Below are 105,472 nucleotides of genomic sequence, written 5' to 3'. Positions count from 1 at the left end.
CACCGCCATATTTTAAGAAGAGCTCGTACGCAAGTACGGGCTTTTTTTTCGCATGTTGCACATCTACGGGGGGATGAGAAGCCCCGACCGGTCATGTACTGGCGTCAAACAACAAAGCCCGGTTTCCCGGGCCTTGAAGACGGAGTACTTATCAGTTGTAAGCGTTGAGCGTCCGCTGACAGAGCGCAGAGCGGACGCAATCGTCTTTATTGAAACGAACAATCCCAACCATCTCATCTTCTTCGAAACGGGCCAGCGCATCGCTAAGCCCTGAGCGAACGTGAGCTGGTAGATCGCACTGGGTCACATCCCCATTCACAATCACCGTCACATTCTCCCCGAGGCGGGTCAAAAACATCTTCATTTGCGCAGCAGTGACGTTCTGAGCCTCGTCAAGAATGACCACTGCATTTTCAAATGTACGTCCACGCATATAGGCGAACGGCGCGATTTCCACCTTACCAATCTCAGGTCGCAGGCAATATTGCATGAAGGAGGCTCCCAGCCGTTTGACAAGCACGTCATACACGGGGCGAAAATAGGGAGCAAACTTCTCGGAAACATCTCCAGGTAAGAAGCCGAGGTCTTCATCAGCTTGCAGAACTGGACGGGTTACAATGATCCTGTCCACATCTTTATGGATCAGGGCCTCTGCTGCTTTTGCCGCGCTGATCCAGGTTTTACCACACCCGGCTTCACCGGTGGCGAAGATCAGCTGTTTACTCTCGATAGCATTCAGGTAGTGCGCCTGAGCTTCATTCCGCGCCGTGATTGGCGAGGCGTCGCGACTGTCACGCGCCATACCAATCGTTTCTACGCCGCCCATCTGCACAAGCGAGGTGACCGATTCATCTTCACGTTGCTTATGGCTACGCGAATCCCGCCTCAGCACACGTTTTGCTTCACGACGAGCTTTGATCACTGCTTTTTGTCTTCCCATGGATAGCACCTTGAGTTGTAGGTATACATCACACGCGCCGTTGGCGGCACGATTATGCGCACGAACATCTGAGGGTTGGCTTCCTTGTAAGCCATTGCTTGCTTTCGGATAAGACGCCACGCACAGCTACGCGCACCGTACAGGGCGTCAGTTGCGAAGATAAGAAGTGAATGAGAGAGAGATTTAGCGGTGACGAGGAGGCTACCGGAAGAGAAACGTCCGCGTAAGGTACTGCTGTTACTGTGAAAAACGTGTCCAATACAGGACTTTTCCATTCGCGATCTCCATAGTGAATGACAATCACCGCCGGGAACTACCGCTATTACTTATAAGTACATCATAACCTTTCGCTAATGCAACAATATTTTTACTTGTTGTTAACTTAAATTCTATCTTATCACCAGAGACAGTCTCTTGCAGAAAGATGACAGAATTATTTCAGTCGCATACCGATCATAAAAAATAGTTTGTTCCTTCATCAAGATGTCAGGAAAAACCCCGCTGTACTGCGGGGCATAATCATCAGGCTTCAAGCAGAGACTGTCCCAGATAATTATCTGCAGTTTTAACACCCGGCAAAGCAAAGAAATATCCCCCACCAATCGGTTTGACATATTCTTCCAGCGCTTCACCGTTCAGACGTTTCTGCACTGTCAAAAAACCTTTTTCCAGATCGTGTTGATAGCAGACAAACAACAGCCCCATATCCAGTTGACCGGAATTAGTCACACCGAGCGAATAACTGTAGCCACGACGCATCATCAGGCTGGAGTCGGTCTCTTTCGTACGCGGATTTGCGAGACGGATATGGCTGTCGAGCGCAATCACCTCGCCTTCAGGATCCCTGGCATAGTCAGGCACATCATGCTCATGCTGCATACCCAGCGGTGCGCCGGTGTGTTTATCGCGACCAAAAATCGTTTGCTGCTCTTTCAGCGGCGTACGATCCCAGAACTCAACGCGAAACTGAATGAGCCTGACGGCCTGATAGCTTCCGCCTTGTGCCCAGGCAGGCTCGCCCTGCCCGTCCGTAACCCACACCACGTCTTGCATCAACTTCGCGTCCGTAGCGTCCGGATTCGCGGTGCCGTCTTTAAAGCCAAGCAAATTGACCGGGGTCTCTTTGCCTTTACTACGTGCGGCGTGGTCGGAAATAAAACCTTCACGTTTCCAGCGCACGCTAAGGAGATCGGGCGTATGTTTAATGATATCGCGCAACGCGTGGATGACGGTGTCCTGGGTGTTGGCACAAATCTGCAGCAGCACATCGCCATGGCACAGCGCCGCATCCAGTGAATCATTCGGGAAGCGGGTCATTTTTTGCAGCTTTTTCGGCATCTGCGATTTCAGGCCATAGCGTTCATCAAACAGCGAGGAGCCGACTGACAACGTCATCGTCAGGTTGTCTGGCGCAATGTATGCGCCGAGGATACCTGAATCCATAGGAGGAAGACGCGGATTCGGCGTATCCGGCGCCGGTCCACCGGTGGTCAGAAACGCAAACCGGCTGGTCAGCAACCGGAATAAACGCTCAAGATCGGCCTTGTCGCTGGCAAGAACATCGAATGCCACCAGCATCATTGATGCCTGCTGCGGCGTCAGGATCCCCGCCTGATGCTGACCATAAAACGGCTGCGCTTCACTACGTGCATCCGGAGACAACGTGCCCGGCGCACTTTGTGGTTTTTGCGCGTGGGCAACCGGACACCCACCCGCCAGCGCCAGCGCCCCACCCAGGGCGCCCATCCCTTTCAGTAAACGTCGGCGTGACGGTTCGCTCACGCCGTTTTCATTATCTTGCTGCATAGTGCTTAATCCAGACCCAGAACACCGCGTAATTGCGACAAATCTTCCGCCAGCGTCGTGATTGGCCCTTTCAGTGCATTACGATCGGCATCAGTCAGTTTGTCATAGGTTTCAAAGCCGTCTTTGGTACGGTACTTGCTCAGAATGGTATCGACCTTTTTGAAGTTCGCATCCACCTTCGCAAGCAGTTCAGCATTGGATTTTTGCAACTGAGGACGCAGGAGATCGACAATTTTCTGCGCACCATCGACGTTGGCCTGGAAATCCCACAGATCGGTATGGCTATAGCGATCTTCTTCCCCACTGATTTTGCTGGCAGCAACTTCTTCAATCAGTCCTGCTGCCCCGCCAACAACTTTAGACGGTGGGAAAGCCAGCTCGCTAATACGCGTTTGCAGGTCAAGAACATCGCTGTTTAATTGGTCGGCGTACTTATCCATACCTTTGGTGGTATTGTCGCCAAACAGCGCTTTCTCCAGGCGGTGGAAGCCGGTGAATTTAGGATCGGCGGCTTTTTGTTCGTAATCATCTTCCCGCGCATCGATGCTGCCGTCGAGATCGGAGAACAGTTCAGCAATCGGTTCAATACGCTCATAATGCTGACGGGTTGGCGCATACAGCGATTTCGCTTTTTCCAGATCGCCTGCCTTAATCGCATCGGTAAAGGCTTTAGTGCCCGCAACCAACTGCGCGGTTTCGGCTGTCACATAGGCTTTGTATTCGGTAATCGCGCCGCTCAGACTCAGCAGAGCCTCGCTTTGCGCGGCATCCGCCGTTGCGCTACCTTTTACGATCAGTTTGCCTTTCGGGTTAGTCAACAGACCGCAGGTCATATCATATTCGCCTGGCTGGAGGTTAGCGGTCATTTTCTGGCTAAAGCCTGGTGCAATGTTTTCGCGCTCTTCAACCACCATAACGCCTTTGAGGATCTCCCACTCCAGCGCTTTCTGGCTATGGTTCTGGATGATGAACTGCGTTTTCCCGGCATTAACCGTGATAGTCATCGGTTCACATTGTTTGTCGTTAACCGTGACTTTCACCTGCGGAATATCGGCAGCTTGTGCATTAAAAGCGGAGGCAAACAGCGCGGCGATACCTAGCTGCAGCGCACTACGGCGAAAATTAAACGTCATAACCTATCCCTATAAATAAGTATGTTGTAACTAAAAAGTATTCTGCATCGCGTTTTTATCAAGGTGCGGTACGCGATGCCGTAGTGCCTGAACGCGGCGGTAACGCAAACATAACCAACGCCGGAATCAGGTAGATAAACCAAACAGCGACTTCACTAACGCTTGGCGCTTCCTGATAGCCGAAAATGCCTTCCATCAATGTGCCAAACAGTGAATGCGTCGACAGCACACTGCTCAGGTCAAACGCCACATCCTGAAAATGATTCCACAACCCGGCTTCGTGGAAAGCGCGGATTGCCCCAGCGGCAAGACCGGCAGCCACCAGCAAAATGAACAGGCTGGTCCATTTAAAGAATGCCCCGAGGTTGAGGCGAATGCCGCCGAGGTAAATCAGGTAACCCAGTACCACCGCGGTAGCCAGTCCCAGCATCGCGCCTAACGGCGGCCAGATACCTACATCCTGCTGGAATGCTGCCAGTAGAAAGAACACCGACTCCAGCCCTTCACGGGCAACAGCAAAAAAGACCATCATTACCAGCGCCCAGCCGTGATGGTTGCCACGTTGCAACGCGTTATCGACAGCCTGTTCAAGCTGGACTTTGACGTTGCGCGAAACTTTACGCATCCAGAACACCATCCAGATGAGGATCACCACGGCAATGACCGCCACGATGCCCTCAAACAGCTCCTGTTCTTTTTGCGGAAATTCACCGGTGGTTTCGTTGATGAAAATCCCTAACGCCAGGCATAACGCCGCCGCCAGCAGAACACCAATCCACATCACACCAATCCATCGACCACGCTGAGTCCGTTTCAGGTAGCTGGCAATCAGGCTGACAATCAGCGCGGCCTCTAACCCTTCGCGCAACATAATTAGAAATGGAACAAACATGCGAAGAACCCTTAAACGTTATTCTCAGTCAATTGATGAAAAGAAAAGTAAATTACAGTGATAGTGATTATCATTACAGCAAAGAAAAACTCAAGCAGAATGTTTTGAGAATGATGACTTAATGTAAACAGTTAGGCGGGTAACGGTTACGGCAGGTTTACAACGGAAGCAATAAAAAAGCCCGCTCGCGGCGGGCTTGAAGACAGAGGCAGATTATTCTGCCTGTAAACGCGATGGCGGAGCTGAGTGATAATGCGCATCAGCCTCGGCAAAACGTTGCTGCATAGCAGTTGAAGGCGCTTTACCCAACAGGCTGAAGACCACAATACCGATGCTGCCGAAAACAAAGCCCGGGATGATTTCATACAGACCCAGCCAGGCAAACTGCTTCCAGACGATTACCGTCACCGCACCGATGATCATCCCTGCCAGCGCGCCGTTGCGGGTCATACGCGACCACATTACCGAGAACAGAACCACCGGACCAAACGCAGCGCCGAAGCCCGCCCAGGCGTAGCTTACCAGACCAAGTACACGGTTCTCCGGGTTCGCCGCCAGCGCGATAGACACCAGCGCCACGACCAACACCATGATGCGGCCAATCCACACCAACTCTTTCTGGCTGGCATTTTTACGCAGGAACGCTTTGTACAAATCTTCGGTGATTGCGCTGGAGCACACCAGCAGCTGGCAGCTCAGGGTCGACATAACCGCAGCGAGGATCGCAGACAGCAGGATACCGGCAATCCACGGGTTGAACAGGATTTGCGCCAGTTCAATAAACACACGCTCGGCGTTCTGGTTAACGGCACCGGCAAGCTGTGGGTTGTTGTTAAAGTAAGCAATACCAAAGAAGCCCACGGCCACAGCACCTGCCAGACACAGAATCATCCAGGCCATGCTAATGCGGCGAGCATGAACGATGCTATGGTGGGAATCTGCAGCCATAAAGCGCGCCAGAATATGCGGCTGACCAAAGTAGCCCAGACCCCAGCCCATCAGGGAAATGATGGCAACAAAATTCAGCCCTTTGAACATGTCCACGTTCTCAATGCTCTTTTGTTTAATCACTTCCAGCGAATCGTCGAATCCACCCACGCCAATGACTACCATCACCGGCGTCAGGATCAGAGCAAAGATCATCAGGCTGGCCTGGACGGTATCGGTCCAGCTAACCGCCAGGAAACCACCAATAAAGGTATAAATGATCGTCGCGGCCGCGCCCGCCCACAGTGCTGTTTCGTAGCTCATGCCAAAGGTGCTTTCAAACAGACGTGCCCCTGCCACAATACCGGAAGCACAATAGATGGTGAAAAACAGCAGAATAACCAGCGCGGAGATAATACGCAGAATTCGGCTTTTATCTTCAAAGCGACCGGTAAAGTAATCCGGTAACGTCAGCGCATTGTTATTGTATTCGGTGTGTACGCGTAAACGTCCGGCCACCAGTTTCCAGTTGATCCAGGCGCCCAAAATAAGGCCGATGGCGATCCAGCTTTCTGAAATCCCCGACAGGAAAATCGCGCCAGGCAGACCCATCAGCAACCAGCCGCTCATGTCAGATGCCCCGGCGGATAACGCGGTCACGAATGGACCCAGACTCCGTCCACCCAGAATGTAATCGTCAAAGTTTTTGGTTGAACGCCATGCAATAAACCCTATCAATATCATGCCAAAAATATAGACACAGAATGTCACTAACATCGGTGTGCTAATAGCCATCAAAACTCTCCAAAATTATGTATCAGCAATGCCGTGGCTTGCCGTTTTATTACCCTGCCGGAACGTGGCAAAGATATCTATGTTGACCAGGGCGACCGTATCCTGCCGGAAGCGATGGTTATTCACAATCGATTTAACACACCATTTACATCAAATTTGATCCAGAGTAGATAGCATTTTTCTGTAGGTTGCACTCTCTCACATTTTTTTCGGTTGCACCTTTTAAAAGTGTTAACTACCGCAGAGAAAAAGATTCTGTAATTTTTACAGCCCACATCATAAGACTCACATTTATTAACATTTCATTCATTTCCAAGCTTGCAAACCAAGTCACATTTAACACGGTTGCACAAAGTTGCAACATAGTGGATATTTCTCGGTAACTATCAGACCCGTATTTCAGTACAACAGGAGTAAACGGCATGGGAACCACCACGATGGGGGTTAAACTGGATGACGCCACTCGCGAGCGTATTAAAACAGCAGCATCACGAATCGATCGCACGCCACATTGGCTGATCAAGCAAGCCATCTTTAATTATCTCGAAAGACTGGAAAATGACGACGCGCTTCCTGAACTGCCGGCCCTGCTGGCGGGTGCCGCGAATGAGGGTGAGGAGTCAACCACGCCGCAGAATGAAGCGCATCAGCCTTTCCTGGAATTTGCCGAACAGATCCTGCCGCAGTCAGTTTCCCGCGCAGCAATCACCGCCGCGTACCGCCGAGCCGAAACCGATGCTGTGCCGATGCTGATGGAACAGGCTCGTCTGCCGCAACCCATCGCGGAGCAAGCGCACAAGCTGGCGTACGATCTGGCCGACAAACTGCGTAACCAAAAGACCGCCAGCGGCCGCGCCGGGATGGTACAGGGTTTATTGCAGGAATTCTCACTTTCTTCGCAGGAAGGGGTCGCGCTGATGTGCCTGGCCGAAGCCCTGCTGCGTATTCCTGATAAGGCAACCCGCGATGCGTTAATCCGCGACAAAATCAGCAACGGCAACTGGCAGTCGCACATTGGACGTAGCCCGTCCCTGTTCGTCAACGCGGCGACCTGGGGGCTGTTGTTTACCGGTCGTCTGGTTTCTACGCATAATGAAGCCAGCCTCTCACGCTCACTCAACCGTATTATCGGTAAAAGCGGTGAACCACTGGTGCGTAAAGGCGTCGACATGGCAATGCGCCTGATGGGCGAGCAGTTCGTCACCGGAGAGACTATCGCCGAAGCGCTGGCTAACGCCCGTAAACTGGAAGAAAAAGGTTTCCGCTACTCTTACGACATGCTGGGCGAAGCGGCTCTGACCGCCGCCGATGCCCAGGCTTATATGGTTTCGTACCAACAGGCAATCCACGCCATTGGTAAAGCCTCAAATGGTCGCGGCATCTATGAAGGGCCGGGCATTTCTATCAAGCTGTCAGCGCTGCATCCGCGTTATAGTCGCGCGCAGTATGACCGCGTAATGGATGAACTCTATCCGCGTCTGAAGTCGCTTACTCTGCTGGCCCGCCAGTACGACATCGGTATCAATATCGATGCTGAAGAGGCCGACCGACTGGAGATCTCCCTCGATCTGCTGGAGAAACTGTGCTTTGAACCTGAACTCGCGGGCTGGAACGGTATCGGCTTTGTTATTCAGGCCTACCAGAAGCGCTGCCCGTATGTTATCGACTACCTGATTGACCTCGCCACGCGCAGCCGCCGTCGCCTGATGATCCGTCTGGTTAAGGGCGCCTACTGGGATAGCGAAATCAAACGTGCGCAAATGGACGGTCTGGAAGGTTATCCGGTCTATACCCGTAAGGTCTACACTGACGTTTCCTATCTGGCATGCGCGAAAAAACTGCTTGCGGTACCGAATCTGATCTACCCGCAGTTCGCCACCCACAACGCCCATACGCTGGCGGCGATTTATCAGTTGGCCGGTCAAAACTACTATCCGGGTCAGTACGAGTTCCAGTGCCTGCACGGTATGGGCGAACCGCTGTATGAGCAGGTCACCGGTAAAGTTGCCGATGGCAAACTGAATCGTCCATGCCGCATTTATGCACCGGTAGGCACGCATGAAACGCTGCTTGCGTACCTGGTGCGTCGTCTGCTGGAAAACGGCGCCAACACTTCATTCGTCAACCGCATTGCAGACACTACCCTGCCGCTGGATGAACTGGTAGCCGATCCGGTCGAAGCCGTTGAAAAACTGGCGCAGCAGGAAGGCCAGGCTGGTCTGCCACATCCGAAGATTGCCCTGCCGCGTGACCTGTACGGTAAAGGCCGCGAAAACTCAGGCGGGCTGGATTTAGCGAACGAACATCGTCTGGCCTCACTGTCCTCCGCCCTGCTTAACAGCGCGCTGCAAAAATGGCACGCTAAACCGATGCTCGAACATCCGGTTGCTGACGGTGAAATGACCCCAGTCGTCAACCCGGCCGAACCGAAAGACATTGTCGGTTATGTGCGTGAAGCGACTCACAGCGAAGTGGAACAGGCATTGCAGAACGCGGTAAATAACGCGCCGATCTGGTTCGCCACACCGCCACAAGAGCGCGCCGCTATTTTGCATCGCGCCGCCGTTCTGATGGAAGGCCAGATGCAGCAGTTAATTGGCATTCTGGTGCGCGAAGCGGGCAAAACCTTCAGCAACGCCATTGCGGAAGTGCGCGAAGCGGTAGACTTCCTGCACTATTATGCCGGTCAGGTCCGCGATGACTTCGATAATGAAACCCATCGTCCGTTAGGGCCGGTGGTCTGTATCAGCCCCTGGAACTTCCCGCTGGCCATTTTCACCGGGCAGATTGCCGCTGCGCTGGCGGCGGGCAACAGCGTGTTGGCAAAACCCGCGGAACAAACTCCGCTGATTGCCGCCCAGGGTATTGCCATTTTACTCGAAGCAGGCGTGCCGCCAGGCGTGGTGCAACTGTTGCCTGGTCAAGGTGAAACGGTCGGGGCACAGCTCACTTCCGATGAGCGCGTACGCGGCGTCATGTTTACCGGCTCAACGGAAGTCGCCACGCTGTTGCAACGTAATATCGCGACCCGCCTGGATGCTCAGGGGCGCCCAATCCCGCTTATCGCCGAAACCGGCGGGATGAACGCCATGATCGTCGACTCTTCTGCGTTAACGGAACAGGTCGTGGTCGACGTTCTGGCTTCTGCCTTTGACAGCGCCGGACAGCGCTGCTCCGCGCTTCGCGTCCTGTGCCTGCAGGACGATGTCGCCGACCATACGCTGAAAATGCTGCGTGGCGCAATGGCGGAATGCCGCATGGGTAACCCGGGCCGCCTGACCACCGATATTGGACCGGTAATCGATGAGGAAGCCAAAGCCAATATTGAGCGCCATATTCAGGCCATGCGCGCCAAAGGTCGTCCGGTGTTCCAGGCCGCGCGCGAAAACAGCGACGATGCGCGTGAATGGCAAAGCGGTACCTTTATCGCGCCGACGCTTATCGAGCTGGAAAGCTTCGACGAATTGCAAAAAGAGGTGTTCGGTCCGGTACTGCACGTTGTGCGTTACACCCGCAACAATCTGGGCAGTCTGATTGAGCAAATTAATGCCTCCGGCTATGGCCTGACGCTGGGCGTGCACACCCGTATCGATGAAACCATCGCCCAGGTCACGGGTTCGGCACATGTGGGGAACCTGTATGTTAACCGCAATATGGTCGGCGCCGTCGTCGGAGTGCAACCATTCGGTGGTGAAGGCTTGTCAGGAACCGGGCCAAAAGCGGGTGGACCGCTGTATCTGTACCGCCTGCTGGCAAACCGTCCGGAAAATGCGTTAGGCATTACGCTTGCCCGTCAGGATGCCGAATACCCTGTCGATGCACAGCTTAAAACGGCGCTCGTTCAGCCGCTGCAAGCGCTTAGCGAATGGGCAACCGATCGTCCAGCACTGCGTGCGCTCTGCCAGCAGTTTGGTGAACTGGCGCAGGCCGGAACGCAACGCCTGCTGCCAGGCCCCACCGGCGAGCGCAATACCTGGACGCTGTTGCCGCGCGAACGCGTGCTGTGTATCGCCGATGATGAACAGGATGCGCTGGTACAGGTTGCCGCTGTAACTTCCGTTGGTAGCTTAATCCTGTGGCCAGATGATACATTCCATCGCGACCTGGCAAAACGCCTGCCAGCAGTAGTTTCCGGGCGCATCCAGTTTGCCAAAGCGGACAACATCACTACGCAGCCGTTTGATGCGGTTATTTTCCACGGTGATTCCGATCAGCTTCGCGCACTGTGTGAAGCGGTGGCGGCCCGCGAAGGGGCGATTGTGTCGGTCCAGGGCTTTGCCCGCGCCGAAAGCAATATCCTGCTGGAAAGGTTGTATATTGAGCGCTCCCTGAGCGTCAATACCGCCGCTGCTGGGGGGAACGCCAGCCTGATGACAATCGGCTAAGGTTGTGGTTAATTAAGGCTCCGGTAACGGGGCCTTTTTTTATGAAGCCAGAGGGAAGCATGAAACGAATCGTACTGACATGTGCAGCGCTGCTGCTTAGCGGCCAGGCGCTGGCGGATGACTGCGCCAACGCGAACACGCAGATTGAGATGAACACCTGTGCGGCAGAGCAGTATAAGGCGGCCGACGCCAAACTTAATGAAACTTATCAGAATGCGCTGAAGCGCGCCGCCCCAACCCAGCGCGATTTACTGAAAAAAGCGCAAATATCCTGGATAACTTTGCGCGATGCGGACTGTGCGTTAATCAGTTCTGGCACTGAAGGCGGTAGCGTTCAGGCGATGATTTCCAGCCAGTGCCTGACGGATAAGACCAACGAGCGCGAAGCGTTTCTCGCCTCACTTTTGCAGTGTGAAGAAGGCGATTTAAGCTGCCCGTTACCGCCGGCCAGTTAACGCACGCGGATCCCTTCAATAATCATCCGCTGTACGCTCTCCACCGTTTGGTTAAAAAAGGCTTCATCACGCAGCGTTGCGCCCGTCACCGCCTCTACCTGTGGGGCAAAATCGGCGTAGTGCTGAGTTGAAGCCCAAATCATAAAAATCAGATGATGCGGATCGACCGGAGCCAGTTTTCCGCTTTTGATCCAACCGGCAATCAGCGCGGATTTCTCATCAATTAGCGTTTTAAGATCCCCCTCCAGTTCTGCCATCAATAAAGGCGCTCCGGCCAGCATCTCCATACAAAACAGCCGTGAGGCCTGAGGGTAATCGCGCGACACTTCCAGCTTAAGGCGAATGTATTCTTTAATGGCCACCAGCGGCGCAAAGTCTTCGCGAAAAGCTTTCAATGGAGCCAGCCAGATGTCGAGGATCTGCCGTAAAACGGCGATATAAAGCACCTCTTTTGACGGGTAGTAATAAAGTAGATTGGTTTTTGACACGCCCGCTTGCTCTGCCACCTGCTCCAGGCGCGTGCCGTGGATCCCATATTGGGAGAAGATATTTAATGCCGCGGTTAAGATGGCCTGGCGTTTTGCACTGACGGCCTGCGAGCGCTTACCTGTTTTTTTCTCTGCGCGTTGGACCATGCGCCCTCTCCTTCTTGTGAGGGCGTCAGCATACCAAATCACGCGGTGAATGGTTAAATTAAAGCGATTCCGGCGGCGCCTCTTGTCCAAGCGATTTTTTCTTTTTGAACTTCAGCTCGCTGACCAGTACGCCAACAATAATGAATGCCGCACCAAGCAATGCAAGTAGCGGTAAGCGTTCACCCGCCAGACGGCCAAAGATCCCCGCCCACACCGGTTCACCGGTATAAATAACCGTCGCGCGCGTCGGCGAAACGCTGCGCTGCGCCCAGTTCATGGTGACCTGAATAATCGCGCTAAAAATCCCCAGCCCCAGCGCCACCACCAGCAATCCGGTAGACATTGGTGGTACGGTCTCTCCGGCCGGTCCCATCGCCATAAACGCCACTATCGAAGCGGTTGCCAGTTGCACTACCGTTACCCGACGTACATCCACTTTTCCCGCCCACGCGCTAATCAGGATAATTTCTGCCGCAATCGCCACCGCACCGGCAAGCGTGATCCACTCGCCTTCGCCTAAAGCCAGTAAATTGCCTCCCGGTCCGGCAAGAAAAATCAATCCGATAAAGGCCAGCACAATGCCGACGCACGGCATCAGACCTGGTATGCGTCCCAGACACAACCATTGTAAAAGCGGCACCAACGGTACGTACATCGCGGTAATAAACGCCGATTTACTGCTGGGAATAAACTGTAACCCCCAGGTTTGCAGACTATAGCCCAGTGCAATTGCGATACCGATTGCAACCCCTGCTTTAACTTCCAGCCACGTCAGCTTATGCAGTGTGCGTAACGACAAAAGCGCGACCGCCAGAGCGGCAGTGGCAAAACGCACACCGACAAAGAAAAAAGGGCCGCTCAGGGTAACGGCATATTGCACCGCCAAAAACGTGCCACCCCAGAACATGGTGATCACAATGAGGATCGCTTCCTGAGGTTTAACAGAGAAGGAATAACGAGAAAGTAATGACATGAGACACCCGATTAACTGAATGTCATTAGTCTGCGTTGCGTTTTGTTACAGTTCAACCTTGCAGACAAAAAAAACCGCCGGAAAGACCCGGCGGCGGTGGCTACGTAACGTCTGTCTCTGACTCTCAGCCGTCACGACATATCTGACAGATAGCCCGACAATTACGATTTGTTGTTGCCGTGACTATTTTTGCCCCCTTTTTTGCCTGCCTCTGAAGCGCGTTGCGGGTCATTCTTGAAGTTGCCCCCGCTGTGCTGGCCACCTTTTCGACCTGCTTCTGATGCTCTTTCGCGGTCTTCCGCAAAGTTGCCGGAACCGCCCCGATGGTTTGCCATTACTGACCTCCGTCATTGATTAGACATCATATTGCATAGGTACTGAGGAGTGATACCTCACGCAGCGTTACGGGCGAGGCCCTGAAAATAACTGCGTGGGAATAAGCATAGTGAAGTGTGGCCAGTGCAGACGCTAACTGTAATATCCTGCAACAGGATCAGGAGTGACAAAGAAATAATCACCATAAGAAATCAATAAGTCTTTCTTATGACTACCGAATTCTACCCGGTTAAATATGTATCATTTTGCTACAAAGAAGGTTGTTATAAAAATTGTTATAAATCAAAGAAGTGATTGTGAAATTTGCACTCCTGACAGTACGTCATATCTTTAAAGGTAGGTAGCGAATCGCTACGGACACGGTTAACTCGAGGAGTAGTGTAAAATGGCAAAAGTTCTGGTGCTTTATTATTCCATGTACGGACACATTGAAACTATGGCCCACGCAGTCGCAGAAGGCGCAAATAAGGTAGATGGCGCGGAAGTGATTATTAAGCGTGTACCAGAGACCATGCAGCCCGAGATTTTCCTTAAGGCTGGCGGCAAAACACAAAACGCACCAGTCGCAACCCCGCAAGAACTGGCTGATTACGACGCCATCATTTTTGGTACTCCCACGCGCTTTGGCAATATGTCCGGTCAGATGCGTACCTTCCTCGACCAGACTGGCGGGCTGTGGGCCTCTGGCGGCCTGTACGGCAAACTCGCCAGCGTATTCAGCTCAACGGGAACCGGCGGCGGTCAGGAACAAACCATTACATCAACCTGGACTACGCTTGCCCACCATGGGATGGTGATTGTACCTATCGGTTACGCGGCGCAAGAGCTGTTTGATGTCTCTCAAGTTCGCGGCGGTACCCCTTACGGTGCAACCACCATTGCCGGAGGCGACGGCTCCCGCCAGCCAAGTCAGGAAGAATTATCTATCGCCCGCTATCAGGGTGAATATGTCGCAGGTCTGGCAGTAAAACTCAACGGCTAATCTTCAACAGGAGGATTCGAATGCCAACTCAAGAAGCGAAAGCCCATCGCGTCGGCGAATGGGCAAGTCTGCGCAATACATCGCCGGAAATAGCCGAAGCCATTTTTGAAGTCGCACATTATGACGAGAAACTGGCGGAAAAAATTTGGGAAGAAGGTAGCGATGAGGTACTCATCAAAGCCTTTGAAAAAACAGACAAAGATTCGCTCTTTTGGGGTGAACAGACTATCGAACGCAAAAACGTCTAGCGCGCTGACTCCCCCGCGAACACGGGGGAGTTTTCTTTTACTTAGCCGCCTCATTCAGCACGCTATCGAACTTATCTATCGGGCAAAAACCATCCGCATCTATCGGACATCCTTTCAGCTCCAGCGTTACGCGCTGCGCCGGGGATTTCAGCGTCAGAACGTCTGCATTACGCAACTGCTGCGAGCTCTGATACACATACTCGATTTTCATCAGATCACGATTTGCATTGCTGTCATGCCAGCGCTGGAAGACAATCTTCCCGCCAATCGGCGTACGCTCGTTCTGATCGTGAAGCTGGTACGGTTTAAAATCCAGCGCGGTGAGCAGCGAAGCGATATTTGAATCATGCCCCACCAGCACGGTTATTTTCGGTGCTTTCGTGCGTTCAGTAACCAGCGCATTATCAATATATTTCACCAGCGGTTTGGCGACGTTCTGCGCCACTTCCGGGGAGGTGAACAGGCTATCCTGATAGCCGTTTTTCAGCTTCGACAGAACCTTCCACTGCTGATCGGATTTAATCTCGCCCCAGGCAACTTTGTCCATCGGGAAGCCTTCGTAATATTGCAGCGTGAAGGCATCAACCAGCGAATTTCCCACCTTCAGCGGCCCCGAAACGCCTGGCTCCTGCTGGTACTTCGCGCTAAACGTATCTTTGGCATCGGTCAGGGAACACTGCTGTTTTTCTTTGCAGGACGGAGAGTCTTTGTAGTCGGTCATTTGCTCAAGCAACTGATAGCTATCGTTGAGCTGCATTTTGCTGCGCTCTTTCTCCATGGCCTGAACGGCCTGCTGGCTGAAGGCGGCGGAATCATCGGTGATCACCGGGTTAAAGGTGGGATCCATGGTGCCCATTTTTTCCTGATGATGGACCGGAACATCGCAACCAGGGAAAGCACCGGTAACAAAGAACTGCGCCGTGGCGACCGTACGCTGCAGGCTGTTAGCATAGGTATAGACCGTGTTCGGCGCCGGGCATTCGCCCGATTTCACCATCCCCTGCTCTGCCAGCCACTCTCGCATGTAGTGGCCCATATAGATTTCCAGCACACCGCCCTTGGTAGTGAGTTGCCCACCGGGGACATCCCATTCTGGCCATTGTTTGGGGGTGGACTGTTCAAGAACGCTGCCATTATTGGCTAAAGGTGCGCGTAAGTTATGCCGACTCATCATCAATACTTGCTGAAGCTGATAGCCTTCCGGCGCGGTCTGCGCCTGCGCGGCGGTTGACAATAAGACAGCCCCTGCCACGGCTGTGGCGATTAACGATTTATTCATCCCTACGACCTCTTGTTGTTATCAATCACAACAGAGTGTGACAGAAATATGACATATTTCCGGGAACGCTTTCGCAAAACAGACCATCTAGCGTGTCGTTTTAACACCAAACTCGGTTTCGAGTTTACGAATGCCAAGAGGTGTGAAGATGACATGGCGGCTGCCCTGTTCGGTTTTTATCCATCGCTGTTCACTGAACCAGCGCAGCAGCGTTGCGCCAAGCACACCACCAGGATGATAACGTCGTTCGCTCCAGTCCAGACAACCGCAGGTTAACTTCCGCCGGGATGAGCCCGCCGCCAGGACAATCCCCATCTGTGCCAGCTTTTCCAGGCCAAGTGGAGTCAGCGTTTCACCATCCGGCGTTAACCACTGACGGGAAACCAGCGTATCGAACAACCTCACCGCAACCTCTCCGGCGAGATGGTCGTAGCAGGTGCGGGCATGCCGCAAATCTGGCGGTGTAGTGATTCTGCGGGGCGTTGATGTCGCCCACGCAACGCCCATCAGGCGTTCCAGCAGTTCAGCGATATCGGAACCTGCAAGGCGAAAATAACGATGTCTGCCCTGCGCCAACGCGACAACAAAACGTTGTTCGCACAGACGCGCCAGATGCGCGCTGGCGGTCGACGCGGATATATCCGCCACCGCGCTGAGCTCAGTTGCAGTCCAGGCGCAGCCATCCATTAGGGCGCACAACATACGCGAGCGCGATTTATCGGCCATCACTGCCGCAGTGAGTGCCATTTTTGACTCCAGATCGCCCTCTTCTTCATGTAATATCACGGATGCCATAACGACCTCATTGGCCCTGAATATCTGAATTAACGATGCCATGAAAGTCGCGCAAAGTCACCGCACCGGTCACACAGCACGTAGCATCATCTCTGTACCCAACCCGACCAGACAAAACAGAAAACAGCGTTTAAACACGAGCGGAGAAATAACCCTTCGTACACGGGTACCTATCCATTGGCCAATCAGCGCAGGAACAATGGCCAAAGCCGACAAACTTAGCGATTGTATGGGCAGCGCGTTGTGCCACCACAGACCCAGCGCCAATGCCAGGGTCGAAAAGGTAAAAGAGATCCCGAGCGCCTGCACCAGTTCATCTTTCTCAAAGCCGAGGGACTGGATCCAGGGCACGGAGGGCATCACAAACACCCCGGTTCCGCCGGTCAATAAGCCGGTCACAAATCCAATAACGAGGGAGTACGGTTTTTCACGCTGCGGGGCCACCGCGATTTTCTTTCCCGCCAGCGTCCAGATAGCGTAGGCCACCAGTGCTACGCCGAGTGCAAACTGGGTTCGGGTGGTGTCACCACCGGTAATCCAGGCGCTGGCAAGCAGTGTCGCCACCACTACTGTCAGCAGCATTGGCCACAGTCGTTTGAGTAATTGGCGTGTATTTCTACCACCGCCAAACTGGAACAAATTGCTTATCAGCGAAGGCAATAACAGCATGGCCGCCGCGGCAACCGGCGAAATAAGCGATCCGAGGATCCCCATAGCCACGGTGGGTAACCCCATACCCGTAACGCCTTTCACCATCCCGGCGAGGACAAATGTGACGGCAATCATCACCACCAGAGCGGGTCCAAACGCTAAAGAACTCGTCATGTTGCACTTTCCTGGAAAAGAGAAGATGACTGATTCTGGACGTTAATCACCGTGTTTGCTTCGTCAGGCAACGAAATATGCCTTCCTGGGGAGGGCGACGCCATAAAAAATGCCGGGTTTCCCCGGCACATTTATCAGAACGTTTTCGCCCACCACAACCGAAGTTTCATGCCCCAGTAGCTGGTCCAGCCGCTGGTGGTTGATACTACCCGACCTTGTGACATCACCACCAGCGTTGGCGTGACGCTGATTGCCCAACTGCGGGAAATGGCTCCGTTCGCATCATTGATGACCGGAAAGTCCACGCCTTTACGCGACAGCCAGCGAGATACCTCAGCTTCATTTCCGGAACGTAACGCAATGGTCATCACATTTTCCCCTTCCGAACGCAGCCTGGCGACTTCCGGCGTCGTGAAGCGGCATACGCCGCACCAGCTCGCCCAGAAATAAAGCAACACCGGCTCGTCTTTGCTGAGCGCCGCCAGCGTGACGGTTTCACCATCCAGTGTTTGTAAAGGCGTGCTGTCAAAGGAGGCAGGGAGATGCGGCGCGCGCCAGGCATCCATCAAGAGCATTGCCCCCGCCAACAGTGCCAGTAAGATCAGCCCTTCGCGCAACCAGCGGCGCAGTTTACTGAGCATTGGCCGCCGCCAGTTTTTCTTTTACCACTTCCTCAAGGGTTTCCCACGGCACCGCGCCGGGAATAAGTTCATCACCAATAATCGTTGCCGGGGTTCCCTGCACCCCCACCAGTCGCGCCAGTTGCAGGTTAGTGCTCAGCGTTTCAGCACTTTGGGCGTCCAGCGTCACCGGACTGGCCCCCGCTTTTTCCTGCGCCTGTTTGATACTGACGTCGGTATGATAGCCCTTCTTCTGCATCAATTTTTCATGTAATGCCAGGGACTGTTGCGGATGCTCATGCCATGTCGTCAGCACGGTCCGCGCCGCCAGTTCCGAACTTTCACCTTTAAACGGCAGCGGTTTAATCACTACCGCCACGTCAGGGTATTTCTGCACAATTTTTTCCAGCATTGGATCCAACTGCTTGCAGTATGGGCAGTTGTAATCGGTGAAGTTTATCAGGGTCAGTTTCGCCTGCTTCGCGCCAATCCGCAGGCTGTTGGGATCGTTAAACAAGGCTTCCTGAATTAATGCTTCAATTTGCTTTTCCTGTTCCGGGGTAAACGGCGCAGGCTCTTTCGCGATACTGACGGCAGAAAACAGGGTTAACAACAGAACAATCATCATTTTCATGGGGTTACTCCTTTGGCATCATTCAACGTTTGCAGTACCGCATCGCGGGTTAACAACGTGGGTAACGCCTGGCCATCCGGCAGACCGGGGCCATAAATTTGGTTATACGGCACAGCAACCTGGCCGCGTTTTTTTAGAAATTCGGTAATAGCTTCAGAAGGGAGTGTCCAGTCGCCGCGCAGCGCCACCACATCCGGCTGTTGCAATGCGGCCTGTACGTCTTCTTTATGCAACACGTTGTATTTGTTTACCTTACAGGTGATGCACCAGTCGGCTGTGACGTCAATGAACACGCGCTTATGTTGCGCCAGCGCATCCTCAATCGCCTGCTCGCTTAGCGGTTGCCAGTTCACGCTTTCTTTAGCGCTACTTTGTCCGCTAAACCCTAAGTGTGGGAGCAGCAACGTCGCAAGCCAGATAGCCGAACCCAGCATCATCACGCCAAGCAGACGCCGCAAAATATTCATCCACCGCCCTGGCCGCGGCAAACGCAGCGCCAGACCGGGACGCAGGGCCACCAGCAGCCACGGTAAGCTCATCCCCAGCCCAAGTGCGATAAACAATCCCCACAACGTCGGCAGCGAAGCAGTCAATGCTACCGCCACCGCCGTTCCCAGAAACGGGGCACTGCACGGCGTGGCAAGCAGTGTCGCAAATGCACCTTGCCAGAAATGTCCCGACAGTCCGTTGCCGCCGTGAGTCGCCAGCGTGGTGGTCATCGCAGAAGGGAGTCGGAATTCAAACCACCCGAACAGGCTGGCGCTGAACGTCAGCATCACTAGCACCATGACGCCAATGAACCACGGATTCTGAAACTGGATCCCCCAGCCAAGGGCCTGATTGGTTAAACGCAGCACCGTCATCAATAGCGCCAGTGCCATAAACGAGACCAGTATTCCGGCTACCGATGCGAGGAACTGACGACGGATCTGGCGACGACTTTTTTCCTCGACCAGCAAAATAGAACCCAGCTTCATGCCCAGAACCGGTAACACACAAGGCATCAGATTGAGGATCAAACCACCCAGCAGTGCCATGAGCACCACTTGCCACAGTGGGAGTGAGGCGTTCTCAACAACCGGGGCTTCGCCAATCGCAAGACGACTCTCCTGGGCAACACCGTTATCTGCCAGCACCAGCGTGACTGACTTACCACGCAGATCCGGCGCGCCTTCTCCCCAACCGTCATGTACAGGTACCGTAGCGCGTAACGTATCCCCATCAACATGAATTTGCGGCATGCCAAAATCCGCATCATCAACAGCATCCAGATATAGCCCTGGTTCAGTCCAGCCTCCCGCACGGCGAGCCTCGACGACTAACTCTCCCGCCCGTGCGCCAGCGCTCAGAGCATCGGTCAGGCCGCTGGCAAGTGGGATCTGTCCCATCGCCTGAGCATAGTCATGTGCAAAAGTCGGGTCCTGGGCTGTGGGCGTCACGGAAAAAGGAAAATCCGTCAACAGACAAACGTTACTACAGGTGGATAGCGTCAAAATGCCGCTGAGCGTGGCGGGCGCTCTACCGTGCACCACCATCGGGAACGTCACCTTATCGTGATACCCCTGGGTAGTGATATTGGCGACCTCAAAACGAGCAGGGGTTGGCCAGGACCAGTCGACCGCGGGCATTTCCCCTTTCCAGACGATAGCAGGTGCAACGCCTCCCTCGCCCGGAGAACGCCAGTAGGTTTTCCAGCCGTCCTCCAGTTTGACATCCAGCAACAGACGGGTTTCTCCGCCTGCGGACGTATCAGCGCGTAACCGCACGCTGGCGTGATCGTTATCGGGTGAACGCAGCCAGCCGGGTTCAGCCGCCCAGGATACGGGCAGCCATAGCAATAACAGACAGAGCAGCGCCTGTCTGAAAACAGTCATCATAGTTTTTCTCCGTGAATAATTATCTAACAGTCAGCAACGGCTGTTCTGTCATTCACGGAAGACGCAAAATCGGAGATGCACCCGGAGAGTGGGCGGCGAGATGGCTCGCGGTGGGAAAAAAGGTAGACGAAACGCCCGTACTGGCGCCAGCAATGACAGCAGCAGGCACAGCACCAGAATAGCACCTTCAAACAATACGGGTGGCGCAGCCAGTAATGATTTCGCACTCAGTTCACAAGGGGTAACGGGTGAGGCCTCATCGGTCTGCACTTGTGCGCTGGCGACAACGCTTGTAACGGCGGTATCCATCTGCAACGCGTGCAGGCCCGCCATGCGTTGTGCGGTGCAAACCATCACCACAACACATGCCAGACAGAGGAACCACCATCCCATCCGTTGACGTTTCGCCATTATACCCTCACTCATTGATGCGAGTTATCTTAACCACTCGCCAGGTTTTGGCAACCTTTCCGCTGTAAAGTTATGTCCTGCTATCTGCTGGATATACCGCGATTTCAATCAGATTGAGATCGGGATCCCTGACATACACCGAGCGAATAGGTCCTGTCGCACCGGTACGTGCAACGGGCCCTTCAATAATCTCGACTCCGTGGGTTTGAAACGTCTCCATCACCTCTTCCAGCGTACGCGTGGTGATAAAACATAAATCCAGCGCCCCCGGCGTTGGCGCGTAGGCTTTGGGTTCAAACTCTTTTCCCCGAATGTGGAGATTGATTTTCTGATTGCCAAAGACGAAGGCTTTCCGACCTTGCGCGAAGGTTTCCAGCCTCATGCCTAAAAGCTCGACATAGAAACGTACGCAAGCCTCTTCATGATTGGTGGTTAGTACCAGGTGATCCAGGTGGTCGATCATAGCGATATCCATTTGGGTTGCTCATCTCTGACACTTACCCTATTCATTCACGCGCGACAAGAAAAAGAAAATCTACGGAGTTATTTGTAGAACTTAACGCAACAACCTGCAATTCACGCTTTAAAAACGAAATGATAATTAATCATATTCCCGCCTTTATTTATTACACTATAACATTGCTAAAAACACCCCTGAAAATATCACCCAAGTTATCATTCACTATTTACGAAGAATGCCGAAAGATATTTCCATGACAGCACACAGATAATGCCCACCACGTACTGATGCGTAAATGAAAGTAAGGGTCAGCGCATTTCCAGAGAATTTCCTTATTATATTCAGACGCAATGAATAACGTATTCATTAGCAGATAATTTGTTTATTAAATGTTATTTAGAGTATATGGAAATGAAAAAATATTTATTACCCCTGATTGGGTTACTTTTTACAGTTAGCGCTCAGGCAGCATCATTTACCGACGGCAAAGAGTATATCTCACTGGAAAAACCTGTCGCTTCCGCTCCAGCCGCACTGAAGTTTTTCTCATTCTATTGCCCTTCCTGTTATCAGTACGATGAAGTTTTTGAAATCACTGATAACGTGAAAAAAGTATTGCCTGCAGATGTCAAACTCACCGAATACCACGTCGACTTTTTAGGTCCGCTGGGGCAAGACATGACCCACGCCTGGTCCGTCGCCATGCTGTTGAACGTACAAGATAAAGTTAAGCCGTTGCTTTTTGATGCCGTTCAGAAAAAACAAACCGTTAAAACAGCGGACGATATTCGTAACGTATTTATCAGCGCGGGCGTCAGCGCCAGTGATTATGATGCGGCATGGAATAGCTTTGCCGTGAAATCACTGACCGCTAAGCAGCAAGAAATGGCGAAGGCAGTTGATCTAACCGGTGTGCCCGCCATTTTTATCAACGGAAAATATATGATCAATCCAAAAGGACTGAAGTCAGATGACCTTAATGCATTCGTGCAAAACTATGCTGATACGGTCCGCTTCCTGATAAGCAAATCCTGATTTTTAGCTAATCTCATTTTTCGCACCACACAACATATGCCGTAACCTCAACTGCGCTGTTGGTGGTGCAATGCCTGCATCGTTTATCGCAATATCCTCCCTTCCCGGTTGGCATTCGCCGTTATCAGGATTACCCTAAACTTAGCGGTGATACCTGTTGTCAGGGTTCACCTTCTGCAAGTGTTGATTTACACGAGAGAACGCTATGGAATTAAAGGATTATTACGCCATTATGGGCGTGAAACCGACAGACGATCTCAAGACAATCAAGACCGCCTATCGTCGACTCGCCCGTAAATATCATCCTGATGTCAGCAAAGAGACTGACGCAGAGGCCCGGTTTAAAGAGGTTGCAGAAGCCTGGGAAGTATTGAGTGATGAGCAGCGACGCGCCGAGTACGACCAGCTGTGGCAGCACCGCAACGACCCACAGTTCAGTCGTCAATTCCAGCAAGGAGAGAATCAAAGCTACAGCGCCGAAGATTTCGACGATATCTTCTCCTCCATTTTTGGTCAGCGTGCGCACCAGTCGCGCCAGCGCCCTGCCAGCCGCGGGCACGACATTGAAATTGAAGTTGCCGTATTCCTCGAAGAAACGCTTACTGAGCATAGCCGCACTATCAGTTACAACCTGCCAGTCTATAATGCGTTTGGCATGGTAGAACGAGAAATTCCTAAAACGCTGAATGTGAAAATTCCGGCTGGCGTCGGTAACGGTCAGCGTATCCGCCTGAAAGGCCAGGGCACCCCCGGCGAAAACGGTGGGCCGAACGGTGATTTGTGGCTGGTGATTCATATTGCGCCGCATCCGCTGTTCGATATTGTTAATCAGGATCTGGAAGTTGTCGTTCCCCTCGCGCCGTGGGAAGCTGCGCTGGGTGCGAAAGTAACCGTTCCGACGTTGAAAGAGAGCATCCTGCTGACCATTCCTGCAGGCAGCCAGGCCGGCCAGCGACTCCGCATTAAGGGCAAGGGTCTGGTAAGTAAAAAACATACCGGCGATTTGTATGCGGTGATCAAAATAGTCATGCCACCGAAACCTGACGACGCCAGTGCCGCCCTGTGGCAACAGCTGGCGGATGCACAAAAGACCTTTGATCCGCGCAAAGAGTGGGGGAAAGCATAATGGCTAACGTTACCGTCACTTTTACCATTACCGAATTTTGTCTGTACACCGGTGTGTCAGAAGAAGAACTGCATGAGATTGTCGGCTTAGGGGTGATAGAACCCCATGAAGACGAGACGTTTGACGATCATGCGCTGACAGTAATGCGTCGCGCGGTGCGTCTGCGTCAGGAGCTGGAACTTGACTGGCCAGGGATTGCCGTTGCGCTGACGTTGCTGGAGGAGAACGCTCAGTTACGCCAGGAAAACCGCCTGCTGCGCCAGCGCCTGTCTCGCTTTATCAGCCATCCTTAGTGTGTCAGGACCAGCATGGTGCTGGTCCTTTTATTATCCGCCCCGCGCTCTTAATGACATTGCCCAGCAGATGGCATACAGTCTGAGATAAGAATTATCTTAAACAATAAGACGTTGAGTCATGCAGCTTAAACCCCTCACGAAAGGTCGTTTTCACAACATCTGGCAGCAGGATGATGCCTTGATTGAGAAGATATTTGAGGAACTGCTCTCTGAAACGCAGATTATCCAGGAAGATGAGTATCTATACCGCCAGGGACAGGTTGTCGATCGACTGATTATGGTGCAATCCGGAAGAATTTCGCTGCGTTACAGCGCGGAGAATGGCCGCCGATTCCAGTTGGGCGCCATGGAATGCGACGAGCAGCTGTTTGGTGAAATGGAGTTTTTTACTGGGTATCGCTGCCAGCTTGATATCGTCGCGGAAGAACCACTGACCGTAGCGGTGTGCAGCTGTGACCGTCTGGAAGAAGCGCTAAATCAGCACCCCAGACTGGCGATATTTTTTGCCAGTGCAATGGCGATTGATTATCAGGATATGCTGGAAATCTTCCTGCACCGGATGCTCTATCCTATCGTACATAACGTGGCGTATGACCTGTATCGCCAGCATCAGAACAAGCAGCCGATGGATGGTTTCCATAAAAAATACCAGGAAGCTGAGCGATTCGGTACTACCGACCGGGTCTATCGGCGGGCGGTTAAAGCGCTGACGGATGCCGGGCTGGTAACGCGAACGAAGCAAGGACTGGAAATTAAGGATCTGGATGGGCTGCGTAAATTTCTCGGCAATGACATCATTGACTGACACACCAACGCTCGTTAACAGAGCATTGGTGTGTCATTTCGGCGCAATCAGAACTTATAGGTGAGGCTGAAATAGTGACCGAGCCCGGTGGTACGCCCTGCTCCGCCGTGGTTTTCCATCAATGCCATGTTACGGAAATACTTCAGGCCATAACCGACTGCATAATGCTCTGAATGCCAGTAGATACCGTTATACCATTCAATTGCGTTATTGCTGTATAACGGTTGATTAGCAATCTTATTCGCGGCGAACTGGTAGTCAAAGTACCCCTGATAGTTCAGATAACTGCCGTTGGCAAAGGTATAGAATGGCGTCGACCAGTTAGTCGAGAACATATAGCCATCCCACTTTCCTTCGTTATCCGCACCGTAGTTTTCACGAACATAGTGCGCATAGATGTTCATTCCCACCAGACCAAACCACGGGACCTTCACATCTGTACCCAGGCCAACGTAATGTTCAAATAATTCCCGGTCGCCAATGTTATTTACCGTTGCAATATAGAATTCGTTAAACGGCCCAACGGATAAATCTTTATTAAAAATAGCGTCCAGGGAAAAACGCGGAGATATCTTGGCAAAGAAGTTATCCCCCCCATGACGATCGTCCTGCTCGCGATCCAAAATATCAAAGAAATCCACATAACCGTACAGATCGATAATGCCAGAGCGTGCACCAAACTCCAGTTCCAGATAGGTGTCATTGCGAATACCATATGGCACTTTCGCGTCCACACTTTGCATTAAGTTCATCTGCATCCAGTTAAAATCATTTTTACGGATGTTGCCATCAGTATAGTCAGCTGCGAATGCTTGCATACAGCTCATTGTCACTACTGCACCCAGGATTGTTTTTTTAATCATTAACTTATTGTTCTTCAGCATTTTTCAATTCCTTTGAGTAAGGTTGAGTATCGCCCCACCATATAAATAGTGTGGCGACTGGCTATTTAATTAAAGAGGTAAGTGTTATTAGTGCTTTTAATTACGCTTGAGTTTTAATGTCACCATCAACATGACAAAGATAATTAAATACAACACCGGTATTGCGTACATAATTTTCTGCAATCCCATTGTTTTTTCCATGAGCGCGCTGATCGCCGGACTAAACATGGCCCCGGCACTGCCGCTAATTAAAATATAAGAAACGTTCTGACTGCTCGCACGCTTCACGAAAGAAACACCATAGGCAATAAATGAGTTATACAGCGCAGCACAGACAAACCCGTAACTGTATGCCAGATAATCAAGCCCAGAGATATTATCCTTAGTGACGATAATTGTGGTAATGATGCTAGCCAGCAGAATAATACTTAGCAAGAAATAATGTATCTTCACCCGAGAAACAATGACGGTTGATACTAATGCCCCGACCAGCGCAGCGCCCCAGTATTGCGTAATAATATTTCCTGCTTCTTCAAAGGGAATGCCAAATTTGTTCTTCACAAATAATGGTGCCCAGGTCAGGAAGGTGTACAGCGCCAGCATACCTAAGAACAGGCCAATGCCTCCGCTGATGATCCCTGGATTCCACTCCGATTTTACCTTATCTGTCCGATCTGCCGTGGGCGCCGTCTCGCAGGCAGTAAAGCGGGTGAGCGCCACAACGCCCAGCGTGAGTAAGGCCACCATACCTACGCTCAGATAGCTGTAACTCCACGACATATTGTGCGTCAGGGCGAAGGTCGTGATCAGCGGAAAAACCACGCCCGCAACGTTGAAAGTGGCGTCCTGCACCACCAGCATCGTACTTTGAATACGATCCTGCCAGACCGATACCACAATCGTTCCCGCCACGCACAGACCGATTCCACCGCAAAAACCCACCAGGGTCATGGCGACCATCACAGGCCATAAGCCAGGGCTTAAATGCATTACCAGAGCGCAAAGGAACACTATCGAATAGATAATGAGCGTCATACGCTTCACACCGATTTTCTCAATCAGGAAAAAGGCGGCGATAGTGCCGGCTAATGCTCCACCATTGAGCAACGAAAATATCGAAGCAACGGTATTCACATCGGCGCCGTAGCGTACTGCAATCGGTTCGATTAGCATACCGAACTGACTGGCAAACCCTGCCATAATAAAATTTGCCAGAAAACTAATCAGCGTAAGTGCTATTTTATTCTTCATATAATGCCATCTCTGATTGGTTCAATTAAAAGCCGGAACTAAGCGGTAACAGCAGTATTTAGCGCCAACTCAATCATGTTGTTAAAGGTCAATTGTCGTTCTTCTGCGGTTGTTTCTTCTCCGGTCAGGCAATGATCGGAGACAGTTAAAATAGCCAGCGCTTCAATATTAAACTGATGCGCTAAAGCGTATAAGCCTGCTACTTCCATATCTACACCCAGCACACCGAATTTTTCCAATGCCGGTATTAAATTTTCGTCAGGGTCGTAATAAAGATCGCCGCTGAAAACATTGCCCACTTTAATATCAATACCGGCTTTCTGTGCCAGCGTCCACGCCTGCTGCAATAATGGGAAATAGGCGGATGTTGCCATCGCATAGCCTGCGCTACGTTTTAAATTTGTGACTGAATCCGTTCCGGCGGCGACGGCCAGGATAATATCGCGCATTTTGACATGATGTTGTGTTGCGCCTAAACTGCCGACGCGAATAATTCTTTGCACACCAAAATCATGTACCAGTTCATGGGCATAAAGCGTCATTGAAGGAATGCCCATTCCATGTCCCATCACCGAAACAGGTTGCCCAAAATATAAACCGGTATAACCCAGCATATTACGTACATTGGTGACTTCGCGGTAATCCATTAGATAATTTTCGGCAATAAATTTAGCACGGAGCGGATCGCCCGGCATAATAACGGTTGGCGCGAAATCACCTGGCTTGGCATTAATATGTGCAGTCATAACAATTCCTGAATTATGGGTATTGAAGATATGCAGGGATTGTAACCAGACGTTTGTGAGGTGATTGAGGACAAAAGTCCTGCTCAGAGGATCGGCCTCTCATTTTTGAGAGTTAGTGGTGCAGGTAAGTGGTAAAACGGAACACAGCGTGTTGGTCTTCTGGCGTGCGGTGAGTAACGTCAGCATCCCGACGCAAAGAAGCAGTACGTTGTTCATGGCAAATTCGCACTGCCAGATGAAGGCGACGGCTGCGACGGGAACCAGTCACAAGCAAGCGCCTCACCATCCGATTGTGGCCCCCCAAATCCCCTCAGCGGCGTGGTCACTACCGTCGCCAGCAGCAGGGACTTACGATTCCCATTTATAATCCGTATGCAGAATAGCGCCAAAGATAATTGCATTTCTGACTCTTGCCGCTCAATATTGTTTTTAAAGGAGGCTTATTGTTATTATCGTTTTCCATTCTAAGATTGAGTTATGCATGCCATGATCCCATTTAGATTTAGTGAGATGACTCACGCCGATATTCCTGCTGTTCAGTCGTTCCTTATTGAGCATCTTAATTTATTCTTCAATGCCGGCAGATCCATGCCTTCTACCGAAGAAGATCTCTTTGATCTCGAACAACAGTATCTGTTACAGGAAAGAAATTTATTGCTTTGCGCATGGAGTGAAAACCAAGAATTAATCGCCACACTGGCGGTATGTCAATATAATGATCGTATTACTGAACTGCGTGGGCGTTACAACTTGCGTGAAACGGCAGAAATTTGTCGTTGCTACGTGGATGAACGCTATCGTAGACAGGGGATTGGTAGCCAATTGTTTGCTTTAGCAGATGTATTCTGCCAGCAACATCAATATAAAACGTTGTATCTTCACACCCATCATTTTTTACCCGGAGGATATCACTTCTGGTTGCGTAATAATTTTAAGGTGATTATGGATATGCAGGATGAATGGCAATTGGTACATATGGAGAGTTCATAAAAAAAGGATTCAAACACCAATCCGCAGCATTTTTGATGGTGATCAATATGTTTCATACGCAGAGATTGAATCATGCTCGTAGTTTGATCAACATCAATCAATTCTCATTTAGCTTTCTGTTGTTATTTTCATTTATAGCAACACACAGAGGAATGCATCTACATCCTATTGTTTTTACTGATCATTTTCAGAACGGCATTATCTCTTTACCTCTTACATTCCGTGGTTGACCTTGTTAACAATTGCCGTTAGAGTCACTTTCGACAGCATTTCATTACATTTTGTGTATGAATAGGAATATGGTGAGAATTATTTAATTCAATTCCATAACTGCCCCCGCAACTGTAGGCGGATGCAGAATATCCTTGTGTGGCTAATAAGCCACTGGTCACTGTAAAGTTTATCTTTATGGGAAGGCTGATATTCTGATTACCGTGAGTCAGGAGACCTGCTGTCAATGATGTATACCATTGAGTGGACGGGATGGTCCATGGGATGAATTATTTGACACAAGCAGTAGTGTATTTATGAATAAGATTTTGGCTAAGTCAGGATTATTTGCATTTTTCGCATATCTTTATTCTTAAATTTCACGATTCAATGTCATCTATCTTCATGTCTCCTCCCGATATATGGAATGAAATGAGCCATGACCAGACCTTAAGATTCTGGCATCAACGGGACGATGACAATGCACGCTAATTCTACCTTTTACTCCTCTAAAAAAACGCTTCTGGCTATTTTTGGTACCACTGCTCTGCTGCTCGCTTCCGGTTTTTCTAACGCGGCAAAAACTGAATATCCTCTGACGATTAAAAACTGCGGCCGCGATATTACCTTTAATCAGGCACCAACGCGCGTGGCAACGGTGGGTCAGAACAGTACCGAGATCCTCTATTCATTAGGGCTTGCCGATCGCGTCGTCGGTACTTCATTGTGGTTTGGCCCGGTACTGGACACCTATAAAACAGAAAATGAAAAAGTTGCCGTTATTGCGCAAAATATTCCGAGCTTTGAAGGGATTTTGGCTAAAAAACCGGATCTGGTCGCCAGCCAGTTTGAGTGGCAAATCGGCCCAGCTGGCACGGTTGCCTCTTATGAACAGTTTAGTGAACTGAAGGTTCCTGTTTACACCGCGCCAGCTGACTGTGCGAAAGATAACGAAGATGGTGGTGATGGTGTCCGTAAAGGGATGTTTGATATCACCATGGTGTATCAGGAAGTCGCCGATCTGGCAAAAATCTTCGATGTTCAGGATAAAGGCGAAGCGCTGATTGCCAGCCTTAAAGCACGTGAAGCCGCAGCGAAAAATAAAATTACCGGTATTGATAAGAATGTTTCTGCCGTGTTCTGGTTTTCAAGTGCCGATTTACAGCTCGATCCTTACGTTGCCGGAAAGTTTGGCCCAGCAGCATGGATAGCCCAAACACTGGGTGTGAAGAATGTGATTGATTCTGCCGAAGAATGGCCAACAGTGGGCTGGGAAACTATCGCTAAAGCTAATCCTTCTGTCATTGTGCTCGGCGAGATGAGCCGTCGCCGCTTCCCGGCAGATGACTGGAAGATCAAGATGGAATACCTCAAGTCCGATCCTGTCACCACGCTGGTTCCTGCCGTTAAGGAAAACCATCTGCCGGTCATCGACGTACAGACAATGAATGCTGGGATCAGAACTATTGATGGGCTAGAAAAACTGGCTGATGCCCTGGTTGAATATGGCTTAGCTCATCCGCAGGCTGCTCATTAATCTACGTTTTGCGCTATATCCTGCGCGGTATAGCGCATCTCTGTTACTCAGGAACGCAGATAATCATGAGTGATCCACGCAGGATGCGTCGTGCCTTTGGTCTGCTTGCAGTGAGAGTCGGTGGGCATACCGTCTGGGTCAGTGCGCTGATGTGCTGCGTACTGCTGGCGGGGATTTCCATCGGCGAAACGCTGATCCCCTGGCGGCATGTGCTCAGTACGCTGGCAAATCATCTTTTTGATACCCACTATCCTGTCGATGCGCTGGATGCTGGGATCGTCTGGAACTATCGCCTGACCCGAGCGCTGGTCTCTGCCAGTTGCGGTGCCTGCCTGGCTGTTTCCGGCATAGTGTTACAGTCGCTGCTACGCAATGCACTCGCCGAACCTTATCTACTGGGGATTTCTGCCGGAGCATCCACCGGAGCGGTGCTGATTGCTCTCACCGGGCTTGGGGCCGGCGTTATCAGCATGTCATTGGGGGCTTTCATTGGCGCGCTAACGGCATTTATGTTCGTTGCACTATTGGCAATGGCTGCTGGCGGTAGACAAGGCGGCGGTGTGACAACCCAAATAATTCTTGCCGGCATCGCCAGCTCGCAGCTTTTCAATGCAATTACGTCGCTCATCATCACCCGCTCAGCAAATGCCGAGCAAGCGCGTGGAATTATGTTCTGGTTGTTAGGTAATTTGAGCGGTGTACGTTGGCCCGATGTTGTCTTAGCCATTCCTACCGCTCTGGTCGGTATTGTGCTGTGCTTCTGTTATGCCCGTCATCTCGACGCCTTCTCCTTTGGCGCTGAGTCTGCGGCATCGTTGGGCATTCCAGTAAAACGTACCCGTGCAGTACTGATTGCCGCCGTCACCGGCATGACGGCAATTATGGTCTCCATTGTTGGTGCGATCGGCTTCGTCGGTCTGGTTATCCCGCATGCCGCTCGTCTGCTGGTCGGCAACCAGCATCATCGACTGCTGCCAGTGAGTGCGCTTACCGGCGCGATTTTCCTCATTATCGCAGATGTTATTTCCCGCACGTTACTCCCCGGCCAGGTTCTACCAATAGGCGTGATCACAGCTCTGGTTGGCGCCCCTGCGTTTTCAATCATTCTGATTAGAGGAAACCAGAACAAATGACGGTGAATCTCGTATCCCCCCTTGTGAACTCTGCACAAGCCGTTATTGAAGCCTGTAATCTGCGCTGGAGGGTTAAAGGTAAGACGATTGTTGATGACATTTCACTCAGCGTAACGCCCGGTGAGTTTGTCGGCATCATTGGTCCCAACGGCTCGGGCAAAACGTCACTGATTTCACTGCTGGCCGGTTTGCTGAAGCCGACCTCCGGGTACATCACTCTGCAACATAAGGCGCTACAGCATTATTCGCGGCGTCATCTTGCGCAACAGGTGGCGCTGGTCGAACAACAGGCTGAAACCAGCGAGCGTCTTACCGCTTTACAAGCCGTTTCTCTGGGGCGAACCCCCTGGCTTAGCATGCTCTCCCCCTGGTCCGCCAAAGATGACGATATTGTGCAAACTATGCTGGAAAAGGTCGATCTCAGTGAATTACAGCATCGCTGCTGGCATACCTTTTCAGGGGGAGAAAAACAGCGCCTGCATATCGCCCGGGCGCTGGCGCAACAACCGCAGTTGTTGCTGATGGATGAGCCCACCAACCACCTCGACATTCAACATCAGATTGGCCTGCTGAGTCTGGTTAAACGTGAAAAGCTCACGGTGATTGCCGCTCTGCACGATCTTAATCATGCCGCGATGTTCTGCGATCGCATCATCGTAATGACGTCCGGACATATGGCGATGCAGGGGAAACCTTGCACCGTTTTTACCCGCGAAAACCTCCACACCTGGTTTGGAATCAACGCCATCATTGAAAAGGATGCGGGTGGTGAAAATTGTTTTATTCGTTATCAACGGCCTGATGAATTTTAAGGAAGAATCAATGAAATACCTCAAACAGAGTCTGCAAATTTTGTGTTTACTCGCCTTCGCCTCTTCTGCCTTCGCACAAACTCACGAAGTGTTGATGAAAAATCGTGGGGCTGGGGGACCAATGGTCTATGAGCCAGATTATCTGGAGATCCAGCCAGGGGATACGGTGAAGTTTATCCGTAAACATAAGAGCCACAACGCTGCTTCAATCGCTGAATTGTCTCCGGCTGGCTATCCTGGATTTATGGGAAAAATAGATGAAGAGATCGAAGTTACTTATGACAATGCCGGGTTTTACGGCATCAAATGTACACCGCATTACGCACAGGGCATGGTGATGCTGATTAAGGTTGGAGATGCCTCGTTACCAGAAAGCTACCGAGCGTTCAAAGCACCAGGTATTGCTGACAAGCGCTTTCAGGAAATTTACGCGCGTATCGACAAACGTTAATCCGCGATACTCAGGGAGGTATACGAGGTGGCAGAGAATAAACTTCCAGACGGCGAAATCCAGGAACAACGTAGGGAATGCCTGTGTAAACTGACAAAATTTGTCGGTGCAGCAGGCATCGCGGCTGCAGTCTGGCCGCTGGTTTCGGCCTTGGGTCCGGATGAAAAAGCGCTTGGGGAAAATGAACCGATTGATGTCTCTCTTGCAGGTGTTGCTGCTGGACAAACCGTCAGACGTGTATGGCAAGGAAAGTTGATTCTTATTCACCATCGCACCACGGATGAAATCATTACTGCCAGAAGTGCCGACCTGGATACGCTTATCGACCCACAGCCAGACAGCGCCAGGGTCTCTGCAGCCCATCCTCAATGGCTGGTAGTTCAAGGTTATTGCCCACATGCCGGGTGTGTACCCAACGCCCGACCGGGAGGGGAGGGGTGGATTTGTCCGTGCCACGGTTCTGAGTTTGATACCTCCGGGCGCGTGACACGCGGGCCCGCGACTGCCAACCTGGCAATCCCAGACTACGTTATTCATTCCGATGGGCAGGTCGTGCGTATCGGCACGAAGGAAGTCTGAAATGAGGAATGAGCTTGTCTATTCGCTTCGCGGGCGTATCCCTTTTCCTCGCTCTGTTGCTGGACTCTGGGTATTTGCAATCGGCGCTATCCTGCTGGTTATGCTCGGGGTGCAGATCCTTACGGGTATTGTGCTGGCGATGTTTTACGTGCCGACGGCTGAGCTGGCATTTGACTCCATTATTCATATTATGCGCGCGGTTCGCCATGGAGAGCTGTTACGCAACATGCATGCTATTGGCGCGTCGCTCTTTTTCTTTGCCTGCTATCTGCATATTTTTCGTGGTATGTACTACAACGTTTACCGCAAGCCCTGGACGACAATGTGGATGGTTAGCGTCACGCTGTATATCCTGCTGATGATAACTGCGTTTCTTGGTTATAGCCTTATCTGGGGGCAAAAAAGCTACTGGGCGGCAACTGTAATTACCCGTTTTGCCCAGGCTATCCCGCTGGTGGGTGATTCAATTTACGCATATTTAGTCGGCAGCCATACGCCGGGGACACCGATGCTTGGCCGCTTTTTTGTTATCCACTTTATTCTTCCCTTCGTGATTATCGTCGCCACGGTTATCCATATACGTACCGTACAGTCGGCGTTTGCCCAAGCGATGAAAAAGAAGTTTAGCGAGAAAGAGTCCAGGAGCCTGTTGTTCGATTACAAAATTACCGATCTCGATGCTATCAAAATCACTCTTTTTTTGATGGTTTTCGCCTGGTTTTTATTCTTCGCACCGCACTATCTGAGCAGCGCCGACAACTTTATTGCTGCGGACCCAACGATTACACCCGCGATTGTTGCGCCGGAATGGTATTTCCTTCCCTTCTTCTCCATCTTGCGCTGCTTCCCGAATGAATTCGTGGGACTAGCCGCGATGTGCGGTTCGATACTGATTTTCTATTTTCTGCCCTGGCTTGATACTTCCCAAGCTCGTTTTCGCCATTACAGCAAACTGGTTAAGTGCGGATACTGGCTATGGGTTATTAATGCCTGCTTTTTAGGCTGGTTAGGGTCGAAAGCGCTGGTTGGCCCGGATCTTCTTGATGGCTTTCGTAATGAAGAGGGTTGGATTCGTGCCGCATCCCAGCTTTCGACACTGATTTGGTTTGCCTGGTTTTTAATCGTCTTACCTTGCCGTCGTTTTTTGGAAAAACAGGATTGAGGATGAAACAACTATTGAAATTCAGCGTCCTGTCCTTTTCTCTATTGGGGCTGGGTTCCTCATATGCGCAGGAAGCCACGCCTGAACGCCAGGAATGGAGCTTCAGCGGCATTACCGGTCAATATGATAAGGAACAGCTTAGACGTGGTCTGCAGGTTTATGAAGAGAAGTGTCGCGCTTGTCACGGCATGAAACACCTTACCTTTCGGACGTTGACCAGACCCGGTGGTCTGGAACTCACGGTTGAAGAAGCAAGAAGTATCGCCAGCGGCTATCAGTTTCCTGCGATTCAGGATGACGGCCAGATAGGTGAGCGCGACGGTACGCTAAATGACAGCTTTATATCACCATATCTAAACGACCGGGAAGCACGCTACCTTAATAATGGCGCTGAACCCGTTGACCTGAGCTATATCGTCCGTGCCCGCTCATACGATCGCGGATTCCCACAATTTTTGTTAGATGCTTTTCTGCCCTACACGGACCAGGGGGCAGATTACGTTTACGCGCTGCTAACCGGCTATCTGCCTGCCGATCCCGAACTGAAGGCTAATCGCTATTTTCCTGGCGGTGTGATTAACATGCCAAAACCGCTGACGAGTGGGGAGATCCAATGGAGCCCAGCGTCGAAAAAAGCTGAAACTGAGGAGCAATATGCCAGGGATGTTACCGCCTTTCTGGCATGGGCTGCCGACCCGACGATTTCTGAACGAAAGCAACAGGGAAATTACGTTATGGGCTATCTGGCTATTATGCTGGGCTTGCTATGGATAGCACGACTAATGAAGAGACGTTCGCTCATGTAGGTCTTGCGAGGCGGGGGATTACTCAGTTCACCAGCATTCAACCGGTCAGGTGCGCAGTTGCCCTTGCGCGAGTAAGACGAGTAAAGGAAGGCAAAATATAAACCGAGCAAAATGAAAAAACCCCAAGCTATTTTATAGCTTGGGGTTTATGTTTGGCGGAAGCGTAGTCCGCCAAATTAATGTCCGAGAATGTCAGGAATAGTATATTTTTATCATTAATAAACAATATGTTGTCAAAATACATTGTTCGAGGACGTCTTGCTACATCCGAAAAAATCTGACATTTTATGCAGTACCTTATGCATGGCGGTTTGTATGACAGGATTTTACTATGCCGAAAAAAGCAAAAGAACTCACCGGACTCGCAGTCGCTAAGTTGAAAAAAGAAGGTTCTTTTGCCGTCGGTGGCGTTGACGGCCTGTATCTTCGAAACAGAGGCCAGTCGCGTTCATGGGTGCTTTGCGTTGCTATGGGGGTAAGAGTAAATGCTCTAGGAAGAACTGTTTCGAGACGTTTAAACATAGGTCTTGGCCCCTACCCTGAAGTTTCATTAGCGGAAGCGCGTGACAAAGCTCGTGAGCTGCGTAAACAAATCCGTAATGGTATTGACCCTCTTGCAGAAAAGCACGCCCATAAAGCGCATCAGGAACGTCTGGCGCACAAGAACAAATCCTTTGCTAGCTGTGCTGAAGACGTTATCGCAATTAAAACCAAAGAGCTAAAGAACCAGAAACACATTGCTCAATGGCGGTCCACGCTGGAAACGTATGCTTATCCTGTTATTGGTCAAAAACCCATCGCTGAGATTACAAAGACTGACCTATTAGCGATACTTGAACCAATCTGGTTAACAAAAAACGAAACTGCCAGTCGTCTTCGCGGCCGCATTGAAGCGATCATCGATTACGCAAAAGCGAAAGAATACTTTGAGGGCGATAACCCTGCTTCATGGAAAGGTATGCTTAAGCCCCTCCTGCCAATGCCAAGCAAGGTTCAGACCCAAAAGCATCATGCTGCATTACCCTACAACGAGATCGGTTCGTTCATGGCCGAACTACGTAAACGAGCAGGCATTTCAGCGCGAGCACTTGAGTTTTCAATACTGACAGTTTCGCGCTCTGGTGAAATCCGTGGCGCCGAATGGTCAGAAATAGATCTGAAGAACAAAACTTGGACCATCCCAGCCAACAGAATGAAAGCCAGCAAAGAGCATAAGGTTCCACTGCCTGAGGCTGCCATTGCCCTGTTAAAGGACTTACCCCGCTTCAAAGACAATAATCTTGTATTCCCTGCCCCAAGAGGTGGAATGCTTTCTGATATGTCATTGCTGGCAGTCTTGAAACGAATGGGACATAGTGGTTTAACACAACATGGCTTCCGTTCAACATTTCGTGATTGGGCTGGTGAAACCACAGACCATCAACGTGAGGTCATTGAACATGCATTAGCACACCAATTGGCAGATAAGGCTGAAGCAGCTTACCAACGTGGAACTCTGTGGCCTAAACGTGTGGCGTTAATGGACGAATGGTCGAAGTACTGCATTGTCAATGTTTAACTGTTCTGTTTGAAGACGCCATCAGCAAGGCGCTGCGCACAAGATGGGTTACGAACCAAACAGGACATTTGTGGTCACAGCTTCCGCACAATAACCAGTGGCCTTAATTGAATCCGGTTTATGGTCTGAAGACACTGTAAAGTTTCAAACCAATCATAAGGAAAGCAACAGTGTCCGGGCTGCAAAGCCAAGCATCTAGATCAACGTCGGCTGATGCTCCTGTAGTGAGCTGATATCCTTGATGTCAACCGGGAAAGAATGGTTAGGCCGTTTGAATTCAATACGTTATAATTAATAGAATAAAGGGTGGCCCTTTATTCTATTATGCAATTTCATTGTATTCTATCACTATAAGGTAGGCTACTGATGTATGATTCCATATAATCCCAGTCAGGATTATTATTAATATCCACAGGTAACCTTATAAAGGTATCTTTCATTTTTTCTAAAGTCCATTTCCTGCCGTATCCGAATTTTAATTTATTTGTCCTTATAATTGTGCATAAGAAAACCCCCAAAAAAATATTAAGCTCTTTGTTTTTAAGTGTTAACACATTAACATCATCAGATGCCCAGAAATCGTTCTTCTGATAAAAAGCTTCACCAACGGAACCATTGTAATTCACTGTAATACAATTCCCACGATGAGTTGGTTTATTTTCAATCAACTGCCGTACACCATTGTTATCAGATATAGCTCCAATGAAATTTAAATCACCTTCAACCATATCTTCCTTTGTTAAACGTTTGCCTTTAGAAAAATTAAATATATCTTTCATGGGAAATTCTTTCCATAATGATACATTAATAGGCAAATCAGGTTTAACAACCGTGGTTTTAATTTCATTGAAAAAGCGATTCAAGTCAAGGTTATCAACCCAATCAGGGATTGATTCTGGTAATAAAATATCGCCCAGAGTCTTATTCGCTTGCCTGCCATAACTATATTTATATTTATTCTCACTTATAAGATGAGCACAATATAACTTCCTGACAAAGCTCATCTCTTTAATTGGCGAAAGAACATACAAGTCCCTACCGCTATAATAAGGCTCCTGCTGTACAAAAGTCGACAATACAGATCCACCACCTGCACAGCTAATCGTTCCGGCAGGATTAGGTTCTACATCTGGTAATGGTTTTACCTTAGCGACGACACCGTTATTTTGAGATGTCCTCGCTACAAAGTTTATGCCAGAACTATCATCAGTTATATCCAGCTTATTCAACTCAAGGTTAACACCATATTTAATGTGGAATAAGTCTTTAACCTTCATGAACTTTACCTTCTTTTACCAGATAAGAAAAATAGTCTCGTACACTTTTTTCAAAATCTTCTTGAGTCAATTTTGTATAATCAGTTTTCATATATGCTTCTGCGAGCCATTCGTCCTTGTGAGTGACAGCTTTTTTTGCAGAAAGACCATCAACTTCTTCAGAATTTTTATATAAAGAAAGCCACTGACTCTTTATTTTGCCCCATTGATTATAAACATCTACGCGCCCTAATTTTTTTCTTTTTATGAAACCATCGTCCTTGCAATAACCAAAGAAAGTTTTAACTTTTTCATCATGTGCTTTATGCGCCTCCCAAACCATAACGCATACATTTGTTCCTGTTGGATAGAAAATATCATCAGGCATTGAAAAAACAGCCTTTAAAGTGTGCTTTTCAAATAACCGTTTTCGTACATCTTTAAATTTAGTCCCTATAGCACATGACATGGGAACAACTACTGCTGCTTTAGAATTCTTTACAAGAATGTTAAGAAGTTGCTCTACAAACTCTAACTCAACAAGATCTTTTTGTGAGTAAGGAGGGTTTAAAAGACCAGCCGTTAAGCCAACATTGTCTTCGGCAACATTGCCATTCTCATCTATTCTAAACTTAGCTGCATCTTGTAATTTTTTAATCGTCTTAGAGTTAAAGCAGTCTCCATGTATAATATTGGATTTACCGTCTCTACGAATGATCATATTCGCTATGGCTAATACATACAAATCAGGATCTAATTCAATTCCGTGTAGTTGGTGCTTTCTAATGTTTTCAAATTTTCTAGGGTCTGATGTTTTATGAAACATCTTGTTCATAGCTGATACTAAAAAAGAAGCGCTTCCACAGCATATATCAGCAACATAGCTATCTTCATTTATCTCAGCCAAATCACACATGAACTCAGTTAAATGTTGCGGAGTCAAAACAATACCAAGGCCACTGCCATCGCCACCGCTATATTTTACAAACTCATGGTAAAAAACACCTAAAGCATCTAAAGATGAGTCAGCATTATTCATCATGGGCTTAATTTTCATCTCTAGTTGCTCAATATACCATGAAATAGAATAATCGCACCCAATAGGAATCTGACTAAGCTTTTCGTTCTGGCCGATAGACCTAAAAGAAGCCTTAATATTATCTCTCTTATTCCTCGATATATCGCTATCATCAAGGACATTATCTATAGCGTTTGTTAACGAAAGTATAATATTGGGAAAACTAGTTAGATTTATATAATCACGAGAGAAGTCTTTATCTTCTAAAGCAATTAATATGCCAGCGATGAAGATTGGTTTTTGTTTTTCAGTTACTTTAATACTGCGAAGCCTATTGTGAAAATCAATTGCAGTATCTCGAATTTCATCCAAGGAATAACTTTTAGATATTTTTTCTCCGTTGATTGCTTTCCAATAGTTATCGGGAGAAAGAAAAATATTGTGTAGTTTCTTTTGGTGTAGAGGAGCATCCTGATTTTTAGGCCAGTAATATACATCTACTGATGACTTTTCTTTTTCTGAACCACTGACCCCTACTGCAATAACATTATAATGCTGCTTCAGGAATTTTGCGTAATAAAGTGCACCGTCAACTGCAAAAGCGTTTGGCTTATTTAAAAGAGGACTAATATGTTTTCTTGTCTGGCTCTTACATTCAATAACTAAAATAGTCGAAGGATCATGTTCGAAAGTTATGATGAATTCAGGCTTAGAATTCCCCTTCCCCCCAAGACTATAATTATTTAGGGCACACTCTATAGGTTTCCCTCCCGCTTTTGATAGGGACTCCCTTATTTTTTCAATATTAGGAACACTACCCTGAGGATAAACATAGCCAAAGCTATTTACACCTAATGTGAAGCACATTTCTGTCATTGTTAATTGTTCAGTATAACTTTCTATTTTCATTTATATTAACCATAAAGCATTTCCTTTCATTATAACATGAAGTAACAAACAGTCCAACATCCTTTTAAATTAATTTTAAAAAAAGATATTAGTTAATGAATCGTTAGATAGTATAAATAAGACACTAATCATATAATACAAACTCTTTATCGACATCGTCTACTTTATAGTCAACTGCTTCAGATAGTTCTGCCACAAGGATAAACTTCAGGTGTATCTCTGTATTCTGGGATTAGAAACCCTCTTGTTTTTTAAGCAGGTTAAGTTGTTATACAATTACTAACAATTAGCATTTTAAGCCATTCAATAACTATATTCATAGTTATCGTACATTAATTACGGTGAATCCCATTATGTTTATACGCCCATATAAGCAGTTCCATTTTTATAAAGATGTTTAATATAAGTCATATATTCTACTTGTGGTAAAATATAATCAACCCCAAACCCAGTTTGTGATGCTTCTTGAGATGTCTGATTGACGCACCTGTATCGACACCAAAGTTTGAAGTTATCGAGTATACAGATGGCCAGTTTCATCTATTTTAGCCATATAGATTCTTCTTCCACTACCAGAGCTATTTCTGGAAGTACACTGTATGGTTTGAGGAGGTGGTGCTTTAAAGAATCCACTTCCTGTACTTTGCCACACGCCATTAACACAGGATAAAAGTTGTCCCCCACTGGTTCTTCCCTGTAAACCATTCGGTGATCGACCTACGTCACTGACAGCAACGCCATTGAGTTGAAAATATTCACCAGCACTTAATTAAAACTATTTTTTGATTCCCGCTGAGATGATATCATTTCACCTGAAACAGCGTTATTTAATTGAGCACTCCATTAACCTAACAGCCAAATATAATACCCATGAAATTGTTGCAACTTCTTCCGTTATATTTCTGAAATTATTTACGCCCTGATTATCTATGTTTAAATTAGCAGTCATAGGTGATTCGCTATCATGAAAAAAAGCTGTCCGTAATGCCACCAGTCACCTAATTGCATGTGTATAATCTTCTATCTGGCTCTCTACAGTTACTTCCACCATTATTACATTCATTTCCTTTATATCTTGACACTTCTATTTGTTTTAAACGATTAGGGTCGTTTGGACAAGAACAACCTCCGGTATCTTTATTTGGAACATAACACTTTCCTTCAACAAGAATAAACATCCTATTTACACTTCCGCCCCCTTCTTTCCACACACCATTAGTGCAAGATAATATAGAACCATCAACTGCTCGTCCTTGCAAACCATTAGGAGAACATCCATTTCCCGCATAGGCCACTCCATTTAGATGAAGATACTCTCCAACTGTTGCTCTACCACCTGATACAACTCCACCAGCACCATAAACTTGTCCAACTGCATCAATATTGCCATTAGAGTGTACGTAGTTAGAATTAATGTTTCCTGATGCCCATACATATCCAGCGTTAACTGTTCCATTAGCATCTATATTCCCGGTTGATTTAACGTATCCGCCATATAATCCTGCTGAAGTCTGAATGTTTTTACCATTATATGCTGTTATAGTATTGGAATCTGTCATATTCCATCCGCCACCATATTTTTGGAAATAAATCCCCCCATCTCCCATAGTTCTGAACCAGTTATTAGTATAGGTCTCACCTCTGGATGTTATGGTTGTTCCTGATACGGTTTTATTAGAATTTAAATTTCCATTGACTTGACCATTACCCGCTACAATCAAATCAGAGTTTAATGTTGCCACACCGCCAACGTCTAATGTTGTGTCTATCACCGCTGCCCCGCTAGTTCGTAATACCTCCGTAGTTATGGTTCCCGCTGCCGTTATATTTCTGGCATTATTTATGTCCTGATTACCCATGTTTAAATTACCGGTCATAGGTAATGTGCCATCACGGCGCAAATACACTGAATACATAGAAGAATCGTATCCAACACGATACGCAAGTAGACCCGCTGCAGTGATATTATTAAAAGCTGATGATGTCTCGGTCCATGCGCCCTGTAGACCTAATACTAAAGCCGCTGATTGCGTCATTCCGCTATCAATACCCGCTACCTGCATAGCCTCTCCTAACAAATCATAACGATATTTTCCACCTTCCAGCCAAGGTGATGTTGTTGTAATAAGACCATTGATAACAAAATTGGGAGCAGTCCCTGAACGTTTTAATACTATTTTGTAAGATGATTTTTGCATGTTAATGCCTGTATAACCTACAGGCAGAAACCCTTCATTTACTAATGTTTGATATGTGATTTCGCAGCCGTTAGATGTACATGTTCTTGGTCCCGGATCACTTGACTGACTGCTACTTGAAGAAAGTGTTGATAGTTTGTCATAGTGGATACTGATATAGCGATTTGCCGCCTCTCCTATCTGTTTTATCTGATTACCAACAGTGTTAGCTATCATGTTTTCTTGATTAGTTTTCATGTCCTGAAATTTTACGAAAGCCATCACTGTTCCAATACCTAAAACTAATGTCAATTCCAATAAAGAAAACCCCTTTTTATTTATTTCTTTCATTTTCATCATCCTTTTTATTTCACGTACTTAACAATTAACAAAAATAAAAGAGAGGTCAAGACCGATGAACATGTAATTCAATAAAACACTTAACAGCATAATTTAAGAAATACGATTTTATCCGTTCTCATCCTTTGTATATTATTCTGCTCATGAATTTCAACATTCAGAATAAAGTTAATGACCATTGCTATTAAAACACTTAATAACATCCGAGCCCTTCGCGCTCAGGCAATTAACGGCTATTGTCGAAGACAGATGTCAAGAAGAATCACTTGCACAGCATCAAAATGCTGAACGTCAGGCCAAAATTGAAGCGCTACGTGCACAATTACTTGAAGATGGTATTGACCCGTCTGAGCTGCTGGGTAATCCTAAAACTTCACGTTCGGCAACTGTTCGAGGAAAGCTCTTGAAGACTTCGCAATCTAAACACATTCCATGCCTTTTTTAATCCGGGCATTGTCAATACTCTTATAAAGGAAAGAATATGCCATCACCAAGAGAAGTGAATCCGCATAATTTCAAGGTATTAGAAATTATTTATGATTTAAACGGATTCTCCGTTGCATGGGGGATCTGGGAAGATGGGACTAAGCGCCTCGCGATGAGATGGAATGGTGAAGGCGAGGACAAGGGTTACCCAAAAACATTTGGTAATCCTGTATGGTTTATGCTCCCAAATGAGCTTAGCCTACCAATACTTCAATCACTGGATGCATATAACCCTTTACATCGTGGTGTTGCAAAAAGTTAATCGTTCTGGACATCATTTAAAAAATGTATGTCATGCGTTATATGACATCAATTTTTAAATTAACTACCGCGCCCTCTGGGGCTTGGTCAACAGCTCCCCAGCCTAAAACAAGTTTTAAGCCGTGGAGCTGTTCGGACGTGAAATGATTTTATAGTCTGAATTTCGTGAGGACTCTTTCAATGTAGATTTTTCCATTTATTTTATACCGTTCGATATCATGTGTATGTAAGGATGGAACCTCTAACAACAAACCAAAGAGTAATTGTTTATCTACCTCACTTATATCACAGTTTAAAACCTTGGCAACCTCTGCACCCAGAATTATTTTTTGTCGTGTATTTTCTTTTTTGTTATCTTTTTTCTCTTTTGCTTTAAGAAAATTTAATTTATTTTGTGCTCCTGCGATTTTTTGCTCAAGTGTTTTCTTTATTTCGGTCCTGCTTCTATCCCCCAGAAAGGCTTTACCTGTTAGGTATGTATTTTGTATTTTATCATCACTCATTATTTACCCCACTGATTTCTATGATTATAAGGGACATTACTTCTGAACTCATCATCTGATAGTGCACGCTTGATTGATTTAATCCGAGATCGGAACTGTTGTTTTTCCTGTTTCTTTTTAAACTCAACTCTCACTTTTGTGATTATCTTTTCTGCTTCACTATACGCTTTTTCCAGATCGGTATAGATACCATTATCAAGTAATCGTTTTGCTTCAAGATCAATGGCTTCATCATTATTTTTATACATAAAACCTCCCTTCTTTTATTTCCTGATTATGTACTAACACAATTTACAGATAAATCAATAAATAAGTTTTAATATTTTATCTGACAACCCAAATACTTATAAATCCAATGTTAATAGTCCATAACGCAGCATTGACACAGATCAGTATTATTTCTGACTCACACAACTCACCGACATTCATATTCACCCCGTTTATTTCATGTTCTTATGTTCTTTTATATTAAACTATTGACTTTGGCAAATTATGCTTGAGTTAATGTAATATTGGGAGTTACAATGATCTTACCTTGTTGAACAAAAATTTATTTACCACCAACTTGTATACCCAGTGATAAATATTTAGATGAAGACATTGTATTTTTCTCTTTCACTTATAAATATGATAAAGAAATGCCATCCAGTATAATTGGTGTTCATGCCGCAGCACGACTCGTATCTAATGGAAAAAAATCAATTACTCGTCATGATATAGAGAAAATTGAAGCTGCTGAACAGTTCCATTATCATGCTGAAGCTCCAAGTGAGTTTTCCACATTAATTACCCCTACCATAAAATATGACTTCAAGGATGGCATTTATACTCCTGAATACTCATCTTGGGGTTATGGATTACGCGCGAAATATCTGTTCTGAATGCTATACAAAGAAGATATTCCCTTTCTTCATCAAAAGTTAACTATCAACAAAAAAACCTGCTAATTCAAAATCTGGATGGAATAATATCCCGCCAGATAAAGAAGTTGGCTTTTTAGGAGAGAAATTCATATATGAACAGGAAGTTGCTTATGCCATTAATCATGGCATTCCAGTAAGTGAAGTTGAATGGGTATCACAATCCGATCCGCAATCACCATATGATATAAAATCAGTTCGTATAACACCGACTGGTAAACAAGAACATTTCATTGAGGTAAAATCAAGTCGGAGTATGAATGAAAGCAATATTTATATTTCTTCACGACAAGTTAAATTCTTTCAAAAAAATGAATCCAATTCAATACTAAAGTGTGTTACTTTTATTTCCAATACTCAAGTAGATACAGTACAAGAGTACAGTTTAAAACAACTCATGGATGCGTTTGAATTAATCCCTATAAATTTTAAGTTAAAAAAATTGAAACAACAATAAATCCAGACTGGTAAGTGAGAATGTTAGTGCGCTGGAGTAAAAAATATACAAACAGCGCATACATACCCCCCCTCCACTAACACCCCATTCTCTCCGCGTTACTTATTTTTATTTTTTAGTGGTTTTCATTTCACCTTCCAATTCTCCAATCTAATTCTTTACCCTCACCTGTGAATTGTGCAACAGGTAAAATTACCAATAAACTAATCTATTTCATGTGCTTTAGTCTTTTCCCGCCTTACCGCGGGATAAATTTACACTCTTTTTGTCCTTCGGACGCCATCTACACCCCATTTATGTAATATCGTGGAATACTTCGCCCTTCCATCCAGTTCGCGCCGCTTAATTCGGCGTTTTGTTTTACAGACATTAATATATTTCGTATTAATTAAGTAGGTAAGCTTTATACATTGTTATTATTTTCTGAGCCATTTATGGCGATAAAAAATAAAGCAATGCCCACTTACGCATTATCGCTTCGCTCTAATGCCGTGGGGTCTACCGACGGTTGCCTGCCGCAGGCTAAAACCGTTTCCTTCGGAAACAAAATCAAGGTCAACGTCAACCCCGGCGTTTTCCTTACGTAAAACGAAAAGCAGCATTTGGCATTGAGGAATATTTGGATGGCGATATACAGTTTCAAAATGGAAAACATCAGCAGAGGCGAAGGCCAGTCTTCGGTTAACTCTGCTGCATATCGTCACCGTAAAGTGTTCTTCGATAACAGAACAGGTGAAGTGTGTGGTCGCAAAACAGCACATAAAAAGGACCTTGCCTTTGCGCACATTTTTGCACCTGAAAATACCCCACCAGCCCTGATTGTTGACAGTGAAACACTCTGGAATGCTGTCGAAGCCTCAGAGAAGAGAAAAGATGCCCGTCTTGCCAAAGAGTTTAAAATTGCCCTTCCTGCTGAGCTAACGCCCGAGCAGAGCATTGAACTCACTGCAGCTTTTGTTCTTGAGCACTTTACCAAGCAAGGCATCATTGCCGATGTTGTTATCCACGATATCAATGGTCATAACCCGCATATCCATATCATGGGAACAACCCGTGAGATTCTCTCTACAGGTTTTGGTAAAAAGGTCCGTGAATGGGATAAGCCTGAGACCCTTGATAGCTGGCGTAAAGGCTGGCAGGACTTCTGTAATGAGTTCCTTGAGCTGTATGGTTATGATGAACGCATTGATCACCGTTCTATCAAGGTCCAGTATGAGGAAGCCCTAGAACAGGCTACCGCTGCCGCTACCAATGAAGAGAAAGCAATCTGGCTGGCTAAAGCTATTGAAACAAACCGCGACCCAATACTTCATATCCCTCGTGATCGTTGGGGCACTGTAGCCGCTCAGGAACAACGTGCTGCAGAGCAAGCCATACGTGATGAGCAGAAAAAAGAAGCTGTTGAAGCCTACTTTGCCTTTAAGGATTTACCATTAGACATCGTTGTTGATGTTGCCAGCTTTACGGTTCATGCACTTTCTAAACCTGAAGAAATTGTTATCCCGGATAATACCGGGAAAGCTTCATCTTCAGACACGCAAAAACCTGTTCTGGTTGCCCCTGCACCTCATACACGCACTACGCTGAAAAACCCATCCTCTTCAACAACAAGAGCGATTAAACGCGCTCCTGTTAAAGCTAAGAGGAAGCATGTTGAACCTCGTCAGGATGGGATTTTCAAACGTTTCACACTGTTGGTCGTCGGATACATAAAAGAGAAATTCGTCTGGGCCAGAAAGAAACAGTCCCCAGTTTCAGTGGATGCTGAACATGATAAACGTATCGCTGAAAACTATGTCTTTGATGAGGTCCAAGGCATCTATGTGTCACGCGCTGAGTATGAAAGACGTGCCAGATTTAACAGTGACACTTATAGTCCAACCAAAGAGGAGATCAGGCGTTTTCCAAGTCGTCCTAAACTCGTTCAGACAGAACATAATATTAGTCTAGATCTAATTACTCCCATACAGTCTGAAAGCAAAAGAAAATATATACCGCGTTTAAAACCGCCAAATCATAGATAATAAGAAAAAAGAGATAATAATTACATCCAATATCTCCTTTTTCATGGCATGTGTTATTAAATAATAAATTGCTAATCAACCATTTTTAAATTGTGAAACAGCCATAATAAAATCATCTTCCCATCGCTGCGTTCTGATTGTTCTAGGATGTGGCGCTCTAAGCGTATACTTCGGAAGATCTGGATGATGTAATCTTGAAAAATGTTTCTTTGGCAATCCATTAACATTATCAAAAACCAGATCTCGGTATAAATCACTCAGTCTTTTATCATACTTGTGATTCGTAAAAAATATACATATATCTGGTTTAAGAATACTAACCTCTTCCTTAACGAGATAGTCTAGAGAAGCAATATCTTGTGCAAGTTCCGTGCGATCTGGTGACCCACAATCAACATCAAATCGATTGAGATTTGACCACGCTATAGCATATGGTTCAATATTTAGTGATCTTTCCACCTTCCTAATTACATTCCAAAAAGCACTACTATAATATGATGATCCAAAATTAAATTTTTGATACGTAGCTCTTTGATCTACTATAGAAGGAGATTTATTCCAGCCAAACGTCTCCTGCCCCACAACCATTAGCTTTAATTTCTGAGATGAATAATTACTGATATTTAAAAGAAGTGGTCCATGTAGATTTTTATCTGAATGCTTTTTACTATATTCATTGAGAGCATTAATATTCTTGATGTATAACTGACTAAGTTTGTTATTCATTACCTATTCACCATAAAAACTTTAGTTAATAAAATACGAATAATATTTCGTGATTTTATGCCTCAAAAGAAAACAAGTCAATTCACAGATTGCTATATAGCTATACCAAATAGTAACTCTCTAAAGGGAATACAAGGCCGGTGAGTATGCTCTGAACAATCGCAAAACATCACGAACCATGAACCGGACTTAACGATACAGATCTTGGCATCAATGCAATTGAGAAAAGTATAGACACTTATTCAATACTTGTCTTTCCATATTTAAGTAATGATAAGATAAAAAACCTAATAAAAATAAATAAACAGAATATAGTCATACTCCACTACCATTCATTTCACCACCATTTATAGTAAGTCAAAATTGGTTGACTGGTGTATGTCATCCATGCTCATATGCTTGAATAGCTAATTTAAATGAGGTTGTTCACCAAATGCACGAATTTCATCATTTTACGACAGCAATTGGTTTAAAAGGTATTCTGGATTCTGGGCGTATTCTGGCGACTGATACTTATGTTAATGAAGCAATAAAGCTTAAATCAGTTTGCCTTACAACCGATTTATCCCCTGAAGGGCATGGTCTACCTGATGGACGTGAGATTACTGACAAGCAAGCTTTAGTATTCGGCCACAGATGTTTTACTATTAATAATAAGACATACTGTCTAAATCACAGAGAGTTCCGACTAAAAATTAACCCACAAAATTTAGACATTATTGCTGCAGTTGATTTTCATCTAAATGATATGTTTATGATAAAATGCTTGGCAGCCTCAGCATATTATCCTCACGGTGAAGCTGAAGAACAAGTACACTTAGAGGAAATAGCAAGGATGGTAAAAGATCCTACTTTTCTAGGAAAATCTCCTACATGGTATTATTGTTTACAGGATATTCCTTTAGCTTCTTTAGTACTGATTGAAAAACTTTCCATTGATGGGAGTTATCAAACAGTATCTTCGGAATCGATTTATTCTCATTTGAATAAGAATCCCTTCTTACAAGGGTAGATTCATTTTGTTCGGGGGATATGACATCCCCTTTCATTGCACAATCATGGATTTTCATTAATTAACCTCTATCATAAAATATATAATTATTTAAACCATCCATACTGTTATGTCAAATATTAGTCCTTATTTTATTTTTTATACTTGCAAAATAAAAAACCACATCCTGTTTTATGAGATGTGGTTTAAATACTTATAATTTAATATTACATTCTTCGCCTAAACACAACATTGTCAGAGAAGATCGCCTTGCCAGCGACAAACCCAACAGCTGCAATTATCGGTAGGCTGATAGCAGCCCCTGCCATGCCTGTAGACATACCAATCAGTACAGACAAGCCGAAGGACAATAAGATAGCAATAGCAGCATACCAGCTGGGGTAAGCCCCATATAAAACAGTCGCCATGCAGCCAGTACAAACATACACACCGCGCTGGCTCTCTTTCAGGCAAAACGGACACTGGATTGTATTGTTTTCCATAATAGCCCCCTTAAATCGCTTTCCAGCCATTGCTGGTTTTAACAAGATTAATCATGCCATCTTCAGGTTCATTCATGCCCTTGACGCTGGAGAACGCTTTTTTGTCCACCCATGAAGGAACATCCGCCAACCTCCATGTATAAGAAACGCGAACAACTTTCTGATTACCATTTCCCGGTTCGGTCCATTCCTTTATCTCAGCAACTTCCCGATGACCAACACAGGCACCTTTCTCACGGTCCCAAAACTCAACCTCTTGGCCCTTGTCCGTGACTTCCAGAACATCAACACTGCTAAAGCCATTTGCCTGTTGTGAAACAGTGAGCAGCCCTTGTTCAACAAGTCCCTTAAGGATTTCATCACTAGCACTGTATCCGGCAGAATGGTAGCCACGGTTAACCTTAATCGGAAAACCTTTATTGAATACAATGTCGTTGTCCTGCAGGGAGTAGCACAGCTTTGATTGTGATAGTTTCGCGTTGATCGCTTTCTTAAAATCGCCTTTTTCACCGCATCCCGATACAAGAACAGCAAGACCCGCCACGAGTAAAATTTTACGCATAGTGTTATCCCGGAATTAATGATTGATTGTGCCGTTTTTCAGAACAACCAGACGAACTGGCATATCGGCATTGTTGACGGTAGCGAACCCACGGACTTCGAAATTGTTTACCGTTCCGGTGACGCTGACTTTCTGCCCTTTCTTATAAGTAAGAACTGCATCATCAATACCAGAGTAGTAATCCAGCCAGACCATACCGCCGCAGTAACTCGTATCAGAGGTTTTAAATAAAAGGTAATAGTTAGGGGCTGTTTTGGGCATTCCCGTCATCATATCGCTGGCACTTCTGCCCTTCGTAACTTCAAGAACAGTGGCATTGATGATAGAGATCCTTTTGCCTGTCCATTTCTTTTCTGCTGCCATTGCATTTTCTTCATAGTCTTTGCAAACAGCACCAAGGCCAGATACAGATGATACCGGGCCAAGGCTTTGAGTGGTGGCTGTTCCCCCCAGCGCTTTACCTACTGAAGACAACGACGAGCTGATTGCTCCATTAATTGTATTCACGCCGTCGTTGAGCTGCTGGCATCCTGTTAGTGCGGCAGCAGACAGTACCAGTGGCATCACTATCCGTAATTTCATATCTATCCCCAATGTGTGGAAACTTTATGTCAAAGACAGCCCTACCCATAGGTTGGTCTCTCTGGGCTGAAAAAAAGCATTAATCAATTGATAGGATTCAATTTATTTTTCTGTTCGTCATATCGTTTGTATCGATCGAATTCAAATCATTTGATAGATTTAAACTATCATATATACACAATCGATCGATATAAGCAATTAAAACACCGATCAATTGACGCTCAAGTGATAGTTGAAATCTATCAAATATAATTTATTGATCTTCTATATCGATCAATAAGTGGTGTAATGTGCACGAAGAGCCATGTCAGTAGCTGTTTGCACATGGATGGAGATAGAAAGGTATAGGTCGGAACAGGTAATACCCTGTCGACCATTACGCAGACAGGGATTGTTAGATCTCAGGTAACGTAGCTATCTTCAGATATGGTGTTGCAAAAACCTGTATGCAACGCATGTTTTAATATGCTGTTTCATATGGAATGGTTGCTACCATTCAGGTTTTTCAATCATCTTCCAAAGCACTCACACCGCTTGCTGGGAAATTGGTTTTCATATTATTCGATATCTTCGGAACTAAGGACTCTATTGTTTCTTCGCTAACTTGGCTCAGTTCAGAAATCAATCTTCTGTATGTATTAATCATTCGTTCCTGATCACACTCATGTGCTGATTCTGATAAGAAGAAATAGTCATAATCTTTGACATGGATATTATCACCATTTTGCAAAGTGAGTTTTATTCCTTGTTCATTTTCTTCAACATCTTTAACAATACAAGCCATAAATGGTATCTTTTTATTTGTAAGAAAGAGCGTAACAATCTTAATGTTGTTCATTCTTTATTTTCCTTCTTTTTTATTATTTAATACCATATCGAATCGGTAAAAATCAAATTTAACTCATTTAATAAACGTTTTACCTGTTTTTTCTTATTCTTTTGAAAAGATATTTCTCTTATGAGCTAAAGCTCATGTGCTGACGCACGGCTACGCCCTAACGCTGTAAAATATATTTAACGATTTAACAATGGCCTTTGCTATGTTTTAGGGGAAAGCCAAAAGGATCAACATCTATTCTTTTATTCATGATTAAATATTTTAGATCCTATATTTCATAACAGTATTAGCACTAAAAAATATAGTATCTGCTCTTAAACGCATAGGAAAACTATATTCATAGAAGCAGCACTTAGTGATTGTTCAAAACAATCACATTGCTGAAACAGGGTTCATCCCTGTTAATGATGGATTTATCAATGAAGAATTGCGGCGACAGCCGCCAATAAAATAAAGGTAAGCAATTGCAGTATTCCTGAAACATCAGCAGCGCTGCGTGATTGTATGAAACAATCACTTCGCTGAAAATACACCCCAAGAAAACCATATGTTTTTACGTAAAACGCTCTGCACATAAGATAAAAGGAAAACTAGACTCTCTTAACTTCTTACTAATTATTTAATTATAAGCACTATCCCAGCCCAATAAAATCGGGGCTTCACACCTTTTTTTCCTATGTTTAAACATAGCAGACACCTATGTTTAAACATAGAACCCTCCTATGTTTAAACATAGCGGAATCTATGTTTAAACATAGTTTTTTTAACATATAGCAACATCATAATAATAAAAGTTCTATTTTATTTATAGTTTAACTATTGACTTTCATTTTTCTGCATAGTATTAAATAGGCATAATAAGAACTATAAGAGAGAATAATATGAATACTAATGACACTGAACTACTTCGCTTATTTGAAACATTAACCACAGAGCAAAAGATTGATATCGCAAGACACTTGCTACAAAACAAAGATATAAAATCAACCACCGTTATTGCAACAGAAGAAGATAAAGCGATCTCATTTGCGCAGCCTTATGTTTTTGCTTTTACTTCAAACTTTCGTGTTTTTTCTGATCTGGATATATCTAAGAATGAATTCCGCGTGTTGACTTATATCTTAGAATATATGGAGTTTGGAAACCTAATCAACCTCTCACAGTCATCACTCTGTAAAGCGTTGAATATCGCATCCGGTAATATGTCAAACATATTCAAAAAGCTAAAACAAAAAGGTATTCTCGTTGAACATCATGGACACCTGTATATCAACTCTAATATTTTTGCCAAGGGTATGAGTCATCAACTTGATGAAAAACGTAAAGAGCATTTGAGTAATGCAAAAAGCCTCAATGCTGATATTGAACAATATCCAGAGCATTATGCAGATCTTTCACAGAAAGAAAGACGAAACTTATCTTTGGAAACTGAAAATAAAGAGATCTACACAGATGCCTTTGTTTTTAGCAAGAAGAAGAAAAATAATGCTGTTCCTAATGCTAAAAACAGTGTCCAGATCGATAAGCCGCGAAAGGTATATAAAAGAACAAAAGAAAATGAAGCGGCAAGAAAAGACGTAGCTGATATCGACATCTATTTAAAAGCTGCATCCTAAAACAGGACAACAATAATGGAAAAAACATACTTGATAGTTTTTATTCTACAAAAGTAAAAAAAAATATTTAACCCTTTCCTTAATTTGACACCTTCTCTATACACCTTAATATATAAATATATCCACTATTTATTAACGAGGTATATATGAGAAAAGTACAATTAGACAACACTGATTTATTAGCTTATTTTAATACGATTGAAGAACTCAAAAATCATCCATCAATGGATGAATATAGAGCAGGATATAGTAAGCTACGTGATGATGATGATACATTTTCATATGAAATAAAAAAATATAGGTCTGCACATACCACACTGCGCAGGCTTGATAAGAAAAGACAATCTCTTTTGGATAGCTTTATTAGTGAGCTTAATCCTATAAGTTACTCAGCAGCTAACACCGCTGCTAAATCATCAGGAAATTTTGATTTAATTAATGAACGAATACTTTACAGAAAAGCCCTTGAAGAAAAAAGTGATGCCGAAATCATTGCTCTGGTGATAAAACAACGTACAGTGGCAGCTCTTGAGTTCCAGCGCTCTGTTGAGCTGAGTCTTGAACAGCTTTCTTCTATCTCATCAGATTTTGAGTCCTCAAATAAAAAAAGAAGAAAAATGTCTTTTTAAATGCATCAGTTCAGCATTAATCTGGCATTTACCAAGTATGAACTTAATATATGCCAGATGAATAACAGTGTAATTTATCTACGCTTGCCTTTTGGATTTTATTTGAGAGAACGTTATCAACGTTTGGCAAAATGCAACTACATCACCCATTGTTCTCAGTGAATGTAATGCAGGTCCCCAATCCGCAGGCTCTCCCTCATAGTGGTGCACTTGTAGCCATCCGCCATCTTGTGCCGACGGATGTGTTGAATGTCTAATTTGAAATGCGATACCGTGCTTTTCTCTAGCAAAGTAAACATCAAAAACTGCATCTTGAGGATTACCAGATACCTGATACTCATATTCCGAACCTACAGCTCTTATTAATTTTTTTGCTAAATCTCGGTCTAAAGATTTCATTTCACGACCTATTTAGAATAGTTAAAAGCCAGAACTTAAAATTATCACCATACAAACATCATTCAGGTATTTTTTCTTCAATGAAAATATTACGGGATATATTCCCAATAGTATTGGTGGATACACTATCAAATGTAGCACCAACGACACCACCAACTAGTGGTATTGCTTTACCAAGATTAATAGCACCTTTTTGCCCAAACTTAGTTATAAGTCTAAATCCTACCGCTTTATTTATAGCTTTTATTGTTTCACCAGAAATATTTTTTATTAAGGTATTTGTCATTTTTGTACTAATTGTTATACCTATATTTTTCACTATATCCTTCGCAGCATTTCCGGTTAAACAGGTATATACAAGTGACTTAACACGGTCATCTTTTAAATCATACCCGCCCATATGTGCAATTGCTGCGATCATACGAACTTGTATAAATATGACGCTTGAAATGTTAGCTGGAATGGCCACCGGGAGCGTTATTATTCCACCAAGGCCGGTGATAAAGCCTGATGTTCCCGCTTTTGTATTTTGCCATCGTATTAGCGCATTAACCTTATCAACAAGTTCTCCATCACCATTCAAATATGGTGCAGCAAGCTCTTGCGCCGAATCCAAACCTACAACACCATTACAGGCTTTATCATAGGCCCAGTCCAGTACCTGCATGACTTTTGATTCAGTGATTTCACCATCCTCACTTTGGGCGGTGTCTTTTTTTGCAAGAACTTTCTTACCGATGCTGCCTAATGCCCCAAAAGCTGCCGTTGCACCTGAAAATTTACCTGATTTTTTATCGTCAGAATCCATAATGACCTCAGAAAAGATAATATTCAGGATAAGTATCGGCAATCACAGATAAAACTTTAGTATTAAAAATCAAACACACACGATCTTGTTAATTGTCATTAACCTATAAGATCCTCCGGTGATACACGATCACGGCCCATTTTCTCAAGCAACTGTTGTAATCTCTTGGCTCTCAATTTCTGAGCCTTTTTCTCACCAATCTCCTGATAGTATTCTTCCCGGCGTTCCGCGACAACTTGGCGGAACTTCTTCAAAAGCTGTTCCAGTGTTTTCATATCTGTCGTCGCAGCTTCAGCTTGGATTTTTTTATACATATACATAACATGGAATTCATCAATCATATTGGTTATCTCCGTTTCATTACAGGATTATTTCCCTCTGCACGAGGGAATATTGCCATTTTTCAAAACTGATTCACAGTCATTTTTAACTTCCAGTATATACGCTCATCAGCATCATCCGGTTTTATGTTTTTCAGTACAAGTTCAATAATATGCTCTTTATGCCAGTATAAAATCGTTTCCTTTAACTCATCTATATTGATCTCAGATACATCTTTTCCTTTTCCACTTTTAACATAGTCTTCAACTTCACAGGTAATCAACACATCATAAAGTATCTCTGATAACATTTCCCCTGTTAAAATATTCATTGCTGTTTCAGGCTGTTTTTCAGAGATGCTATAGATCGTTTCGCAATATCCCTGTAATACATTTGCAATAAGATTTATCGCCATTTTATTACTTTCATTTAAAATAATCTCTTTCATACTGATCCCTTTTATTAAGTTAAATATTAGATAAATATCGAGAAGGTATTAATACTATTTATTAGATACTATTTTGATGATTACAGAACCATATTCCAGATCCATCTCATCATACAGTGTCTCATTTACATAACGATTTAAATCATCTAACAAGGTCTTATCATTCATTATTTCTTCGACAGAGCTACCTCTTAATGCGATAAATATATCCAAGCTCTCTTGGATAAGGTTCATCACTTTAGGTGTTTTTTCACATAACATACTTACGATTACTGACATATCATTCTTCATCTGTTTTTCCTTTTGTTTATAGTTAGCCCCTTGCGGGGCAAAATTAGTTCTTACTTTCTAAAGTTTTCTGAATACCCTACCAGCAAGGCTGCTATTTGTTCAAAGTTGACCTGATTAATATCACCGCATTTTCCTTCTTGCGTGGTAAATCTCTCAAAGTTATTCTGAATATGGTCAATCACATAAATAATAAAGGGACTCATAAAATCCGGATCATCCAGATAGTCATTGGCATCTCCGTCGCCATTGACTTCCATAAACATATTCCAACTTGCGGAAAATGATCTACAAGCTAGATCATAAAACAGTTCTGTTGATTTATTTTCAATAATATCTTCTTTAGCCATGTTTATATCCTCATAATTAAATGCTTACTTTATTCATTTCGTTTTATATTAGCCCCTTGCGGGGCCGAATAGATGACGCCAGCGATTATGTATGTAAGATGTAGTGACTCATCACATGATGTATCTGCCTCAGGTTAACAAGCACTTCATCAAAATATACGTTTTTAATCGATGCTTTATATTTATGTTTTTTCAAGAACTCATTAAAATCTTTCTTACCGTTCTCTATTATTGATTTTAAAACACCCTCCATATAACCATCGTCTTCAAGGTTATGATAGAATCTTTCTCCCATATACTCATGCATACACCGCAAATAGTAGTCATATTCTTCGCCACTTTTTAGAACAAAGTATTTTGTATCATCATTGCTAACATGTATTTCTATCTTTTGTACTTTCATTTTTGCTTCCTTTTTTATGTTATTTATTATTTCTGCGTGAATCGGAAATGGTATTTTCAATCCATGCATCAATCTCACTTTCCACAAAGGCTACAGATCTTGCCCCTATGATTATCTTATCCGGGAATCGGCCTTCCTTAATAAGCTCGTACATTGTGGTTCGACTAAATCCGACTCTTCTCAGAACTTCTGGAACACGGATTAATCTTTTGCCTGCGATTTCATTTCTCATTTGTCTTTTCCTCTGTTGTTTCGACAAGAGCTATAGTAGGAAAAATTGAGATCGCTGGATGCAGAGATTGGCAAACAAGATTTTTATGAGGAAGTCGAAAGAAATGATTTTCGGGGAAAATGGAAATTTGTGAATTTCGCTGGTTTTGAAGAACGGGGCGCATCTTCATCAGATGCCCCCGAATTGCAGTAGAAAAGTTATTCCTCTTGCTGCTCTTTTTCGTTCATCTTCAAGGCCTCAGCAACTTTGGTGTGTATCATGCTGTCATTTTTGCTCAGGTAGATGTTAAACATCCTATCAAACTCACGGGTAAGCACTTTGTCAGCCAATGGCTTATCCGTGTCTTTGATTTGAGTTCCACCTCTGATATCCTCAGAATCATTGGGATAAAGAAGCCTGCTAAGCTGTTCATAGGAAATTTTTTCGTTGTTTCTCTTGGCCCAGAACAGCAGATCCAGTAGAGGGATGATCCTGAAGTTAATTAGCCTCTTGATCGTGCTAAGCCCGAACCTGAATGTTCCCGTTAACGGTTCAGGGATACCATGCGTCCTGCGCCATTCTGGAAGCATACGCTTCATATGTTCGATGACTTCTTCGTCAGTAAGCCTTCTGATGTTGAGTTCCAGATAAAGTGGCTTGTGGGGATGAAGCATTTCGATATCAGTCAACCGCCACCGACCAATCTCTTCTGAGGCTGGCATGGTTACCCCTTCTTCCTTAAGCCCCATACGCCTGAGTATCTTTATCTCTCTTAATTGACGCTCATATTTCGCAGCATCCGCTACGGTGATGTGTTTGATGTATATTTTTGCGTTCTGGAGAGGATTTTCCACTGCCTGCCTGAGTGGGTAGTTTTTTCCATAGGTAGGAGCTGGAGCGTTGCTTGGACTTACTAATAAAGGCTTTCCCGCTAAAATTTTAGCTTCATAGTCCAGATAACGCTGGCGGATCTCACGGTCGTCGTCGTCATTCAACTCTCCATCAAAATCATGTTTAGCTATCCTCAATCGGGCAAACGCTTCCCTCTTCAGGTCTTCAATCGTGATCTCCTGCAAAGCATCATAGTTGCTCACCTTAAACCACGTCTTTACCGCCCTCATGACTTCACTAGCTTTCATTTTCAATTACCAGTTAATTTTTTTAGCTGTTTTAACCGACAGAACAATTGGTTGTCCAGCTAACCATCACGATTACAAGTTTGTGGTCTGAGGATGTTGCTTGGTTAATCTGTATAGGAAGAGAAACATGTTGGGGCCTTTCTCAGGCAAGAACGGAGTGTTTAAAATATTTGTTGCGGGGAAATACCAGATTTTAGATACAAAAAAAGCCCGTTTACACGGGCTTTTAATGCAATACTTTATGCAGTACAAAATCAAAACCAACTCTTAAGTTATTGATTCTGTTAAGAAATTGGCGGAAGCGTAGAGATTCGAACTCTAGAACCCTTTCGGGTCGCCGGTTTTCAAGACCGGTGCCTTCAACCGCTCGGCCACGCTTCCAATGAGGCGCACTATAAACATCCGGAACGGACCTGTAAAGCACCAATGTGTTCGTTTGCCTGAAAAACAGCCAAAATGTTGTTAATCGACTGAAATAACAACAAATTGACCATTTATTCAGCACGAATACCGGCTATAGCGCTTAATGTTTTTTGATGTACATATCTTTGGTGTAGTAATTTCCCCGGTTATCCGGCGCAAATCCCCCCACCCACGGCTTCACCAGATGCGTGCGGACATAGTGGTAAACCGGAATCGCGGGCACATCCTCACCTAAAAGGTCTTCAGCCTGCTGATAATATTTACCGCGTTCTTCCAGTGAACTTGCTTTTGCCGCATTACGCATCGCTTCATCAAAGGCGGGGTTACTGTACTTGGTGGTGTTCTCGCTATCACCGGTCCGGAAGATATTGAGGAAACTTGAGGCATCATCATAGTCGGCTATCCACGCATAGCGCACGACGTCAAAATTACCGGTGTGCATAGTGTCCAGCATGGTTTTCCATTCCTGGTTTTGCAGCTTCGCCTCGACGCCAAGGTTTTTCTTCCACATCGACGATGCGGCAATCGCAATACGCTGGTGCGTTTCGAAGGTGTTGTAGAGCAGATTTAAGCTAAGCGGATGCTCAGGACCAAAACCGGCTTCAGCCAGCAGTTTTTTGGCTTCAGCAATACGTTTTTCGAGCGGCCATGACGCATACTCCGGCGCATGCAGTTTCACCCCACCTATTTCCGGCTGGCTGATAACCCACGCTGCTCGCTGCCCCTGCCCCATCACCTTTTGCGCAATGATGTCTTTATCCAACGCCATATTCAGCGCCCGGCGCACGCGCGGATCATTAAACGGCGCGCGGGTTGTATTGAACTGATAGTAATACGTTGAAAGCTGAGGCGAGACATGCAGTTCATCCCCCATTGTTTTTTTCAGTTGCGCGAACTGGTTAACCGGTACGCTATACACAATGTCGATTTCACCGGCCTTATAGCGATTTACGTCAGCCGACTCTGAGCTAATAGGCAAATAAGTAACTTTATTAATAACCGTATGCCGATCGTCCCAGTAATGTGGGTTACGCTCGGCAACGATGCGCTCATTAACCACCCACTGCGATAATTTGTACGGCCCGCTGCTGACAAAATGCTCTGGCCGGGTCCACTTATCGCCAAAACGACCTATCAACACTTTATCCAGCGGGACCAGAGATGGATGCGCCAGCATCGCCAGAAACGCCGCCGTCGGTTGCGTCAGGGTAATTTCCAGCGTGGTATCATCCAGGGCTTTGACTCCCAGCGTAGCGGGATCTTTTTTCCCCTGGGCAATATCAACCGCGTTCGCAACGTGCATGTTGCCCAGATACGAAGCATAAGGTGAAGCCGTTTGCGGCGAAACCAGACGCTGCCAGCTCCAGACGACATCCTGTGCGGTAATAGCAGATCCATCTGACCAGGTTATGCCCGGGCGTAAATGGAAGGTCCAGACAGTGTTGCCTTTATTCTCCCAGGACGAGGCTAGACGGGGTTCGATAGACCCATCCTGCTTGACAGCAACCAGACCGTCGAACATATCGCTGATTAAATTAAACTCAACGTTGCTTTCAACTTTATGCGGATCCAGAGATGCCGGCTCACTGCCGTTGTTTCTGACCAGTTCCTGTTTTTCTGCCAGTAGTGTTCCTGCGGGAACATTTGCCGCCCTCGCCGCGCCGTTTATAGACATCAAACAGACAGCCAACAGCGTAAACGTCAATATCTTCGATTTATGTTGAATCATTCCCTTTACCTTATTGCTCTGTTTTATGTAGACACCGATGTCACTGTCAGAGAGATTCAGGAATAACGCAATATTTTTCAGTTACCTGGTAGATAGCGATCTGACATTTTTGCACATACAGTGCTAACATCTAATTCGGGAACTTTTGTTGAAATAATATGCTTAAGTCTGGCGGGCTAAAATGCGTAAAGATGGGTAAAACCGCTGTGTCATTCCCCTTGATTTCATTATCCTCCATCATTAATTACATCTGTCATAAGAGAGTGACTCATGGATCGTATTATTAATTCTTCGCGCGAGCGTACATCGCTACTCAGCACGCATAAGGTGCTGCGCAATACCTATTTCCTGCTCAGCCTGACGCTGGCGTTTTCAGCGATCACTGCGACCGCCAGTACCGTACTGATGTTACCTTCTCCGGGGCTTATCCTGACGCTGGTGGGTATGTATGGTCTGATGTTCCTGACCTATAAAACGGCGGATAAACCGGTTGGTATTCTGTCAGCTTTCGCTTTCACTGGCTTCCTGGGCTACATCTTGGGACCGATGCTGAATACATACCTGTCCGCAGGCATGGGTGATGTTATCGCCATGGCGCTGGGCGGTACGGCGCTGGTCTTCTTCAGCTGCTCGGCCTATGTGCTGACCACGCGTAAAGATATGTCCTTCCTCGGCGGTATGCTGATGGCGGGTGTTGTAGTGGTGTTGATTGGTATGGTTGCCAATATCTTCCTGCAACTGCCAGCATTACATCTGGCAATCAGCGCGGTGTTCATTCTGATTTCTTCAGGCGCAATCCTGTTTGAAACCAGCAATATCATCCGCGGCGGTGAAACCAACTATATTCGTGCCACCGTTAGCCTGTATGTTTCGCTGTACAACATCTTCGTCAGCCTGCTGAGTATTCTGGGCTTCGCCAGCCGCGATTAAGATGTCCACACGCATTATCCAGCCCCGCTTATGCGGGGCTTTCTTTTTTGGTAAACTGCCGCCAGTTTGACTAACGCAGTGACGAATTATGTTGATCTTTGAAGGTAAAGAAATCAGTACCGATAGCGAAGGCTATCTGAAAGATACCACGCTGTGGAGCGAGGCGCTGGCGGAGAGAATCGCCGAAAACGAAGGCATTACGCTCTCCGCGGAACACTGGGAAGTGGTGCGTTTTGTCCGCGAGTTTTATCTGGAGTTTAATACCTCCCCCGCTATCCGCATGCTGGTAAAAGCGATGGCCAACAAGTTTGGCGAAGAGAAAGGCAACAGCCGTTATCTCTACCGCCTGTTCCCGAAAGGTCCGGCCAAGCAGGCGACTAAAATTGCCGGCCTGCCGAAACCGGTGAAATGTATTTAATAGCGGATACTAAATCCCTTTAGCTCGTCGCCAGGACGATGTGGTTCACTGAGAACCCGGTCAACCCTGGCGCTGCTCGGCCCCCCGGCTTTCAACCACTTCATCAGCTGTTCTACCCGGTCGCTTTCACCACAGGCGACAACCTCTACGCTGCCGTCATCCATATTCTTCGCGTAGCCGTTCAACCCCAGCCGTTGTGCTTCATGCTGGGTGGTGTAGCGAAATCCTACCCCCTGAACCCGGCCATAGACCCAGGCGATTATGCAGACTTTCGACATTGCGGTTCTCCTTATCAACATAAATGAAGGAACAGTTACCGAGGCCTCAGCGCACCTGTTTCGGCAGGCATCCGTAATACTGGCGAAATCTTGCGGTAAATCGAGAACCTGACAAATAGCCACAGCGTAACGCAATTTCGCCAATCGGCAGCGTGGTCGACTGCAACTGAGAGAGCGCACAGGACATGCGCACCTCTTCGACGATTTGCCGGTAACTCTGCGATTCCATCTGTAATCGTCTGCGTAACGTCGAGGTACTGATAGACAGGTGACCAGCAATCTCCTGAGCTGTCCATAGCTTAGCAGGGGATAACATAATTAGTTGTCGCACCTGTTCAGTAAGATTAAACCGTCGCTCGATAAGCAGAGGCCCCGCCACACCATCATGCAGTAGCGCCAGCAATAATCCCATCGCCTGATGCTCCTGCAATTTTGCAGGTAAGTCCTGGCGTACTGCATCCAGCAAGCTTTCCCACATAAAAGCCAGTCCGTTGCTCATTGGCGTACATAGCGACGTCAATTTTGCCGGAGGGAAATCCTCGACCCAGTTATTTTTAAACGCGGTAATGATGCTCGTCGATAGCAACAACAAATCCGAGCGAAATGCCCCCTGTTCCGGCTGATTAATAATCTCCAGAGTCGTATTCGCCGGGATGATAATCAGCTCACCCGGTCCTGCAACCAGACGATTTTCATCCTGAATAATGACCTTACTTCCCTGCGTAATATGGCAAATAGCAGCAGAAAACAGTTTAACCCGATGCAAGTGGTGCAGATGGCCGGAACGCACCTCAGCGGTGGTAAGGTTGTTATGGCGAAAATGTACATCCTGCACCAGAGTATCCTCTTTATTTTCTTGCGTAAGTGGCGGTTAAATCAGCTTTAGCAATCACGTGGCTGTTCAGCATAAAACCGACTAGGGCACCGCTGGCGTTACTGTCAATTGGCAACTCGTCTGTATTTAACGCCCACACGGTAAACTGATAGCGATGAGGTTTATCGCCCGGCGGTGGACAGGCGCCACCGAATCCAGCATAACCGAAATCATTGCGTCCCTGAACTGCTCCAGCGGGTAACTTATCCATGCTGGCCCCGCCAGGAAGAGTGTGGATCTGAGCAGGAATATTTACAACGGTCCAGTGCCACCAGCCGCTTCCCGTTGGCGCATCAGGATCAAACAGCGTAATGGCAAAACTTTTGGCATCAGTTGGCGGATTTTGCCAGCTCAGTTGCGGGGAGATATTGTCGCCACTGCAGCCAAATCCCTTAAACACCTGTTTTTGCGTTAACTTCAGGTTAGTGGGTATGTCGGTGCTGTTGAGGCGAAACGTCGAGGCGGCAGAGGTATTAAAACTCAACGCAACAATGGCGGCGGTAGCCAGAAAGTAGACAGCTTTCATTGCATTTCCTTTTTCTGATTAAGAAATAGCAATGTAAACGGTGGGCATAAAAGAAACTGTGCCTCTGTGATTGAGTTTTGTGCCGAAACGCTCAACGCCATACCCTGATGATTGACCTCACCATCTGTGCTACTCTACGCGCCATTTTATTTTAATGGTTTCAGGTTGGTACTTTACTCCAGCCCGCGTCACTGTTTGTGAGAGGTTGCTCCGCATGACTGAATCTACAATTCCACATTATCCTCGTTTAGTGTTAGCCAAAGGGCGCGAAAAATCATTACTGCGCCGCCACCCGTGGGTATTTTCCGGTGCTGTCGCACGTATGGAAGGTAAAGCCAACCTCGGTGAAACCATCGATATTGCTGACCATCAGGGTAAATGGTTAGCACGCGGCGCGTACTCACCCGCGTCGCAGATCCGTGCACGCGTCTGGACATTCGACAAGTCTGAGTCCATCGATATTGATTTCTTCACCCGTCGTCTGCAGCAGGCGCAGACATGGCGTGACTGGCTGGCGAAAAAAGACGGTCTGGACAGTTACCGTCTGATCGCCGGAGAATCCGATGGCCTGCCGGGCATCACCATTGACCGCTTCGGCAACTTCCTGGTGTTGCAGTTGCTCAGCGCGGGGGCTGAATACCAACGCGCCGCGCTGATTAGCGCTCTGCAAATTGTTTTCCCGGACTGCGCCATTTATGACCGTAGCGATGTGGTCGTACGTAAAAAAGAAGGTATGGAGCTGACTCAAGGGCCAGTAACGGGTGAGCTTCCGCCAGCCCTGCTGCCAATTGAAGAGCACGGAATGAAGCTGCTGGTTGATATTCAGCATGGTCACAAAACCGGCTATTACCTCGATCAACGCGACAGCCGCCTGGCCACGCGTCGTTATGTGGAAAATCAGCGTGTGCTGAACTGTTTCTCTTATACCGGCGGCTTTGCGGTCTCAGCATTAATGGGCGGATGCCGTCAGGTTGTCAGCGTTGACACCTCTCAGGAAGCGCTCGATATTGCCCGCCAGAACGTGGAATTGAACAAGCTGGATCTGAGCAAAGCTGAGTTCGTGCGTGATGATGTGTTCAAACTTCTGCGTGCTTATCGCGATCGTGGTGAGAAATTCGACGTCATCGTGATGGATCCGCCGAAATTTGTCGAAAACAAAAGCCAGTTGATGGGCGCCTGCCGCGGCTATAAGGACATCAATATGCTGGCTATTCAGTTGCTCAATCCGGGCGGTGTGCTGCTGACTTTCTCCTGCTCTGGGCTAATGACCACCGATTTATTTCAGAAAATCATCGCTGATGCCGCAATAGATGCTGGTCGTGATGTACAATTTATAGAGCAGTTCCGTCAGGCCGCCGATCACCCGGTGATCGCTACCTACCCGGAAGGGCTGTATCTGAAAGGGTTTGCCTGTCGCATCATGTAACTTGAAAAGTGGAATATTACCCTTACATAAAGGGTATCTATTTCCCGGGAGGTGACTATGATTGCCAGCAAATTCGGTATCGGCCAGCAGGTCCGCCATTCCCTGTTAGGTTACCTCGGAGTGGTCGTGGATATCGACCCGGAATATTCGCTTGATCAACCGTCAGCCGATGAGTTGGCGGTTAACGACGAACTTCGCGCCGCTCCCTGGTATCACGTGGTGATGGAAGACGATAATGGTCTGCCAGTGCATACGTATCTGGCCGAAGCGCAACTGAGTAGTGAGCTACAGGAAGAACATCCGGAGCAACCGTCGATGGATGAACTGGCGCGAACAATTCGAAAACAGCTTCAGGCCCCGCGCCTGCGCAATTGATGCTAACACAGGCCCGATGGTGATTCGCTAATCGGGCCTGTGCGTTTTGTTCGGCTACAGATCAGCCTTACTTCGCCAGTCCCAGCCGCGGGATCTCAATCGCCGGGCAGCGATCCATCACCACCGTCATCCCTGCATCGCGAGCCAGCACGGCTGCCTGCTCGTTAATCACGCCGAGCTGCATCCATAAGGTCTTCGCTCCGATGGCAATGGCCTCCTGAGCAACACCCCACGCCGCTTCAGAATTACGGAAGACATCTACCATATCCACTTTCTCTGGTACATCTGCCAGCGTCGCATAGCCCTGCTGCCCCAGCAGCGTTTTTCCGGCAACCTTCGGTGAAACAGGAATAACGTGATAGCCCTGATCGAGTAAATATTTCATCACCCGATAGCTTGGACGATCGGGTTTATCGCTTGCCCCCACCAGCGCAATCGTACGGGTCGTTGTCAAAATGCCAGCAATATCGGTCTCTTTCATCGTTTTCCTCCAGGCTGTTTAGCAAAGTGTACGACAAACCTGCCCCCACAACCATTCATCCCATACTGGCGCATGAGAGCTAAACTCAAAAATATGTCTATATGTTAGTAAACATGATTATCGAAAAATTTAGATACATCTTATAGAGATATTTTCTGGACAGGAGAAACCTATGAAAGCCGGCATTGTGACAGCCTTGATTGCCCTATGTTTGCCGGTAACCGTTTTTGCTACCTCTTTACGTCTGTCTAATGATATTGACCTTCTGGTACTGGACGGAAAAAAAGTCTCCAGCTCATTACTGCGTGGTGCCGACAGTATTGAGCTGGAAAATGGTCGGCACCAGCTCGTGTTTCGCGTAGAAAAAACCATTCGCCTGTCCAGCCACGAAGAACGTCTGTATATTTCACCTCCGTTGGTCATCAGCTTTGATACCCAACTCGTCAGTCAGGTTAATTTCCACCTCCCACGTCTGAACAACGAGCGGGATGCAACGCATTTTGATGATGCCCCGCGCGTAGAACTGCTGGATGGGGACTCCATGCCTATACCGGTTAAGCTGGATATTCTGTCAATCACGTCCACCGCAAAAATCGTAGATTATGAAATGGAAACAGAGCGCTATAACAAAGCGGCTAAGCATGCGTCTTTACCGCAATTTGCCACGATGATGGCCGATGACAGTTCGCTGCTTTCCGGGGTGTCTGAACTGGATCGCGTGCCGCCTCAGTCGCAAACACTGACCGAGCAGCGCTTAAAATATTGGTTTCAACAGGCTGACGCACAAACGCGAAGTAACTTCTTACAATGGGCGGAGAAACAACCCCCATCGTGACATTTATGTTCGTATACGCATTTTTTTTGTCTTTCTCTTGCAGCGTCAAGTGCTTCCAGTACTCTGTAACAAGGTTAACTTGGGAGCTGTACTATGGAATTAACGACTCGCACATTGCCAGCGCAGAAACATATTGCATTGGTCGCACACGATCACTGCAAAAAGATGTTGATGAGCTGGGTTGAACGCCACCAGCCATTACTGGAAAAACACGTTCTGTATGCAACAGGAACAACAGGAAACTTAATTCAACGCGCGACAGGAATGGACGTCAACGCCATGCTGAGCGGCCCGATGGGGGGGGACCAGCAGGTGGGTGCGCTGATTTCAGAAGGGAAAATTGATGTGCTGATTTTCTTCTGGGATCCGCTCAACGCCGTTCCCCACGATCCTGATGTCAAAGCCCTGCTACGCCTGGCCACGGTCTGGAACATTCCAGTCGCCACCAACGTGTCAACGGCTGATTTTATTATCCAGTCGCCAAACTTCAACGACGCAACAGATATCTTGATCCCGGATTACGCCCGTTATCTGGCAGAACGCCTTAAATAAACGCTAAGCAGGCGGTAATTGCCGCCTGCTTTTCAGGGTTTCCTGGTCACCGGAACGTCTAATTGCTTAAGCTCATCAACAAAGCATGATGGCGCGTCTTTGCTAAACAGTAGCCATACCCGATGCCGCGCACGCGTTAGCGCCACATACAGCAACCGTCTCTCTTCCGCATCAGGAAAATCTTCAACAGCCGGGAGTAACGCCTCTTCCATAATCGACTCGCGAGCCGGAGCCGGGAAACCGTCATTCCCTTCATGAAGCCCCATAACAATGACATAATCCGCCTGCTGCCCTTTGCTGGCATGAATAGTCATAAAATCCAGCTGCAGCTTGGGCCAGCGGGTGGCCGCTTTGTCCAGGCTGGCAGGTTTGAGATGATGGTATCGCGCCAGCACCAGAATTCTCTCTTCGGCTTTTACAAAACCCGACAGCTTATCCAGCAACAGATCTAACTGGCTTTCGTCGAGCAACGTGACGGCTTTTTTATCACCGGTCGTCAGACTGTTCAGCGGTTTTGTGAGCTGGTGTGGGTTTTGCTGGATAAACTGGTTTGCGACTTCGCCGATACGGCTATTAAAACGGTAAGTCATATCCAGATTACAGCGATCGCCCTCACCAAAATTTTGCTGAAATGCGGTTGTCAGAGAAAGCTGTGCTCCGCTGAACCGGTAAATGGCCTGCCAGTCATCACCCACGGCAAACAGCGTAGTCTGCGAGTTTTGCTTACGCAAGGCGGCTAACAGGGCGGCGCGCTGAGGAGAAATATCCTGAAATTCATCGACCAGAATATGTTTCCACGGACTGATAAACCGCCCCTTCTCCAGAATGACAATAGCCTGATGGATCAACCCGGAGAAATCGACGGCATTCTCATCCTTCAGGGCACTCTTCCAGGCCTTGAGCAGCGGCGCCATTAGCTTTATGCGTTTACTGAACAGATCACGGATCTCCTCCGGAGCATTAGCAATCATCTCCGCCTGTGCTCCGCCATGCATTCGCATCAAACTAACCCAGCGATCCAACCGGGAGGCCAGACGGCGCTGTAATTTTTCGTCATCCCAGAAATTACCTTCGGGTACAGACCACTGCATTTCTTCTTCTAACCATTGTCGCCAGCCTTTAGCCTGAGCCTTTTTCTCACTGCACTGCTGACGCCAGGTTGTTATAAAGAGTTTGTTGCGCGCGATAGCATCATTTTCAAGCTTGCTTACCGTTGGGACTTTTTTGCTGCCTTGCGAAATAATGTGCAACGCGAGTGAATGGAACGTCCGTGCGGTGACCTCATCCGTATGCAGACGCTCACGGATGCGGTCATCCATCTCCTGGGCGGCTTTGCGTCCAAACGCCAGCAACAGGATCTGTTCTGGTGCGGCTTCTCCTCGTGCAAGCAACCAACCAGCCCGGGCAACCAACACAGATGTTTTACCGCTTCCAGCACCTGCAAGTACCAACAATGATTGCTCACCGTTCACCACCGCGCGCGCCTGAGCAGGGTTCAACGGCGAAGATTCAATATGCTGGAAAAACTCGGCATACTCTTCCAGCATTGCATCGGTGTACGCCTGATTGTGCTGTAAGCGACAGGCTTCAATGTCTTTCAACCATGCCTGGCATTGACGTAACGCCTCCCGGCAATTTTCAAATTCCTCCAGCCGATTAACCGGGAGCGGTAACGCGGCAAAGGCACGGCGAATCTGCTGCTGCAGCCCTGACGTTTGTTCGCGCGTCAGCCATTTACTTTCACTAGTACGCGCCTCTATCGCATCCAACTGCTGCTGTAAAACCCCCGCAGCAACGTCACTCATTTCCTGGCTCCACTGTTGCCAGAGCGCATTCAAATGATGATGGAAGCGCTGGGTTTCCGCCCACTCTGTACCGTGAAGACGAACCACCTTCTCATCCGGGAGTACAAACTCCAGCTCGCCCCATACCAGGCCGCGTTTGCAATGAATAGCCAGTAACTGATTGAAGGGAATAAGATACTCGTGACGATCGCCGGAAACTTTAATCCCGGCATTGAGAATAACGGCCCGATCGTAAGGGTGTTGTGCCAGACGTTTTCCAAGAGAAGTTGCTTTCAGTTCCATAAGACTCAAGCGGATCCACACGAAGAGGTTTGCTTATCAGTGTAACCGCCAGAGAAAACGTGCTCCAGCCCAAAAAAACGTTACAATTGCCGAATTCACAGAAAACCAGAGTTAACCGAGGGTTTATGCGTACTGTTCTGAATATTTTAAATTTTGTGCTTGGGGGGTTCGCCACCACCCTGGCCTGGTTGCTGGCAACGCTGGTCAGTGTCGTGCTTATTTTTACTTTACCCTTGACCCGTTCATGCTGGGAGATAACCCGACTTTCGCTGTTTCCCTATGGTAACGAAGCGATTCATGTCGATGAACTGAATCCGGCCGGTAAAAGCGTCCTGTTAAATACCGGCGGCACCGTGCTCAATATTTTCTGGCTGATTTTCTTCGGCTGGTGGTTGTGCCTGATGCACATTATCTCTGGTATTGCTCAGTGCATTACGATTATTGGTATTCCGGTTGGCATTGCAAACTTTAAAATCGCTGCCATTGCGCTCTGGCCGGTGGGTCGCCGGGTGGTTTCAGTAGAAGTTGCCCGTGCAGCGCGTGAAGCCAATGCACGTCGTCGTTTTGAATAATCAGGACCGATGGCCTTTATGTTAAGTCCTCTGCTCAAACGCTATACCTGGAACAGCACATGGCTGTACTACGTGCGGATTTTTATCGCGCTATGCGGCACAACGGCGCTACCCTGGTGGCTGGATGACGTCAAGCTGACTATCCCACTCACGCTGGGTATGGTCGCTGCCGCACTTACCGATCTGGACGATCGTCTCGCGGGCCGATTGCGCAATTTAATCATCACACTGGTGTGCTTTTTTATTGCCTCAGCCTCCGTTGAACTGCTCTTCCCATGGCCCTGGCTGTTTGCTATTGGTTTAACGCTTTCCACCAGCGGCTTTATTCTGCTGGGGGGATTAGGCCAGCGCTATGCAACTATTGCTTTTGGCGCATTGCTGATTGCCATTTACACGATGCTGGGCACCTCGCTTTACGACCAGTGGTATCAACAACCCATCCTGCTGCTCGCTGGCGCTATCTGGTATAACCTGCTGACGCTCACCGGACATCTTCTGTTCCCCATCCGCCCCTTACAGGACAATCTGGCACGCAGCTACGAACAGTTAGCGCACTACCTGGAACTGAAATCGCGTCTTTTTGACCCCGACATAGAAGATGAAAGCCAGGCACCGTTGTATGATTTAGCTCTCGCGAATGGCCAACTGATGGCAACGCTGAATCAGACTAAAGTGTCGCTGCTGACCCGCCTGCGCGGTGACCGTGGACAACGGGGAACACGTCGCACGCTACATTACTATTTTGTGGCGCAGGATATTCATGAACGCGCAAGCTCTTCACATATTCAGTATCAAACGCTACGCGATCATTTCCGTCACAGCGATGTGATGTTCCGTTTCCAGCGGTTGATGTCGATGCAAGGGCAAGCCTGTTCACAATTATCTCGCTGTATTTTATTGCGCACACCTTACCAGCACGATCCGCACTTTGAGCGCGCCTTCACCCATATAGATGCCGCACTTGAGCGCATGCGTGCCAGTGGTGAACCTGCCGACCTGCTCAATACGCTGGGTTTTTTACTGTCAAACCTACGGGCAATCGACGCGCAGCTTGCTACCATAGAGTCTGAACAGGCTCAGGTACTCTCGCGCAATGAGTCTGAAAATCAGCTTGCCGATGACAGTCCCCATGGATTCAGTGATATCTGGTTACGTCTGAGCCGTAATTTCACCCCTGAGTCTGCTCTGTTTCGCCATGCCGTTCGCATGTCGTTAGTGCTCTGTGTTGGTTACGCCATTATCCAGATAACCGGCATGAATCACGGATACTGGATCTTGCTGACCAGCCTGTTTGTCTGTCAGCCAAACTACAACGCCACCCGACATCGCCTGGCGCTCAGGATTATCGGCACGTTGGTTGGGATTGCCATTGGTTTACCGATCCTGTGGTTTGTGCCCTCTCTCGAAGGGCAACTGATACTCCTGGTGATCACTGGTGTACTGTTTTTTGCCTTTCGCAACGTCCAGTATGCTCACGCCACCATGTTTATCACGCTGCTGGTGTTACTGTGCTTTAACCTGCTCGGCGAAGGCTTTGAGGTTGCGCTGCCGCGTGTCATCGATACGCTAATTGGCTGTGCTATCGCCTGGGCTGCTGTCAGTTTCATCTGGCCAGACTGGCGTTTTCGTAACCTACCACGGGTAATTGAACGGGCGACTGACGCTAACTGCCGCTACCTTGATGCTATTCTCGAGCAATATCATCAGGGCCGTGATAATCGTCTGGCCTACCGTATCGCTCGCCGTGATGCGCATAATCGTGATGCTGAACTCGCCTCCGTGGTATCAAACATGTCAAGCGAGCCGGATGTCACGGCCCAAACCCGCGAAACGGCGTTCCGTTTACTGTGTCTCAACCATACGTTTACCAGCTATATTTCTGCGCTGGGCGCACATCGCGAACAGCTGACCAATCCAGACGTTTTGGCATTGCTGGATGACGCTGTTTGCTATGTTGATGATGCCCTTCACCATCAACCCGCTGACGAGCAGCGTGTATATCAGGCGTTAGAAGGGCTGAAGCAGCGAATTCAGCACCTGGAACCACGCCCGGACAGTAAAGAGCCGCTGGTCGTTCAGCAAGTTGGGCTATTGATCGCCCTGCTCCCAGAGATCCGGCGATTACAGCAGCAAATTGACGTGCTGCCGTCTAATACCCCGGCTCCGGCGTAAGAGAACTTACCCACTCAACCAGCTCCTGGCGACGCGTCGCCGGGAGCGCGGCTTCATGTATCCCCCCTACCGCGCCTTCAAGGGCATAGAGTACTTTTACCGTCAGAGCCGGGTTATTTTGCCGAAGTTTCAGCCAGCACATTTGTGCTCCCAACGATCGCATGGTCCCCTCATCTTTAATTCCAGCTTCATTCAACAGAGTCTCCAGATGAAACGTCATATTCGGCAATTCCCGCAGACGATGCTGGGCAAAGCGACTCTGTTTTTCCTTAACCGCTGCATCCAACGAATATCGCGATAGCGACACCAGCTGCTGCTGGTTTTGCCACAGGGCATCGTTCACCTGGTAATAATTAAGTACAAGAGGACGTCCGCGCTTAATAAATGTCAGCCAGACAGGAGAATTTTGTACACAATACTGGGCGCTCTGCTCACAGGCGCGAAGATACAGCTCACCATTAGCGACCATGGCAAAGACCGTATCGCCAACCGTCAGACTGTAGCCACCAAACAGTGAGCGATAGTGAATTGTCCCCAGAGAAGCCAGATATTCCTGCGATTTATAGATCCTTGCATAAGAAAGCTCTTTCATAAAAATCCTTTTTAAATCATAACGTAAGCAAATGATTTTCAGTAGCGGATCCGTTAATGACGAAAATAGGCAACTTATGCGTATGGGGCAAGATGAATTTTATTTTTCCCGTGACGACGACTAAAAATTGCGAACCTGTTTCCGAAAATAAGGTTGATCTTTGTTGATTGCAGGGTTACTGTATATCCATACAGTAACTCACAGGGCTGGATTGATTATGTACACTTCAGGCTATGCAAATCGTTCATCGTCGTTCTCTTCCACATCAAGCAACATTGCGCGCGTTTCATCAGAGAACGCAACCGCTGGGCTTATCAGTGAAGTTGTCTATCGCGAGGACCAGCCCATGATGACACAACTGCTGCTGCTTCCCCTGCTGCAACAGTTAGGGCAACAATCACGCTGGCAGCTGTGGCTGACGCCTCAGCAAAAATTAAGTCGGGAGTGGGTGCAGTCAGCTGGACTTCCATTGACGAAAGTCATGCAAATTAGTCAGCTCTCCCCCTGCAATACGCTGGAATCGATGATTCGTGCGCTACGCACGGGTAATTACAGTGTTGTCATTGGCTGGCTGGCGGAAGAATTAACGGAAGATGAACATGCCGAACTGGTCAAAGCGGCTGATGAAGGTAATGCGATGGGTTTTATCATGCGTCCGGTTCGCGCCCAGACACTTGCGGGCAGACAGCATTCCGGGCTAAAAATTCACTCGAATTTGTATCATTGAGTAAAATTAGGATTTATCCTGGAATTTTTTTTCATCTCTCAATTTGTCTTTGAGCTGTAATGTGTTTTTCGTCTGAACGCTTGTCTGAAGCGGTTTTCAGGATATCCTCAGTACATTTATTCAGCTATAAATGTTAAATATTGTGTATACAAGCCTTTTTTTTTCATATGCCTGACGGACTTCACACTTGTAAGTTTTCAACTACGTTGTAGACTTTACATCGCCAGGGGTGCTCGGCGTAAGCCGCAGATATCGGTAGAGTAACTATTGAACTGGTCCCCGGGTGAAGGATTTAACCGTGTTATCTCTCTTCGGAGATATTCATGGCGAATTTTGGATGATAACGAGGCGCAAAAAATGAAAAAGACAGCTATCGCAATTGCAGTGGCACTGGCTGGTTTCGCTACCGTGGCGCAGGCCGCTCCGAAAGATAACACCTGGTATACTGGTGCTAAACTGGGCTGGTCTCAGTTCCATGATATTGGCAACAACCGTATCGACAACAACGGTCCGACCCACGAAAGCCAACTGGGTGCCGGTGCGTTCGGTGGTTATCAGGTTAACCCGTACGTTGGTTTCGAAATGGGTTACGACTGGTTAGGCCGTATGCCATACAAAGGCAGCGAGCAGAATGGCGCTTTCAAAGCTCAGGGCGTTCAACTGACCGCTAAACTGGGTTACCCAATCACTGACGATCTGGACGTTTATACCCGTCTGGGTGGTATGGTTTGGCGTGCAGACGCTAAAAACAACGATGGCTTCAAAGACCACGACACTGGTGTATCCCCAGTATTCGCTGGTGGCGTAGAGTATGCAATTACTCCTGAAATCGCTACCCGTCTGGAATACCAGTGGACCAACAACATCGGTGACGCGAACACCGTTGGCGGTCGTCCGGATAACGGCCTGTTGAGCGTTGGTGTTTCTTACCGTTTCGGTCAGCAGGAAGAAGCAGCTCCAGTAGTTGTTGCTCCGGCTCCGGCTCCAGAAGTACAGACCAAGCACTTCACTCTGAAGTCTGACGTTCTGTTCAACTTCAACAAAGCAACTCTGAAACCAGAAGGCCAGCAGGCTCTGGACCAAATGTACAGCCAGCTGAGCAACCTGGATCCGAAAGACGGTTCCGTAGTGGTTCTGGGCTTCACTGACCGCATCGGTTCTGACGCTTACAACCAGGGTCTGTCCGAGAAACGTGCTCAGTCCGTTGTTGATTACCTGATCTCTAAAGGTATTCCTTCTGACAAAATCTCTGCACGTGGTATGGGTGAATCCAACCCAGTTACTGGCAACACCTGTGACAACGTGAAAGCTCGCGCTGCACTGATCGACTGCCTGGCTCCGGATCGTCGTGTTGAGATCGAAGTTAAAGGCATCAAAGACGTTGTAACTCAGCCTCAGGCTTAAGTTATCGTCTTATAAAAAACCCCGCATAGCGGGGTTTTTTTTCATCTGTTTTCATCCAAAGTAAGCCACGCATTCAACCAGCCGACCGCTACTCTTTCCCCAGCAACGCCTGTAAATCCTGTTTCAATGTCGACATTTTGTTCGCGTACTTCTCTTTATGCTCTGCGTCTTCAATCAGCTGCACAATAGTTTCAGAAAGCGTTTTTCCGCGCCGCTGCGCAAGACCTGCCAGACGCTGCCAGACCATAAATTCCAGATCGATGGATTTTTTCCGGGTATGCTGATGCTCAGCATTAAAGTGCCGCTTGCGCCTGGCACGTATGGTTTGTTTCATACGATTAAGCAGCGCAGGATTCATGTGTTCTTCAATCCAGCTATTGACCCGAACCGGTTCATTTTCGAGGGTTAGCAATAAATCAACGGCTTCTTTGGCAGCGCTGGCCTCGACGTAACGGGTGATTAATTCCCCCTCACGATGCTTCTTCACCAGATACTTCCATTTCCAGCCGCTTTCAAGGTTTTCAAGTTGTTGATATTTCATTGCGATCTCAATGTTACCGTGTAACTCTTATCAGAATATCAGCTTTTTCGACATCTGAAGAAAAGAATATCCAGCCTGTGAACTGTCGCGTGTCATCACAACCGTTTCACGGTGCTTTCCAGGTGTTTAGTGGTGAGGGTTACGGTATAATCTCGTTTTTTACAACAGACTAAAAAACATCAACTTTGACCATTACGAAACTTGCATGGCGTGATCTGGTTCCTGATACCGACAGTTATCAGGAAGTATTTGCACAGCCGCACGTCACTGACGACACCGACACCTTACTTAGTGATACTCAGCCACGTTTACAATTCGCGCTAGAGCAGCTTCTTCAGCACTGGACAACATCCTCGTTCATGTTGGTAAAAGCACCGGAAGAGCTTGAGTATCTCAACCTTATTGCAAAGGCTGCACGTCCCTTGCACACGGATGCAGGAAGCCTGACTGGCGGTCATTACGACATCTCCGGTCACACTATTCGTTATCGTACAGCTGAGAAAACGGAAGACAATTTTGCGACGTTAACGCAGGTGGTCAGCGCTGACTGGGCCGAAGCCGAACAACTGTTCGGCTGTCTACGTCAGTTCAATGGTGAAATCACGCTACAGCCAGGTCTGGTACATCAGGCCAATGGAGGTGTGCTGGTTATCTCATTGCGCACGCTGTTGGCCCAACCGCTGTTATGGATGCGCCTGAAAGCCATTGTCAGCCACGAGCGTTTTGATTGGGTGGCTTTTGATGAGTCTCGCCCGCTGCCTGTCTCCGTTCCGCCTATGCCGCTTAAACTGAAAGTGATTTTGGTGGGTGAGCGTGAATCGCTGGCGGATTTCCAGGACATGGAACCAGAATTGGCTGAGCAGGCCATTTACAGCGAGTTTGAAGATAATCTGCAGATTGTGGATGCCGAAACCATGACGCAGTGGTGTCAATGGGTCACGCATACTGCCATGCGCAATAATTTGCCTTACCCCGCTCCCGATGCCTGGCAGGTTCTGATCCGTGAAGCCGTTCGCTATACCGGTGAACAGGATACATTGCCGCTTAACCCGCTGTGGATCACCCGACAGTTCAAAGAGGTGGCACCGTTATGCGAGGGCGAAACCTGCAACGCTGAGCAGTTCAGCCTGATGCTGGCTCAGCGCGAATGGCGTGAGGGATTCCTGGCTGAACGCATGCAGGATGAAATTCTGCAAGAGCAAATCCTTATCGAGACAGAAGGCGAGCGTATTGGCCAGATCAACGCCTTGTCGGTGATTGAGTTTCCAGGCCACCCACGCGCATTTGGCGAGCCTTCTCGTATCAGTTGCGTCGTGCATATTGGCGACGGCGAGTTTACGGATATTGAGCGCAAAGCCGAGCTTGGCGGAAATATTCATGCCAAGGGTATGATGATTATGCAGGCGTTCCTGATGTCGGAACTCCAGTTGGAGCAACAAATCCCCTTCTCTGCCTCGCTGACCTTTGAGCAATCTTACAGTGAAGTGGACGGTGACAGCGCGTCTATGGCAGAACTGTGCGCATTGATTAGCGCCCTCGCCGACGTTCCTGTTAATCAAAGTATCGCCATTACCGGTTCTGTCGATCAGTTTGGTCGGGCACAACCTGTCGGTGGTCTGAATGAGAAAATTGAAGGTTTCTTCGCCATCTGCCAGCAGCGCGAGCTGACAGGCACACAGGGCGTCATCATTCCTTCGGCTAACGTCAGACACCTCAGCCTGCAGCCTGCGCTGCTACAGGCCATAGAAGAAGAAAAATTCACTATCTGGGCGGTGGACGACGTGACCGATGCGCTGCCACTGTTGTTAAATCTGGTGTGGGATGGCGAAGGCCAGACAACGCTGATGCAAACCATTCAGGAGCGTATTGCCACGGCAACGCAACAGGAAGGTCGTCACCGTTTCCCATGGCCGCTACGTTGGCTGAACTGGATTATTCCGAACTGATCGGACTTGTTCAGCGTACACGTGTTAGCTATCCTGCGTGCTTCAATAAAATAAGGCTTACAGAGAACATGGTAGATAAACGCGAATCCTATACGAAAGAAGACCTTCTTGCCTCTGGTCGCGGTGAGCTGTTTGGCGCTAAAGGGCCACAACTGCCAGCACCAAGCATGCTGATGATGGACCGTGTCATCAAGATGACCGAAACCGGTGGCAACTTTGACAAAGGTTATGTTGAAGCTGAACTGGATATCAACCCGGACCTGTGGTTCTTCGGTTGTCACTTTATCGGCGATCCGGTGATGCCGGGCTGCCTGGGTCTCGACGCCATGTGGCAACTGGTTGGATTCTATCTCGGCTGGCTGGGCGGCGAAGGTAAAGGCCGTGCGCTGGGCGTAGGCGAAGTCAAATTCACCGGCCAGGTTCTGCCGACCGCGAAGAAAGTCACTTACCGCATTCACTTCAAACGCATCGTTAACCGTCGCCTGATCATGGGCCTGGCAGATGGTGAAGTGCTGGTTGATGGTCGACTGATCTATACCGCAAACGATCTGAAAGTGGGTCTTTTCCAGGACACTTCCGCGTTCTAATCCAGAACTGGGAAGCAGCCAGACATTAACGTTTCTTCGTTTTATCTGGTGTGCAAAAAGGCGAAACCTCCGCTCTGCGGAGGTTTCTTTTATCTAAAGAGACAGAATCAGGCCATTAAAACCCTATCCCCCATGGCTTCTCGCCAGCCTCCCAGCCAGTATGACCTCTGATTCAGCGTCTGATAGGGACACATTTCTTTTGAGCGTCCGGCAATGCCGGCCTGATATCCACGTTGATGTGCCCGTTCCAGGCGATCTCGTTTTTGTCTCTTCATGCCTCGTTTCCCTCATTTTTGGGTCTGGTGGAAAAGAAAACAGTGATTACTAAGTGTGCAATCACACTAAACGAATACCCCTAAACATCAGGCTCGTCAATGCGCAAAATTCACGCCAGTGTCATATTTGTGAGCTAGCCTCTAAATCATTTGTACAAAAATATTCAGTCAGAACAGCTATCTTCACGGCTAAAAAAATAAAAAAACCGCCTCGGGCAATGAACCAGAGGCGGTATAATTTACAATTATTTAAGCTTAAGGGATGCGTTTCAGCTCTTGAGCAATGACCGTCGCTTCCTGACTCCAGGCATTGGCTAGAACCTTCACCATCTCATCGTAGCCGTCTTTGGTCTGTACAGCTTCGATGTGGAATGGACGTTTGATCAGTTGTCCCTGATGATTCAGCAACCATTCACCGCTCACAATAACCTTACCATCGTACCGACCGTGGAAGCCGGTTACGGTCACGTTCAGCGTATCCTGAGTGCTTCCAAGCGGTTGTGAAGCGACAACCCAGCCAGGCAACTGCATACTGAGGTTCGCAACCAGTGTATTGCGCAATTGCTGATCTAATGGGCTGGCCCAGAGATTATTATTGGCTATCACATATTGCACATCGCTGGTCTGGTAAACCACCCCATTACCGGCCAGATAATCAGGTACCGCAATCTGTTCAACCCACAGCAGACGGTTTCCCTGATTGGCAGAGCTTTGTACGCCCCCTTGTGCGATAGGGAGCTGGTAATAGCTTTTATTTTCTCCGCTGGAGCTGCATGACGTCAGCCAGACCGCCATCATCACCACTAGCCACTTTTTCATTGTTTCGCCCTCTTCGGCTCTGGATCTTTTTTGTCCTTCGCTTCAAATACCAGCGCATTACTCTTATCGTTCAGCGTTTTCAGTACCGGTTGCAGTTCACGCAGCACCTGATCAAGACGCTGCATATCCGCCACCATCTTGTTGTAGGCCGCGGAACCAGGCTGGAAGCCCTGCATACTACGATTTAGTTCACGCAGCGTGTTCTGCATATCCGCCGGCAGATCCTGCATCGACTGGCTGGACGTGATCTTGTTCATGTTATCCAGCGTGGTTTGCAGATGCTTCATCGTGCGCTGGCTTTCCGACAACGTATTGGTTGCCTGCTCGATCATCGGGTTCAGCGGCAGATTGTTAATCTTATCCAACGCTTCCATCAGACGCTGTTGGATCTGCGCCAGACCACCGCTCACGGTCGGGATTATCTGATAACCGTTAAATTCACGCACCCCAGTAATCGGCGGCTCTTTCGGGTAGAAGTCGAGATCGACATACAGCGCACCGGTTACCAGGTTCCCGGTTTTGAGCGATCCTCGTAATCCGCGTTTAAGCAGTTGCTCCAGGTGAGCGCCAACATCGGTATCTTCTCCCAGCTGTGCCTTCAGACGTTCTGGTTCAATACGCACCAGCACCGGAATACGGTAATCATTGTTAAATACCTGACGCATATTCGGTGAGAAGAAAGGTACTTTACTCACCGTACCCAAGCGGATGCCACGGAATTCCAGCGGTGCACCAGGCTGTAGGCCACGAATCGAATCTTTAAAGAACATCAGGTAATCAATATGATCGGTATACAGGGAATCCTGAATACTTTTTTGATCGTCATAGAGGTTAAATGAGGCCTGCTGCTCAACCGGTTGACCTTGTTCCAGTCCTTCGGGCACATCAAAACTTACACCACCGCCAAACAGCGTGGAGAGCGATCCCATTTCTACGCGCATACCTGCTGAGGTAAGATCTACGGCGATCCCGCTGTCTTTCCAGAAACGTACATTGCTGGTCACCAGACGATCGTTAGGCGCATTGATGAAAAGCTGATAGCTGATCGTACGCTTTTGCGCATCAAACGTGCTGGTTTCAACCGAGCCCACACGATAGCCGCGGAAAAGCACCGGATCGCCTGGGCTCAACTGACCGGCTTTTTTACTGTCCAGAATCACACGGATCCCTTTTGCATCTGGCGGAGCCAGCGGCGGTGAATCCAGCAGTTGGTAATTTTCCAGCTTACTGCCTTTATTGCCGGGCTGCAGTTCAATATAAGCCCCGGACAATAACGTGCCGAGCCCACTGATACCTTCACGTCCAACCTGCGGCTTCACCACCCAAAAGACAGAATCTTTATGCAGCAGCTTTTCCATTCCGGAGTTAAGACGCGCTTTAATCTCCACATGGGTCAAATCATCAGTCAGGGTTGCGCTCTCGACGATACCGACATCCACGCTGCGGCTCTTAATCGTCGTTTTGCCCCCTTCAATACCTTCAGCATTGGTGGTAATCAGCGTGACCTGTGGCCCCTGATGACTGTAGTGATAAAACAGTACCCACGCGCCAATGAGTGCAGTGACGATAGGGAATATCCACACGGGCGACCAGTTTTTTACCTTTTGCACTTTGGCTTCCCCACTTTTAGATTCCATGCTGTCAGGACTCCTCATGGCCTGGTTCTGGTTCACGGTCCCACGACAGACGCGGATCAAATGTCATCGCAGAAAACATTGTCATAATGACGACTAAAGCAAACATCAAAGCACCCATTGCAGGATAAATGTTCATTAACCCTCCCATGCGTACCAGCGCAGAGAGTACCGCAATCACAAAGACGTCGATCATTGACCAGCGACCGACAAATTCCACAACTTCATAAATCAGGTGCATACGTTCGCTGTCGCGTTTGCCGTGCCCTTTGGCATCCCAACATAGCCAGGCAATGGCGATCATTTTCAACGTCGGCACCATAATACTGGCGATAAAAATAACCGCAGCCACCGGATAAGAGCCTTCGCTCCAGATTAAAACCACCCCCTCAAGTATCGTTGATGGCAGCTTTGACCCGAGCAGATCGGTAATCATAATCGGCAAAATATTGGCAGGAAGATAAAGCATGATCGACGTGAACAGTAATGCCAACGTCCATTGCAGACTGTTTTTACGCCGCACATAGCCTTTCGTCTGGCAGCGCGGACACACCCGTTCATCAGCGGGAAGAATCGCGGTGCAGCAAGAGCAGGAACGCAGTCCCTGTCGAATGCCGGGCACGCCTGGTTTTAACTCCTGCTTAATCACTGGCATTGGCGCAATATCATCCCACAGCCAGCGACGGTCAACGCACTGGAATGCGCGCAGTTGCAAAACGCAAAAGAAGCACCACGGAATAAAGCTGCTGCCCACGCCAATATCGCCGTAAGCCATAAGCTTAACAAAGCTGACCAGCACGCCAGCGAGGAAGATTTCCGCCATCCCCCAGCTTTTTAACTGGAACAGGACGCGTGCAAGACCCGCCTTAAGTCTGGCGGGCATCTGCACCCGATTCACCAGCAGCAAGATAGTCAGCAGGCAAAACGCGGGGACCAACTGCACGAATAATAAAAAGAAGGTGCCGAGACTGGCGTAGTCTTCAGAAAAGAGAACGCTGGGGATCTCCAGCAACGTCACTTCGCTGCTCACCCCTGCGACGTTCATATTCACAAAGGGGAAGAGGTTTGACAGAAGCAGCATGAATAATGCTGCTAATACATAGGCGGTAGGACGCTGCCGCGGCGCGTCCCACTCAACCGTTAACGTAGTGCCACATCGTGGACATGCCGCTTTTTGACCATGCTCAAGGCGAGGTAACGCCACCAGCATGTCACACTGCGAGCACAAAATATGCTTCGCGGCATGGTGATGTTCGCACATATGTGCTCCTTTAAATTATGCGCCGTTCTTCAAAGACTCAAGATACTCCCAGCGCTCAAAGGCTTGCTCAAGTTCTTGTTCCGCTTCGTTCAGATTAGCTAATACCTGCTGTGTTTGCTCATGTGGCTGACTGAAAAAAGCGGCGTCAGCAACCTGCGCTTGTAGCCTTTCCAGTTTAGCTTCCAGTTCTTCAAGCTGAGCGGGGAGCTGCTCCAGTTCGCGCTGCAGTTTATAGCTTAGTTTGCTCGTGCCACGTTTGACAATTTCTGCTTTAGGAGCAACAGCTTCCTCTGTTTTTTTCGCGACCGGTTGTTTAAACGCCACATACTGAGATTGCTGGCTGCGCGCGTCATGATAACCACCGACATAACGACCAATTTTACCGCCGCCTTCGAAGATCCAGCATTCAGTTACAGTATTATCCACAAACTGACGGTCGTGGCTTACCAGCAGTACAGTCCCCTGATAGCTATCAATTAGTTCTTCAAGCAGTTCCAGCGTTTCGACGTCAAGATCGTTCGTTGGTTCATCGAGAATCAAAAGATTGCTGGGTTTCAGAAAAAGACGCGCCAACAGCAGGCGATTTCGTTCCCCACCAGAGAGCGCTCGCACTGGCGTCATCGCGCGTTTCGGATGGAACAGGAAGTCCTGCAGATAACCCAGCACATGGCGAGGTTTACCGTTAACCATCACCTCTTGCTTACCTTCAGCCAGGTTGTCCATCACGGTTTTATCGGGATCCAGTTCGGCGCGGTGCTGATCGAAATAGGCCACTTCCAGCTTGGTGCCGACGTGAATGCGTCCACTGTCAGCCTGAAGCTGGCCTAACATCAGCTTCAGCAGCGTTGTTTTGCCGCAGCCGTTCGGTCCGATTAGCGCAATTTTGTCGCTACGTTGTACCTGTGCGGAGAAATCTTTTACCAGCTGCTTTCCATCAACCTGGTAATCCACGTTCTCCATTTCGAAAACAATCTTGCCTGAACGGCTCGCCTCTTCGACCTGCATCTTCGCCGTGCCCATCACTTCGCGACGTTCGCCACGCTCGCGACGCATGGCTTTCAGTGCGCGCACGCGGCCTTCATTACGGGTACGGCGCGCTTTGATCCCCTGACGGATCCAGACCTCTTCCTGCGCCAGCTTGCGGTCAAACTCTGCATTTTGTAACTCTTCTACGCGCAGCGCTTCTTCTTTTTCCAGCAGATACTGATCGTAATTCCCCGGATAAGTCACCAGCTTGCCACGATCGAGGTCGACGATACGCGTCGCCATATTGCGTATAAATGAACGGTCATGGGAAATGAAGATGATTGTCCCATTGAAGGATTTCAGGAATCCTTCCAGCCAGTCGATGGTTTCAATATCCAGGTGGTTTGTTGGTTCATCCAGCAGCAGTACACGCGGATTGCTCACTAACGCGCGGCCCAGCGCCGCTTTACGCAGCCAACCGCCTGAAAGCGAAGAAAGTGCGGCGTTTGGATCCAGCCCCAACTGCTCCAGCACTTCATTAATACGGCTTTCGAGCTGCCACAGATTGTGATGATCGAGCATTTCCTGAACCCGCGCCATCTCATTCAGATTTCTGTCGCTCGGATCAGTCATCACCAGACGCGAAATATCGTGATAACGTTTGAGATACTCGGCCTGTTCTTCGATACCCTCGGCAACGAAATCATACACGCTGCCTTCAACATTTCGCGGTGGATCCTGTTGCAGACGCGCCACAACCAGATCCTGCTCATAAATGATACGCCCGTCGTCAAGCCCCTGCTCACGGTTCAGGATCTTCATCAGCGTCGATTTACCTGCGCCGTTACGGCCAACCAGACAGACGCGTTCGTTATCCTCGATATGCAGTTCTGCATTATCAAGAAGCGGCGCATCGCTGAACGACAGCCATGCACCATGCATACTGATCAATGACATTTATTTATCCTTTCAGGCTGCGGTAATCAGCCAGCAATTGTGGATCTGACGGTTACGGGCAAAATCCTGGGAAAGCGTTTTTTGGGTAATTTCTTGTGCTTTCAATCCCAGTTCAGCCAAACCGTCGAGATCCATACGGAACCCACGTTTGTTGTTGGAGAACATGATCGTGCCGTCTTTACGCAGTAAACGTTTCAGATCTTTCATCAGCGCCAGATGATCGCGCTGCACATCAAACGAATCTTCCATACGTTTTGAGTTAGAGAACGTCGGCGGATCGATGAAAATCAGATCAAACTGTTCATTCGCATCACGCAGCCAGCCCAGGCAATCGGCCTGAATTAAACGATGAGCGCGACCGCTCAATCCGTTCAGGCGCAGGTTACGTTCCGCCCATTCCAGATAGGTACGCGACATATCGACCGTCGTGGTGCTACGCGCACCGCCCAATCCTGCATGTACGCTGGCGCTACCGGTGTAGGAAAACAGGTTGAGGAAGTCCTTACCTTTACTCATCTGCCCCAACATGCGGCGCGCAATACGGTGATCGAGGAATAAACCCGTATCAAGGTAGTCAGTCAGGTTCACCCACAGGCGCGCGTTGTACTCGCTTACCTCAATGAATTCACCCTTCTCATTCATCTTCTGATACTGATTCTTGCCTTTCTGACGCTCACGGGTTTTCAGCACCAGTTTGTTTGGCGCGATTTCCAGTACTGACAGCGTGGCGGCAATGATGTCGAACAAGCGTTGACGTGCTTTTTGCGCATCGACCGTCTTCGGCGGTGCGTATTCCTGAACCACGACCCAATCACCGTAACGATCTACTGCAACGTTGTATTCCGGCAGGTCAGCGTCATACAGGCGATAGCATTCAATGCCTTCCTGACGTGCCCATTTTTCCAGCTTCTTAATATTCTTGCGCAGGCGGTTGGCATAATCTTCCGCGACCGTGGCAGGCTTGCTGTCCGCAGTGGTCTCTGCAACGTGATAATTCTTCTGCACACAATCCAGCGGGCCGTTTTTCGCTTTGAACTGCTTGTCGGCACGTAATTGCAGGCTGCTGAGCAGATCCGGCGAGGCGCTGAACAACGACAAATTCCAGCCGCCAAACTGGTTTTTCATCGTACGGCCCAGCAGGCTGTGCAGAGCAATCAGCGCCGGTTCGCTATCCAGACGTTCGCCGTAAGGCGGGTTACTGATAACCGTCCCATACGGTCCTTTCGGCAGCGGATTGCTCAGTTTGGCGACATCTTTCACATCAAACGTCATCAGATCGGCGATACCGGCGCGGCGAGCATTACTACGCGCTTTTTCAATCACGCGCGCATCGCTATCGGATCCATAAAAATGCGAGGTATAGTCAGCCAGTCCCTTACGCGCACGCACCTGCGCTTCGGCTTTAACTTCTTGCCAGACAGCTTCGTCGTGTTGCGCCCAACCGCTGAAGCCCCAGTATCCACGGTGCAGACCCGGCGCGCGATCGGTCGCCCACATTGCCGCTTCAATCAGCAGTGTGCCGGAACCACACATCGGATCGAGTAACGGGGTTCCCGGCTGCCAGCCAGAACGCATAACAATAGCGGCGGCCAGCGTCTCTTTAATCGGTGCCTGACCCGCGCGATCGCGATAGCCACGCTGATGCAAACCGTCACCGCTCAGATCGAGCGCAATGCTGGCAGTATCTTTGTTCAACCAGACGTTGATGCGCAGATCCGGAGATTCACGATCCACATTCGGACGCGGCATATTTTTGCGGGTAAAGGCATCGACAATCGCATCCTTGACCTTCAGCGCGCCGTACTGGCTGTTACGAATGGTCTCGTTCAGTCCGCTAAAATGGACGGCAAACGTAGCACCAGGGTTAAATATCTCTGTCCAGTCGATTGCCTGAACGCCGAGGTACAGATCAAGATCGCTGTAGACCTTGCACTCTCCCATCGGCAGGATAATGCGCGAGGCCAGGCGGCTCCACATCAGGCTCTGGTAAACAAGCCGCGTGTCGCCCTTAAAATGGACCCCACCCTGAACGACCTGACACTCCAGCGCGCCGAGGTTTTCCAGTTCAGTTTTTAACAGCTCTTCCAGCCCGCGGGCCGTACTGGCAAACAGAGAATTCATAATGTCACTTTTACTCCAAGAAAATTGCTGCGCATTATAGCTAATATGGGCTGTATGTCATAAAGTTGAAGGCTTATTTTCATTCGAGGGGCTGTACAGTGGTCACGTTAACCCGACTTTTTATTCATCCGGTTAAATCAATGCGCGGCATTGGGCTTACGCATGCCCTGGCAGATATTAGCGGTCTCGCCTTTGATCGCATATTTATGATCACTGAACCTGACGGAACGTTCATAACCGCCCGTCAGTTCCCACAAATGGTCCGTTTTACGCCTTCCCCATTCCACGATGGACTGCATCTTACAGCTCCAGATGGCAGCAGCGCGCTCGTGCGATTTGCCGACTTCGCTCCCCAGGATGCGCCAACAGAAGTATGGGGAAACCATTTTACCGCGCGTATTGCGCCAGCGGCTATCAACCAGTGGCTTAGCGGCTTTTTCTCCCGTGAAGTGCAGTTACGCTGGGTCGGCCCGCAGCTGACGCGCCGTGTAAAACGCCATGTTGATGTTCCTTTATCCTTCGCTGATGGTTATCCTTATCTGCTGGCCAACGAAGCATCCCTGCGCGATCTGCAACAGCGCTGTCCGGCAAGCGTCAAAATGGAACAGTTTCGCCCCAATATAGTGGTTTCGGGAGCTGGTGCCTGGGAAGAAGATACCTGGAAAGTGATTCGTATTGGCGACGTCATTTTTGATGTAGCAAAACCCTGTAGCCGCTGTATTTTCACGACAGTTAGCCCGGAAAAAGGCCAGAAACACCCATCCGGTGAACCGCTTGCCACATTGCAAACCTTCCGTACTGCGGTAGATAACGGCGATGTCGATTTCGGTCAGAATCTTATCGCGCGTAACAGTGGCGTTATTCGCGTCGGCGATGAGGTAGAAATTTTGGCAACCGGCCCCGCCAGAGCGTACGGCGCGGCTGAATCAGACGAAACTACACCCGAACAACAACCTGATGCCACGGTGCTTATTGACTGGCAGGGACAGACCTTTCGCGGAAATAATCAACAGGTATTGCTTGAGCAGTTGGAAAACCAGGGTATCCGGGTTCCCTATTCATGCCGGGCAGGCATTTGCGGATGCTGTCGAATTCGACTGGTAGAAGGCGAAGTTAGCCCGTTGAAGAAATCAGCGATGGGGGACGACGGAACGATTCTGTGCTGTAGCTGTGTTCCCAAAACGGCAATCAGGCTGGAGAGCTAAACCGCCTGCTCAAGGCTGAAACTGTCAACAACGGCCTGCGGTTTCAGTCTGTCATTCATTATTTTAATCGCATCGCCAAGCTGCATCGTACGCCCGGCGATAACCACGCCAGGTTGCGCAAGCAGGCAAAGCGCGGCGTTTTCACCCGGCTCAACCACTAACAGGTTTACCTGTTCATCGGTATCGCTTAAATCAACACAGGCTGCGTCACCCACGACCGGCGACCAGTTAATACCGTGTGCGACAAAGTGCCAGCTTTTTGGCATTTGCGGTTTGAGATAACGAATCGCCACCAGCGCATTAAGCACCAGTTCCGCTTTTTGTTCTTTGGCTAAATCCAGGTAGCGACATTTTTCTTCAAAGGAAAAATAAAGCGCGGCGTCATCAACACAAAAACCTGACGGAGAAAATGCATCAGGAGTGAGCATTTTACGAGCAAAACGCGAACGGAATAACATGCCATTGGCTAAATCGAGCATCATACGATCGTGCTCTTCATCATAATACCAGCGCCAGTTATCGTCGGGTTTAATTCGCATCAGTTTCTCTCCTTTCCTTAATCATCACCGTTACGACAGTATCCTTTTGCCGCTTCGTTTATTGCCCTAATAATAAAAGCTCAGAATGTTTAAATAAGCAACAGTAAAGGAATATAAAACAACCAGGGCTAGAAATAAAGCCCTGGTTTGTGATTAAGGTAGCATTCAGATATTGCTGACGATTTCTTTTATCAACGGCGGACCTTTAAAAATAAAGCCCGAATAAATCTGTACGAGGGTTGCACCAGCAGCTATTTTCTCACGTGCAGCAATCACCGAGTCGATACCACCAACACCAATAATCGGCAGCTGACCTTTTAATTCCTGAGACAACTGGCGAATAATTTCTGTACTTTTTAATTGCAACGGTCGACCGCTCAGACCACCCATTTGATCGCAATTTTTCATTCCCTGAACAAGAGAACGATCGAGGGTGGTGTTAGTCGCAATTACGCCATCAATATTATGACGAACTAAACTATCGGCGACCTGGATCAGTTCTTCCACAGAAAGATCCGGCGCGATCTTTACCGCCACCGGAACATATTTATGGTGGATCGCTTGCAGATCGTTTTGCTTATTTTTAATTGCCGTCAGGAGATCGTCCAGCGCCTCGCCGTATTGTAGCGTACGTAATCCCGGCGTATTCGGCGAAGAGATATTAATCGCGATATAACCAGCATAAGCATAGACTTTTTCCATACAAATCAGATAGTCATCTTTGCCGTTCTCTACTGGGGTATCTTTGTTCTTACCAATATTAATCCCCAGAATACCGTCGAAATGCGATTTTTTAACGTTCTCAACCAGGTTATCAACCCCGTGGTTATTAAACCCCATGCGGTTGATCAAACCTTCTGCATCGACCAGACGGAATAGACGCGGTTTATCGTTACCCGGCTGAGGGCGTGGCGTCACGGTACCAATCTCAATGGAACCAAATCCCATCGCGCCGAGCGCATCAATGCACTCCCCGTCTTTATCCAGTCCGGCAGCAAGCCCGAGCGGATTTTTAAACGTCAACCCCATACAGGTAACCGGTTTTGCCGGTACTTTCTGGCGTACAAGCGCTTCAAGCGGTGTGCCGGTAATGCGACGTAATTGCTGGAATGTCAATTCATGAGCGCGCTCTGGATCGAGCTGAAAAAGGGCTTTACGAACGAAGGGGTAGTACATGAACTCTCCTGGATTCCCGGTGTGCAAACCGGGGGCGTATTATGTGCGATCGCGAGCAAAAAGGGAATTGACCTGCGGCAATAAATAGCAATCGTTTTCCTCGCCTCTGCCTTTTTATTCAATTTCCAACTTTTCTATCCCGTATAAATCATTTCGATAAACAAAATCTCTCTGCCAGACTGCTCAAATTGTTATCAATGTTAACCAAAAGCAAACAATTAGTTATAAGGGGAGAATGAAATTATGCGCGTCATCACTCTGGCGGGGAGCCCTCGCTTTCCCTCTCGATCCAGTGCGTTACTGGAATATGCCCGAGAAAAACTTCACGGTCAGGATGTCGAAATCTTTCACTGGAACCTGCACAATTTTGCCCCGGAAGACCTAATCTATGCTCGTTTCGACAGTCCGGCGCTGAACACATTTATCGAACAATTGCAGGATGCAGACGGGCTGATTGTCGCAACACCAGTCTATAAAGCCGCTTACTCTGGCGCCCTGAAAACCCTGCTCGACCTACTCCCCGAGCGGGCGCTGGAAGGGAAAGTGGTTTTGCCGTTGGCGACCGGCGGCAGCGTGGCGCATTTACTTGCCGTCGATTACGCGCTGAAACCGGTACTGAGCGCATTAAAGGCCCAGGAGATCCTGCACGGTGTGTTTGCCGATGATTCACAGGTGATTGATTATCAGCATAAACCTCAGTTTACGCCCAATCTTCAGCAGCGTCTGGACAGTGCGCTCGATACCTTCTGGCTGGCGTTGCATCGTCGCGATGTCCAACTTCCTCAACTGAACACCCTGCGAGGTGCCGCTCATGCTTGATTTTCTCAGGCGTCACACGTCATGGCTGGCACTGACCGGGTTGTTGTCGCTGTCAACGCTGGGGCATGCCGCAGAATCGGCCCCCGATGCTCTGCGTATTGGTTACCAGAAAGGAAGCGTCAGTATGGTGCTGGCCAAAAGCCATCAGCTACTCGAGAAACGCTATCCGCAGACTAAAATCTCGTGGGTCGAATTCCCGGCTGGACCGCAAATGCTGGAAGCACTCAATATCGGCAGTATCGATCTCGGCAGTACCGGTGACATTCCGCCGATTTTCGCCCAGGCAGCCGGGGCCGATCTGGTTTACGTGGGCGTCGAGCCGCCCAAACCGAAAGCCGAAGTGATTCTGGTGCCAAAAAATAGCCCGATCCAGAGCGTCGCGCAGCTTAAAGGACATAAAGTCGCCTTCCAGAAAGGCTCCAGCGCCCACAATTTACTGCTCCGGGCGCTGCAACAGGCCGGACTGAAATTTACCGATATTCAACCAACGTATCTGACTCCCGCCGATGCGCGAGCGGCCTTTCAGCAAGGAAACGTGGATGCGTGGGCTATCTGGGATCCCTATTATTCCGCCGCGTTACTGCAAGGTGATGTACGCGTACTGAAGGACGGCTCAGACCTCAAGCAAACCGGTTCGTTTTATCTCGCCGCCCGTCCTTATGCCGAGAAAAACGGCGCTTTTGTACTTGGCGTACTGGATACCTTTAGCCAGGCCGATGCGTTAACGCTCAACCAGCGCCAGCAAAGCATTACCCTGCTGGCCAAAACCATGGGGCTGCCTGAACCGGTGATTGCGTCTTATCTGGATCACCGTCCGCCAACCACCATTGTGCCAGTCAACGCCTCTGTTGCTGCCCTGCAACAACAAACCGCCGATCTGTTTTATGACAACCGTTTGGTGCCGAAAAAAATCGATATTCGCCAGCGTATCTGGCAACCCACTCAGCAGGCAGGAGAAAAATTATGAGTCTGAATATGTTCTGGTTTTTACCCACCCATGGTGACGGTCATTATCTTGGAACGGAAGAAGGTTCGCGCCCGGTCGATCACAGTTATATGCAACAAATCGCGCAAACGGCCGATCGTCTTGGATTTACCGGCGTCCTGATCCCAACCGGTCGCTCTTGCGAAGATGCCTGGCTGGTCGCCGCTTCGATGATCCCGGTCACCCAGAGATTAAAGTTTCTGGTCGCGCTGCGCCCAAGCGTCACCTCGCCAACGGTTGCCGCACGTCAGGCTGCGACGCTCGACAGACTCTCAAATGGCCGGGCGTTATTTAACCTGGTGACCGGCAGCGATCCACAGGAGCTGGCAGGTGACGGCGTGTTCCTCGATCACACAGAACGATATGAAGCCTCTGCTGAATTTACTCAGGTCTGGCGGCGCTTGCTGCAAGGTGAAACGGTGGATTTCAACGGCAAACATATTCATGTCCGCGGCGCGAAGCTGCTTTTCCCTCCCGTTCAACAACCCCGGCCACCACTTTATTTCGGCGGCTCGTCTGATGTCGCACAAGACCTTGCTGCCGAGCAGGTTGATCTTTATCTGACCTGGGGCGAGCCGCCGGAACAGGTGAAAGCGAAGATTGAACAGGTGCGGGCCAAAGCAGCGGCGCTCGGGCGCAAGATCCGCTTTGGTATTCGTCTGCATGTGATCGTACGGGAGACAACCCACGAGGCGTGGCAGGCAGCGGATCGTCTGATAGCCCACCTTGATGACGACACCATTGCCAAAGCCCAGGCCGCCTTCTCAAGAACGGATTCGGTTGGTCAGCAGCGAATGGCTGCACTGCACAATGGTAAACGCGACAAACTGGAAATTAGTCCGAACCTGTGGGCAGGCGTTGGACTGGTACGCGGTGGTGCGGGTACCGCGCTGGTCGGAGATGGTCCGACTGTCGCGGCGCGTATCAATGAGTATGCCGCGCTGGGAATCGACAGCTTTGTGTTGTCCGGATACCCACATCTGGAAGAGGCATACAAGGTTGGCGAGCTGCTGTTCCCGCATCTGGATGTTGCTATACCGGAAATTCCGCAGCCGCAATACCTGCAACAACAAGGTGAAGCGGTGGCAAACGAATTTATCCCGCGCAAAGTCGCGCAAAGTTAAGGAGCGGCTAATGGCAACGCCGAAAAACAGATGGTTATTACGCCTCGCGCCCTGGTTTTTACCGGTAGGTTTGGTGGCGCTCTGGCAGCTCGCATCTTCAATGGGCTGGCTGTCCACTCGCATTCTGCCCTCTCCGGAAGGTGTTATCGAAGCTTTCTGGACGCTTTCCGCCAGTGGCGAGCTTTGGCAGCATCTGGCCATCAGTTCCTGGCGCGCGCTGATCGGATTCTCCATCGGTGGATCGATTGGCCTGACACTGGGACTTATCAGCGGTCTTTCGCGTTGGGGAGAACGCCTGCTGGATACCTCGGTGCAGATGCTGCGTAACGTACCGCATCTGGCGCTGATCCCGCTGGTGATTTTGTGGTTCGGCATTGATGAATCCGCCAAGATCTTTCTCGTGGCGTTGGGCACGCTGTTCCCAATTTACATCAACACCTGGCATGGGATCCGTAGTATCGATCGTGGGCTGGTAGAAATGGCGCGCAGCTATGGATTATCCGGCCTTTCACTGTTTGTTCATGTGATCCTCCCCGGCGCCCTGCCCTCGATTATGGTCGGCGTGCGTTTTGCTCTCGGGCTGATGTGGCTGACGCTGATTGTGGCGGAAACCATTTCTGCCAATGCAGGTATTGGTTACCTGGCGATGAACGCCCGCGAATTTCTGCAAACCGATGTGGTCGTGGTGGCCATTATTCTCTACGCCCTGCTCGGCAAACTTGCCGACGTCAGCGCCCAACTGCTGGAGCGAGTCTGGCTACGCTGGCATCCGGCTTACCATGTAAAGGAGGCTACCGTATGAATACCGCTCGCCTGAACCAGGGTACACCGCTGTTGCTGAGCGCCGTGACAAAACAATACGCCGCCAATACAGTGCTCAATCAATTAGATTTGCATATTCCGGCCGGACAGTTTGTTGCCGTGGTTGGCCGCAGCGGCGGTGGTAAAAGTACATTGCTGCGTCTGCTGGCAGGGCTGGAATCGCCCACCTCAGGCGCATTACTTGCCGGAACCACCCCACTGGCGGAAATTCAGGATGATACACGTATGATGTTCCAGGATGCGCGTCTGCTGCCATGGAAGACGGTTATCGATAATGTGGGCCTGGGTCTGAAAGGTCAGTGGCGCGATGCGGCCCGAGATGCGCTGGCCGCCGTTGGGCTGGAGAGTCGTGCTCACGAATGGCCGGCTGCGCTGTCCGGTGGACAAAAACAGCGTGTAGCCCTGGCACGGGCATTAATTCATCGCCCTGGTTTGCTGCTGCTGGATGAACCCCTCGGCGCTCTGGATGCCCTAACCCGCCTTGAAATGCAGGATCTGATCGTCTCTTTATGGCAAGAGCACGGCTTTACCGTACTGCTGGTCACTCATGACGTCAGTGAAGCGGTGGCTATGGCCGATCGCGTGTTGCTGATTGAGGACGGAAAAATCGGACTGGATCTTACGGTGGATATTCAGCGCCCCCGCCGTTTGGGATCGGTACGGTTAGCCGATCTGGAAGCGGAAGTGTTGAACCGGGTTATGAAACGCGGCGAGACGGAACAACCGATCCTTCGACATGGATAACCGCTCAGAAAACCAGGCCCGGTAGCGCTTACCGGGCCTTTTGCCGGATGGCGGCGTTACCGCCTTATCCGGCCTACTAAACTACAGGTCAACGTTTCAGGCTAACGCTTTGTCAATCTTCTCGAACAGATCGCCTGAGAGATTCTCCAGACCTTTCAGCTGTTCCAGCGCCGCACGCATTTTCGCCTGACGTTTTGCATCATAACGTTTTAAGCGAATTAGCGGCTCAATCAGACGTGACGCCACCTGCGGGTTACGACTATTAAGCTCAGTCAACATGTCGACCAGGAACTGATATCCACTACCATCTTCCGCATGGAATGCCGCCGGGTTGCTACCCGCAAAGGCACCGATCAGCGAACGAATTCGGTTCGGGTTACTCATACTGAAAGAGCGATGCTTCAGCAGGCCGCGTACCGTTTCCAGCACGTTTTTCGCCGGGCTGGTGGATTGCAGGATAAACCATTTGTCCATCACCAGACCGTCATGGTGCCACTTATCGTCATACTCCTGCATTAGCGCGTCGCGACATGGCAGTTGTGCCGCCACTGCCGCGGATAGCGCCGCCAGCGCATCGGTCATATTGTTCGCTTCACGATACTGCTTGCTTACCAACGTGTCAGCCAGATGGGTTTCGCCAAAGGCCAGGAAACGCAGGCAGGCGTTACGCAGCGTACGCTTGCCAATATCGGCATGCTCAACGCGGTACTCATCAAGATGATTAGCGTTATAGATGGCGAGGAATTCATCTGCCAGCTCGGCCGCCAGCGTGCGGGTTAACGCTTCGCGTACTTCGGTTATCGCCACCGGATCGATGATATCGAACAGTTCGGCTATTTCATTTACTGAAGGCAGCGTCAGGATCTCTGCCGCCAGCGCCGGATCGATTTTCTCATCCAGTAAAATTGCGCGGAATGCATCAGCCACGTGTACCGGCAGCGACAGCGGTTGTCCCTGCTGATGACGGGCAACGTTAAGCTTAATATAGGTCGCCAGCAGGCTTTGCGCCGCGTCCCAACGAGAGAAATCGTTACGCGCATGACGCATCAGGAAGGTCAGCTGCTGATCGCTCCATTTGTATTCCAGTTTTACCGGCGCGGAGAATTCGCACAGCAGCGCCGGAACCGGCTGGAAGTAGACGTTATCAAAGACAAACGTCTGCTCTGCCTGGGTGACGTTGAGTACAGAATTCACCGGATGCCCGCCTTTTTGTAGCGGGATCACTTTCCCTTCGTTGTCATACAACTCGAGGGCGAAAGGAATATGCAGCGGCTGTTTTTCGGCCTGATCCGGCGTGGCCGGCGTGCGCTGGCTGATCGTCAGCGTGTACTGCTCAGTTGACGGATTGTAGTCATCACGCACGGTCAGAATCGGCGTACCGGACTGACTGTACCAGCGGCGGAAATGGGAGAGATCAACGTTAGAAGCATCTTCCATCGCCTGCACAAAATCATCACAAGTTGCAGCACTTCCGTCATGACGCTCAAAGTACAGTTGCATCCCTTTCTGGAAGTTAGCCTCACCGAGCAGGGTGTGGATCATACGAATGACTTCAGCGCCCTTTTCGTACACGGTCAGGGTATAGAAGTTGTTCATTTCAATGACCATATCCGGACGGATAGGATGCGCCATCGGGCTGGCATCTTCAGCAAACTGCAGACCACGCATGGTGCGCACATTGCTTATGCGGTTTACCGCGCGTGAGCCGAGATCGGAACTGAACTCTTGATCGCGGAACACAGTTAAGCCTTCTTTCAGGCTCAACTGGAACCAGTCACGGCAGGTCACACGGTTGCCGGTCCAGTTGTGAAAATACTCATGACCGATAACGCGCTCAATATCGAGGTAGTCTTTGTCGGTGGCGGTATCGGTACGTGCCAGCACATATTTGGAGTTAAAGACGTTCAGACCTTTATTCTCCATCGCGCCCATGTTGAAGAAATCCACGGCGACAATCATATAGATGTCGAGGTCATACTCGAGGCCAAAGCGCTCTTCATCCCATTTCATGGAGTTTTTCAGCGAGGTCATCGCCCACGGCGCGCGGTCAAGGTTGCCGCGATCGACGTACAGTTCCAGCGCCACCTCACGCCCGGAACGGGTGGTAAAGGTATCGCGCAGAACGTCGAAATCACCGGCTACCAACGCAAACAGATAGCACGGTTTCGGGAACGGGTCCTGCCACTGTACCCAGTGACGACCATTTTCCAGTTCGCCCTGCGCCACACGGTTACCGTTGGAGAGCAGGAACGGATATTGGGTTTTATCGGCGATAATTTTGGTGGTAAAACGCGCCAGAACATCGGGTCTGTCGAGATACCAGGTAATATGGCGGAACCCTTCTGCTTCACACTGGGTGCACAGCGCTTCGCCAGACTGGTACAGCCCTTCCAGCGCAGTATTGGCCGCTGGGCTAATTTCATTCACGATACGCAGCGTAAAACGCTCCGGCAACTGACTAATGACCAGAGTGCCCTCTTCTTCTTTATACTCTGTCCACGGCTCGTCGTTCACGTGGATCGACACCAGGGTCAGATCTTCGCCATTCAGGCGCAGGGGCACATCAGACGCGCCATGACGGACAGCCTGGCTCACTGCGGTGACCACGGTTTTTTCAGCATCCAGGTCAAAGGTCAAGTCAATATCAGTAATCTGGTAATCCGGCGCACGATAGTCGTGACGGTATTTGGCTTGTGGCTGTTGTGTCATAAAAAAACCTTTAGCATCTTTAATAGAGTCTCGGCTTCAGTCTATTCCTGTTGCGTAAATCGCGCTACGCAGAATGTTCATCTTTTCAGGCACAAACACCCTTTTTGCTACATTTTCATAACACGTGGCACGAATTGCCCTCGACCAGAAAGAGAGCTTATGGTGTGATCGGGGTTCAATAAATCGCTAAACAGGGTATACTCCAGCGGTTTTCTTAGTTGTTTATTGTACTAAACGCTCCCGTGAGAGGATGCTACTGCGCACCTATGACACAATTCGCTTCTCCTGTTCTGCACTCGCTGCTGGATACAGACGCTTATAAGTTGCATATGCAGCAAGCCGTTTTTCACCACTACTATGATGTACAAGTAGCGGCTGAATTTCGTTGCCGTGGCGATGACCTGCTCGGTATTTATGCCGATTCTATTCGTGAGCAGGTGAATGCTATGCAGCACCTGCGACTGCAGGAGGATGAGTACCAGTGGCTCTCCGGCCTGCCATTCTTTAAAGCTGATTACCTCACCTGGCTACGTGATTTCCGCTATAACCCGGAACAGGTTCACGTCACTAATGATAACGGCAAGCTGAACATCCGCTTAACCGGGCCGTGGCGTGAAGTGATCATGTGGGAAGTTCCGCTGTTGGCGGTTATCAGTGAACTGGTGCACCGTTACCGTTCGCCCGAATCAGGCGTCCCGCAGGCACTCGATGAGCTGGAAAGCAAACTAGTAGAATTCTCTGCTTTAACGAAAGATGTCGATATGTCCCGCTTCCATTTGATGGATTTCGGTACGCGTCGTCGTTTTTCGCGCGAAGTACAGCAGGCTATCGTTAAACGCCTGCAGCAAGAGCCCTGGTTTGTCGGCACCAGTAACTACGATCTGGCCCGCCGCCTGTCATTAACCCCAATGGGTACGCAGGCGCATGAGTGGTTCCAGGCTCATCAGCAAATCAGTCCAGAACTTGCCACCAGCCAGCGCGTAGCCCTGGCAGCCTGGTTAAATGAATACCCTGATCAACTCGGCATTGCATTGACCGATTGCATCACCATGGACGCATTTTTACGCGACTTTGGCGTTGAGTTTGCGACCCGCTACCAGGGGTTACGCCATGACTCAGGCGATCCGGTGGAATGGGGTGAAAAAGCCATCGCTCATTATGAAAAACTGGGTATTGATCCGCTGAGCAAAACGCTGGTCTTCTCAGATAATCTCGATCTGAAAAAAGCGATTGAACTCTACCGCCACTTCTCTTCCCGCGTACAGTTGAGTTTTGGTATTGGGACACGGCTAACATGCGACATTCCGCAGGTTAAGCCACTCAATATTGTGATCAAGCTGGTGGAATGTAACGGCAAACCGGTGGCGAAGTTATCTGACAGCCCGGGTAAAACCATCTGCCACGATAAAGCATTTGTTCGTGCACTGCGCAAAGCCTTCGATCTCCCGCATATCAAAAAAGCCAGTTAAGCCTTCCAGGGAGCCATTTTGGCTCCCTTTTTCGCGTTTATTTCCGAAATCTTTCACTCCAGCTACGAATTCTGCTTGTCTGATTGCAGATGCCAGGTAACATAGGTATCCCCCCATTACGGGTGGACATGTGTTTATATATCCGACTATTAACAGAGAGAATATTATGAGCGTTGTGCCTGTAGCCGACGTACTCCAGGGCCGCGTAGCCGTTGACAGCGAAGTCACCGTGCGCGGATGGGTGCGTACCCGCCGAGATTCAAAAGCTGGCATCTCCTTCCTCGCCGTTTATGACGGTTCCTGCTTTGATCCTGTACAGGCCGTCATCAATAATTCTCTGCCCAATTACAATCAGGACGTACTGCGCCTGACGACGGGTTGTTCAGTTATCGTAACGGGTAAAGTCGTTGCATCTCCTGGACAAGGACAGAGCTTTGAAATTCAGGCCACTGAGGTTGAAGTAACGGGCTGGGTTGAAGATCCTGACACTTACCCAATGGCAGCCAAGCGTCACAGCATTGAGTATCTGCGTGAAGTGGCGCACATGCGTCCGCGTACCAACATGATTGGTGCGGTAGCGCGTGTACGTCATACGCTGGCGCAAGCTCTGCATCGTTTCTTCCACGAGCAGGGTTTCTTTTGGGTATCTACTCCGTTGATCACCGCTTCCGATACGGAAGGTGCCGGTGAAATGTTCCGTGTTTCTACGCTGGATCTGGAAAACCTGCCGCGTAACGATCAGGGTAAAGTCGATTTCGATAAAGACTTCTTTGGTAAAGAAGCCTTCCTGACCGTTTCCGGTCAGCTGAACGGTGAAACCTACGCCTGCGCCCTGTCCAAAATTTATACTTTTGGCCCGACGTTCCGTGCAGAAAACTCTAACACCAGTCGTCACCTGGCAGAGTTCTGGATGCTGGAACCAGAAGTGGCTTTTGCTGACCTGAATGATGTTGCAGGCCTGGCTGAAGCGATGCTGAAGTACGCGTTTAAAGCCGTACTGGCAGAGCGTGCGGATGATATGAAATTCTTCGCTGAACGTGTCGACAAAGATGCGATTTCACGCCTGGAACGTTTCATTGACGCCGACTTCGCGCAGGTGGACTACACCGACGCGGTAAGCATTCTGGAAAAATGCGGCAAACAGTTCGAAAACCCGGTGTACTGGGGTGTGGATCTGTCTTCCGAGCATGAACGTTATCTTGCTGAAGAGCACTTTAAAGCGCCGGTGGTGGTGAAAAACTACCCGAAAGATATCAAAGCGTTTTATATGCGCCTTAACGAAGACGGTAAGACCGTCGCAGCAATGGACGTTCTGGCTCCGGGAATCGGTGAAATCATCGGTGGTTCTCAGCGTGAAGAGCGCCTGGACGTGCTGGATGCCCGTATGCTGGAAATGGGTCTGAACAAAGAGGATTACTGGTGGTATCGCGACCTGCGTCGCTACGGTACCGTTCCGCATTCCGGCTTCGGATTGGGCTTCGAGCGTCTGATCGCTTACGTCACCGGCGTACAGAACGTCCGTGATGTTATTCCGTTCCCGCGTACTCCACGTAACGCCACCTTCTAAACGTGCGTTATTGTTTCAAAGGCCAGCATTGCTGGCCTTTTTTATACCCTTTTAGTGCTATCTGGATACCCATCTCACGTTAAACACAACCTTTCAATCCCCTCCACCTGTTACGTAATATTTCATCGCAACACATTTGCACAAAAAATAATCAGCAATTTTATTGTGGATTAGCATTTTCTGATTAAATAGTACATTTTTTAACCTCTCGCACGGCATTCCAGACATCCAAAAATCGTTACCTGTAAAATCCGAACTTTCCGGCATAACGGATAAAAAATGACCTTAGCAAAATTAAACATAAGAAAATCATATAAATAGAAATAAAAACGAGAATTTTAAGCGCAGGGGCATTCGAAGTTTGACGCTGTTCACAAAGTTGCACAAAAATAACATCTTGTTACACATTTTTTCTTTTTGAAACCAAATCTTTATATTTGTAGCACTTTGACGGTAGCGAAACGGTAGTTTGAATGGAAAGATGCCTGTCAGACACATAAAGACACCAAACTCTCATCAATAGTTCCGTAAATTTTGATTGACGGAATTTATTGGCGGCAGTGGCAGGTGTCATATAAAAACCGATGAGGGTAATAAATAATGATGAAGCGCAATATTCTGGCAGTGGTTATCCCTGCTCTGCTGGTAGCCGGGGCAGCTAACGCTGCAGAAGTTTATAACAAAGATGGCAACAAAGTAGACGTATACGGTAAAGCCGTTGGTCTGCACTATTTTTCCAAGCACAACGGTGAAAATGCCTACGCTGCTAACGGCGATCAGACATACGCCCGTCTTGGTTTCAAAGGGGAAACTCAGATTAACGACCAACTGACCGGTTACGGCCAGTGGGAATACCAGTTCAGCGGCAATAACTCCGAAGGTGGTAGTGACGCTCAGAACGGTAACAAAACTCGTCTGGCATTTGCCGGTCTGAAATTCGGCGACGCGGGCTCCTTCGACTACGGTCGTAACTACGGCGTCGTATACGATGCACTGGGTTACACCGATATGCTGCCAGAATTCGGTGGTGATACCGCTGCTTCTGACCAGTTCTTCTCCCAGCGTAACGGCGGTCTCGCAACCTACCGTAACTCTAACTTCTTCGGCATGGTTGAAGGCCTGAACTTCGCCGTTCAGTACCTGGGCAAAAATGAGCGTGATGACGCGCGTCGCTCTAACGGTGATGGTGTTGGCGGCTCAGTAAGCTACGAAATGGATGGCTTCGGTATCGTGGGTGCTTACGGCGCAGCTGACCGTACCAACGCGCAAGAAACGCTGACCTATGGTCGCGGTGCAAAAGCTGAGCAGTGGGCTGCTGGTGTGAAATACGATGCGAACAACATCTACCTGGCGGCGAACTACAGCGAAACCCGTAACGCTACCCGTATCTCTAACGGTTATGCTAACAAAACTGAAGACGTACTGTTGGTTGCTCAGTACCAGTTCGACTTCGGCCTGCGTCCGTCCCTCGCCTATACCAAATCTAAAGGTAAGGACATTGAAGGTATCGGTGACGTAGATCTGGTGAACTACTTCGAAGTGGGTGCGACTTACTACTTCAACAAAAACATGTCCACCTATGTTGATTACATCATCAACCAGATCGATTCTGACAACAAACTGGGCGTAGGCTCTGACGACACCGTAGCAGTCGGTATCGTTTACCAGTTCTAATAGCAGACCTCTTTGTTAAATGCCTATAAAACAGGACTTCGGTCCTGTTTTTTTATATCTGCTAGGGAATTCTTGCGTCTTAAAAAAACACCTCAGCTTTTCGTCAGTAACGGTTGGCATTTTGTAAATCTACCGTTAACCTGATAGCGGACTTCCCTTCTGTAATCACTATGGAACCTCGTCATGTTTGAGAACATTACCGCCGCTCCTGCCGACCCCATTTTGGGTCTGGCTGATTTGTTTCGTGCCGATGACCGCCCTGGAAAAATAAACCTCGGGATCGGTGTATATAAAGATGAGACAGGCAAAACGCCGGTGCTGACCAGCGTTAAAAAAGCCGAGCAATATATACTGGAAAATGAAACCACCAAAAATTACCTTAGCATTGACGGTATTCCAGAGTTTGGTCGCTGCACTCAGGAATTACTGTTTGGTAAAGAAAGTTCGCTGATCAACGATAAGCGTGCACGTACCGCACAGACCCCTGGCGGCACTGGTGCACTGCGTGTGGCAGCTGATTTCCTGGCAAAAAATACGTCGGCCAAACGCGTATGGGTGAGCAATCCAAGCTGGCCGAACCATAAGAGCGTCTTTAACTCTGCAGGCCTGGAAGTTTGTGAATACAACTATTACGATGCAGCAAACCACTCGTTAGATTTTGATGCGCTGCTGGCAAGCCTCAGCGAAGCGCAGGCTGGCGACGTGGTGCTATTCCACGGCTGCTGCCATAACCCTACCGGCATCGATCCTACGCTGGAACAGTGGCAAACGCTGGCGCAGATGTCTGTCGAAAAAGGTTGGTTACCGCTGTTCGACTTCGCATACCAGGGCTTTGCCCGTGGCCTGGAAGAAGATGCAGAAGGTCTGCGCGCATTTGCGGCTCTGCACAAAGAGCTGATCGTTGCCAGCTCCTACTCCAAGAACTTTGGACTGTACAATGAGCGTGTAGGCGCCTGTACGCTGGTTGCTGCCGATGCTGAAACCGTTGACCGTGCGTTCAGCCAAATGAAATCAGCCATTCGCGCTAACTATTCCAACCCACCAGCACACGGTGCATCCGTAGTGGCCACGATTCTGAGCAACGACGCGCTGCGTGCCATCTGGGAACAAGAACTGACTGATATGCGCCAGCGCATTCAGCGCATGCGTTTACTGTTTGTGAATACGTTGCAAGAGAAAGGTGCAAACCGCGACTTCAGCTTTATCATCAAACAGAACGGCATGTTCTCGTTTAGCGGCCTGACCAAAGAGCAGGTTCTGCGTCTGCGTGAAGAGTTTGGTGTCTACGCTGTCGCTTCCGGACGCGTAAACGTGGCAGGAATGACGCCAGACAACATGGCGCCGCTGTGCGAAGCGATTGTTGCAGTACTGTAATCTATCGCGCACAAAAAAGGCCGCAAATGCGGCCTTTTTATTTATTAAACGAATTACCAGACAGGCATTTCATCTTGCAGGAACGGGTTATGTAGCCGTTCGTTACCCAGCGTAGAAAGTGGGCCGTGCCCCGGAATAAACGTTACGTCATCGCCTAACGGCAATAGTTTACGTTTAATCGAATCGATCAGTTGGCTGTGATCACCGCGCGGGAAATCGCTGCGCCCTACGCCACCTTTGAAAATCACGTCACCAGAAATCAGTAACTTTGATTGCTCATCAAAGAAGACCACATGTCCCGGTGTATGACCCGGACAATGCAGCACCTGTAACGTCACGTTGCCAACGCTTATCCTGTCACCTTCATTCAACCAGCGATCGGGCGTCAGCGGCTCACAATCTCCCAGGCCAAACATGCGGCTCTGAGCAGGGAGTCCCTGTAACCAGAACTCATCTTCTTTTTCCGGGCCAATAACCGGTACACCATAATGCTGTGCCAGTTCAGCCGCCGCGCCTACGTGATCAAGATGACCATGGGTAAGCAGGATCTGCATAAGCGTCAGACCGCTGGCATCCACTTCCTGTTTGATTTTCTCGGCATCGCCGCCGGGATCGACCAGCGCGGCCAGACGAGTCTGCTCACACCAGATTAGCGAGCAGTTCTGGGCGAATGCAGTGACCGGAATAATACGATAGTTCATACAGCTCCTGTTTCATTAAGCTTATGGATCACCAGTGCCGTGCAGGGCCGGTGTCAATATGCACAAAGTTACTGCTGGGGTAGTATCCTACACCACCTGCGCGCATAGATAACGCAGCTTTGCGAATATTACTTAATGCGATGCCTTCAATATGGAAATCCATGGCCTGACCTTTAGTGTGGTAGCTTTTCTTGGCCACACCACGGCTACGTGCACGGAGTTCATTATTGGTATCGATAGAGCGATAGCCTGAAATCAGCTGTACGGGTTTACGCGTGCCCAGCAGGCCCTGCAGACGGAAGAGTTGATCAAACAGTCCCGGGTCAATGGATTTCACTTTATTGGCCCGAAAATCACGGAAAAAGTGGTTAAGTTTTGCTAATTCGTCCTGAATATAGCCCCTGCCATCAAAAAACTCTGCTTTTATTGACTCACCGGTATGCAGGTTATTCAGAGTCAATATACGCGGACGTGGGGTAGAGAGTGTTGCAAACGCAGGCGTAGGCAAGATGGCAGCGCCGAGGGCAATACCACCAAGCGCCAGCAGTTTGCGGCGATTAGCGTCAAATTTGTCCATGGTATTAAGGTCTACAAGGTCAATGTTATCGTATGTATGCTCTAGCGCACGCGGGAAACCTTATCTGGCTAAGTAGTCCACGTCAAGGCTCCCAACCCCAGGAAATACGGGGCTCACAGCCATTTTGCCCCGTTTCCAGCATAACTTACGACAATCATTTTCCTCGAACTGCTTCATTTATCTGATTAATTGCTCGGCTTTTGACACAATTTGTGCGCTGGATCGCGCTGTCAGATCGTAATTGTAAATATCTGTACGATACTGCGTGCGCCCATCAGGGCCGACAAATGCGGTCAGATAGTAGAGGTTGACCGGGATATTCTGGCGAATATTCACGTACCGCGTATCCCCTTGCTTCAGGGCATCCGAGATGCGCGTATCATTCCAGCCCGCATCCTGTAGCAGCATATTTGCCAGCTCAGAGGCCTTATTCACCCGCACGCAGCCGGAGCTTAATGCCCGCGTATCCTTCTGGAACAGATTGTGGTTCGGCGTGTCGTGCAGATAAATAGCGTCCGAACTCGGCATGTTGAATTTATAGCGGCCGAGCGAGTTACGTGCACCCGGAGCCTGCTGAAAGCGGAACGGCAGATTGGACGCAGTGATGGTCGCCCAGTCAACCTGCCACGGATCTATCGTCTCTTTACTGTTCCAGCCGCGCATTACGGTATAGCCGTGACGTTCAAGATATCCCGGATCATTCCATAACTTAGGCAGAATATCTTTACGTGCCAGCGTCGGCGGAACGTTCCACGGTGGGTTAACGACCACGTTATTTAGCGCACTGCTCATCATCGGCGTTTTACGATCGGGACGCCCTACAATAACGCGCGAGGCCAGCACCTGATTGCCATTCTGATAATAAACCAGCGAATAGGCAGGAATGTTCACCATGATACCGGTAGACAGCTCACTCGGCAGCAGGCGCAAGCGCTGAATATTTAACGCCAGCACGCCCGCACGCTGAGCAGGCGTCACGTTCAGCCAGTCACGCGTCGCAGGGCCAATCGCGCCATCTGCGCCAAGTCCCTGCCACGTCTGAAAACGCTTTACCGCATCAACCAATTCACGATCGTAGGTACCACGCCCTTCTTTGCCAGACGTACTGACGGCAGGCTCCAGCATCCCGGTTCGACGCAAAATTTCACGTAGCGCGGGGATGTCATTACTCCACTCCCCCGGACGCAGCGTTGCTGTACTGGTGAGCTGTGGCCAGGGACGTGTATCGCCCACCAGCTTGAGCAGTGATTCATGCATGGCTGCATACTGCGGATGTTGAGGCGCAAGGCTGGCCACAAATGAAGTCAGTTGACCGTTATCCAGTGCGACCTGCCACTGGTTGATGACGGAAATCGGCGGCGTCGTTAGCGCATAGGGCTTATCGCTGTAAAGCCAGCGATTACCTTTGACAGGGATGTTAGCGATAAAGTGCAGATACCCCATCATCGCATCAGAGAGCACGATGTCTCTCGCCTGACCGGTTACTGCCGGGTCAGTCAGAAGTGCAACCCAGGTAGTGAACTGCGGCTGAAAGCCGGCAATTGCGACCTCGGCTAACTGTTGCTGAAATGCCTTTACCGCATCACGATTTTCCCACATCGGCTTCATTTCGCGTGCGGCATACAGCAGTTCCAGCTGGCTCATGTAAACCGGCGTATAACCTGCTGGCAGCTGAGAGTGTATTTCGGCGCGGGCTTTATCGACAGACACGCCTTCTGGCAGCGGTTGAATACCCGCCATGATAGCCGTCGCAGAAGATTGAACCTGCGGCTGCGATAACGCTGTTGGCTGTTCACTGACGGTCGCAGAGCTATCGCCAGGGATCATTTCAGGCTCATCGGCCTGAGCATTGAACAGTGGAGCGAATGTTACGGCCAGGCACAAACTGATTGCCGACAGCCGACGACCACACATTTTATTAAGCAACATCCCTTGCCCCCTGTTTTCTTTATCATACTCTGAATAGCCAGGCCGTCTGTATTCCTCTTTATTCTGACGAGGGTCGGACCTGTAAAACGCCAATACAAACTGAAGTATGACGAGCAAGCCCGTGACGCGTTAGGCTCACCTTTAGTATATAAACATCAAAAACTTTTTGCCTAACCTAATGTAAAGAAGTCTAAAGAAATTACACCAGGCATGAAGTCTTTTCGGAAAAAGATAAGGCGGCCATGTAGCCGTAATGCCAGTCAGTTAGCGCCTCAGTTTCAGTAAACTGGCGGAGGTAAAGAACATGCTATCTCGGAAATAGAGTTCCGTTCACCTCATGCTCATTGTTTCTCTGAAACACGGATTCCCGTGAACGTGTAAAGGGCGTTCTCCGCCACGCCCTTTACAATCCCGGCTCCCGGCGGGAAAATTGTTGCTACGCAATACCCTCCGCTTATTCCTCCTGGCTACCGGGCCGGGCGCGAGGAAGCGTCCCTGCAAAGCGCGCCCTGAGCCAGCATCCATGCTGGCTCTCCCGGCCTTACGGAAACACGTCGGCAATTTTCAGCCGGACCA

106 protein-coding genes, 1 tRNA gene, 2 pseudogenes and 1 riboswitch are annotated in these 105,472 nt (G+C 48.4%); of the genes and pseudogenes, 48 read left to right on the top strand and 61 right to left on the bottom strand.

Features of this window, described 5'->3' with window-relative positions; translation table 11 throughout:
• Window positions 1-151 precede the first annotated feature (151 nt).
• The 6 genes from phoH to putP form a co-directional block, all read right to left on the bottom strand.
• Entirely contained in the window at window positions 152-940 is a 789-nt protein-coding gene (gene phoH / locus OGY09_RS17585; RefSeq protein WP_032942942.1) for a phosphate starvation-inducible protein PhoH, read from the bottom strand.
• On the bottom strand, window positions 919-1,215 hold the full coding sequence (locus OGY09_RS17580; protein WP_172111178.1) for a hypothetical protein: 297 nt from the start codon (window positions 1,213-1,215) through the stop codon (window positions 919-921). The genes phoH and OGY09_RS17580 overlap by 22 nt, the downstream gene beginning before the upstream one ends.
• Before the next feature lie 247 nt (window positions 1,216-1,462).
• Window positions 1,463-2,746 carry an iron uptake transporter deferrochelatase/peroxidase subunit gene (efeB, locus tag OGY09_RS17575; RefSeq protein ID WP_032942941.1) on the bottom strand — a complete coding sequence of 428 codons (1,284 nt, stop codon included), beginning with the start codon at window positions 2,744-2,746 and terminating at the stop codon, window positions 1,463-1,465.
• 5 nt (window positions 2,747-2,751) lie between these two features.
• On the bottom strand, window positions 2,752-3,879 hold the full coding sequence (gene efeO, locus OGY09_RS17570) for an iron uptake system protein EfeO (protein WP_008784327.1): 1,128 nt from the start codon (window positions 3,877-3,879) through the stop codon (window positions 2,752-2,754).
• Between the two features lie 58 nt (window positions 3,880-3,937).
• Window positions 3,938-4,771: an iron uptake transporter permease EfeU gene (gene efeU, locus OGY09_RS17565; protein WP_286590731.1), complete on the bottom strand. Its 834-nt coding sequence runs from the start codon at window positions 4,769-4,771 to the stop codon at window positions 3,938-3,940.
• A gap of 213 nt (window positions 4,772-4,984) precedes the next feature.
• Window positions 4,985-6,493 carry a sodium/proline symporter PutP gene (gene putP / locus OGY09_RS17560; RefSeq protein WP_032942939.1) on the bottom strand — a complete coding sequence of 503 codons (1,509 nt, stop codon included), beginning with the start codon at window positions 6,491-6,493 and terminating at the stop codon, window positions 4,985-4,987.
• A 422-nt stretch (window positions 6,494-6,915) separates the two neighbouring features.
• On the opposite strand from putP, the gene putA reads away from it, so the two are divergent.
• Window positions 6,916-10,878, top strand: coding sequence for a trifunctional transcriptional regulator/proline dehydrogenase/L-glutamate gamma-semialdehyde dehydrogenase (putA, locus tag OGY09_RS17555; RefSeq protein WP_032942938.1), 3,963 nt, complete (start codon window positions 6,916-6,918; stop codon window positions 10,876-10,878).
• Window positions 10,879-10,937: 59 nt separating this feature from the next.
• Window positions 10,938-11,333 (top strand): lysozyme inhibitor LprI family protein, encoded by a 396-nt coding sequence (locus tag OGY09_RS17550; protein ID WP_032936250.1) that lies wholly within the window; start codon window positions 10,938-10,940, stop codon window positions 11,331-11,333.
• Here OGY09_RS17550 and rutR read toward each other — a convergent pair.
• From rutR to OGY09_RS17535, 3 genes are all read right to left on the bottom strand, one after another.
• The gene (gene rutR, locus OGY09_RS17545) at window positions 11,330-11,968 is read right to left on the bottom strand and encodes an HTH-type transcriptional regulator RutR (RefSeq protein ID WP_003036026.1); all 639 of its coding nucleotides are present in this window, start codon (window positions 11,966-11,968) and stop codon (window positions 11,330-11,332) included. The genes OGY09_RS17550 and rutR overlap by 4 nt on opposite strands.
• 58 nt (window positions 11,969-12,026) lie before the next feature.
• Complete coding sequence (locus OGY09_RS17540; RefSeq protein ID WP_032942936.1) at window positions 12,027-12,941, bottom strand: DMT family transporter; 915 nt, start codon at window positions 12,939-12,941, stop codon at window positions 12,027-12,029.
• 161 nt (window positions 12,942-13,102) lie between these two features.
• Window positions 13,103-13,276, bottom strand: a complete 174-nt coding sequence (locus tag OGY09_RS17535; RefSeq protein WP_003036022.1) for a con-10 family general stress protein — start codon at window positions 13,274-13,276, stop codon at window positions 13,103-13,105.
• Window positions 13,277-13,662: 386 nt separating this feature from the next.
• On the opposite strand from OGY09_RS17535, the gene wrbA reads away from it, so the two are divergent.
• Together wrbA and OGY09_RS17525 are read left to right on the top strand one after the other, a co-directional pair.
• Window positions 13,663-14,259: an NAD(P)H:quinone oxidoreductase gene (gene wrbA, locus OGY09_RS17530; protein WP_003832057.1), complete on the top strand. Its 597-nt coding sequence runs from the start codon at window positions 13,663-13,665 to the stop codon at window positions 14,257-14,259.
• A 20-nt stretch (window positions 14,260-14,279) separates the two neighbouring features.
• Window positions 14,280-14,507, top strand: coding sequence for a YccJ family protein (locus OGY09_RS17525; protein WP_003036015.1), 228 nt, complete (start codon window positions 14,280-14,282; stop codon window positions 14,505-14,507).
• A gap of 37 nt (window positions 14,508-14,544) precedes the next feature.
• On the opposite strand, the gene agp is transcribed toward OGY09_RS17525, so the two are convergent.
• From agp to OGY09_RS17485, 8 genes are all read right to left on the bottom strand, one after another.
• On the bottom strand, window positions 14,545-15,786 hold the full coding sequence (gene agp / locus OGY09_RS17520; RefSeq protein ID WP_032942934.1) for a bifunctional glucose-1-phosphatase/inositol phosphatase: 1,242 nt from the start codon (window positions 15,784-15,786) through the stop codon (window positions 14,545-14,547).
• 87 nt (window positions 15,787-15,873) lie between these two features.
• The gene (locus OGY09_RS17515) at window positions 15,874-16,581 is read right to left on the bottom strand and encodes an ArsR/SmtB family transcription factor (RefSeq protein ID WP_032942932.1); all 708 of its coding nucleotides are present in this window, start codon (window positions 16,579-16,581) and stop codon (window positions 15,874-15,876) included.
• A gap of 69 nt (window positions 16,582-16,650) precedes the next feature.
• Complete coding sequence (locus OGY09_RS17510; RefSeq protein WP_275399030.1) at window positions 16,651-17,406, bottom strand: sulfite exporter TauE/SafE family protein; 756 nt, start codon at window positions 17,404-17,406, stop codon at window positions 16,651-16,653.
• 134 nt (window positions 17,407-17,540) lie between these two features.
• Window positions 17,541-18,047, bottom strand: coding sequence for a protein disulfide oxidoreductase (locus OGY09_RS17505; protein WP_032942930.1), 507 nt, complete (start codon window positions 18,045-18,047; stop codon window positions 17,541-17,543).
• Window positions 18,037-18,660: a DsbA family protein gene (locus OGY09_RS17500; RefSeq protein WP_032942929.1), complete on the bottom strand. Its 624-nt coding sequence runs from the start codon at window positions 18,658-18,660 to the stop codon at window positions 18,037-18,039. Before OGY09_RS17500 ends, OGY09_RS17505 begins: the two co-directional genes overlap by 11 nt.
• Window positions 18,657-20,537 (bottom strand): cytochrome c biogenesis protein CcdA, encoded by a 1,881-nt coding sequence (locus OGY09_RS17495; protein ID WP_032942927.1) that lies wholly within the window; start codon window positions 20,535-20,537, stop codon window positions 18,657-18,659. Before OGY09_RS17495 ends, OGY09_RS17500 begins: the two co-directional genes overlap by 4 nt.
• A gap of 48 nt (window positions 20,538-20,585) precedes the next feature.
• Window positions 20,586-20,948, bottom strand: a complete 363-nt coding sequence (locus OGY09_RS17490) for a hypothetical protein (RefSeq protein ID WP_008784315.1) — start codon at window positions 20,946-20,948, stop codon at window positions 20,586-20,588.
• Window positions 20,949-21,018: 70 nt separating this feature from the next.
• The gene (locus tag OGY09_RS17485) at window positions 21,019-21,423 is read right to left on the bottom strand and encodes a VOC family protein (RefSeq protein ID WP_003832040.1); all 405 of its coding nucleotides are present in this window, start codon (window positions 21,421-21,423) and stop codon (window positions 21,019-21,021) included.
• Window positions 21,424-21,819: 396 nt separating this feature from the next.
• Between OGY09_RS17485 and dsbA the strand changes: the two genes are divergently transcribed.
• The 4 genes from dsbA to OGY09_RS17465 all read left to right on the top strand — a co-directional run bounded on the left by dsbA (window position 21,820) and on the right by OGY09_RS17465 (window position 24,670).
• Window positions 21,820-22,443, top strand: coding sequence for a thiol:disulfide interchange protein DsbA (gene dsbA, locus OGY09_RS17480; RefSeq protein WP_008784313.1), 624 nt, complete (start codon window positions 21,820-21,822; stop codon window positions 22,441-22,443).
• A gap of 205 nt (window positions 22,444-22,648) precedes the next feature.
• A complete protein-coding gene (gene cbpA, locus OGY09_RS17475; RefSeq protein WP_003832035.1) occupies window positions 22,649-23,569 on the top strand; it encodes a curved DNA-binding protein in 921 nt (306 codons plus the stop codon).
• Entirely contained in the window at window positions 23,569-23,862 is a 294-nt protein-coding gene (cbpM, locus tag OGY09_RS17470; protein ID WP_003832033.1) for a chaperone modulator CbpM, read from the top strand. The genes cbpA and cbpM overlap by 1 nt, the downstream gene beginning before the upstream one ends.
• 121 nt (window positions 23,863-23,983) lie before the next feature.
• Complete coding sequence (locus OGY09_RS17465; protein ID WP_032942926.1) at window positions 23,984-24,670, top strand: Crp/Fnr family transcriptional regulator; 687 nt, start codon at window positions 23,984-23,986, stop codon at window positions 24,668-24,670.
• 47 nt (window positions 24,671-24,717) lie between these two features.
• On the opposite strand, the gene OGY09_RS17460 is transcribed toward OGY09_RS17465, so the two are convergent.
• The 4 genes from OGY09_RS17460 to OGY09_RS17445 all read right to left on the bottom strand — a co-directional run bounded on the left by OGY09_RS17460 (window position 24,718) and on the right by OGY09_RS17445 (window position 27,819).
• Window positions 24,718-25,554 (bottom strand): nucleoside-specific channel-forming Tsx family protein, encoded by an 837-nt coding sequence (locus OGY09_RS17460; protein ID WP_032942924.1) that lies wholly within the window; start codon window positions 25,552-25,554, stop codon window positions 24,718-24,720.
• Window positions 25,555-25,650: 96 nt separating this feature from the next.
• Window positions 25,651-26,805, bottom strand: coding sequence for an MFS transporter TsgA (tsgA, locus tag OGY09_RS17455; protein ID WP_032942923.1), 1,155 nt, complete (start codon window positions 26,803-26,805; stop codon window positions 25,651-25,653).
• A gap of 38 nt (window positions 26,806-26,843) precedes the next feature.
• Window positions 26,844-27,551 (bottom strand): purine-nucleoside phosphorylase, encoded by a 708-nt coding sequence (gene deoD, locus OGY09_RS17450; RefSeq protein ID WP_032942921.1) that lies wholly within the window; start codon window positions 27,549-27,551, stop codon window positions 26,844-26,846.
• 112 nt (window positions 27,552-27,663) lie between these two features.
• A complete protein-coding gene (locus OGY09_RS17445) occupies window positions 27,664-27,819 on the bottom strand; it encodes a hypothetical protein (RefSeq protein WP_156183252.1) in 156 nt (51 codons plus the stop codon).
• Between the two features lie 218 nt (window positions 27,820-28,037).
• Between OGY09_RS17445 and OGY09_RS17440 the strand changes: the two genes are divergently transcribed.
• The 10 genes and pseudogenes from OGY09_RS17440 to OGY09_RS17395 all read left to right on the top strand — a co-directional run.
• A complete protein-coding gene (locus OGY09_RS17440; protein WP_190973165.1) occupies window positions 28,038-28,541 on the top strand; it encodes a GNAT family N-acetyltransferase in 504 nt (167 codons plus the stop codon).
• A gap of 247 nt (window positions 28,542-28,788) precedes the next feature.
• A riboswitch (cobalamin riboswitch) is annotated at window positions 28,789-29,011 on the top strand.
• Window positions 29,012-29,232: 221 nt separating this feature from the next.
• Complete coding sequence (locus OGY09_RS17435) at window positions 29,233-30,288, top strand: ABC transporter substrate-binding protein (protein WP_008784305.1); 1,056 nt, start codon at window positions 29,233-29,235, stop codon at window positions 30,286-30,288.
• Window positions 30,289-30,353: 65 nt separating this feature from the next.
• Window positions 30,354-31,421 (top strand): FecCD family ABC transporter permease, encoded by a 1,068-nt coding sequence (locus OGY09_RS17430; protein ID WP_032942919.1) that lies wholly within the window; start codon window positions 30,354-30,356, stop codon window positions 31,419-31,421.
• Entirely contained in the window at window positions 31,418-32,233 is an 816-nt protein-coding gene (locus OGY09_RS17425; protein WP_032942918.1) for an ABC transporter ATP-binding protein, read from the top strand. The genes OGY09_RS17430 and OGY09_RS17425 overlap by 4 nt, the downstream gene beginning before the upstream one ends.
• A 10-nt stretch (window positions 32,234-32,243) precedes the next feature.
• A complete protein-coding gene (locus OGY09_RS17420) occupies window positions 32,244-32,684 on the top strand; it encodes a pseudoazurin (RefSeq protein WP_008784302.1) in 441 nt (146 codons plus the stop codon).
• A gap of 27 nt (window positions 32,685-32,711) precedes the next feature.
• Window positions 32,712-33,263 (top strand): ubiquinol-cytochrome c reductase iron-sulfur subunit, encoded by a 552-nt coding sequence (petA, locus tag OGY09_RS17415; RefSeq protein ID WP_008784301.1) that lies wholly within the window; start codon window positions 32,712-32,714, stop codon window positions 33,261-33,263.
• A 1-nt stretch (window position 33,264) separates the two neighbouring features.
• Window positions 33,265-34,425: a cytochrome b gene (locus OGY09_RS17410; protein ID WP_020996507.1), complete on the top strand. Its 1,161-nt coding sequence runs from the start codon at window positions 33,265-33,267 to the stop codon at window positions 34,423-34,425.
• A gap of 2 nt (window positions 34,426-34,427) precedes the next feature.
• Complete coding sequence (locus OGY09_RS17405) at window positions 34,428-35,231, top strand: cytochrome c1 (protein WP_008784299.1); 804 nt, start codon at window positions 34,428-34,430, stop codon at window positions 35,229-35,231.
• A 331-nt stretch (window positions 35,232-35,562) separates the two neighbouring features.
• Window positions 35,563-36,789, top strand: a complete 1,227-nt coding sequence (locus OGY09_RS17400; protein WP_286590723.1) for a tyrosine-type recombinase/integrase — start codon at window positions 35,563-35,565, stop codon at window positions 36,787-36,789.
• Window positions 36,790-36,800: 11 nt separating this feature from the next.
• A pseudogene (locus OGY09_RS17395) lies at window positions 36,801-37,011 on the top strand (tyrosine-type recombinase/integrase); the annotation flags it as partial.
• A gap of 110 nt (window positions 37,012-37,121) precedes the next feature.
• Here the strand turns inward: OGY09_RS17395 and OGY09_RS17390 are convergent.
• The 3 genes from OGY09_RS17390 to pilV all read right to left on the bottom strand — a co-directional run bounded on the left by OGY09_RS17390 (window position 37,122) and on the right by pilV (window position 42,506).
• Window positions 37,122-38,066, bottom strand: coding sequence for a restriction endonuclease subunit S (locus OGY09_RS17390; protein ID WP_286590721.1), 945 nt, complete (start codon window positions 38,064-38,066; stop codon window positions 37,122-37,124).
• Window positions 38,056-39,972, bottom strand: a complete 1,917-nt coding sequence (locus OGY09_RS17385) for an HsdM family class I SAM-dependent methyltransferase (RefSeq protein ID WP_286590719.1) — start codon at window positions 39,970-39,972, stop codon at window positions 38,056-38,058. The genes OGY09_RS17390 and OGY09_RS17385 overlap by 11 nt, the downstream gene beginning before the upstream one ends.
• Window positions 39,973-40,970: 998 nt before the next feature.
• Window positions 40,971-42,506, bottom strand: coding sequence for a shufflon system plasmid conjugative transfer pilus tip adhesin PilV (gene pilV / locus OGY09_RS17375; protein WP_502873209.1), 1,536 nt, complete (start codon window positions 42,504-42,506; stop codon window positions 40,971-40,973).
• A 174-nt stretch (window positions 42,507-42,680) separates the two neighbouring features.
• On the opposite strand from pilV, the pseudogene OGY09_RS17370 reads away from it, so the two are divergent.
• Both OGY09_RS17370 and OGY09_RS17365 read left to right on the top strand, forming a co-directional pair.
• Window positions 42,681-42,894 (top strand): annotated as a pseudogene (locus OGY09_RS17370) (H-NS family histone-like protein); the annotation flags it as partial.
• Between the two features lie 96 nt (window positions 42,895-42,990).
• Window positions 42,991-43,257, top strand: a complete 267-nt coding sequence (locus tag OGY09_RS17365; RefSeq protein ID WP_199985152.1) for a hypothetical protein — start codon at window positions 42,991-42,993, stop codon at window positions 43,255-43,257.
• A gap of 148 nt (window positions 43,258-43,405) precedes the next feature.
• On the opposite strand, the gene OGY09_RS17360 is transcribed toward OGY09_RS17365, so the two are convergent.
• Window positions 43,406-43,759 (bottom strand): conjugal transfer protein TraD, encoded by a 354-nt coding sequence (locus tag OGY09_RS17360; RefSeq protein WP_286590714.1) that lies wholly within the window; start codon window positions 43,757-43,759, stop codon window positions 43,406-43,408.
• Window positions 43,759-44,007 (bottom strand): hypothetical protein, encoded by a 249-nt coding sequence (locus tag OGY09_RS17355; protein WP_048221720.1) that lies wholly within the window; start codon window positions 44,005-44,007, stop codon window positions 43,759-43,761. Before OGY09_RS17355 ends, OGY09_RS17360 begins: the two co-directional genes overlap by 1 nt.
• A 390-nt stretch (window positions 44,008-44,397) precedes the next feature.
• Here OGY09_RS17355 and OGY09_RS17350 point away from each other — a divergent pair, with 390 nt between their 5' ends.
• From OGY09_RS17350 to mobQ, 3 genes are all read left to right on the top strand, one after another.
• Window positions 44,398-44,640 carry a hypothetical protein gene (locus OGY09_RS17350; protein ID WP_286590712.1) on the top strand — a complete coding sequence of 81 codons (243 nt, stop codon included), beginning with the start codon at window positions 44,398-44,400 and terminating at the stop codon, window positions 44,638-44,640.
• Between the two features lie 88 nt (window positions 44,641-44,728).
• Window positions 44,729-45,136, top strand: coding sequence for a protein NO VEIN domain-containing protein (locus OGY09_RS25295; protein WP_353622474.1), 408 nt, complete (start codon window positions 44,729-44,731; stop codon window positions 45,134-45,136).
• A 623-nt stretch (window positions 45,137-45,759) separates the two neighbouring features.
• Complete coding sequence (mobQ, locus tag OGY09_RS17345; RefSeq protein WP_181688303.1) at window positions 45,760-47,160, top strand: MobQ family relaxase; 1,401 nt, start codon at window positions 45,760-45,762, stop codon at window positions 47,158-47,160.
• A gap of 75 nt (window positions 47,161-47,235) precedes the next feature.
• Here mobQ and OGY09_RS17340 read toward each other — a convergent pair whose 3' ends face one another.
• The gene (locus OGY09_RS17340; protein ID WP_071444965.1) at window positions 47,236-47,886 is read right to left on the bottom strand and encodes a hypothetical protein; all 651 of its coding nucleotides are present in this window, start codon (window positions 47,884-47,886) and stop codon (window positions 47,236-47,238) included.
• A gap of 433 nt (window positions 47,887-48,319) precedes the next feature.
• Here OGY09_RS17340 and OGY09_RS17335 point away from each other — a divergent pair, with 433 nt between their 5' ends.
• Entirely contained in the window at window positions 48,320-48,898 is a 579-nt protein-coding gene (locus tag OGY09_RS17335; RefSeq protein WP_071444966.1) for a hypothetical protein, read from the top strand.
• 206 nt (window positions 48,899-49,104) lie between these two features.
• Here OGY09_RS17335 and OGY09_RS17330 read toward each other — a convergent pair whose 3' ends face one another.
• The 4 genes from OGY09_RS17330 to OGY09_RS17315 form a co-directional block, all read right to left on the bottom strand.
• Window positions 49,105-49,380, bottom strand: coding sequence for a hypothetical protein (locus OGY09_RS17330; RefSeq protein ID WP_071444967.1), 276 nt, complete (start codon window positions 49,378-49,380; stop codon window positions 49,105-49,107).
• Window positions 49,381-49,390: 10 nt separating this feature from the next.
• The gene (locus OGY09_RS17325) at window positions 49,391-49,942 is read right to left on the bottom strand and encodes an SEN1982 family lipoprotein (protein ID WP_071444968.1); all 552 of its coding nucleotides are present in this window, start codon (window positions 49,940-49,942) and stop codon (window positions 49,391-49,393) included.
• Window positions 49,943-49,957: 15 nt separating this feature from the next.
• Complete coding sequence (locus tag OGY09_RS17320) at window positions 49,958-50,524, bottom strand: hypothetical protein (RefSeq protein WP_047414182.1); 567 nt, start codon at window positions 50,522-50,524, stop codon at window positions 49,958-49,960.
• Between the two features lie 505 nt (window positions 50,525-51,029).
• Complete coding sequence (locus OGY09_RS17315) at window positions 51,030-51,362, bottom strand: hypothetical protein (protein WP_286590710.1); 333 nt, start codon at window positions 51,360-51,362, stop codon at window positions 51,030-51,032.
• Window positions 51,363-52,243: 881 nt separating this feature from the next.
• Between OGY09_RS17315 and OGY09_RS17310 the strand changes: the two genes are divergently transcribed.
• Window positions 52,244-52,978, top strand: coding sequence for an SEN1990 family winged helix-turn-helix DNA-binding protein (locus OGY09_RS17310; protein WP_100280101.1), 735 nt, complete (start codon window positions 52,244-52,246; stop codon window positions 52,976-52,978).
• A gap of 146 nt (window positions 52,979-53,124) precedes the next feature.
• Window positions 53,125-53,607 carry a DUF4756 family protein gene (locus tag OGY09_RS17305; RefSeq protein ID WP_286590708.1) on the top strand — a complete coding sequence of 161 codons (483 nt, stop codon included), beginning with the start codon at window positions 53,125-53,127 and terminating at the stop codon, window positions 53,605-53,607.
• A 78-nt stretch (window positions 53,608-53,685) separates the two neighbouring features.
• Here the strand turns inward: OGY09_RS17305 and OGY09_RS17300 are convergent, their stop codons facing one another.
• The 11 genes from OGY09_RS17300 to OGY09_RS17250 all read right to left on the bottom strand — a co-directional run bounded on the left by OGY09_RS17300 (window position 53,686) and on the right by OGY09_RS17250 (window position 60,126).
• Window positions 53,686-54,006: a hypothetical protein gene (locus tag OGY09_RS17300; protein ID WP_126502050.1), complete on the bottom strand. Its 321-nt coding sequence runs from the start codon at window positions 54,004-54,006 to the stop codon at window positions 53,686-53,688.
• Between the two features lie 58 nt (window positions 54,007-54,064).
• On the bottom strand, window positions 54,065-54,814 hold the full coding sequence (locus tag OGY09_RS17295) for an EcsC family protein (RefSeq protein WP_286590706.1): 750 nt from the start codon (window positions 54,812-54,814) through the stop codon (window positions 54,065-54,067).
• 98 nt (window positions 54,815-54,912) lie between these two features.
• Window positions 54,913-55,155, bottom strand: coding sequence for an H-NS family histone-like protein (locus tag OGY09_RS17290; protein WP_100280098.1), 243 nt, complete (start codon window positions 55,153-55,155; stop codon window positions 54,913-54,915).
• A 62-nt stretch (window positions 55,156-55,217) separates the two neighbouring features.
• The gene (locus OGY09_RS17285; RefSeq protein ID WP_181688306.1) at window positions 55,218-55,583 is read right to left on the bottom strand and encodes a hypothetical protein; all 366 of its coding nucleotides are present in this window, start codon (window positions 55,581-55,583) and stop codon (window positions 55,218-55,220) included.
• Window positions 55,584-55,637: 54 nt separating this feature from the next.
• Window positions 55,638-55,874: a hypothetical protein gene (locus OGY09_RS17280; protein ID WP_023302109.1), complete on the bottom strand. Its 237-nt coding sequence runs from the start codon at window positions 55,872-55,874 to the stop codon at window positions 55,638-55,640.
• A gap of 50 nt (window positions 55,875-55,924) precedes the next feature.
• A complete protein-coding gene (locus OGY09_RS17275; RefSeq protein WP_114682391.1) occupies window positions 55,925-56,221 on the bottom strand; it encodes a hypothetical protein in 297 nt (98 codons plus the stop codon).
• A gap of 85 nt (window positions 56,222-56,306) precedes the next feature.
• The gene (locus OGY09_RS17270; RefSeq protein ID WP_114682390.1) at window positions 56,307-56,624 is read right to left on the bottom strand and encodes a hypothetical protein; all 318 of its coding nucleotides are present in this window, start codon (window positions 56,622-56,624) and stop codon (window positions 56,307-56,309) included.
• A 19-nt stretch (window positions 56,625-56,643) separates the two neighbouring features.
• Window positions 56,644-56,856 (bottom strand): helix-turn-helix transcriptional regulator, encoded by a 213-nt coding sequence (locus OGY09_RS17265; protein WP_114682389.1) that lies wholly within the window; start codon window positions 56,854-56,856, stop codon window positions 56,644-56,646.
• 197 nt (window positions 56,857-57,053) lie between these two features.
• Window positions 57,054-57,974 carry a DUF6387 family protein gene (locus OGY09_RS17260; RefSeq protein WP_227803783.1) on the bottom strand — a complete coding sequence of 307 codons (921 nt, stop codon included), beginning with the start codon at window positions 57,972-57,974 and terminating at the stop codon, window positions 57,054-57,056.
• Window positions 57,975-58,267: 293 nt separating this feature from the next.
• Window positions 58,268-58,355, bottom strand: a tRNA-Ser gene (locus tag OGY09_RS17255).
• 142 nt (window positions 58,356-58,497) lie between these two features.
• Entirely contained in the window at window positions 58,498-60,126 is a 1,629-nt protein-coding gene (locus tag OGY09_RS17250; RefSeq protein WP_032942916.1) for an ABC transporter substrate-binding protein, read from the bottom strand.
• 270 nt (window positions 60,127-60,396) lie between these two features.
• Between OGY09_RS17250 and yccA the strand changes: the two genes are divergently transcribed.
• Entirely contained in the window at window positions 60,397-61,056 is a 660-nt protein-coding gene (yccA, locus tag OGY09_RS17245; protein WP_032942915.1) for an FtsH protease modulator YccA, read from the top strand.
• A gap of 88 nt (window positions 61,057-61,144) precedes the next feature.
• Window positions 61,145-61,474 (top strand): sulfurtransferase TusE, encoded by a 330-nt coding sequence (tusE, locus tag OGY09_RS17240; RefSeq protein WP_008784296.1) that lies wholly within the window; start codon window positions 61,145-61,147, stop codon window positions 61,472-61,474.
• Here the strand turns inward: tusE and yccX are convergent.
• From yccX to OGY09_RS17225, 3 genes are read right to left on the bottom strand one after another with little or no spacing between them, the layout of a single operon-like run.
• A complete protein-coding gene (gene yccX, locus OGY09_RS17235; RefSeq protein WP_032942914.1) occupies window positions 61,471-61,752 on the bottom strand; it encodes an acylphosphatase in 282 nt (93 codons plus the stop codon). The genes tusE and yccX overlap by 4 nt on opposite strands.
• Window positions 61,753-61,798: 46 nt before the next feature.
• A complete protein-coding gene (locus OGY09_RS17230; protein WP_032942913.1) occupies window positions 61,799-62,587 on the bottom strand; it encodes an AraC family transcriptional regulator in 789 nt (262 codons plus the stop codon).
• A 13-nt stretch (window positions 62,588-62,600) separates the two neighbouring features.
• On the bottom strand, window positions 62,601-63,152 hold the full coding sequence (locus OGY09_RS17225) for a YbhB/YbcL family Raf kinase inhibitor-like protein (protein WP_032942912.1): 552 nt from the start codon (window positions 63,150-63,152) through the stop codon (window positions 62,601-62,603).
• 214 nt (window positions 63,153-63,366) lie between these two features.
• On the opposite strand from OGY09_RS17225, the gene rlmI reads away from it, so the two are divergent.
• Entirely contained in the window at window positions 63,367-64,578 is a 1,212-nt protein-coding gene (gene rlmI, locus OGY09_RS17220; RefSeq protein WP_032942910.1) for a 23S rRNA (cytosine(1962)-C(5))-methyltransferase RlmI, read from the top strand.
• A 57-nt stretch (window positions 64,579-64,635) separates the two neighbouring features.
• Entirely contained in the window at window positions 64,636-64,953 is a 318-nt protein-coding gene (gene hspQ / locus OGY09_RS17215; protein WP_003035905.1) for a heat shock protein HspQ, read from the top strand.
• Window positions 64,954-65,020: 67 nt separating this feature from the next.
• Here the strand turns inward: hspQ and OGY09_RS17210 are convergent, their stop codons facing one another.
• Window positions 65,021-65,434 carry a CoA-binding protein gene (locus OGY09_RS17210; RefSeq protein WP_032942909.1) on the bottom strand — a complete coding sequence of 138 codons (414 nt, stop codon included), beginning with the start codon at window positions 65,432-65,434 and terminating at the stop codon, window positions 65,021-65,023.
• A gap of 172 nt (window positions 65,435-65,606) precedes the next feature.
• On the opposite strand from OGY09_RS17210, the gene OGY09_RS17205 reads away from it, so the two are divergent.
• Both OGY09_RS17205 and mgsA read left to right on the top strand, forming a co-directional pair.
• Entirely contained in the window at window positions 65,607-66,269 is a 663-nt protein-coding gene (locus tag OGY09_RS17205; protein WP_032942908.1) for a DUF2057 family protein, read from the top strand.
• A gap of 93 nt (window positions 66,270-66,362) precedes the next feature.
• The gene (gene mgsA, locus OGY09_RS17200) at window positions 66,363-66,821 is read left to right on the top strand and encodes a methylglyoxal synthase (RefSeq protein WP_003035897.1); all 459 of its coding nucleotides are present in this window, start codon (window positions 66,363-66,365) and stop codon (window positions 66,819-66,821) included.
• 32 nt (window positions 66,822-66,853) lie between these two features.
• On the opposite strand, the gene helD is transcribed toward mgsA, so the two are convergent.
• Entirely contained in the window at window positions 66,854-68,908 is a 2,055-nt protein-coding gene (gene helD, locus OGY09_RS17195; protein WP_032942906.1) for a DNA helicase IV, read from the bottom strand.
• Window positions 68,909-69,033: 125 nt separating this feature from the next.
• Between helD and OGY09_RS17190 the strand changes: the two genes are divergently transcribed.
• Both OGY09_RS17190 and yccS read left to right on the top strand, forming a co-directional pair.
• On the top strand, window positions 69,034-69,480 hold the full coding sequence (locus tag OGY09_RS17190) for a YccF domain-containing protein (RefSeq protein WP_003831998.1): 447 nt from the start codon (window positions 69,034-69,036) through the stop codon (window positions 69,478-69,480).
• An 18-nt stretch (window positions 69,481-69,498) separates the two neighbouring features.
• Entirely contained in the window at window positions 69,499-71,652 is a 2,154-nt protein-coding gene (gene yccS, locus OGY09_RS17185; protein WP_032944368.1) for a YccS family putative transporter, read from the top strand.
• On the opposite strand, the gene OGY09_RS17180 is transcribed toward yccS, so the two are convergent.
• Window positions 71,630-72,244 (bottom strand): TfoX/Sxy family DNA transformation protein, encoded by a 615-nt coding sequence (locus tag OGY09_RS17180; protein WP_003831996.1) that lies wholly within the window; start codon window positions 72,242-72,244, stop codon window positions 71,630-71,632. The two genes, yccS and OGY09_RS17180, sit on opposite strands and share 23 nt — an antisense overlap.
• Before the next feature lie 217 nt (window positions 72,245-72,461).
• Here OGY09_RS17180 and sulA point away from each other — a divergent pair, with 217 nt between their 5' ends.
• The gene (sulA, locus tag OGY09_RS17175; protein WP_008784287.1) at window positions 72,462-72,971 is read left to right on the top strand and encodes an SOS-induced cell division inhibitor SulA; all 510 of its coding nucleotides are present in this window, start codon (window positions 72,462-72,464) and stop codon (window positions 72,969-72,971) included.
• A gap of 357 nt (window positions 72,972-73,328) precedes the next feature.
• Window positions 73,329-74,375 (top strand): porin OmpA, encoded by a 1,047-nt coding sequence (gene ompA / locus OGY09_RS17170; RefSeq protein ID WP_020996510.1) that lies wholly within the window; start codon window positions 73,329-73,331, stop codon window positions 74,373-74,375.
• Between the two features lie 88 nt (window positions 74,376-74,463).
• On the opposite strand, the gene matP is transcribed toward ompA, so the two are convergent.
• Window positions 74,464-74,916 (bottom strand): macrodomain Ter protein MatP, encoded by a 453-nt coding sequence (matP, locus tag OGY09_RS17165; protein ID WP_032942905.1) that lies wholly within the window; start codon window positions 74,914-74,916, stop codon window positions 74,464-74,466.
• 185 nt (window positions 74,917-75,101) lie between these two features.
• Between matP and OGY09_RS17160 the strand changes: the two genes are divergently transcribed.
• The gene (locus OGY09_RS17160) at window positions 75,102-76,862 is read left to right on the top strand and encodes an AAA family ATPase (protein WP_032942904.1); all 1,761 of its coding nucleotides are present in this window, start codon (window positions 75,102-75,104) and stop codon (window positions 76,860-76,862) included.
• Window positions 76,863-76,930: 68 nt separating this feature from the next.
• Window positions 76,931-77,449 carry a bifunctional 3-hydroxydecanoyl-ACP dehydratase/trans-2-decenoyl-ACP isomerase gene (gene fabA, locus OGY09_RS17155; protein ID WP_003035875.1) on the top strand — a complete coding sequence of 173 codons (519 nt, stop codon included), beginning with the start codon at window positions 76,931-76,933 and terminating at the stop codon, window positions 77,447-77,449.
• Between the two features lie 107 nt (window positions 77,450-77,556).
• On the opposite strand, the gene rmf is transcribed toward fabA, so the two are convergent.
• From rmf to rlmKL, 6 genes are all read right to left on the bottom strand, one after another.
• Complete coding sequence (rmf, locus tag OGY09_RS17150; protein ID WP_003035871.1) at window positions 77,557-77,724, bottom strand: ribosome modulation factor; 168 nt, start codon at window positions 77,722-77,724, stop codon at window positions 77,557-77,559.
• A gap of 255 nt (window positions 77,725-77,979) precedes the next feature.
• Window positions 77,980-78,543: a membrane integrity-associated transporter subunit PqiC gene (gene pqiC / locus OGY09_RS17145; protein ID WP_032942903.1), complete on the bottom strand. Its 564-nt coding sequence runs from the start codon at window positions 78,541-78,543 to the stop codon at window positions 77,980-77,982.
• On the bottom strand, window positions 78,540-80,180 hold the full coding sequence (gene pqiB, locus OGY09_RS17140) for an intermembrane transport protein PqiB (protein ID WP_020996511.1): 1,641 nt from the start codon (window positions 80,178-80,180) through the stop codon (window positions 78,540-78,542). Before pqiB ends, pqiC begins: the two co-directional genes overlap by 4 nt.
• A 4-nt stretch (window positions 80,181-80,184) precedes the next feature.
• A complete protein-coding gene (gene pqiA, locus OGY09_RS17135; protein ID WP_032942902.1) occupies window positions 80,185-81,438 on the bottom strand; it encodes a membrane integrity-associated transporter subunit PqiA in 1,254 nt (417 codons plus the stop codon).
• A gap of 15 nt (window positions 81,439-81,453) precedes the next feature.
• The gene (locus tag OGY09_RS17130) at window positions 81,454-83,361 is read right to left on the bottom strand and encodes an ABC transporter ATP-binding protein (protein WP_008784281.1); all 1,908 of its coding nucleotides are present in this window, start codon (window positions 83,359-83,361) and stop codon (window positions 81,454-81,456) included.
• A 12-nt stretch (window positions 83,362-83,373) separates the two neighbouring features.
• Window positions 83,374-85,482 (bottom strand): bifunctional 23S rRNA (guanine(2069)-N(7))-methyltransferase RlmK/23S rRNA (guanine(2445)-N(2))-methyltransferase RlmL, encoded by a 2,109-nt coding sequence (gene rlmKL / locus OGY09_RS17125; RefSeq protein ID WP_003831977.1) that lies wholly within the window; start codon window positions 85,480-85,482, stop codon window positions 83,374-83,376.
• Between the two features lie 98 nt (window positions 85,483-85,580).
• Between rlmKL and OGY09_RS17120 the strand changes: the two genes are divergently transcribed.
• Window positions 85,581-86,687 (top strand): YcbX family protein, encoded by a 1,107-nt coding sequence (locus OGY09_RS17120; RefSeq protein WP_032942901.1) that lies wholly within the window; start codon window positions 85,581-85,583, stop codon window positions 86,685-86,687.
• Here the strand turns inward: OGY09_RS17120 and zapC are convergent.
• Window positions 86,684-87,226, bottom strand: a complete 543-nt coding sequence (zapC, locus tag OGY09_RS17115; protein ID WP_003035852.1) for a cell division protein ZapC — start codon at window positions 87,224-87,226, stop codon at window positions 86,684-86,686. The two genes, OGY09_RS17120 and zapC, sit on opposite strands and share 4 nt — an antisense overlap.
• Before the next feature lie 165 nt (window positions 87,227-87,391).
• Window positions 87,392-88,402 (bottom strand): quinone-dependent dihydroorotate dehydrogenase, encoded by a 1,011-nt coding sequence (gene pyrD, locus OGY09_RS17110; RefSeq protein ID WP_003831973.1) that lies wholly within the window; start codon window positions 88,400-88,402, stop codon window positions 87,392-87,394.
• A gap of 243 nt (window positions 88,403-88,645) precedes the next feature.
• Here pyrD and ssuE point away from each other — a divergent pair, with 243 nt between their 5' ends.
• From ssuE to ssuB, 5 genes are read left to right on the top strand one after another with little or no spacing between them, the layout of a single operon-like run.
• Window positions 88,646-89,221: an NADPH-dependent FMN reductase gene (gene ssuE, locus OGY09_RS17105; RefSeq protein WP_032942900.1), complete on the top strand. Its 576-nt coding sequence runs from the start codon at window positions 88,646-88,648 to the stop codon at window positions 89,219-89,221.
• On the top strand, window positions 89,214-90,188 hold the full coding sequence (locus OGY09_RS17100) for a sulfonate ABC transporter substrate-binding protein (protein WP_032942899.1): 975 nt from the start codon (window positions 89,214-89,216) through the stop codon (window positions 90,186-90,188). Before ssuE ends, OGY09_RS17100 begins: the two co-directional genes overlap by 8 nt.
• Window positions 90,185-91,330, top strand: coding sequence for an FMNH2-dependent alkanesulfonate monooxygenase (gene ssuD / locus OGY09_RS17095; RefSeq protein WP_032942898.1), 1,146 nt, complete (start codon window positions 90,185-90,187; stop codon window positions 91,328-91,330). Before OGY09_RS17100 ends, ssuD begins: the two co-directional genes overlap by 4 nt.
• Window positions 91,331-91,340: 10 nt before the next feature.
• Window positions 91,341-92,132, top strand: a complete 792-nt coding sequence (gene ssuC / locus OGY09_RS17090) for an aliphatic sulfonate ABC transporter permease SsuC (RefSeq protein ID WP_032942897.1) — start codon at window positions 91,341-91,343, stop codon at window positions 92,130-92,132.
• Window positions 92,129-92,896 carry an aliphatic sulfonates ABC transporter ATP-binding protein gene (gene ssuB, locus OGY09_RS17085; RefSeq protein ID WP_032942896.1) on the top strand — a complete coding sequence of 256 codons (768 nt, stop codon included), beginning with the start codon at window positions 92,129-92,131 and terminating at the stop codon, window positions 92,894-92,896. The genes ssuC and ssuB overlap by 4 nt, the downstream gene beginning before the upstream one ends.
• 96 nt (window positions 92,897-92,992) lie before the next feature.
• On the opposite strand, the gene pepN is transcribed toward ssuB, so the two are convergent.
• Window positions 92,993-95,605 (bottom strand): aminopeptidase N, encoded by a 2,613-nt coding sequence (gene pepN, locus OGY09_RS17080; RefSeq protein WP_048214512.1) that lies wholly within the window; start codon window positions 95,603-95,605, stop codon window positions 92,993-92,995.
• 266 nt (window positions 95,606-95,871) lie between these two features.
• Between pepN and pncB the strand changes: the two genes are divergently transcribed.
• From pncB to aspC, 4 genes are all read left to right on the top strand, one after another.
• The gene (gene pncB, locus OGY09_RS17075) at window positions 95,872-97,074 is read left to right on the top strand and encodes a nicotinate phosphoribosyltransferase (protein WP_020996513.1); all 1,203 of its coding nucleotides are present in this window, start codon (window positions 95,872-95,874) and stop codon (window positions 97,072-97,074) included.
• A gap of 166 nt (window positions 97,075-97,240) precedes the next feature.
• Entirely contained in the window at window positions 97,241-98,641 is a 1,401-nt protein-coding gene (gene asnS / locus OGY09_RS17070) for an asparagine--tRNA ligase (protein WP_020996514.1), read from the top strand.
• A 600-nt stretch (window positions 98,642-99,241) separates the two neighbouring features.
• A complete protein-coding gene (gene ompF / locus OGY09_RS17065) occupies window positions 99,242-100,315 on the top strand; it encodes a porin OmpF (protein ID WP_032942894.1) in 1,074 nt (357 codons plus the stop codon).
• 183 nt (window positions 100,316-100,498) lie between these two features.
• The gene (gene aspC, locus OGY09_RS17060) at window positions 100,499-101,689 is read left to right on the top strand and encodes an aspartate transaminase (protein WP_032942893.1); all 1,191 of its coding nucleotides are present in this window, start codon (window positions 100,499-100,501) and stop codon (window positions 101,687-101,689) included.
• A 53-nt stretch (window positions 101,690-101,742) separates the two neighbouring features.
• On the opposite strand, the gene OGY09_RS17055 is transcribed toward aspC, so the two are convergent.
• The 3 genes from OGY09_RS17055 to ldtD form a co-directional block, all read right to left on the bottom strand.
• Window positions 101,743-102,390, bottom strand: a complete 648-nt coding sequence (locus OGY09_RS17055; RefSeq protein ID WP_003831949.1) for an MBL fold metallo-hydrolase — start codon at window positions 102,388-102,390, stop codon at window positions 101,743-101,745.
• Window positions 102,391-102,418: 28 nt separating this feature from the next.
• The gene (gene mepK / locus OGY09_RS17050) at window positions 102,419-102,967 is read right to left on the bottom strand and encodes a peptidoglycan L,D-endopeptidase MepK (protein WP_003831948.1); all 549 of its coding nucleotides are present in this window, start codon (window positions 102,965-102,967) and stop codon (window positions 102,419-102,421) included.
• A 177-nt stretch (window positions 102,968-103,144) separates the two neighbouring features.
• Window positions 103,145-104,896, bottom strand: a complete 1,752-nt coding sequence (gene ldtD, locus OGY09_RS17045) for a L,D-transpeptidase (RefSeq protein WP_032942892.1) — start codon at window positions 104,894-104,896, stop codon at window positions 103,145-103,147.
• Between the last annotated feature and the right edge of the window lie 576 nt (window positions 104,897-105,472).

This window comes from Citrobacter sp. Cpo071, from assembly GCF_030332765.1.
In the GTDB taxonomy this organism is placed as follows: Bacteria; Pseudomonadota; Gammaproteobacteria; order Enterobacterales; family Enterobacteriaceae; genus Citrobacter; species Citrobacter portucalensis.
The sequence above is the reverse complement of the archived record's forward strand: the minus strand, read 5'-3'. Positions and strand labels throughout refer to the sequence as shown.

Excerpts from the sequence above, each read along its gene's own strand:
- phoH (WP_032942942.1), bottom strand. The coding sequence starts at position 940 with ATGGGAAGACAAAAAGCAGTGATCAAAGCTCGTCGTGAAGCAAAACGT.
- OGY09_RS17580 (WP_172111178.1), bottom strand. The coding sequence starts at position 1,215 with ATGGAAAAGTCCTGTATTGGACACGTTTTTCACAGTAACAGCAGTACC.
- efeB (WP_032942941.1), bottom strand. The coding sequence starts at position 2,746 with ATGCAGCAAGATAATGAAAACGGCGTGAGCGAACCGTCACGCCGACGT.
- efeO (WP_008784327.1), bottom strand. The coding sequence starts at position 3,879 with ATGACGTTTAATTTTCGCCGTAGTGCGCTGCAGCTAGGTATCGCCGCG.
- efeU (WP_286590731.1), bottom strand. The coding sequence starts at position 4,771 with ATGTTTGTTCCATTTCTAATTATGTTGCGCGAAGGGTTAGAGGCCGCG.
- putP (WP_032942939.1), bottom strand. The coding sequence starts at position 6,493 with ATGGCTATTAGCACACCGATGTTAGTGACATTCTGTGTCTATATTTTT.
- putA (WP_032942938.1), top strand. The coding sequence starts at position 6,916 with ATGGGAACCACCACGATGGGGGTTAAACTGGATGACGCCACTCGCGAG.
- OGY09_RS17550 (WP_032936250.1), top strand. The coding sequence starts at position 10,938 with ATGAAACGAATCGTACTGACATGTGCAGCGCTGCTGCTTAGCGGCCAG.
- rutR (WP_003036026.1), bottom strand. The coding sequence starts at position 11,968 with ATGGTCCAACGCGCAGAGAAAAAAACAGGTAAGCGCTCGCAGGCCGTC.
- OGY09_RS17540 (WP_032942936.1), bottom strand. The coding sequence starts at position 12,941 with ATGTCATTACTTTCTCGTTATTCCTTCTCTGTTAAACCTCAGGAAGCG.
- OGY09_RS17535 (WP_003036022.1), bottom strand. The coding sequence starts at position 13,276 with ATGGCAAACCATCGGGGCGGTTCCGGCAACTTTGCGGAAGACCGCGAA.
- wrbA (WP_003832057.1), top strand. The coding sequence starts at position 13,663 with ATGGCAAAAGTTCTGGTGCTTTATTATTCCATGTACGGACACATTGAA.
- OGY09_RS17525 (WP_003036015.1), top strand. The coding sequence starts at position 14,280 with ATGCCAACTCAAGAAGCGAAAGCCCATCGCGTCGGCGAATGGGCAAGT.
- agp (WP_032942934.1), bottom strand. The coding sequence starts at position 15,786 with ATGAATAAATCGTTAATCGCCACAGCCGTGGCAGGGGCTGTCTTATTG.
- OGY09_RS17515 (WP_032942932.1), bottom strand. The coding sequence starts at position 16,581 with ATGGCATCCGTGATATTACATGAAGAAGAGGGCGATCTGGAGTCAAAA.
- OGY09_RS17510 (WP_275399030.1), bottom strand. The coding sequence starts at position 17,406 with ATGACGAGTTCTTTAGCGTTTGGACCCGCTCTGGTGGTGATGATTGCC.
- OGY09_RS17505 (WP_032942930.1), bottom strand. The coding sequence starts at position 18,047 with ATGCTCAGTAAACTGCGCCGCTGGTTGCGCGAAGGGCTGATCTTACTG.
- OGY09_RS17500 (WP_032942929.1), bottom strand. The coding sequence starts at position 18,660 with ATGAAAATGATGATTGTTCTGTTGTTAACCCTGTTTTCTGCCGTCAGT.
- OGY09_RS17495 (WP_032942927.1), bottom strand. The coding sequence starts at position 20,537 with ATGATGACTGTTTTCAGACAGGCGCTGCTCTGTCTGTTATTGCTATGG.
- OGY09_RS17490 (WP_008784315.1), bottom strand. The coding sequence starts at position 20,948 with ATGGCGAAACGTCAACGGATGGGATGGTGGTTCCTCTGTCTGGCATGT.
- OGY09_RS17485 (WP_003832040.1), bottom strand. The coding sequence starts at position 21,423 with ATGGATATCGCTATGATCGACCACCTGGATCACCTGGTACTAACCACC.
- dsbA (WP_008784313.1), top strand. The coding sequence starts at position 21,820 with ATGAAAAAATATTTATTACCCCTGATTGGGTTACTTTTTACAGTTAGC.
- cbpA (WP_003832035.1), top strand. The coding sequence starts at position 22,649 with ATGGAATTAAAGGATTATTACGCCATTATGGGCGTGAAACCGACAGAC.
- cbpM (WP_003832033.1), top strand. The coding sequence starts at position 23,569 with ATGGCTAACGTTACCGTCACTTTTACCATTACCGAATTTTGTCTGTAC.
- OGY09_RS17465 (WP_032942926.1), top strand. The coding sequence starts at position 23,984 with ATGCAGCTTAAACCCCTCACGAAAGGTCGTTTTCACAACATCTGGCAG.
- OGY09_RS17460 (WP_032942924.1), bottom strand. The coding sequence starts at position 25,554 with ATGCTGAAGAACAATAAGTTAATGATTAAAAAAACAATCCTGGGTGCA.
- tsgA (WP_032942923.1), bottom strand. The coding sequence starts at position 26,805 with ATGAAGAATAAAATAGCACTTACGCTGATTAGTTTTCTGGCAAATTTT.
- deoD (WP_032942921.1), bottom strand. The coding sequence starts at position 27,551 with ATGACTGCACATATTAATGCCAAGCCAGGTGATTTCGCGCCAACCGTT.
- OGY09_RS17440 (WP_190973165.1), top strand. The coding sequence starts at position 28,038 with ATGATCCCATTTAGATTTAGTGAGATGACTCACGCCGATATTCCTGCT.
- OGY09_RS17435 (WP_008784305.1), top strand. The coding sequence starts at position 29,233 with ATGCACGCTAATTCTACCTTTTACTCCTCTAAAAAAACGCTTCTGGCT.
- OGY09_RS17430 (WP_032942919.1), top strand. The coding sequence starts at position 30,354 with ATGAGTGATCCACGCAGGATGCGTCGTGCCTTTGGTCTGCTTGCAGTG.
- OGY09_RS17425 (WP_032942918.1), top strand. The coding sequence starts at position 31,418 with ATGACGGTGAATCTCGTATCCCCCCTTGTGAACTCTGCACAAGCCGTT.
- OGY09_RS17420 (WP_008784302.1), top strand. The coding sequence starts at position 32,244 with ATGAAATACCTCAAACAGAGTCTGCAAATTTTGTGTTTACTCGCCTTC.
- OGY09_RS17410 (WP_020996507.1), top strand. The coding sequence starts at position 33,265 with ATGAGGAATGAGCTTGTCTATTCGCTTCGCGGGCGTATCCCTTTTCCT.
- OGY09_RS17405 (WP_008784299.1), top strand. The coding sequence starts at position 34,428 with ATGAAACAACTATTGAAATTCAGCGTCCTGTCCTTTTCTCTATTGGGG.
- OGY09_RS17400 (WP_286590723.1), top strand. The coding sequence starts at position 35,563 with ATGCCGAAAAAAGCAAAAGAACTCACCGGACTCGCAGTCGCTAAGTTG.
- OGY09_RS17390 (WP_286590721.1), bottom strand. The coding sequence starts at position 38,066 with ATGAAGGTTAAAGACTTATTCCACATTAAATATGGTGTTAACCTTGAG.
- OGY09_RS17385 (WP_286590719.1), bottom strand. The coding sequence starts at position 39,972 with ATGAAAATAGAAAGTTATACTGAACAATTAACAATGACAGAAATGTGC.
- pilV (WP_502873209.1), bottom strand. The coding sequence starts at position 42,506 with ATGAAAATGAAAGAAATAAATAAAAAGGGGTTTTCTTTATTGGAATTG.
- OGY09_RS17365 (WP_199985152.1), top strand. The coding sequence starts at position 42,991 with ATGCCATCACCAAGAGAAGTGAATCCGCATAATTTCAAGGTATTAGAA.
- OGY09_RS17360 (WP_286590714.1), bottom strand. The coding sequence starts at position 43,759 with ATGAGTGATGATAAAATACAAAATACATACCTAACAGGTAAAGCCTTT.
- OGY09_RS17355 (WP_048221720.1), bottom strand. The coding sequence starts at position 44,007 with ATGTATAAAAATAATGATGAAGCCATTGATCTTGAAGCAAAACGATTA.
- OGY09_RS17350 (WP_286590712.1), top strand. The coding sequence starts at position 44,398 with ATGCCATCCAGTATAATTGGTGTTCATGCCGCAGCACGACTCGTATCT.
- mobQ (WP_181688303.1), top strand. The coding sequence starts at position 45,760 with ATGGCGATATACAGTTTCAAAATGGAAAACATCAGCAGAGGCGAAGGC.
- OGY09_RS17340 (WP_071444965.1), bottom strand. The coding sequence starts at position 47,886 with ATGAATAACAAACTTAGTCAGTTATACATCAAGAATATTAATGCTCTC.
- OGY09_RS17335 (WP_071444966.1), top strand. The coding sequence starts at position 48,320 with ATGCACGAATTTCATCATTTTACGACAGCAATTGGTTTAAAAGGTATT.
- OGY09_RS17330 (WP_071444967.1), bottom strand. The coding sequence starts at position 49,380 with ATGGAAAACAATACAATCCAGTGTCCGTTTTGCCTGAAAGAGAGCCAG.
- OGY09_RS17325 (WP_071444968.1), bottom strand. The coding sequence starts at position 49,942 with ATGCGTAAAATTTTACTCGTGGCGGGTCTTGCTGTTCTTGTATCGGGA.
- OGY09_RS17320 (WP_047414182.1), bottom strand. The coding sequence starts at position 50,524 with ATGAAATTACGGATAGTGATGCCACTGGTACTGTCTGCTGCCGCACTA.
- OGY09_RS17315 (WP_286590710.1), bottom strand. The coding sequence starts at position 51,362 with ATGAACAACATTAAGATTGTTACGCTCTTTCTTACAAATAAAAAGATA.
- OGY09_RS17310 (WP_100280101.1), top strand. The coding sequence starts at position 52,244 with ATGAATACTAATGACACTGAACTACTTCGCTTATTTGAAACATTAACC.
- OGY09_RS17305 (WP_286590708.1), top strand. The coding sequence starts at position 53,125 with ATGAGAAAAGTACAATTAGACAACACTGATTTATTAGCTTATTTTAAT.
- OGY09_RS17300 (WP_126502050.1), bottom strand. The coding sequence starts at position 54,006 with ATGAAATCTTTAGACCGAGATTTAGCAAAAAAATTAATAAGAGCTGTA.
- OGY09_RS17295 (WP_286590706.1), bottom strand. The coding sequence starts at position 54,814 with ATGGATTCTGACGATAAAAAATCAGGTAAATTTTCAGGTGCAACGGCA.
- OGY09_RS17290 (WP_100280098.1), bottom strand. The coding sequence starts at position 55,155 with ATGATTGATGAATTCCATGTTATGTATATGTATAAAAAAATCCAAGCT.
- OGY09_RS17285 (WP_181688306.1), bottom strand. The coding sequence starts at position 55,583 with ATGAAAGAGATTATTTTAAATGAAAGTAATAAAATGGCGATAAATCTT.
- OGY09_RS17280 (WP_023302109.1), bottom strand. The coding sequence starts at position 55,874 with ATGAAGAATGATATGTCAGTAATCGTAAGTATGTTATGTGAAAAAACA.
- OGY09_RS17275 (WP_114682391.1), bottom strand. The coding sequence starts at position 56,221 with ATGGCTAAAGAAGATATTATTGAAAATAAATCAACAGAACTGTTTTAT.
- OGY09_RS17270 (WP_114682390.1), bottom strand. The coding sequence starts at position 56,624 with ATGAAAGTACAAAAGATAGAAATACATGTTAGCAATGATGATACAAAA.
- OGY09_RS17265 (WP_114682389.1), bottom strand. The coding sequence starts at position 56,856 with ATGAGAAATGAAATCGCAGGCAAAAGATTAATCCGTGTTCCAGAAGTT.
- OGY09_RS17260 (WP_227803783.1), bottom strand. The coding sequence starts at position 57,974 with ATGAAAGCTAGTGAAGTCATGAGGGCGGTAAAGACGTGGTTTAAGGTG.
- OGY09_RS17250 (WP_032942916.1), bottom strand. The coding sequence starts at position 60,126 with ATGATTCAACATAAATCGAAGATATTGACGTTTACGCTGTTGGCTGTC.
- yccA (WP_032942915.1), top strand. The coding sequence starts at position 60,397 with ATGGATCGTATTATTAATTCTTCGCGCGAGCGTACATCGCTACTCAGC.
- tusE (WP_008784296.1), top strand. The coding sequence starts at position 61,145 with ATGTTGATCTTTGAAGGTAAAGAAATCAGTACCGATAGCGAAGGCTAT.
- yccX (WP_032942914.1), bottom strand. The coding sequence starts at position 61,752 with ATGTCGAAAGTCTGCATAATCGCCTGGGTCTATGGCCGGGTTCAGGGG.
- OGY09_RS17225 (WP_032942912.1), bottom strand. The coding sequence starts at position 63,152 with ATGAAAGCTGTCTACTTTCTGGCTACCGCCGCCATTGTTGCGTTGAGT.
- rlmI (WP_032942910.1), top strand. The coding sequence starts at position 63,367 with ATGACTGAATCTACAATTCCACATTATCCTCGTTTAGTGTTAGCCAAA.
- hspQ (WP_003035905.1), top strand. The coding sequence starts at position 64,636 with ATGATTGCCAGCAAATTCGGTATCGGCCAGCAGGTCCGCCATTCCCTG.
- OGY09_RS17210 (WP_032942909.1), bottom strand. The coding sequence starts at position 65,434 with ATGAAAGAGACCGATATTGCTGGCATTTTGACAACGACCCGTACGATT.
- OGY09_RS17205 (WP_032942908.1), top strand. The coding sequence starts at position 65,607 with ATGAAAGCCGGCATTGTGACAGCCTTGATTGCCCTATGTTTGCCGGTA.
- mgsA (WP_003035897.1), top strand. The coding sequence starts at position 66,363 with ATGGAATTAACGACTCGCACATTGCCAGCGCAGAAACATATTGCATTG.
- helD (WP_032942906.1), bottom strand. The coding sequence starts at position 68,908 with ATGGAACTGAAAGCAACTTCTCTTGGAAAACGTCTGGCACAACACCCT.
- OGY09_RS17190 (WP_003831998.1), top strand. The coding sequence starts at position 69,034 with ATGCGTACTGTTCTGAATATTTTAAATTTTGTGCTTGGGGGGTTCGCC.
- yccS (WP_032944368.1), top strand. The coding sequence starts at position 69,499 with ATGTTAAGTCCTCTGCTCAAACGCTATACCTGGAACAGCACATGGCTG.
- OGY09_RS17180 (WP_003831996.1), bottom strand. The coding sequence starts at position 72,244 with ATGAAAGAGCTTTCTTATGCAAGGATCTATAAATCGCAGGAATATCTG.
- sulA (WP_008784287.1), top strand. The coding sequence starts at position 72,462 with ATGTACACTTCAGGCTATGCAAATCGTTCATCGTCGTTCTCTTCCACA.
- ompA (WP_020996510.1), top strand. The coding sequence starts at position 73,329 with ATGAAAAAGACAGCTATCGCAATTGCAGTGGCACTGGCTGGTTTCGCT.
- matP (WP_032942905.1), bottom strand. The coding sequence starts at position 74,916 with ATGAAATATCAACAACTTGAAAACCTTGAAAGCGGCTGGAAATGGAAG.
- fabA (WP_003035875.1), top strand. The coding sequence starts at position 76,931 with ATGGTAGATAAACGCGAATCCTATACGAAAGAAGACCTTCTTGCCTCT.
- rmf (WP_003035871.1), bottom strand. The coding sequence starts at position 77,724 with ATGAAGAGACAAAAACGAGATCGCCTGGAACGGGCACATCAACGTGGA.
- pqiC (WP_032942903.1), bottom strand. The coding sequence starts at position 78,543 with ATGAAAAAGTGGCTAGTGGTGATGATGGCGGTCTGGCTGACGTCATGC.
- pqiB (WP_020996511.1), bottom strand. The coding sequence starts at position 80,180 with ATGGAATCTAAAAGTGGGGAAGCCAAAGTGCAAAAGGTAAAAAACTGG.
- pqiA (WP_032942902.1), bottom strand. The coding sequence starts at position 81,438 with ATGTGCGAACATCACCATGCCGCGAAGCATATTTTGTGCTCGCAGTGT.
- OGY09_RS17130 (WP_008784281.1), bottom strand. The coding sequence starts at position 83,361 with ATGTCATTGATCAGTATGCATGGTGCATGGCTGTCGTTCAGCGATGCG.
- rlmKL (WP_003831977.1), bottom strand. The coding sequence starts at position 85,482 with ATGAATTCTCTGTTTGCCAGTACGGCCCGCGGGCTGGAAGAGCTGTTA.
- zapC (WP_003035852.1), bottom strand. The coding sequence starts at position 87,226 with ATGCGAATTAAACCCGACGATAACTGGCGCTGGTATTATGATGAAGAG.
- pyrD (WP_003831973.1), bottom strand. The coding sequence starts at position 88,402 with ATGTACTACCCCTTCGTTCGTAAAGCCCTTTTTCAGCTCGATCCAGAG.
- ssuE (WP_032942900.1), top strand. The coding sequence starts at position 88,646 with ATGCGCGTCATCACTCTGGCGGGGAGCCCTCGCTTTCCCTCTCGATCC.
- OGY09_RS17100 (WP_032942899.1), top strand. The coding sequence starts at position 89,214 with ATGCTTGATTTTCTCAGGCGTCACACGTCATGGCTGGCACTGACCGGG.
- ssuD (WP_032942898.1), top strand. The coding sequence starts at position 90,185 with ATGAGTCTGAATATGTTCTGGTTTTTACCCACCCATGGTGACGGTCAT.
- ssuC (WP_032942897.1), top strand. The coding sequence starts at position 91,341 with ATGGCAACGCCGAAAAACAGATGGTTATTACGCCTCGCGCCCTGGTTT.
- ssuB (WP_032942896.1), top strand. The coding sequence starts at position 92,129 with ATGAATACCGCTCGCCTGAACCAGGGTACACCGCTGTTGCTGAGCGCC.
- pepN (WP_048214512.1), bottom strand. The coding sequence starts at position 95,605 with ATGACACAACAGCCACAAGCCAAATACCGTCACGACTATCGTGCGCCG.
- pncB (WP_020996513.1), top strand. The coding sequence starts at position 95,872 with ATGACACAATTCGCTTCTCCTGTTCTGCACTCGCTGCTGGATACAGAC.
- asnS (WP_020996514.1), top strand. The coding sequence starts at position 97,241 with ATGAGCGTTGTGCCTGTAGCCGACGTACTCCAGGGCCGCGTAGCCGTT.
- ompF (WP_032942894.1), top strand. The coding sequence starts at position 99,242 with ATGATGAAGCGCAATATTCTGGCAGTGGTTATCCCTGCTCTGCTGGTA.
- aspC (WP_032942893.1), top strand. The coding sequence starts at position 100,499 with ATGTTTGAGAACATTACCGCCGCTCCTGCCGACCCCATTTTGGGTCTG.
- OGY09_RS17055 (WP_003831949.1), bottom strand. The coding sequence starts at position 102,390 with ATGAACTATCGTATTATTCCGGTCACTGCATTCGCCCAGAACTGCTCG.
- mepK (WP_003831948.1), bottom strand. The coding sequence starts at position 102,967 with ATGGACAAATTTGACGCTAATCGCCGCAAACTGCTGGCGCTTGGTGGT.
- ldtD (WP_032942892.1), bottom strand. The coding sequence starts at position 104,896 with ATGTTGCTTAATAAAATGTGTGGTCGTCGGCTGTCGGCAATCAGTTTG.